Source organism: Aliivibrio salmonicida LFI1238 (assembly GCF_000196495.1).
Classification (GTDB): Bacteria; Pseudomonadota; Gammaproteobacteria; order Enterobacterales; family Vibrionaceae; genus Aliivibrio; species Aliivibrio salmonicida.
In genome coordinates this window covers 173,015-288,357 of sequence record NC_011313.1, presented here as the reverse complement: position 1 = coordinate 288,357, position 115,343 = coordinate 173,015, and the positions used below count along the sequence as shown (strand labels likewise).

At 39.0% G+C, this 115,343-nt stretch carries 107 protein-coding genes and 16 pseudogenes (2 of these 123 running past the window's edge); 52 read left to right on the top strand and 71 right to left on the bottom strand.

What is annotated here, in order from left to right:
• The 3 genes and pseudogenes from tnpA (VSAL_RS17460) to VSAL_RS17450 form a co-directional block, all read left to right on the top strand.
• A protein-coding gene (gene tnpA, locus VSAL_RS17460; protein ID WP_012548925.1) for an IS66 family insertion sequence element accessory protein TnpA crosses the window boundary here: on the top strand, positions 1-134 show its end. It extends 181 nt beyond the left edge of the window; the window shows 134 of its 315 coding nt (coding positions 182-315); its start codon lies off the left edge, out of view; its stop codon occupies positions 132-134.
• The gene (gene tnpB, locus VSAL_RS17455) at positions 131-478 is read left to right on the top strand and encodes an IS66 family insertion sequence element accessory protein TnpB (protein WP_012548924.1); all 348 of its coding nucleotides are present in this window, start codon (positions 131-133) and stop codon (positions 476-478) included. The genes tnpA (VSAL_RS17460) and tnpB (VSAL_RS17455) overlap by 4 nt, the downstream gene beginning before the upstream one ends.
• A 71-nt stretch (positions 479-549) precedes the next feature.
• A pseudogene (locus VSAL_RS17450) lies at positions 550-2,024 on the top strand (IS66-like element ISVsa2 family transposase).
• 177 nt (positions 2,025-2,201) lie between these two features.
• Here VSAL_RS17450 and VSAL_RS17445 read toward each other — a convergent pair.
• The 4 genes and pseudogenes from VSAL_RS17445 to speA all read right to left on the bottom strand — a co-directional run bounded on the left by VSAL_RS17445 (position 2,202) and on the right by speA (position 6,456).
• Positions 2,202-2,669: an arginase family protein gene (locus VSAL_RS17445; RefSeq protein ID WP_269447630.1), complete on the bottom strand. Its 468-nt coding sequence runs from the start codon at positions 2,667-2,669 to the stop codon at positions 2,202-2,204.
• A 110-nt stretch (positions 2,670-2,779) separates the two neighbouring features.
• On the bottom strand, positions 2,780-3,973 hold the full coding sequence (locus tag VSAL_RS17440) for an IS91-like element ISVsa9 family transposase (RefSeq protein ID WP_012548931.1): 1,194 nt from the start codon (positions 3,971-3,973) through the stop codon (positions 2,780-2,782).
• Between the two features lie 75 nt (positions 3,974-4,048).
• Positions 4,049-4,564: pseudogene (locus VSAL_RS17435) on the bottom strand (arginase family protein); the annotation flags it as partial.
• Complete coding sequence (gene speA / locus VSAL_RS17430) at positions 4,564-6,456, bottom strand: arginine decarboxylase (protein ID WP_407921302.1); 1,893 nt, start codon at positions 6,454-6,456, stop codon at positions 4,564-4,566. The pseudogene VSAL_RS17435 and the gene speA, both read right to left, overlap by 1 nt.
• A 297-nt stretch (positions 6,457-6,753) precedes the next feature.
• Between speA and VSAL_RS17425 the strand changes: the two genes are divergently transcribed.
• Both VSAL_RS17425 and VSAL_RS17420 read left to right on the top strand, forming a co-directional pair.
• Positions 6,754-8,013 carry a hydroxymethylglutaryl-CoA reductase gene (locus tag VSAL_RS17425; protein ID WP_012551627.1) on the top strand — a complete coding sequence of 420 codons (1,260 nt, stop codon included), beginning with the start codon at positions 6,754-6,756 and terminating at the stop codon, positions 8,011-8,013.
• A 252-nt stretch (positions 8,014-8,265) separates the two neighbouring features.
• The gene (locus VSAL_RS17420; protein WP_012551626.1) at positions 8,266-9,570 is read left to right on the top strand and encodes a hypothetical protein; all 1,305 of its coding nucleotides are present in this window, start codon (positions 8,266-8,268) and stop codon (positions 9,568-9,570) included.
• Between the two features lie 79 nt (positions 9,571-9,649).
• Here the strand turns inward: VSAL_RS17420 and VSAL_RS22950 are convergent, their stop codons facing one another.
• Positions 9,650-9,778 (bottom strand): lipocalin/fatty-acid binding family protein, encoded by a 129-nt coding sequence (locus tag VSAL_RS22950; protein WP_083799313.1) that lies wholly within the window; start codon positions 9,776-9,778, stop codon positions 9,650-9,652.
• Positions 9,779-9,933: 155 nt separating this feature from the next.
• On the opposite strand from VSAL_RS22950, the gene VSAL_RS17415 reads away from it, so the two are divergent.
• Positions 9,934-11,124, top strand: a complete 1,191-nt coding sequence (locus tag VSAL_RS17415; RefSeq protein ID WP_012551625.1) for a leucine-rich repeat-containing protein kinase family protein — start codon at positions 9,934-9,936, stop codon at positions 11,122-11,124.
• A gap of 46 nt (positions 11,125-11,170) precedes the next feature.
• Here VSAL_RS17415 and VSAL_RS17410 read toward each other — a convergent pair whose 3' ends face one another.
• From VSAL_RS17410 to nirB, 6 genes are all read right to left on the bottom strand, one after another.
• On the bottom strand, positions 11,171-11,665 hold the full coding sequence (locus tag VSAL_RS17410; RefSeq protein ID WP_012551624.1) for a hypothetical protein: 495 nt from the start codon (positions 11,663-11,665) through the stop codon (positions 11,171-11,173).
• A gap of 11 nt (positions 11,666-11,676) precedes the next feature.
• Positions 11,677-13,542: an LruC domain-containing protein gene (locus VSAL_RS17405; RefSeq protein ID WP_012551623.1), complete on the bottom strand. Its 1,866-nt coding sequence runs from the start codon at positions 13,540-13,542 to the stop codon at positions 11,677-11,679.
• Between the two features lie 170 nt (positions 13,543-13,712).
• Positions 13,713-15,485: a bifunctional protein-serine/threonine kinase/phosphatase gene (locus VSAL_RS17400; RefSeq protein ID WP_012551622.1), complete on the bottom strand. Its 1,773-nt coding sequence runs from the start codon at positions 15,483-15,485 to the stop codon at positions 13,713-13,715.
• A 37-nt stretch (positions 15,486-15,522) separates the two neighbouring features.
• Positions 15,523-16,992: a NarK family nitrate/nitrite MFS transporter gene (locus tag VSAL_RS17395; protein WP_012551621.1), complete on the bottom strand. Its 1,470-nt coding sequence runs from the start codon at positions 16,990-16,992 to the stop codon at positions 15,523-15,525.
• A gap of 9 nt (positions 16,993-17,001) precedes the next feature.
• Positions 17,002-17,334, bottom strand: a complete 333-nt coding sequence (gene nirD / locus VSAL_RS17390; protein WP_044583542.1) for a nitrite reductase small subunit NirD — start codon at positions 17,332-17,334, stop codon at positions 17,002-17,004.
• Between the two features lie 19 nt (positions 17,335-17,353).
• Complete coding sequence (gene nirB, locus VSAL_RS17385; RefSeq protein ID WP_044583541.1) at positions 17,354-19,879, bottom strand: nitrite reductase large subunit NirB; 2,526 nt, start codon at positions 19,877-19,879, stop codon at positions 17,354-17,356.
• 365 nt (positions 19,880-20,244) lie between these two features.
• Between nirB and VSAL_RS17380 the strand changes: the two are divergent.
• Positions 20,245-21,502, top strand: a pseudogene (locus VSAL_RS17380) (molybdopterin-dependent oxidoreductase); the annotation flags it as partial.
• Between the two features lie 30 nt (positions 21,503-21,532).
• Here VSAL_RS17380 and VSAL_RS17375 read toward each other — a convergent pair.
• From VSAL_RS17375 to glgC, 6 genes are all read right to left on the bottom strand, one after another.
• Entirely contained in the window at positions 21,533-23,020 is a 1,488-nt protein-coding gene (locus VSAL_RS17375; protein ID WP_012551618.1) for an IS66-like element ISVsa2 family transposase, read from the bottom strand.
• 71 nt (positions 23,021-23,091) lie between these two features.
• On the bottom strand, positions 23,092-23,439 hold the full coding sequence (gene tnpB / locus VSAL_RS17370) for an IS66 family insertion sequence element accessory protein TnpB (protein ID WP_012548924.1): 348 nt from the start codon (positions 23,437-23,439) through the stop codon (positions 23,092-23,094).
• Complete coding sequence (tnpA, locus tag VSAL_RS17365) at positions 23,436-23,750, bottom strand: IS66 family insertion sequence element accessory protein TnpA (protein ID WP_012548925.1); 315 nt, start codon at positions 23,748-23,750, stop codon at positions 23,436-23,438. The genes tnpB (VSAL_RS17370) and tnpA (VSAL_RS17365) overlap by 4 nt, the downstream gene beginning before the upstream one ends.
• A gap of 129 nt (positions 23,751-23,879) precedes the next feature.
• Positions 23,880-24,542 (bottom strand): YoaK family protein, encoded by a 663-nt coding sequence (locus VSAL_RS17360; RefSeq protein WP_012551617.1) that lies wholly within the window; start codon positions 24,540-24,542, stop codon positions 23,880-23,882.
• 124 nt (positions 24,543-24,666) lie between these two features.
• Complete coding sequence (glgA, locus tag VSAL_RS17355; protein ID WP_012551616.1) at positions 24,667-26,115, bottom strand: glycogen synthase GlgA; 1,449 nt, start codon at positions 26,113-26,115, stop codon at positions 24,667-24,669.
• The gene (glgC, locus tag VSAL_RS17350; RefSeq protein WP_044583540.1) at positions 26,105-27,322 is read right to left on the bottom strand and encodes a glucose-1-phosphate adenylyltransferase; all 1,218 of its coding nucleotides are present in this window, start codon (positions 27,320-27,322) and stop codon (positions 26,105-26,107) included. Before glgC ends, glgA begins: the two co-directional genes overlap by 11 nt.
• Before the next feature lie 300 nt (positions 27,323-27,622).
• On the opposite strand from glgC, the gene VSAL_RS17345 reads away from it, so the two are divergent.
• A complete protein-coding gene (locus VSAL_RS17345; RefSeq protein WP_012551614.1) occupies positions 27,623-28,255 on the top strand; it encodes a YdcF family protein in 633 nt (210 codons plus the stop codon).
• A 111-nt stretch (positions 28,256-28,366) separates the two neighbouring features.
• Here VSAL_RS17345 and VSAL_RS17340 read toward each other — a convergent pair whose 3' ends face one another.
• The 3 genes from VSAL_RS17340 to tnpA (VSAL_RS17330) all read right to left on the bottom strand — a co-directional run bounded on the left by VSAL_RS17340 (position 28,367) and on the right by tnpA (VSAL_RS17330) (position 30,584).
• Entirely contained in the window at positions 28,367-29,854 is a 1,488-nt protein-coding gene (locus tag VSAL_RS17340) for an IS66-like element ISVsa2 family transposase (RefSeq protein WP_012551613.1), read from the bottom strand.
• Between the two features lie 71 nt (positions 29,855-29,925).
• On the bottom strand, positions 29,926-30,273 hold the full coding sequence (gene tnpB / locus VSAL_RS17335) for an IS66 family insertion sequence element accessory protein TnpB (protein WP_012548924.1): 348 nt from the start codon (positions 30,271-30,273) through the stop codon (positions 29,926-29,928).
• Positions 30,270-30,584: an IS66 family insertion sequence element accessory protein TnpA gene (tnpA, locus tag VSAL_RS17330; RefSeq protein ID WP_012548925.1), complete on the bottom strand. Its 315-nt coding sequence runs from the start codon at positions 30,582-30,584 to the stop codon at positions 30,270-30,272. Before tnpA (VSAL_RS17330) ends, tnpB (VSAL_RS17335) begins: the two co-directional genes overlap by 4 nt.
• A gap of 82 nt (positions 30,585-30,666) precedes the next feature.
• Between tnpA (VSAL_RS17330) and VSAL_RS17325 the strand changes: the two are divergent.
• A pseudogene (locus VSAL_RS17325) lies at positions 30,667-31,101 on the top strand (TOBE domain-containing protein); the annotation flags it as partial.
• A 72-nt stretch (positions 31,102-31,173) separates the two neighbouring features.
• Positions 31,174-33,129: a glycogen debranching protein GlgX gene (glgX, locus tag VSAL_RS17320; RefSeq protein ID WP_044583539.1), complete on the top strand. Its 1,956-nt coding sequence runs from the start codon at positions 31,174-31,176 to the stop codon at positions 33,127-33,129.
• Between the two features lie 343 nt (positions 33,130-33,472).
• On the opposite strand, the gene VSAL_RS17315 is transcribed toward glgX, so the two are convergent.
• Positions 33,473-34,414, bottom strand: coding sequence for a chemotaxis protein CheV (locus VSAL_RS17315; protein WP_012551611.1), 942 nt, complete (start codon positions 34,412-34,414; stop codon positions 33,473-33,475).
• A gap of 191 nt (positions 34,415-34,605) precedes the next feature.
• Between VSAL_RS17315 and sstT the strand changes: the two genes are divergently transcribed.
• Positions 34,606-35,847 carry a serine/threonine transporter SstT gene (gene sstT, locus VSAL_RS17310; RefSeq protein WP_012551610.1) on the top strand — a complete coding sequence of 414 codons (1,242 nt, stop codon included), beginning with the start codon at positions 34,606-34,608 and terminating at the stop codon, positions 35,845-35,847.
• Positions 35,848-35,941: 94 nt separating this feature from the next.
• Here sstT and VSAL_RS17305 read toward each other — a convergent pair whose 3' ends face one another.
• The 6 genes from VSAL_RS17305 to VSAL_RS17280 form a co-directional block, all read right to left on the bottom strand.
• Positions 35,942-37,429 (bottom strand): IS66-like element ISVsa2 family transposase, encoded by a 1,488-nt coding sequence (locus tag VSAL_RS17305; RefSeq protein WP_012549008.1) that lies wholly within the window; start codon positions 37,427-37,429, stop codon positions 35,942-35,944.
• Between the two features lie 71 nt (positions 37,430-37,500).
• Positions 37,501-37,848, bottom strand: coding sequence for an IS66 family insertion sequence element accessory protein TnpB (gene tnpB, locus VSAL_RS17300; RefSeq protein ID WP_012548924.1), 348 nt, complete (start codon positions 37,846-37,848; stop codon positions 37,501-37,503).
• A gap of 98 nt (positions 37,849-37,946) precedes the next feature.
• The gene (tnpA, locus tag VSAL_RS17295) at positions 37,947-38,159 is read right to left on the bottom strand and encodes an IS66 family insertion sequence element accessory protein TnpA (protein ID WP_044583525.1); all 213 of its coding nucleotides are present in this window, start codon (positions 38,157-38,159) and stop codon (positions 37,947-37,949) included.
• A gap of 193 nt (positions 38,160-38,352) precedes the next feature.
• A complete protein-coding gene (locus VSAL_RS17290) occupies positions 38,353-38,604 on the bottom strand; it encodes a hypothetical protein (RefSeq protein WP_012551609.1) in 252 nt (83 codons plus the stop codon).
• A 641-nt stretch (positions 38,605-39,245) separates the two neighbouring features.
• Entirely contained in the window at positions 39,246-39,692 is a 447-nt protein-coding gene (soxR, locus tag VSAL_RS17285; protein WP_012551608.1) for a redox-sensitive transcriptional activator SoxR, read from the bottom strand.
• 55 nt (positions 39,693-39,747) lie between these two features.
• Complete coding sequence (locus VSAL_RS17280; RefSeq protein ID WP_012551607.1) at positions 39,748-40,326, bottom strand: TetR/AcrR family transcriptional regulator; 579 nt, start codon at positions 40,324-40,326, stop codon at positions 39,748-39,750.
• A 170-nt stretch (positions 40,327-40,496) separates the two neighbouring features.
• Here VSAL_RS17280 and VSAL_RS17275 point away from each other — a divergent pair, with 170 nt between their 5' ends.
• Positions 40,497-40,709: a TIGR02450 family Trp-rich protein gene (locus VSAL_RS17275; protein WP_012551606.1), complete on the top strand. Its 213-nt coding sequence runs from the start codon at positions 40,497-40,499 to the stop codon at positions 40,707-40,709.
• Between the two features lie 56 nt (positions 40,710-40,765).
• On the opposite strand, the gene VSAL_RS17270 is transcribed toward VSAL_RS17275, so the two are convergent.
• The gene (locus tag VSAL_RS17270; protein ID WP_044583538.1) at positions 40,766-41,425 is read right to left on the bottom strand and encodes a 3'-5' exonuclease; all 660 of its coding nucleotides are present in this window, start codon (positions 41,423-41,425) and stop codon (positions 40,766-40,768) included.
• Between the two features lie 328 nt (positions 41,426-41,753).
• On the opposite strand from VSAL_RS17270, the gene tnpA (VSAL_RS17265) reads away from it, so the two are divergent.
• The 3 genes from tnpA (VSAL_RS17265) to VSAL_RS17255 all read left to right on the top strand — a co-directional run bounded on the left by tnpA (VSAL_RS17265) (position 41,754) and on the right by VSAL_RS17255 (position 43,926).
• Positions 41,754-42,023, top strand: a complete 270-nt coding sequence (gene tnpA, locus VSAL_RS17265) for an IS66 family insertion sequence element accessory protein TnpA (RefSeq protein WP_012549325.1) — start codon at positions 41,754-41,756, stop codon at positions 42,021-42,023.
• Positions 42,020-42,367, top strand: a complete 348-nt coding sequence (gene tnpB, locus VSAL_RS17260; protein ID WP_012548924.1) for an IS66 family insertion sequence element accessory protein TnpB — start codon at positions 42,020-42,022, stop codon at positions 42,365-42,367. Before tnpA (VSAL_RS17265) ends, tnpB (VSAL_RS17260) begins: the two co-directional genes overlap by 4 nt.
• Positions 42,368-42,438: 71 nt before the next feature.
• The gene (locus VSAL_RS17255; protein WP_012549008.1) at positions 42,439-43,926 is read left to right on the top strand and encodes an IS66-like element ISVsa2 family transposase; all 1,488 of its coding nucleotides are present in this window, start codon (positions 42,439-42,441) and stop codon (positions 43,924-43,926) included.
• A 122-nt stretch (positions 43,927-44,048) separates the two neighbouring features.
• On the opposite strand, the gene VSAL_RS17250 is transcribed toward VSAL_RS17255, so the two are convergent.
• The 5 genes from VSAL_RS17250 to VSAL_RS17230 form a co-directional block, all read right to left on the bottom strand.
• Positions 44,049-45,650, bottom strand: coding sequence for an ABC-F family ATPase (locus VSAL_RS17250; protein ID WP_083198982.1), 1,602 nt, complete (start codon positions 45,648-45,650; stop codon positions 44,049-44,051).
• A gap of 214 nt (positions 45,651-45,864) precedes the next feature.
• Positions 45,865-47,052, bottom strand: coding sequence for a lytic polysaccharide monooxygenase (locus VSAL_RS17245; RefSeq protein ID WP_012551603.1), 1,188 nt, complete (start codon positions 47,050-47,052; stop codon positions 45,865-45,867).
• A 235-nt stretch (positions 47,053-47,287) separates the two neighbouring features.
• Positions 47,288-48,268, bottom strand: a complete 981-nt coding sequence (gene trhO / locus VSAL_RS17240) for an oxygen-dependent tRNA uridine(34) hydroxylase TrhO (RefSeq protein ID WP_012551602.1) — start codon at positions 48,266-48,268, stop codon at positions 47,288-47,290.
• Positions 48,269-48,487: 219 nt separating this feature from the next.
• Positions 48,488-49,939 carry a catalase gene (locus VSAL_RS17235; RefSeq protein WP_012551601.1) on the bottom strand — a complete coding sequence of 484 codons (1,452 nt, stop codon included), beginning with the start codon at positions 49,937-49,939 and terminating at the stop codon, positions 48,488-48,490.
• Between the two features lie 58 nt (positions 49,940-49,997).
• Positions 49,998-50,870, bottom strand: a complete 873-nt coding sequence (locus VSAL_RS17230) for a patatin-like phospholipase family protein (protein ID WP_012551600.1) — start codon at positions 50,868-50,870, stop codon at positions 49,998-50,000.
• A gap of 645 nt (positions 50,871-51,515) precedes the next feature.
• On the opposite strand from VSAL_RS17230, the gene gfa reads away from it, so the two are divergent.
• Positions 51,516-52,079, top strand: coding sequence for an S-(hydroxymethyl)glutathione synthase (gene gfa / locus VSAL_RS17225; RefSeq protein ID WP_012551599.1), 564 nt, complete (start codon positions 51,516-51,518; stop codon positions 52,077-52,079).
• A gap of 94 nt (positions 52,080-52,173) precedes the next feature.
• Here gfa and VSAL_RS17220 read toward each other — a convergent pair whose 3' ends face one another.
• The 4 genes and pseudogenes from VSAL_RS17220 to otnK form a co-directional block, all read right to left on the bottom strand.
• The gene (locus VSAL_RS17220; RefSeq protein WP_012551598.1) at positions 52,174-53,637 is read right to left on the bottom strand and encodes a GntP family permease; all 1,464 of its coding nucleotides are present in this window, start codon (positions 53,635-53,637) and stop codon (positions 52,174-52,176) included.
• Positions 53,638-53,742: 105 nt separating this feature from the next.
• Positions 53,743-54,519 carry a 2-oxo-tetronate isomerase gene (otnI, locus tag VSAL_RS17215; RefSeq protein WP_012551597.1) on the bottom strand — a complete coding sequence of 259 codons (777 nt, stop codon included), beginning with the start codon at positions 54,517-54,519 and terminating at the stop codon, positions 53,743-53,745.
• Positions 54,519-55,151 (bottom strand): 3-oxo-tetronate 4-phosphate decarboxylase, encoded by a 633-nt coding sequence (gene otnC, locus VSAL_RS17210; RefSeq protein ID WP_012551596.1) that lies wholly within the window; start codon positions 55,149-55,151, stop codon positions 54,519-54,521. Before otnC ends, otnI begins: the two co-directional genes overlap by 1 nt.
• Positions 55,148-56,071: pseudogene (gene otnK / locus VSAL_RS17205) on the bottom strand (3-oxo-tetronate kinase); the annotation flags it as partial. The gene otnC and the pseudogene otnK, both read right to left, overlap by 4 nt.
• A 79-nt stretch (positions 56,072-56,150) precedes the next feature.
• Between otnK and VSAL_RS17200 the strand changes: the two are divergent.
• The gene (locus tag VSAL_RS17200) at positions 56,151-57,344 is read left to right on the top strand and encodes an IS91-like element ISVsa9 family transposase (RefSeq protein WP_012548955.1); all 1,194 of its coding nucleotides are present in this window, start codon (positions 56,151-56,153) and stop codon (positions 57,342-57,344) included.
• 140 nt (positions 57,345-57,484) lie between these two features.
• Here the strand turns inward: VSAL_RS17200 and VSAL_RS17195 are convergent, their stop codons facing one another.
• The 6 genes from VSAL_RS17195 to VSAL_RS17170 form a co-directional block, all read right to left on the bottom strand.
• Positions 57,485-58,216 (bottom strand): hypothetical protein, encoded by a 732-nt coding sequence (locus tag VSAL_RS17195; protein ID WP_044583536.1) that lies wholly within the window; start codon positions 58,214-58,216, stop codon positions 57,485-57,487.
• Between the two features lie 314 nt (positions 58,217-58,530).
• Entirely contained in the window at positions 58,531-59,091 is a 561-nt protein-coding gene (locus tag VSAL_RS17190; RefSeq protein ID WP_012551595.1) for an acyltransferase, read from the bottom strand.
• Between the two features lie 63 nt (positions 59,092-59,154).
• A complete protein-coding gene (locus VSAL_RS17185) occupies positions 59,155-59,757 on the bottom strand; it encodes a hypothetical protein (protein ID WP_012551594.1) in 603 nt (200 codons plus the stop codon).
• A gap of 89 nt (positions 59,758-59,846) precedes the next feature.
• Entirely contained in the window at positions 59,847-60,104 is a 258-nt protein-coding gene (locus VSAL_RS17180; protein ID WP_012551593.1) for a helix-turn-helix domain-containing protein, read from the bottom strand.
• Between the two features lie 307 nt (positions 60,105-60,411).
• Positions 60,412-60,609 carry a hypothetical protein gene (locus VSAL_RS17175; RefSeq protein ID WP_012551592.1) on the bottom strand — a complete coding sequence of 66 codons (198 nt, stop codon included), beginning with the start codon at positions 60,607-60,609 and terminating at the stop codon, positions 60,412-60,414.
• 353 nt (positions 60,610-60,962) lie between these two features.
• Positions 60,963-61,163 carry a hypothetical protein gene (locus VSAL_RS17170; RefSeq protein ID WP_044583535.1) on the bottom strand — a complete coding sequence of 67 codons (201 nt, stop codon included), beginning with the start codon at positions 61,161-61,163 and terminating at the stop codon, positions 60,963-60,965.
• 73 nt (positions 61,164-61,236) lie between these two features.
• Here VSAL_RS17170 and VSAL_RS17165 point away from each other — a divergent pair, with 73 nt between their 5' ends.
• From VSAL_RS17165 to VSAL_RS17150, 5 genes and pseudogenes are all read left to right on the top strand, one after another.
• Positions 61,237-62,430: an IS91-like element ISVsa9 family transposase gene (locus VSAL_RS17165; RefSeq protein ID WP_012548955.1), complete on the top strand. Its 1,194-nt coding sequence runs from the start codon at positions 61,237-61,239 to the stop codon at positions 62,428-62,430.
• A gap of 188 nt (positions 62,431-62,618) precedes the next feature.
• Positions 62,619-62,924, top strand: a complete 306-nt coding sequence (locus VSAL_RS17160; RefSeq protein WP_012551591.1) for an ArsR/SmtB family transcription factor — start codon at positions 62,619-62,621, stop codon at positions 62,922-62,924.
• 4 nt (positions 62,925-62,928) lie between these two features.
• On the top strand, positions 62,929-63,402 hold the full coding sequence (locus VSAL_RS17155; protein WP_012551590.1) for a methylated-DNA--[protein]-cysteine S-methyltransferase: 474 nt from the start codon (positions 62,929-62,931) through the stop codon (positions 63,400-63,402).
• Between the two features lie 237 nt (positions 63,403-63,639).
• Positions 63,640-63,741: pseudogene (locus VSAL_RS24285) on the top strand (ion channel); the annotation flags it as partial.
• 96 nt (positions 63,742-63,837) lie between these two features.
• Positions 63,838-64,530 (top strand): NAD-binding protein, encoded by a 693-nt coding sequence (locus tag VSAL_RS17150; RefSeq protein WP_049940442.1) that lies wholly within the window; start codon positions 63,838-63,840, stop codon positions 64,528-64,530.
• Between the two features lie 3 nt (positions 64,531-64,533).
• On the opposite strand, the gene VSAL_RS17145 is transcribed toward VSAL_RS17150, so the two are convergent.
• The 3 genes from VSAL_RS17145 to VSAL_RS17135 form a co-directional block, all read right to left on the bottom strand.
• Positions 64,534-65,874: a heavy metal sensor histidine kinase gene (locus tag VSAL_RS17145; RefSeq protein ID WP_012551589.1), complete on the bottom strand. Its 1,341-nt coding sequence runs from the start codon at positions 65,872-65,874 to the stop codon at positions 64,534-64,536.
• A 4-nt stretch (positions 65,875-65,878) separates the two neighbouring features.
• The gene (locus tag VSAL_RS17140; protein ID WP_012551588.1) at positions 65,879-66,562 is read right to left on the bottom strand and encodes a heavy metal response regulator transcription factor; all 684 of its coding nucleotides are present in this window, start codon (positions 66,560-66,562) and stop codon (positions 65,879-65,881) included.
• 111 nt (positions 66,563-66,673) lie between these two features.
• Positions 66,674-67,033: a DUF3316 domain-containing protein gene (locus VSAL_RS17135; RefSeq protein WP_012551587.1), complete on the bottom strand. Its 360-nt coding sequence runs from the start codon at positions 67,031-67,033 to the stop codon at positions 66,674-66,676.
• A gap of 235 nt (positions 67,034-67,268) precedes the next feature.
• On the opposite strand from VSAL_RS17135, the pseudogene VSAL_RS17130 reads away from it, so the two are divergent.
• Both VSAL_RS17130 and VSAL_RS17125 read left to right on the top strand, forming a co-directional pair.
• Positions 67,269-67,933, top strand: a pseudogene (locus tag VSAL_RS17130) (response regulator transcription factor).
• Between the two features lie 9 nt (positions 67,934-67,942).
• Positions 67,943-69,328, top strand: a complete 1,386-nt coding sequence (locus VSAL_RS17125) for a histidine kinase sensor domain-containing protein (RefSeq protein WP_012551586.1) — start codon at positions 67,943-67,945, stop codon at positions 69,326-69,328.
• A gap of 88 nt (positions 69,329-69,416) precedes the next feature.
• Here VSAL_RS17125 and VSAL_RS17120 read toward each other — a convergent pair.
• Both VSAL_RS17120 and VSAL_RS17115 read right to left on the bottom strand, forming a co-directional pair.
• Positions 69,417-69,884 (bottom strand): annotated as a pseudogene (locus VSAL_RS17120) (molybdopterin dinucleotide binding domain-containing protein); the annotation flags it as partial.
• 108 nt (positions 69,885-69,992) lie between these two features.
• Positions 69,993-70,874, bottom strand: coding sequence for an IS982-like element ISVsa6 family transposase (locus VSAL_RS17115; protein WP_012548944.1), 882 nt, complete (start codon positions 70,872-70,874; stop codon positions 69,993-69,995).
• A gap of 99 nt (positions 70,875-70,973) precedes the next feature.
• On the opposite strand from VSAL_RS17115, the gene tnpA (VSAL_RS17110) reads away from it, so the two are divergent.
• The 5 genes and pseudogenes from tnpA (VSAL_RS17110) to VSAL_RS17090 all read left to right on the top strand — a co-directional run.
• Complete coding sequence (tnpA, locus tag VSAL_RS17110; RefSeq protein ID WP_012548925.1) at positions 70,974-71,288, top strand: IS66 family insertion sequence element accessory protein TnpA; 315 nt, start codon at positions 70,974-70,976, stop codon at positions 71,286-71,288.
• Positions 71,285-71,632: an IS66 family insertion sequence element accessory protein TnpB gene (gene tnpB, locus VSAL_RS17105; RefSeq protein WP_012548924.1), complete on the top strand. Its 348-nt coding sequence runs from the start codon at positions 71,285-71,287 to the stop codon at positions 71,630-71,632. The genes tnpA (VSAL_RS17110) and tnpB (VSAL_RS17105) overlap by 4 nt, the downstream gene beginning before the upstream one ends.
• Positions 71,633-71,703: 71 nt before the next feature.
• Positions 71,704-72,561, top strand: a pseudogene (locus VSAL_RS17100) (IS66-like element ISVsa2 family transposase); the annotation flags it as partial.
• Positions 72,562-72,641: 80 nt separating this feature from the next.
• Positions 72,642-73,835: an IS91-like element ISVsa9 family transposase gene (locus VSAL_RS17095; RefSeq protein ID WP_012548955.1), complete on the top strand. Its 1,194-nt coding sequence runs from the start codon at positions 72,642-72,644 to the stop codon at positions 73,833-73,835.
• Between the two features lie 165 nt (positions 73,836-74,000).
• Positions 74,001-74,606, top strand: a pseudogene (locus VSAL_RS17090) (PhoX family protein); the annotation flags it as partial.
• Positions 74,607-74,685: 79 nt separating this feature from the next.
• On the opposite strand, the pseudogene VSAL_RS17085 reads toward VSAL_RS17090, so the two are convergent.
• Positions 74,686-75,279, bottom strand: a pseudogene (locus VSAL_RS17085) (LysR substrate-binding domain-containing protein); the annotation flags it as partial.
• A gap of 15 nt (positions 75,280-75,294) precedes the next feature.
• Positions 75,295-75,552 carry a LysR family transcriptional regulator gene (locus VSAL_RS24185; protein WP_331386585.1) on the bottom strand — a complete coding sequence of 86 codons (258 nt, stop codon included), beginning with the start codon at positions 75,550-75,552 and terminating at the stop codon, positions 75,295-75,297.
• A gap of 115 nt (positions 75,553-75,667) precedes the next feature.
• On the opposite strand from VSAL_RS24185, the gene VSAL_RS17080 reads away from it, so the two are divergent.
• The 4 genes from VSAL_RS17080 to VSAL_RS17065 all read left to right on the top strand — a co-directional run bounded on the left by VSAL_RS17080 (position 75,668) and on the right by VSAL_RS17065 (position 79,854).
• Positions 75,668-76,042 carry a nuclear transport factor 2 family protein gene (locus VSAL_RS17080; protein ID WP_012551585.1) on the top strand — a complete coding sequence of 125 codons (375 nt, stop codon included), beginning with the start codon at positions 75,668-75,670 and terminating at the stop codon, positions 76,040-76,042.
• An 80-nt stretch (positions 76,043-76,122) separates the two neighbouring features.
• Positions 76,123-76,998, top strand: a complete 876-nt coding sequence (locus VSAL_RS17075) for a DMT family transporter (RefSeq protein ID WP_012551584.1) — start codon at positions 76,123-76,125, stop codon at positions 76,996-76,998.
• A gap of 511 nt (positions 76,999-77,509) precedes the next feature.
• Positions 77,510-78,997, top strand: coding sequence for a SulP family inorganic anion transporter (locus VSAL_RS17070; protein WP_012551583.1), 1,488 nt, complete (start codon positions 77,510-77,512; stop codon positions 78,995-78,997).
• 11 nt (positions 78,998-79,008) lie between these two features.
• Positions 79,009-79,854 (top strand): universal stress protein, encoded by an 846-nt coding sequence (locus VSAL_RS17065; RefSeq protein WP_012551582.1) that lies wholly within the window; start codon positions 79,009-79,011, stop codon positions 79,852-79,854.
• A gap of 120 nt (positions 79,855-79,974) precedes the next feature.
• Here the strand turns inward: VSAL_RS17065 and VSAL_RS17060 are convergent, their stop codons facing one another.
• From VSAL_RS17060 to VSAL_RS17055, 3 genes are all read right to left on the bottom strand, one after another.
• A complete protein-coding gene (locus VSAL_RS17060; protein ID WP_012551581.1) occupies positions 79,975-80,751 on the bottom strand; it encodes a glycine betaine ABC transporter substrate-binding protein in 777 nt (258 codons plus the stop codon).
• Between the two features lie 78 nt (positions 80,752-80,829).
• Positions 80,830-81,003: a hypothetical protein gene (locus VSAL_RS23555; RefSeq protein ID WP_158306890.1), complete on the bottom strand. Its 174-nt coding sequence runs from the start codon at positions 81,001-81,003 to the stop codon at positions 80,830-80,832.
• Between the two features lie 309 nt (positions 81,004-81,312).
• Positions 81,313-82,659, bottom strand: a complete 1,347-nt coding sequence (locus VSAL_RS17055) for a magnesium transporter (protein WP_012551580.1) — start codon at positions 82,657-82,659, stop codon at positions 81,313-81,315.
• Positions 82,660-82,951: 292 nt separating this feature from the next.
• Between VSAL_RS17055 and rsgA the strand changes: the two genes are divergently transcribed.
• Positions 82,952-83,995 (top strand): ribosome small subunit-dependent GTPase A, encoded by a 1,044-nt coding sequence (gene rsgA / locus VSAL_RS17050; RefSeq protein WP_012551579.1) that lies wholly within the window; start codon positions 82,952-82,954, stop codon positions 83,993-83,995.
• 70 nt (positions 83,996-84,065) lie between these two features.
• Here the strand turns inward: rsgA and hdfR are convergent, their stop codons facing one another.
• Positions 84,066-84,929 carry an HTH-type transcriptional regulator HdfR gene (gene hdfR, locus VSAL_RS17045; protein WP_023602828.1) on the bottom strand — a complete coding sequence of 288 codons (864 nt, stop codon included), beginning with the start codon at positions 84,927-84,929 and terminating at the stop codon, positions 84,066-84,068.
• Between the two features lie 132 nt (positions 84,930-85,061).
• Here hdfR and VSAL_RS17040 point away from each other — a divergent pair, with 132 nt between their 5' ends.
• Together VSAL_RS17040 and VSAL_RS17035 are read left to right on the top strand one after the other, a co-directional pair.
• A complete protein-coding gene (locus tag VSAL_RS17040) occupies positions 85,062-85,385 on the top strand; it encodes a DUF413 domain-containing protein (RefSeq protein WP_012551577.1) in 324 nt (107 codons plus the stop codon).
• Between the two features lie 270 nt (positions 85,386-85,655).
• Positions 85,656-87,626: a flavohemoglobin expression-modulating QEGLA motif protein gene (locus tag VSAL_RS17035; RefSeq protein WP_012551576.1), complete on the top strand. Its 1,971-nt coding sequence runs from the start codon at positions 85,656-85,658 to the stop codon at positions 87,624-87,626.
• 108 nt (positions 87,627-87,734) lie between these two features.
• On the opposite strand, the gene VSAL_RS17030 is transcribed toward VSAL_RS17035, so the two are convergent.
• The 3 genes from VSAL_RS17030 to tnpA (VSAL_RS17020) all read right to left on the bottom strand — a co-directional run bounded on the left by VSAL_RS17030 (position 87,735) and on the right by tnpA (VSAL_RS17020) (position 89,952).
• Positions 87,735-89,222, bottom strand: a complete 1,488-nt coding sequence (locus tag VSAL_RS17030) for an IS66-like element ISVsa2 family transposase (RefSeq protein ID WP_012549008.1) — start codon at positions 89,220-89,222, stop codon at positions 87,735-87,737.
• Positions 89,223-89,293: 71 nt separating this feature from the next.
• Complete coding sequence (gene tnpB, locus VSAL_RS17025; protein ID WP_012548924.1) at positions 89,294-89,641, bottom strand: IS66 family insertion sequence element accessory protein TnpB; 348 nt, start codon at positions 89,639-89,641, stop codon at positions 89,294-89,296.
• Complete coding sequence (gene tnpA / locus VSAL_RS17020; protein ID WP_012548925.1) at positions 89,638-89,952, bottom strand: IS66 family insertion sequence element accessory protein TnpA; 315 nt, start codon at positions 89,950-89,952, stop codon at positions 89,638-89,640. Before tnpA (VSAL_RS17020) ends, tnpB (VSAL_RS17025) begins: the two co-directional genes overlap by 4 nt.
• 83 nt (positions 89,953-90,035) lie before the next feature.
• Between tnpA (VSAL_RS17020) and VSAL_RS17015 the strand changes: the two genes are divergently transcribed.
• The 3 genes from VSAL_RS17015 to VSAL_RS17005 all read left to right on the top strand — a co-directional run bounded on the left by VSAL_RS17015 (position 90,036) and on the right by VSAL_RS17005 (position 92,423).
• Positions 90,036-90,368, top strand: coding sequence for a hypothetical protein (locus VSAL_RS17015; RefSeq protein WP_012551575.1), 333 nt, complete (start codon positions 90,036-90,038; stop codon positions 90,366-90,368).
• 20 nt (positions 90,369-90,388) lie between these two features.
• A complete protein-coding gene (locus VSAL_RS17010; RefSeq protein ID WP_012551574.1) occupies positions 90,389-90,679 on the top strand; it encodes a hypothetical protein in 291 nt (96 codons plus the stop codon).
• A 112-nt stretch (positions 90,680-90,791) separates the two neighbouring features.
• A complete protein-coding gene (locus VSAL_RS17005; RefSeq protein ID WP_012551573.1) occupies positions 90,792-92,423 on the top strand; it encodes a methyl-accepting chemotaxis protein in 1,632 nt (543 codons plus the stop codon).
• Positions 92,424-92,482: 59 nt separating this feature from the next.
• Here VSAL_RS17005 and VSAL_RS17000 read toward each other — a convergent pair whose 3' ends face one another.
• Together VSAL_RS17000 and VSAL_RS23960 are read right to left on the bottom strand one after the other, a co-directional pair.
• The gene (locus VSAL_RS17000; RefSeq protein WP_012551572.1) at positions 92,483-92,950 is read right to left on the bottom strand and encodes a hypothetical protein; all 468 of its coding nucleotides are present in this window, start codon (positions 92,948-92,950) and stop codon (positions 92,483-92,485) included.
• Positions 92,950-93,097, bottom strand: a pseudogene (locus VSAL_RS23960) (ABC transporter ATP-binding protein); the annotation flags it as partial. The gene VSAL_RS17000 and the pseudogene VSAL_RS23960, both read right to left, overlap by 1 nt.
• A 172-nt stretch (positions 93,098-93,269) precedes the next feature.
• Here VSAL_RS23960 and VSAL_RS16995 point away from each other — a divergent pair.
• Entirely contained in the window at positions 93,270-94,394 is a 1,125-nt protein-coding gene (locus tag VSAL_RS16995) for a DUF3103 domain-containing protein (protein WP_012551571.1), read from the top strand.
• Positions 94,395-94,454: 60 nt separating this feature from the next.
• Here VSAL_RS16995 and VSAL_RS16990 read toward each other — a convergent pair whose 3' ends face one another.
• The 4 genes from VSAL_RS16990 to VSAL_RS16975 are packed head-to-tail and all read right to left on the bottom strand — an operon-like array spanning position 94,455 to position 96,731.
• A complete protein-coding gene (locus tag VSAL_RS16990; protein WP_012551570.1) occupies positions 94,455-94,853 on the bottom strand; it encodes a CBS domain-containing protein in 399 nt (132 codons plus the stop codon).
• Positions 94,850-95,200 carry a P-II family nitrogen regulator gene (locus VSAL_RS16985; protein WP_012551569.1) on the bottom strand — a complete coding sequence of 117 codons (351 nt, stop codon included), beginning with the start codon at positions 95,198-95,200 and terminating at the stop codon, positions 94,850-94,852. Before VSAL_RS16985 ends, VSAL_RS16990 begins: the two co-directional genes overlap by 4 nt.
• Before the next feature lie 14 nt (positions 95,201-95,214).
• The gene (locus tag VSAL_RS16980) at positions 95,215-96,000 is read right to left on the bottom strand and encodes a DUF1538 domain-containing protein (protein ID WP_012551568.1); all 786 of its coding nucleotides are present in this window, start codon (positions 95,998-96,000) and stop codon (positions 95,215-95,217) included.
• Positions 95,997-96,731 (bottom strand): DUF1538 domain-containing protein, encoded by a 735-nt coding sequence (locus VSAL_RS16975; protein ID WP_012551567.1) that lies wholly within the window; start codon positions 96,729-96,731, stop codon positions 95,997-95,999. The genes VSAL_RS16980 and VSAL_RS16975 overlap by 4 nt, the downstream gene beginning before the upstream one ends.
• A 657-nt stretch (positions 96,732-97,388) precedes the next feature.
• Here VSAL_RS16975 and cyoA point away from each other — a divergent pair.
• The 6 genes and pseudogenes from cyoA to VSAL_RS16945 form a co-directional block, all read left to right on the top strand.
• A complete protein-coding gene (gene cyoA / locus VSAL_RS16970) occupies positions 97,389-98,312 on the top strand; it encodes a ubiquinol oxidase subunit II (protein WP_012551566.1) in 924 nt (307 codons plus the stop codon).
• 9 nt (positions 98,313-98,321) lie between these two features.
• A pseudogene (cyoB, locus tag VSAL_RS16965) lies at positions 98,322-100,365 on the top strand (cytochrome o ubiquinol oxidase subunit I).
• On the top strand, positions 100,355-100,963 hold the full coding sequence (gene cyoC / locus VSAL_RS16960; RefSeq protein WP_012551565.1) for a cytochrome o ubiquinol oxidase subunit III: 609 nt from the start codon (positions 100,355-100,357) through the stop codon (positions 100,961-100,963). Before cyoB ends, cyoC begins: the two are co-directional and overlap by 11 nt.
• A complete protein-coding gene (gene cyoD / locus VSAL_RS16955) occupies positions 100,963-101,292 on the top strand; it encodes a cytochrome o ubiquinol oxidase subunit IV (RefSeq protein ID WP_012551564.1) in 330 nt (109 codons plus the stop codon). Before cyoC ends, cyoD begins: the two co-directional genes overlap by 1 nt.
• An 8-nt stretch (positions 101,293-101,300) precedes the next feature.
• A complete protein-coding gene (cyoE, locus tag VSAL_RS16950) occupies positions 101,301-102,173 on the top strand; it encodes a heme o synthase (RefSeq protein WP_012551563.1) in 873 nt (290 codons plus the stop codon).
• A 158-nt stretch (positions 102,174-102,331) separates the two neighbouring features.
• Positions 102,332-102,625 (top strand): annotated as a pseudogene (locus tag VSAL_RS16945) (ABC transporter ATP-binding protein); the annotation flags it as partial.
• A 25-nt stretch (positions 102,626-102,650) separates the two neighbouring features.
• Here VSAL_RS16945 and VSAL_RS16940 read toward each other — a convergent pair.
• Positions 102,651-103,532: an IS982-like element ISVsa6 family transposase gene (locus VSAL_RS16940; protein WP_012548944.1), complete on the bottom strand. Its 882-nt coding sequence runs from the start codon at positions 103,530-103,532 to the stop codon at positions 102,651-102,653.
• 94 nt (positions 103,533-103,626) lie between these two features.
• Here VSAL_RS16940 and VSAL_RS16935 point away from each other — a divergent pair.
• Positions 103,627-105,132: pseudogene (locus VSAL_RS16935) on the top strand (ABC transporter transmembrane domain-containing protein); the annotation flags it as partial.
• A gap of 56 nt (positions 105,133-105,188) precedes the next feature.
• On the opposite strand, the gene VSAL_RS16930 reads toward VSAL_RS16935, so the two are convergent.
• Entirely contained in the window at positions 105,189-106,073 is an 885-nt protein-coding gene (locus VSAL_RS16930) for a LysR family transcriptional regulator (RefSeq protein WP_231850958.1), read from the bottom strand.
• A gap of 177 nt (positions 106,074-106,250) precedes the next feature.
• On the opposite strand from VSAL_RS16930, the gene VSAL_RS16925 reads away from it, so the two are divergent.
• The 4 genes and pseudogenes from VSAL_RS16925 to tssD all read left to right on the top strand — a co-directional run.
• The gene (locus VSAL_RS16925; RefSeq protein ID WP_012551561.1) at positions 106,251-107,234 is read left to right on the top strand and encodes a zinc-binding alcohol dehydrogenase family protein; all 984 of its coding nucleotides are present in this window, start codon (positions 106,251-106,253) and stop codon (positions 107,232-107,234) included.
• A gap of 66 nt (positions 107,235-107,300) precedes the next feature.
• Positions 107,301-107,915 (top strand): nitroreductase family protein, encoded by a 615-nt coding sequence (locus VSAL_RS16920; RefSeq protein WP_012551560.1) that lies wholly within the window; start codon positions 107,301-107,303, stop codon positions 107,913-107,915.
• A gap of 63 nt (positions 107,916-107,978) precedes the next feature.
• Positions 107,979-108,605 carry an alpha-ketoglutarate-dependent dioxygenase AlkB family protein gene (locus VSAL_RS16915; protein WP_012551559.1) on the top strand — a complete coding sequence of 209 codons (627 nt, stop codon included), beginning with the start codon at positions 107,979-107,981 and terminating at the stop codon, positions 108,603-108,605.
• A 233-nt stretch (positions 108,606-108,838) separates the two neighbouring features.
• Positions 108,839-109,051, top strand: a pseudogene (gene tssD / locus VSAL_RS16910) (type VI secretion system tube protein TssD); the annotation flags it as partial.
• Here tssD and VSAL_RS16905 read toward each other — a convergent pair.
• From VSAL_RS16905 to VSAL_RS16890, 4 genes are all read right to left on the bottom strand, one after another.
• Positions 109,047-109,265, bottom strand: coding sequence for a hypothetical protein (locus VSAL_RS16905; protein WP_044583531.1), 219 nt, complete (start codon positions 109,263-109,265; stop codon positions 109,047-109,049). The pseudogene tssD and the gene VSAL_RS16905 overlap by 5 nt on opposite strands.
• A 179-nt stretch (positions 109,266-109,444) precedes the next feature.
• Positions 109,445-111,433 carry a Fe(3+)-hydroxamate ABC transporter permease FhuB gene (fhuB, locus tag VSAL_RS16900; protein WP_012551558.1) on the bottom strand — a complete coding sequence of 663 codons (1,989 nt, stop codon included), beginning with the start codon at positions 111,431-111,433 and terminating at the stop codon, positions 109,445-109,447.
• The gene (locus tag VSAL_RS16895) at positions 111,433-112,323 is read right to left on the bottom strand and encodes an ABC transporter substrate-binding protein (RefSeq protein WP_012551557.1); all 891 of its coding nucleotides are present in this window, start codon (positions 112,321-112,323) and stop codon (positions 111,433-111,435) included. Before VSAL_RS16895 ends, fhuB begins: the two co-directional genes overlap by 1 nt.
• A gap of 37 nt (positions 112,324-112,360) precedes the next feature.
• The gene (locus VSAL_RS16890; RefSeq protein WP_012551556.1) at positions 112,361-113,128 is read right to left on the bottom strand and encodes an ABC transporter ATP-binding protein; all 768 of its coding nucleotides are present in this window, start codon (positions 113,126-113,128) and stop codon (positions 112,361-112,363) included.
• 180 nt (positions 113,129-113,308) lie between these two features.
• Between VSAL_RS16890 and VSAL_RS16885 the strand changes: the two genes are divergently transcribed.
• Positions 113,309-114,481: an MFS transporter gene (locus tag VSAL_RS16885; protein WP_085941873.1), complete on the top strand. Its 1,173-nt coding sequence runs from the start codon at positions 113,309-113,311 to the stop codon at positions 114,479-114,481.
• Here the strand turns inward: VSAL_RS16885 and VSAL_RS16880 are convergent.
• Both VSAL_RS16880 and VSAL_RS16875 read right to left on the bottom strand, forming a co-directional pair.
• Positions 114,478-115,206: a siderophore ferric iron reductase gene (locus VSAL_RS16880; protein WP_012551554.1), complete on the bottom strand. Its 729-nt coding sequence runs from the start codon at positions 115,204-115,206 to the stop codon at positions 114,478-114,480. The two genes, VSAL_RS16885 and VSAL_RS16880, sit on opposite strands and share 4 nt — an antisense overlap.
• Before the next feature lie 74 nt (positions 115,207-115,280).
• On the bottom strand, positions 115,281-115,343 hold the end of the coding sequence (locus VSAL_RS16875; protein WP_231850957.1) for a sensor domain-containing diguanylate cyclase. 1,482 nt of this gene lie beyond the right edge of the window; only the last 63 of its 1,545 coding nucleotides appear in the window; its start codon lies off the right edge, out of view — the gene reads right to left on this strand; its stop codon occupies positions 115,281-115,283.

Sequence of the window (115,343 nt, the reverse complement as noted above, 5' to 3'; positions counted from 1 at the left end):
CGTTAACATCAACTATCATCGCCACTCCACAATTACCAGATATTCAACTTTCTATCGGAAAATTGCGATTAACATTGCCAGCTAATACTGAACCTCACTGGATAGGACTCTTATTAAAAGGGTATCAATCATGAATGTATTTACTGATGTTTCCACCATTTATCTTCATCGTGATTTTGTCGATTTTCGCAAGGCCATTAATGGCCTTGTCGTGATTGTTGAGCAAGAAATGCAACTATCACCGTTTAGTGATGCTCTATTTATATTTTGCAATAAGCCTCGTGATAAACTCAAAATATTGTATTGGGATAAAACAGGATTCGCTTTATGGTACAAGCGATTAGATGAAGACCGCTTCAAATGGCCACGAAATATAAATAACGATACGTTAGCATTATCAGAGCAGCAACTGACACTGCTATTACAAGGTTTTGATATCTTAGGACATCAACCGGTACATTATCAAACAACCCTTTAAATAGTTGATTCTCAGTCAAGAATAGGAGGCAACCGATTGATTACCTGTATTATCGTTATATAGTCATCTACATGACTGATAAAATAAAACCACTTCCTGATACCATTGACGAGCTGAAAGCACTTGTGCTTCAGCTTGAAAATAAATATAACCGTCTTCTAGAGCAATTTCGACTGGCTCAACATCAGCGCTTTGGTAAAAGCAGTGAATCTGACTCGACTCAATTTGATTTATTCAATGAAACAGAAGAAGAAATCATCATTGAAAATGATGACACACAAACGATTACCTACACTCGTCAAAAGCCAAAACGCCAACGCTTACCTGAAGACTTACCGCGTACTGTTATTATCCACGACATAAAAGATAAAACTTGTAAGTGTTGCGGTCTAGAGATGCATGCGATGGGTAAAGACATCAGTGAAAAGTTGGAATTTGTACCAGCTAAAGTGGAAGTTATTCAACATGTTCGTCCTAAATATGCTTGCCGAAATTGTGAAAAAAACAATACTTCAGTAGACATTAAACAAGCCCCAATGCCAGCGTCACCAATCCCTAAAGGGATTGCGACCGCAAGTTTACTTGCTCAAATTATTACGGCTAAATTTCAATACAGTCTTCCACTTTATCGTCAAGAAACGTTATTTCAGCAATGGGGTATCATTATTGGACGGCGAACGATGGCGGATTGGTTAATAAAATGCTCGGTACTATTTACCCCTCTTAATAACGAGTTACATCGTATTTTGCTTGAACAACCCACTCTGCATTGTGATGAAACAACGGTAAATGTGTTGGATGTTGAAAAAGCAAAATGTTATATGTGGGTCTACTGCTCTGGCTATGATTCTCCAGGCTCTGGTGTTTTGCCTGGAATTGTACTTTATGATTATCAATCTAGCAGGCATGGCTACCATCCAGTTAACTTTTTAAAAGGTTATAACGGGTATTTACATACCGATGGTTACCAAGGTTATGAACAAACTGAAGCGATTTTAGTTGGCTGTTGGGCACACGCACGTCGACGATTTATTGAGGCTCAACGTGTTCAAGTAAAAGGGAAAACAGGGAGTGCAGATTGGGTATTGAGTAAAATCCAAAAGCTATACCGGATCGAATCGTTATTAAAAGAGGCTTCCCCTGAAGCCAAGTATGTTGCTAGGCAGACAGAAGCCCGCGATTTACTTAAAGAGCTCCGTGATTGGCTTGATAGCGCAGTTAGTCGAGTATCACCTAAAACAAAATTAGGTGAGGCGATTAGCTATACATTAAATCAATGGGATAAATTAGTTCGTTATATTGATGATGGATTGTTATCTATTGATAACAATCGAGCAGAGCGAGCGGTTAAACCGTTTGTTATCGGCCGGAAAAACTGGTAACGGCTGGTGCAGATTCAAGTGCAATGCTTTACAGCATTGTAGAAACAGCAAAGGCAAACGGATTAATCCCTTACGATTATATTAGGTATTGTCTAGATCGTTTATGTGTTGGATCGCCAGATATCGATTCACTTTTACCTTGGAATGTAAAAGACAAGGTGTAGTTCCCCGCACGCTTACGTTCTATTAAGGCAATTTTTTATAACGACATAAAAAATCCGATATTAATCACTTAATATCGGATTTTAAATTGTTAGAACAATCATTCAAGCATTTCAATTAATATATTACACCGTCATTTCAATGCTTATATGTGTGTCTTTATTATTCAATGATAATACTTATTTCCCAATACGGTTCGCAGTCCACACATACAGTAATTCAAGTGCAATGGTTGCACCCGCTAATGCCGTAATGTCACTTTGATCGTACGCAGGAGAGACTTCAACAACGTCCATTCCGACCATGTTAATGCCTTTTAAACCACGGATAATTTTTAAAATCTTATCCGAGTTTAAGCCACCGCACACAGGCGTGCCCGTCCCCGGCGCGAACGCAGGGTCAAGACAATCGATATCAAACGTTAAGTACACTGGCTTATCACCCACAATGCCTTTCACTTGTTCGATAATTGCCTCTGCACTCATATCATTTGCTTGCATTGCGTTGATAACATTAAACCCGTGGCCTTCTTGTTTATACTCAGTACGGATACCAATTTGTACTGAGTGCTCAGGCGAGATTAACCCTTCAAAGGTAAGGAATTTGAATGTTGCTGAGTTAGCATTGGCCCGTCTAAAAAAGCCAATTTCACCATCGCTGTTTTTTTAAAAGGTATCGAAAATATAATTATCGGGGATTTTATAACTGTTTTAGCCCTATTTCATGAGTTTTAGATACACTTATCCTACAAACCTTATTATGCTGCCCTCAATTCTGACTGAACTATCGCATGGGTGACTAAATCATTGACCGAATTTCCGACTCGGAAATTCGTAAACACCAGACGACTTTCACATAAAATACATTCGTACGGATCTACTTTTACATATCCTTTTAACATTGCGGCATACCCTGGCATTTTCGGCTCAGCTTCTATTGTCATACCTAAAGCTGCATAAACTCTAGGCAGAGCTTCTCCACGACGACGCATTGATAAAAAACCGTAGTATCGGATCATCTTGAAATGTTTATCAGGATAGTGCTCTACTATCCGTCTTATCATCTCTTCTGGTGATAATGTTAGGCTGTCTGTTGTTCCTGTTCGATGGTCTAAATAATTAAACGTTATCATTCCGCCTTTGGCGTAATGACTTAAACGTGACGCTGAAATCGGGGGCCGTTTTAAATACCGACCAAGATAGTTCATCGTCGGTTTTACATTATTTGTCTTTTTAGCAAAATGAAGCTTCCAACGACGATTATATTGACTGCTTAAAAAGCGTGACCAATCCGTTTTATTACGGATATAGGGGCATTCTTCGCTTGATAAATCAAGCTCATCATAAGCCTTACCCAATAAACTGACGATAGCCGCTCTCCAACAAGGCTCTGTCGTTTTCATTTGGAAGTAAATGGGTTTCCATAAACCGGTACGTTCACAAATTCCCCCACGAGTGACCGATAAATGTAAGTGCGTATTCCAATTCAGTTTTCGACCGTAAGTATGAAGAGCACAAAAGATACCGACATCTATTCCTTTATCTTTTGCCCATCCCAGCAGAATGTTTGCAGCACATTTGAATAATTTATTTAACAGCCAACGGTTATGACGAAAGATAGGCCATAGCGTGTTTGGAAGGGTAAAGGTGATGTGTTGATATTCGCATTCAGGGAAGACATGTTGTTGCTTTTGTATCCATCGCTCTGTGGCTTTCATGCCACAGCTACTGCACGCTCGAGATTTACAGGTTTGGTGAATATATTTGATATGGGTACAGTCAGGGTTGCAACAATGATATTCGCGAGAGCCAAAAGCCGCTGTCCCACAGGACAGCATCTTTGTGACATTTTCAATCACGACCGCTCTTAGGTTAGCTTTGTTATTATGAAGAAATTTAAGCCAGTTATTTTGACTATTAAATAATTGTTTCAGGGGTTTATATGCGTGCATGGCGATAGGATAAACGATTTATTGGCAACAATGGAAGAGGTTGAGTCCTTTTGATTTGCGCCGTAGGCGCCTATTGTTCGGTGCGTGATAAAACATAGTACCGTGATCATAACGGCTGCCATGACTGTAAGTATCAGTATGCGCATCAAAATGGATCAATGCCATCTCACCGTACTTTTTAGCATAAGAACGAAGTAATGGAAGCGTGATGAAGTGGTCGCCCCCTAAACCTAGTAATGTTTTACCACTATCTAAAATCGCATCAGCAGCGGCTTCAAGGCGTACAGTAAAATCTTCTGCATCACCGGTATCAAATACTAAATCACCAGAATCGATAACTTTAGTATGATCAAATACATTGAAATCCCATGGGAATTTTTTGCCTTCCCACGCTAGATTTACTGATGCACGACGAATGGCATCTGGCCCTAAACGCGCACCCGGACGACCCGATGTTGCCATATCTAATGGCGCACCTAATACAACGATGTCTGCATCATTATCGATTGGGTTTTGTACCAATGGGCGACGGATAAATGTCATTGCATTTGAGTACAATGAGTAATCTTTTTTAGTGAATAAATCGTTCATTAAAAATCTTCCAAATAGGTGTAACCCATCAAGCCTTGCTCTAATTCTTCAAGCACGCTTTGTTGTTCTTCTTTTGCCACTTTAGCAGTGACCATGTCTTTGTAGTTTTGACGGATCAAATCCACATCGATATGCACATAACGCATCATGTCTTCGACAGTGTCACCTTCATTGATGTAATCAATATTGGCTTCACCGTTTTCATTAACATTCACAACCACACTGTGCGTGTCACCAAAGAGGTTATGCATATCACCCAAGATCTCTTGGTATGCGCCCACTAAGAAGAAGCCCATTAAGTACGGTTCATCAGGGTTCCACGCCGGCACTGGCAAGGTTGTTTCAATGCCTTGACCATCAACGTATTGATCAATAATACCGTCAGAATCACAGGTAATATCGAGTACGACGGCACGATGTTCATCTGCATTATCAAGGCCACTCAATGGTAATACAGGGAAAACTTGGTCAATACCCCATGCATCAGGCAACGATTGGAATAGAGAAAAGTTAACAAAGAACTTATCAGCTAAACGCTCACTCAATTCATCTAAAATTGGGCGATGGTAGCGGTTCTTTGTGCTCATTTTTACGCTTAACTCGTAGTTAATACGTAATGAAACTTGCTCTGCCCATGCACGGTGCTGAAGATTGATCATCCCCGTTGCAAATTGATTATGCGCTTCAGAGACATCGCATTGTGTGTCGTTGTAAATCTCAATTAATGCGCGATCATCACTGCCATTTTCAAGCTGTTCTAAATTACGCCACATGTTGTGCAACAATAACGGTGCATCACAATGAGGGGCTTCAATCGCTTCTGGTGTGTAGCTTTCTGTGCCGATCACATTGGTAATTAACACCGCGTGATGGGCTGTCAACGAACGACCTGATTCAGAAATGATCACTGGCATTGGTTGTGAATATAACTGACAAATATCACCGATGGTGGTCACGATATTACGCGCGTATTCTGTTAACCCGTAGTTCATCGAGTTCGATGATTGGCTACGAGTACCATCGTAATCGACCGCCAAACCGCCGCCAACATCAAGGTATTTTAGCTCTGCGCCAATATCACGTAATTCACAGTAGAATCGTGCCGCTTCACTTACGCCATTACGCACATCGCGAATGTTCGCCATTTGTGAGCCTAAGTGGAAATGCACAAGCTCTAGAATATCTAACTGGCCTTGTGCTTTTAAACGATCAATCACCGTTAATACTTGAGACGCAGATAAACCAAATTTAGACTTTTCTCCACCACTTGCTTGCCATTTACCCGCACCTTGCGATGCAAGACGGATACGCAAACCTAATCTTGGTGTTACTCCTAATGCTTTTGCTTCAGATAACACCAAGTCTAATTCTGATAATTTTTCTAATACGATGAAGACGCTGTGACCCAGCTTTTCACCGATAAGCGCCAGACGTACGTATTCACGGTCTTTATAACCGTTACATACAATCACTGAACTCGCTTTTTGCGCTAGGGCCAATACGGCTAATAACTCAGGCTTACTGCCCGCTTCTAAGCCTAATTGTTTCTGTTCCAATTGCGCTTGGCTTGCCAAGATCTCATCAACGACTTCCTTTTGTTGATTAACCTTGATTGGATAAACTAATAAATAATGGTTTTCATACTGATATTCATCAATCGCTTGGTTAAATGCATTACAAATACTATGCACACGCTGATGTACGATTTGAGGGAAACGAACCAAAGCAGGCAATCCAATATTTCGTTGCTCTAACTGATTCACAATATGACTTAATGGGACTTGATGATCAGTATCACTACGAGGCGAAACATATACTTCGCCATTATCATCAATACCATAAAAACCTTGGCTCCAATGCTTTACATTATACTCAGCACGGATGCGTTCCAAATTAACCGAATGTTCCAAATCTAGAGACCTCACACAATAGGGCCATCAACAGAAAATACCTCGTTGGAAGCGAGATAAAACCTGACAGTGATCGTAAGCCTACAACCATGTCCATGCGCATTAACTTATATAATTTACAACGAGTCCAATTAGGAATATTTATGGTGATAATCAAAAATATTGATTGTGATAATCTCCTTTTTTATCACCAAACTGTAACGGTTTATATCTAGCTCTTGTTTCTGACGCATTACTCAGTAAAATCACCCGCTCTATTTGCTGTGATATACCTTAATTATGCCTAAATTGAATCTGCACCGCCGTGATTATGTCTCTATCTTAGGGGGGGATATCTCTGCAGATGAATTAGAGCAAATGCTCAATCCTCACTTTGATAAACCGACAAATAAACTGACACCAAGCCCTTACTTAACCGATAAAAACATTACTCGTCGTTGGGATAAATTGGCTAATCCTGCGTTGCAAGCTGAGTTGCTTGATGTGCATACTCAAGCACAATCACATGTTTATGAAAAAAACATCGAACACTTCATTGGCACAGTAAAAATTCCTGTCGGACTTGCTGGACCTTTGCGTGTGAATGGCCTATTTGCCAAAGGCGATTATTTGGTTCCATTAGCGACCACAGAAGCCGCCTTAGTAGCCTCTTATAACCGTGGAGCACAACTCATTACTGCGTGTGGCGGAGCCAGTGCCATGTTATTAAATGAAGGCGTCACTCGTACCCCTGCCTTTGCCTTTTATAACTTAGCCGAAGCCGGACAATTTGTGACGTGGGCCGTTACTCAATACGATACCTTCAAGCAATTGGCTGAAGCCACTACCTCTCACGGTAAACTCAGCGACATTAATATCAGCATTGAAGGCAATCATGTCTATTTGGTATTTGAGTTTTTAACCGGAGATGCATCAGGCCAAAACATGGTGACCATCGCGACTAATGCGATTTTTAACTACATCATAGATAACTCACCCATCGCTTCTGAAAATGCCTATTTAGATGGCAACTTATCAGGCGATAAAAAAGCAAGTAGCCAGTCTCTCCGCAGTGTTCGCGGTAAAAAGGTAACGGCGGAAGTGCATGTTCCCGCCGAACTGGTTAAGAAATACCTGCACACTACACCAGAAAAAATGATGCAATTTACTCAAATGAGTACGGTTGGAGCAACGCTCAGTGGCACAATTGGCATTAATGCTCATTACGCGAATGCACTTGCGGCGCTCTATATTGCGTGTGGCCAAGATGCCGCGTGCGTGGCAGAATCGGCTGTGGGGATGACTCGTATAGAAGTAAATAGAGATGGTGGTTTATACGCAAGTGTGACGCTACCAAATCTAATGCTTGGCACGGTTGGCGGTGGAACGGGATTACCGAGCCAAAAAGCGTGTTTAGAACTAATGGGCTTATATGGCTCAGGTAAATCACAAGCACTTGCTGAAGTATGTGCCACGCTATGTTTAGCAGGAGAGCTGTCTATTGTCGGTGCTTTCTGTGCCGGTCATTTTTCACGAGCGCATCATAAATTGGCTCGCTAGCAATAATATTCTATCCATTCAGAAAAAGGCACTCACCATCATGAGTGCTTTTTTTATGTCTCAACAAAGATTAATAGATCATAAAATCGAGTTATCTCCTTCAAACAGGCCTGCCATTTTAGATTAACCGTCCATTATAAATCCGCATTTCATAAATGCGGAATTAGCAGCACTTTGAACATGGTGTATATAGAGCGGCTCTACATTATTAAATATCATAATAAAGATGATTAATAACATAAGGAGCAACGCATGAAACGAATGATTACGGCGACATCCGCCTTAGTGACTCTTGCACTGTATACCGGAGCAGTAAATGCAGGACAATATATGAACGGACACCGCGTAGAGCTAAAGGGAGATAAGAACATCGATTATCCCCAACTCTGTATTCGAATTAATAGGAAAGCTCAACGAATTCCATTGCTTGAAACCTACCAACAATTTCAGACCGACTATCCTGATGATACTACCGCTGAATTACTAAAACGAATGGTGGCTTGGGCAGATTCAGGAGCGGTTGGTCATACCTGGGTTGATCTTTTTTATAAAGATGACAATGGAAAAATTAAAGCCGATGGATACGGTTTTGGCAGTGATGGTAACCAAGAAACCCGAGAATTCAGCTTTCAAAAATGTGTGCATATTGAAGACAAAGATCATGAGCAGATTAAGCAGGAAATCAATAATAAACAAGAAGCGCTATATGTAGAAAGCAAAGAAATAGCCAAGTTGTTTTTTAATATTGGAAAAGATTGGAATGGAGGCCGATACACACTCTATGGAAATTGTGCGTGGTTTGCAGGAGAGCTGTTTAATTCACTCGTACCTAAGAAAGAAAAAATTAACTTTGCGCAAGCTTTTGATTGGTCAACGATTGTCCCAACACTTTTACCGCTAAGTAAATTGAAAGATCTTCCTGATCCCGGCTACATTGCTGAGAGTTTATCCCAAACAATAAATAGTGCAGGTTGGTACGATAACGACAATGCAGGTTTCGGAAAAATCACTGGTGATACCTTCATTATTGCCGATGCCGACGGTCTCGTTACTGGGCCAAGAAGTATCATTGACTATTACCCAGGGTTAAAAGATTACGCCACTTTTATCTCAGCTGGCTATTACTCTGAATCACAAAACAGAATGCATTTCTTCACCTACAATCTGAAGCAGGATGTTGAAATAACAACTAAGCCTTACTCATCTGACGCCTCTTTTAAAAACATAAATCAAAAATTCGTCGCGGCATTTCATCACCCAAGTGATGATACGATCGGGATGGCGATAACAGAAGAGGGAAATATTCTAGATATCGACTCTTTAGAAAAAATGGAGAATTCTGCATTACAAGAATACGCAGGTGAAATAACCGCAGCATCAAACTACTTTGAAGGCGATAAAATCCTAATTTTACTCCGACCCGATGGTAACCAATACGATGATCATCAATCGAATGGCGTTCGATTTGTTAAATACGATTTTGAGCACGATAAAGTGTTAACCGAACCGAAACTCGCAGAAAACTTATCTGGTTTTGATTTTTTCAAACTTCAGTAACGATTGAAAGAAACGTGTAAATTGATAAAAAAGGTACTTTTATGAGTGCCTTTTCATTTATTAACTGTCTCGTCTTCCTCTATTTTTGGTCAACGATGATCAATTTATCAGTATCAAACCCTAATGATTTTGCCGTATCTTTAAAACGCTCAATCACTTTAGGATCAAGATCTTTATTTCTTGATAGTAACCATAAATAAATTGCCATTGTCTAGAATCCCTGATGCATTACAAATAACAGATTGATATATGATTAGTACAATATGGATATATTAGATTTACCGTCTTAAAAACCGTACAATTAACGCTATATTTTTAGTGCTACTTTACGTAGTTCGCATGAAAAGAGATAGGTAGACAAGTTTGCATACATTAGCGCAGTTACAATCCGGTGAGTTACAAGGCATTACTCGACTTCAATTAAGCGAGAACCTAACAGAGTTCCCCCTTGAGATTTTGTCTCTTTCTGATTCATTAGAAATCTTAGATTTATCGAATAATCAATTAACAACGCTACCAAAAGAAATCACTCAATTATCTAAATTGAAAATCTTCTTTGCATCAAACAACTCGTTTACTGAATTTCCCGAGGTGCTTGCACACTGTAAAAACCTAGAAATGATTGGCTTTAAATCATGCCAAATTAGTAACGTCCCTGAAAATGTATTTCCAACAAAATTGCGTTGGTTGATCTTAACCGACAACCAAATTGAAGCATTGCCAAATTCACTGGGGGATTGCCACTTAATGCAAAAACTCGCGCTAGCTGGCAATAGGCTAACAACGTTACCAAGTAACTTATCTCAGTTACACAATCTTGAATTACTTCGTATTTCGGCCAACCAATTAACAAAATGCCCAGAACAGCTGTTTGATTTACCAAAACTGGCGTGGTTTGCGTTTGCCGGTAACCCATTCTGCAAATCTAATCTACAAGTGAAATCAGTGCCTAGTATCACCTCATCAGACTACACATTAGAAAAGGTATTAGGGCAAGGTGCTTCGGGTGTAATTTCAAAAGCTCGTTGGAATAAAGAACAAACTGATTTCCCACAAGATATCGCAATAAAAGTATTTAAAGGCGAAGTAACGAGTGATGGCTACCCAGAAGATGAATTACAAGCGTGCTTAAAAGTGGGTAATCACCCAAGCGTAGTGCAATCTTTAGCTCAAGTGAATGAAGATAACTATTTAGCATTAATCATGTCATTGATCCCAGCTCACTATAAGAATCTAGGCTTACCACCAAGTTTAGAAAGCTGTACCCGTGATACTTTCCCTGAAGGGTTTAGCTTACCGTTAGAGCACATCAATAAGATGGTTGCAGAAATGCGTAACATATTTGAACACCTGCATGATAACCAAGTGTGTCATGGGGATTTATACGCCCACAACACGTTGTTTGATGAAGAGGCGAATATTATCTTTGGTGATTTTGGTGCAGCAAGTATGTATCACATGCTGACTGATTCACAGCAACAAAAAATCAGAGCTATTGAAGAACGCGCTCTGAATTATTTCATTGATGACTTAATGAGTATATGCCTTAAGTAATAACAAAAACGCCCTTACGATTAAGGGCTGTTTTTTATCTGGTGACTTAATTAATTAACCAATAACTCTCTTTTTGATTATCGTGAGACAACGTATAAATAAGAGGCTCTCGGTCTTTTTCCATAATCCAGATAAGGGTAATTAATTCTTCACAGTGGTTCGCAACACGTAATTCAAACACACCCACCCCTTCATTTAAATTCCCTTTCAGTAGACACATATCAAAATCTACTTTCGATAAATCCCCTTTAGCTATGCTATTATCACAGATAGAAATAAACGCACGCTTAGTTGATATCTCAGAAATATCCACATCAATTTCAAGATTGTATACTGAATGAAGGCTATTCTCTGCGCTAATTTCTAAATCAAAAACCGACATAGGAGAAGCCGAAGGCTCAGGTGTTTCAGACGGTGAAGACCCTAATGAATTTGTTCCTCCCGAGCCTCCAGAACCCCCGCTCTCACTATTACATGCAGCAAGAAGACTAAGGATAAATATCAAAAATAAGCGATTCACTTTGTTTGTTATACTATTCATAACCTATTTCCTTAATCTATATAAATGCTACTAGCAGTCGGGTTCACATACCAATCAGGAGCCGTTTGTCCTGTTGCATCTTGAGCAAAATCAGCAAATTGGGGATAAGCCTCTAGAATACTGACAGACTCTATTGGGTGCTTCCAATCCAGTGGGATTTCAATCGCCCATGGTAGGCCATTACTAGTGTGGAAATACGTACCATTCCCAGTATTGGTCGCATCATCACTTTTCCCAATGTACCCATTATTAAATTTTGATGTTGGCATTTGATTTTTAAGATGTACTTCTACGTTACGTCCAGGATGCCCACCACTTACTTGTAAACCATATTCACCATAATAATAACCAGGGGTCGCAAAAATAAATGGATCATAAGGGAAATCCGGCATCTGTGCTTGTGGAATAGGTGTTTCTAGTGGAATAATTAAAGACCAGCTTGGACGATAGTCAGTACCGCACCCTGATTCAGTACGAAACATATTACAGCCATCGTCTTCTCCTGACTCGGTAAATGACCAGAGATCTTCATAAGCGAACGTTGTATACCCAGAACCTGCTGGATAAAGCTCAACAGAAACACCTTGATCAGTAACGGTTACTTGATAATCTTCAACTTCACCAGCACTCACCCCTCCATTTGGGCCAATATCATAAGAATGACTTAAGCGAAACCGAGCCCAAGTATCCCCACTAAGCGCCCAACTCGGCACCTCAAAATAAAGTTGGTTCTGCCCATCATCAACCCACTCACTGTTCAGGATTATTTCATCGTCATTAAATTCACCATCTTGATCCCAGTCAATCCAAGCACTAAGTACTCCCTCTCCATCGGCTCCATCAACCTCTGCATAAATAAAACTCGTTTCCTCAATTTCAAGCGGAACAGGAAAAGAGATACCATCGTCATCATTACTTAAATCAGAAGTGTCATCAGAAAGTGGATACGCATACGCTTCGCTTTCACCATCGACTAGAGCTCCTAATTTTAAGCCTGAAATCGCATGACGAGCACCAAAGGAGTCGTACAAGGTGCCATAAGTATCCGGTGCATCACCAAAATCACTGTTTTCATTTTGTCCAACAGGCGCAAACGCACAGCGAGCACCATCATTTGAATTACTTGATGGTCCATAAGCAAAAAACGCTGAGCTAGAATTCAAATCATCAATGCTAACAATGTAAATATAGCCATTCCCGTTGTTACTAAGATAAAGGTTACCATCAACATCAAAATACTGTGCTCCAAATGACAAACTGTGCCCAACACTGTTACTGTTAATGACTTGATTTAACTTAGTACCACTGCCAGTACTTGGATCGATTTTATACAGATAGCCGTAATTATCGACACTGTAAATGATGCCGTCATCTGGGTGGAAAGCCATATCTAGAATTCGAAGATTGCCAACCGTAGCTGAACTAGCCACTTTAGTCATCTCCAACGTATCTAGATCAATTCGAAAAAAACCTTTATTGACTCGATAGCCATACCATGAATTTTCAATGGTAGATACATCACCTACATAGAATGAAGTTGGACCAACCTGCAGATTAGAAACAGACAAAGGGGTTGAAATGAAGTCAGAACCTATTTGAGTAAGCGTTTGAGCACCATAATCCCATCCGTAGATATAATCATCATGAACGTTATAGCCAATCCCATTAATTTTCCCATCACCGACTTTCCAAGACAACGTACTATAGCTACCCACATCAAGGCTTATACCATAGGCTACAGGAGTACCAGAAGGATTCTGAACCATAAACGCTTGACTCGGACAAGAGGCAAAAGGAACTGCAGCTTGTAATTGTGCACTAAACCCCAAGGCTATACTTAACGCAACAATACAGGGTATTGAATAACTTGGCTTCATAATGTTCCCTCATTTATACTTTGTCTGTAATGAGGAGATGCATAGCCCGTACCATAATTTCAACCGACTGATTATAAAAGAATTTATATTAAAACTCTCAATATGATAAGCATTAATATTCTTTTTGAGAATCAAACTGATAAAACTTTAATTATGTTCTTGATAATTCTTCACGAACTAAGCAGTAAACCAAGCTCAATCAGTACCGTAATACTAAGAATGATAGATAGCCCTTTCCAAAACAAAATTGGGTCTCTGTCTATTAAGGCTTGTGCTTTTTTATTGCGTAATAATTGAGGATTTGGCACCGTTAAATCTGCCATAAATTCACTCATACTCTGATAGCGTTGCGAGGGGAGAGGATGACAAGCTTTTTTAATCGCTTCATCTATCCATACTGGCAACTCTTCTCTTTGAAATAACAATGAATGATAGTCCCAAGATTGATGTCTTTTCGCCTGTAAATATTGCTGTGTCGTTTGCTTATACGGTAACGAATTATCACTAAGTGTAACCTTTGCCAATAGTTCATAACAAATAACCCCAATGGAAAAAATATCCGACTGATGTGTCGCTTTTTCTCCATTAATATATTCAGGAGCACAATAATTGATTTCACCTAATGGGCATTCATTTTCAATGGTTGGCAATACCTCATCAAAACCATCCGCAGTCGCCGCACCAAAATCAATTAATATCACGTTCCCCGTTGGCATTATCATGATATTTTCAGGCTTTAAATCTCGATGTACTATATGTAAGCGCTGTAATACTCGCACTGCTTTCATCACGCCATTAATTAGGGTTCTGACCTGTTCTAATGATGGTTTAGGATTATCAAACATCCACTGCCTTAACGTAATTCCTTCAAGGTAAGCACAGACATGATAAAGAAATGAGACTTCAGATAACTGAGGGTGAATGATCATAATTCGATCGCTGTTCACCTTCTCTCCAATCCATTGCTCTCGAATAAAAGAACACAGATAATCACTGTCTTCTGCAAATTGTTGTGACGGGGCTTTTAACACGTAACGCTCTAACGTATTTTCATCCATCACTTGATAAACATGGCTGCGAACCCCTGAATATAAAATACGTTGCACTCGATACTGATCAATTTTTTGTCCTACCGTCAATACAGGAGGGATCGGATAATGCTCAAACCGTTCCAATAACTCTTGCGGTGATTTATCGGGTAATTCAACCACATCAATCAGCAAACAACTGCAATTATCTTGCGAGCCTTTTTTTATTGCTAGATCGCATAAATTTGCGGCAATAGAATCTAACGGAAAGGTCTTTTCTTTTGTCGCTGTTAATTCAGAATTCAACACGTATGAATTGAGAGCCTCATGTACACCATCGGTCGTTAATAATAGCAAATCGCCTTGCTCTAATGAGATCGCTTGATAATCCACATCAATAGTAGTATCCATTCCTAATGCTCTAGTTAAATATCGGTGTTGCCCCGCCCCTCTTCGTTGATGATCTTTAGTCAGTGACTTTAATTTACCATGGCGATAAAGAGACACTCGACTGTCCCCGACATGAAAAACATGAGCAGTATTAGATTTAATAATCACACTAGAAAATGTGGTTAGCCAACCGTTATGTTGTAAATCATGTTCGTTTTGTTGTTGATATAACCATGTATTGATTGTCGCTAGAATCGTTGTTGCTGCTTGCTTTACACCCCAACTGTCTGGGGTTGAAAAATAGTCTTCAACAAATTGTGTCACTGCGGTGTGACTTGCCTGTTGGCCTTTATCACTGCAACTCACACCATCCGCAATACAAGCAACATGACCTTTAAATTGAAGCTCAGACAACGACGTCTGTTTAACAATGAAGGCATCTTGGTTACTCTCTCGCTTTCCTTGAGTTGAATTTCCACCCACTCGAAGAATAAGATCTTTTGATGTTTGTAATGTGCTTTTCATTCACTAACCTCCCTGTTTGCAATGAGTGACTTAACCATTAGTGTGAAACATCAATCAACGTAATACTGCCGTCTTCATTTACTTCCGTTATTTTTCCGCTTGGTTCTTCCATTTTAAGTAACACCACAAAACCTAAAACGGCAGTTACTGCAATAACAAAAAAGAACGTTTGATAATCGACAAAAGAAAGAATAGTAAGATAAACCACGGCACCAACGTTACCATAAGCCCCTGTCATACCGGCTATTTGTCCTGTCATGCGGCGTTTAATTAAGGGGACGGTTGCAAACACCGCGCCTTCACCTGCTTGCACAAAGAAAGAACACCCCATTGCTGCAGCAACCGCTAACCATAACGGCCATTCACTGTTGACTTGCCCCATCAGAAAATAACCGACGGCTAACCCTGCGGTTAATATCAATAACGTTGGTTTACGGCCAAATTTATCGGAGATCCAACCGCCACCAGGACGAGACATTAAATTCATGAAGGCATAAGCTGAAGCAACCATACCTGCCATTACAGGGGTTAATTCAAACGTGTCTGAAAAGAACAATGGCAACATAGATATTACCGCTAATTCAGATCCAAACGTTGCAAAGTAGAGCACATTTAAGACCGCTACTTGTTTGAATTTATATTGATGATGAGGTGCAACATCATTATAAAAAATGGTTTTATTCACTTTCCAAACTTGTGTTATTTCGTAGATATAAATCCCAACTAACAGCAGATACACCCCATTAACCACGGTATCAGATAACATTCCAATCCCCGATGACGATAACTTCCATGTTAGTAATGCTAACGCCGCATACATTGGTATTTTCATGATCAAAAGAAAATAGAAATCCCCTATAGAAGTCACTTCCATCGCAGTTGAGTGGGTCGGTTTAAAATAGGTTGCACCTTTTGGTGTATCAGTCACTTGGGAGTAAAAAATGAAAGAAAATAAAAGGCTCATTGCACCTGTAATTGCTACCGCGTAACGCCACCCTTCATCACCTCCGAACCATAACGCTAAGGTTGGTAAACTAAATGCCGCCACTGCCGAGCCAAAATTGCCCCACCCACCATAAATGCCTTCAGCGGTACCAAGTTCATGGTGAGGAAACCACTCAGACACTAACCGAATGCCAATCACAAATCCAGCCCCAATAAAGCCAAGTAAAAAACGGGCAATCGCCGCTTCAATAAATGAATCAGCAAAAGCGAACATAAAACAAGGAATAGAACACACAGCTAATAAAATTGAATAGACTAATCTAGGACCATATTTGTCGGTTAGCATACCTATAATGACACGAGCAGGAATGGTTAAAGCGACGTTTAAAATCAATAAGGTTTTAATTTCTTCTGTGCTTAACTCCAAGGTTTCTTTTACCATTTGCAATAAAGGTGCGAAGTTAAACCACACCATAAAGGTAATAAAAAAGGCCATCCAACTTAAATGTAAGGTCTTCATTTTTCCTGAAAATGAAAACAGTGAAAATTTATCGTCCATCATTAATTCCTTTTAATGAGCCAGTTTAATTTGTATTTGATTATCTGACATACGCACAGGATAAGTCGTTAATATCACTTCGGGGAATTCAATGCAAACCCCTGTTTCTAAATGAAAATGATGCTTGTAAAGTGGTGACGATATATAAGGTTCGCCTTCTAGAGAGCCCATCATTCCTCTCGATATTACATTGGCTTTCCCAATAGGATCATAATTTGATAGTGCATATAAACGCTCACTTCGCTTGCAATAAAACACTGCCACTTGATGGTTGAGCACTTTAGCACATGCCCCTAATTGTGGGGTCAACTCGTTAATTTTACAGATGGTAATCCAATTACTCATGATCTTATTCCTTATTCAATCAACGTGATTTCAATAACAGGCTGTCGCTTTTAGCTTTAGGGAACTTCTGCTCACGCTGTTTTACAAACTCAACCCCATCATCGGTCTCTTTACTATTGATAAAGTGTTGGAATCGCTTTAGTTTTTCAGGATCTTCAATCGTGGTTTTCCATTCACATTGGTATTGCGCAATATTGTGTTCCATCTCAGCCTCTAGGGTTTCGCCAAGATTAAGAGAGTCATCCACAATGACCGATCGTAAATACTCTAAGCCTCCTTCTAAGTTCTCTAGCCAAACAGAAGTACGTTGCAAGCGATCAGCGGTACGAATATAAAACATTAATAATCTATCGATATATTGCACTAAGGTAGATTCATCTAAATCAGTAACAAACAAGTCCCCATGACGTGGACGCATCCCGCCGTTACCACACACATATAAATTCCAACCTCTGTCAGTGGCAATGACACCAATGTCTTTAGATTGGGCTTCTGCACATTCACGAGTACACCCCGATACCGCAAACTTTATTTTATGAGGAGAGCGTAAGCCTTTGTAACGATTCTCTAATTTAATCGCTAAACCAACGCTGTCATTAACGCCATAACGGCACCATGTGCTGCCAACACAAGACTTAACCGTTCGGACTGATTTCCCGTACGCGTGACCTGTTTCGAATCCGGCATCAATTAGTTTTTTCCAAATGACAGGCAGTTCGCTAAGATGTGCCCCAAACAAATCCACTCGTTGGCCGCCAGTGATCTTGGTGTATAAACCAAACTCTTTTGCGACCTCACCCAACACTATCAATTTATCAGGTGTGATTTCCCCTCCAGCAATACGTGGGACAACTGAATACGTACCGTCTTTTTGCATGTTACCAAGGTAGATATCATTGGTGTCTTGCAGTTCTGCAAGGTTATCTTCGAGCACATAATCATTCCAAAATGAGGCTAAAATAGAACCGACAGTAGGCTTACAAGTAATACAGCCTAAACCAGAGCCGTGGCTTTCTAATATCTCATCAAATGTTTTAATTTTATTAATACGAATAATGTCGACCATTTCTTGTCGAGAATAAGAAAAATGTTCACATAAATGGTTATTAACCTCGACACCTAGTTGACTCAATTCACTGTCTAATATTTGTTTTGCTAATGTTGAACAACCACCACAACCTGTTGATGCATTAGTGCTTTCTTTAAGCATTATCATACTGGTGAAGCCAGAAGCAACCGCTTGTTTTATATCGCCTTTCTTTACATCAAAACACGAACAAATAACAGCAGCATCAGGTAAGGCCTCTACACCCATTCCAGCTGATTCGTCATCTTTCACATTGGGTAAGATTAAGACCGAAGGCTGCGCTGGCAACGCCATGTCGTTTTGCTTTATTTGCAATAATGTCCCGTAAGCCTCAGCATCTCCAACCAATACTGCACCAACAATTTTCTTACCATCTTTCGAGATGATTAATCGTTTATATATTTGCTCAATTTCATCATGATAAGTGTATGATTGTGCACCTTTTGTTTTTCCATGAACATCGCCGATACTGGCAACATCAACGCCCAAAAGCTTCAATTTAGTGCTCATGTCTGCACCAGAGAATTCGGCTTTTTTGCCTAAAATATGGTTAGCCGCGACTTTTGCCATTTGGTAACCAGGCGCAACTAGCCCAAAAATCTGCTGTTGCCACAATGCACATTCACCAATCGCATAAATGCTTTCAACCGAGGTTTGGCATTGATTATTAATGGCAATTCCGCCACGTTCTCCTAATTGAATGTCGGTCTCTTTAGCTAACGCATCTTGCGGGCGAATACCGGCAGAAAACACAATCATGTCGGTTTCTAAATAAGAACCATCCACAAAGTTCATACGATAGCGAGATTCCTTCCCTGCCACGATTTCTGTTGTCGCTTTTTCTGTATGAACGACAACGCCTAACCCTTCAATTTTACGTCGTAATAACGCACCACCACCATCATCTAATTGCACCGCCATTAATCGTGGAGCAAACTCGACAACGTGTGTTTCTAGTCCTAAATTCTTAACCGCATTCGCCGCTTCTAACCCTAATAAACCACCACCAATAACCACTCCTTTTTTACTCTTCTTACTGGACGCTTCTATTGCGTCTAAGTCATCAAGAGTACGATAAACATGGCAATGTTCTTGGTCATTTCCAGGGATGGGGGGAACAAAAGGAAACGAACCAGTGGCTAGTACCAATTTGTCATACAGTTCAGTTCGTCCACTCTCCGTAATCACCTGTTTGTTCTCAATATCAATGACGGTTACTTTTTCGTTTAAGATAAAATTAACGCCATTTTCTTGGTAATACGTATCGGTTGTTAACGCCAAATCATCGGCGGTTTTACCTGTTAAATATGACGTTAGTTGCACACGGTCATACGCTAATCGAGACTCTTCAGAAAAGGTAATGACTTCATTGTTTTCTTGCCCAGAAGCAAGTAACGTCTCGATGAATTTGTGGCCTACCATGCCGTTTCCTATCACTACAATCCGCTGTTTTCTCATCAGTCTCTCCTTTGTAAAATGTATAAACACATTCAGCAAGGAGAGTGCCAAGTCATAACACCACGATGCATTAACAGAATTTTAATCAATTAAAACAAAAAGATACTCCAAATAGAATCATAAGAACCAGAAAAAAACAACGCTATAAATAATAACAATGACGAAGAAATGTACTGTTATGGTGCATTTTCAACTAAAACAGTGCAATTGTTCATTATTTATCGTTTAAATCAAAACACATCAAATTAAAGAATTAAATGTAATCCAATGATTTAAATAGATATTACTCTTAATTTAACAACCGATAAATAATGGTTCATATTTTGCTCTATTTTTATTAAGCTAAAATTATTAAGGATTGGATAATGAGCAATGAAAAATGGATAAAAACGACCTGTGCCTATTGTGGTGTTGGCTGTGGCATTGATGCAATTCCGACTTCTGATGGCAAATTGGAGATACGAGGGGATAAAACTCATCCATCCAATTTTGGACGATTATGCACTAAAGGCGCAGCATTAGGCGAGACAGTTAGCACTGAAGGTCGGCTGCTTTATCCAATGATCCGTCATGATAAAAAACAAACAAATACTGACGATTTACTCTCAAGGAGTCAATCAATCTTCCCAAGGGTCAGATAAAGTTAATTCGATAATCAATTGCCATTTGGCGATGGGGAAAATTGGTTATCAAGGGTGTGGGCCTTTTTCCATCACAGGGCAACCCAATGCAATGGGTGGACGTGAAGTGGGTGGCTTAGCAAATACACTTGCGGCTCATATGGAATTTAATAACCCTGAACACCATCAACTTATCTCCGATTTCTGGAAAACCGATATCTTAGCAACAGAAGAAGGCTTAAAAGCCATAGACCTGTTTGATGCGATGGCAGAAGGCAAAATCAAAGCCATATGGATAATGGCAACTAACCCTGTTGTTAGCTTACCTAATAGTAAAAAAATCATGGCGGCGTTAGAAAAGTGCCCATTTGTTGTCGTATCCGATTGTATGGATAATACCGATACCATGGCTTTTTCCGATGTGGTTCTTCCCGCCCAAGGGTGGAGTGAAAAATCAGGCACAGTAACCAATTCAGAACGCAGGATTTCACGTCAACGTCGTATTTTACCAAGCCCAGGAGAAGCCAAACCCGATTGGTGGATAATCTCTCAAGTTGCTCAGAATATGGGGTTTGAAACAGCGTTTACTTATCGCCATGAAGGCGAGATATTTAAAGAATATGCTCAAATGACGACACTGGGGCAAGACAAGCAACCAAGAGATTTACACTTAATTGGGTTAACCACTCTGGATGATAAAGGATACAGCGAGTTAACTCCTCAACAATGGCCAGTATTAGGAAAACAAACAGATATACCACACCAGCGTTTCTTCTCGGATGGTCAATTCTTCACTCCAGATAAACGAGCACGATTTGTGGCGGTAAGACATTCATTACCTCAACAAGCCACTTCTGCAACCTATCCTTTACTATTAAATACAGGTCGTATTCGTGATCATTGGCATACCATGAGTCGCACCGGTTTATCTGAAACCTTAGCTTCTCACATAGCGGAACCTTTTGTGCAGATACACCCTAAAACTGCCATTGAATATCAACTTAAAAACAACCATATGTAAGCGTGCGGGGAACTACACCTTGTCTTTTACATTCCAAGGTAAAAGTGAATCGATATCTGGCGATCCAACACATAAACGATCTAGACAATACCTAATATAATCGTAAGGGATTAATCCGTTTGCCTTTGCTGTTTCTACAATGCTGTAAAGCATTGCACTTGAATCTGCACCAGCCGTTGAACCCGAAAATAACCAGTTTTTCCGGCCGATAACAAACGGTTTAACCGCTCGCTCTGCTCGATTGTTATCAATAGATAACAATCCATCATCAATATAACGAACTAATTTATCCCATTGATTTAATGTATAGCTAATCGCCTCACCTAATTTTGTTTTAGGTGATACTCGACTAACTGCGCTATCAAGCCAATCACGGAGCTCTTTAAGTAAATCGCGGGCTTCTGTCTGCCTAGCAACATACTTGGCTTCAGGGGAAGCCTCTTTTAATAACGATTCGATCCGGTATAGCTTTTGGATTTTACTCAATACCCAATCTGCACTCCCTGTTTTCCCTTTTACTTGAACACGTTGAGCCTCAATAAATCGTCGACGTGCGTGTGCCCAACAGCCAACTAAAATCGCTTCAGTTTGTTCATAACCTTGGTAACCATCGGTATGTAAATACCCGTTATAACCTTTTAAAAAGTTAACTGGATGGTAGCCATGCCTGCTAGATTGATAATCATAAAGTACAATTCCAGGCAAAACACCAGAGCCTGGAGAATCATAGCCAGAGCAGTAGACCCACATATAACATTTTGCTTTTTCAACATCCAACACATTTACCGTTGTTTCATCACAATGCAGAGTGGGTTGTTCAAGCAAAATACGATGTAACTCGTTATTAAGAGGGGTAAATAGTACCGAGCATTTTATTAACCAATCCGCCATCGTTCGCCGTCCAATAATGATACCCCATTGCTGAAATAACGTTTCTTGACGATAAAGTGGAAGACTGTATTGAAATTTAGCCGTAATAATTTGAGCAAGTAAACTTGCGGTCGCAATCCCTTTAGGGATTGGTGACGCTGGCATTGAGGCTTGTTTAATGTCTACTGAAGTATTGTTTTTTTCACAATTTCGGCAAGCATATTTAGGACGAACATGTTGAATAACTTCCACTTTAGCTGGTACAAATTCCAACTTTTCACTGATGTCTTTACCCATCGCATGCATCTCTAGACCGCAACACTTACAAGTTTTATCTTTTATGTCGTGGATAATAACAGTACGCGGTAAGTCTTCAGGTAAGCGTTGGCGTTTTGGCTTTTGACGAGTGTAGGTAATCGTTTGTGTGTCATCATTTTCAATGATGATTTCTTCTTCTGTTTCATTGAATAAATCAAATTGAGTCGAGTCAGATTCACTGCTTTTACCAAAGCGCTGATGTTGAGCCAGCCGAAATTGCTCTAGAAGACGGTTATATTTATTTTCAAGCTGAAGCACAAGTGCTTTCAGCTCGTCAATGGTATCAGGAAGTGGTTTTATTTTATCAGTCATGTAGATGACTATATAACGATAATACAGGTAATCAATCGGTTGCCTCCTATTCTTGACTGAGAATCAACTATTTAAAGGGTTGTTTGATAATGTACCGGTTGATGTCCTAAGATATCAAAACCTTGTAATAGCAGTGTCAGTTGCTGCTCTGATAATGCTAACGTATCGTTATTTATATTTCGTGGCCATTTGAAGCGGTCTTCATCTAATCGCTTGTACCATAAAGCGAATCCTGTTTTATCCCAATACAATATTTTGAGTTTATCACGAGGCTTATTGCAAAATATAAATAGAGCATCACTAAACGGTGATAGTTGCATTTCTTGCTCAACAATCACGACAAGGCCATTAATGGCCTTGCGAAAATCGACAAAATCACGATGAAGATAAATGGTGGAAACATCAGTAAATACATTCATGATTGATACCCTTTTAATAAGAGTCCTATCCAGTGAGGTTCAGTATTAGCTGGCAATGTTAATCGCAATTTTCCGATAGAAAGTTGAATATCTGGTAATTGTGGAGTGGCGATGATAGTTGATGTTAACGCTTCTACTTTCAAGAAAGTAGAAGCGTTAATCTTTTGTTTCCATCGTGCTTTACGTGCACTAAATGTCTTTGGCAGAATATTATGGTTACGACAAAATTCAGCGGCACTAAGCTTGCTAGATTGCTGAGATTCAAATAGAGCGTGCCATTGCTCTGGTGTTCTCTTTTTATCTTTTTGCATAATTACGTTCTCGTTAAATGAAAGATCGTAAGATACGCATAATGAATTTTATTTGTTAGGTGTAGTTCCCCGCACGCTTACATGATGTCTATTTCAAATTTAGTAAGAAACCATAAATACAATCGATTTTTAATGGTCAGGATGTTGAAATAAATACAATGAGTAAGATAACGCCAATAACGCACACAATGTCGCAGGGATCGCTAACGTATTGATTCCAAGGATTGGATAAAAATACCCGCCAATAACACCACCGAAAATAAAACCAAATGCGATAAACAGATACAAGGCTAACCGTCTGCGATGAATCACCTCGCCTTTAAGTTTCATCCCTAACATGATGCCTAAATCAGTAAAGACTCCCGTAACATGAGTCGTCCTAACGACTGCCCCGCTGTATGTCGTCACCAATCCATTCTGCAAACCACAAGCCGCCGAAGCAAAATAATGCCCCCATTGGCTTCCTTCGTTTAAAATAACCATTGCAGCAAACAAAAATAAACTTTCTATTAATAAGGCAAAATTATATCTGCGCCCTAATTTTAAAGCACTGCACCCTACGATTAAACTGCTTAACGAAGAACCTAAAACGAAACTAACAATGATATAAAATAAATGTAAGGTCGTACCATCAAACGCCAGCAACTGAGTACCTAATAGCGTTGCAGTACCAGATAAATGAGAAATAGATTGATGCTGGAAGCCCAACAAACCGACAGAGTTAGTAATACCAGCGAGTAAGGCCAGAAAAAAGGTACCGTATTCAACCCATTTTGGTAGTTTTGAAATCACACTATATTTACCAAGTCGTAAAGACGGATATTCTATACTCAAATACAAAGAAATGGATGATCTGTCGCAAATAAAAAAGGAAAGGTCTGCACCTTCCTTTTGTTATGAAGTTGTTGAGTCGTAATTAATCTAGATACATTTCAACATATTTCTCTGCGGCATCAGACCAGCTAAAGTTTTGTTTCATTGCATGTAGTTGAATTCGTTTAACTTCATTCAAATCTTGGGCATACAATAACAACGAACGCATTAATACTAATAGCAACTCTGTTGGCTCAGGGTTAATAAAACTAAAACCCGTCGCATTTTCATTGTCACTATCATAATCAATCACACTGTCTTTTAACCCACCAACCGCACGAACGATCGGCAAGGCTCCATATGACATACTGTATATCTGATTTAAACCACAAGGTTCAAATTCTGATGGCATTAAGAAAAAGTCAGATGAGGCTTCTATCCAATGAGCTAGCTTATTGCTGTATGCTTCGACAAACGCAAACTTATCAGAATGTATCGCTGCAATTTCTGTTAATTGTGCAGCAAGAACAGGATCACCCGTACCAACAATAACAATTTGCAAATCATGCTTTAAAAACTGCTCTAAAATTGGAAGTAAATAATGAATGCCTTTCTGGTTTGTTAAACGACAAACCATGCCATACATTGCCACTTCTTTTTGTGGTAAACCGACTTCTTCTTGCAGAGCTGCTTTACATACTTTCTTACCACGAACCATACTAATTCGATTGGCTTTAAATTGCTTAGGAATGAAAGTATCCGTCTCCGGACTCCACTCACTATAATCACAACCATTCAAAATACCAAACAAGTCAGGTTCTCTTGCTTGGAAATCAGAAGCCATTCCATGAGAACCCAGTTCTGTCAGCAACTCTTTTGCATACGTTGGACTTACCGCATTAATCTTATCTGCACATTGAACACCCGCTTTGAGCATACTAATATGAGTATGACTAACGGCCGCTTCAGGCACATAATGCGTTTTAAATTCAGAAAGGCATCCAATATCATCGTAATGAAAAATACCTTTAAACACCGCATTATGAACAGATAAAACACTGCGTACTTGAGAAAAGTAAGCGTCGTTTGCATAGCGTTTTTTAAGAAGGTACGGCAATAAGCCAGTATGCCAATCATTGGCATGAATAACATCGGGTTTAATCTTTAATTTAGGTAGCATGTCTAAACAAGCGGCACTAAAAAAAGCAAAACGCTCACCATTATCAGCATAAGCTTGATTGTTTTCAGCATACATTTCTGCACGATCAAAATAATCAGCACATTCGATGCCTAATACCGTGATCCCTTCAACACTCAATGATCTCACTTGGTATGGTGTATGAGGCCAATGTTCTAATGTCGAGCTCAACAATACTTCAGCATCATCACGCTCTGGGATTGCACTATAAGCAGGCATAGCAATATGTATTTCATGACCTAAGTCTTTTAATGATTTAGGCAGAGCCTTGGCAACATCTGCCAAGCCCCCACTTTTGATCAATCCTTCGACTTCAGATGCAGCAAATAAAATCGAAAGCGTTTTAGTAGCCAATTCTTTCTCCTTTAGGGATAACAACGATACCCTGATCTGAAACATGATATTTCTTCTTATCTTCCTGAAGATTAACACCAATTTCTGTTCCAGGTGCAATATCTGCGCCTTTATCGATAATTACACGGCGTAATACACACCCTTCACCGATTTTCACATCACCTAAAAGAATACTTTCACTAATATCACACGCCGATGCAATATTACTTAGAAAACCGAGTACTGATTTTTCAATACGTGAGCCACGAACATAACTACCACCACAAACTAAGCTGTCGATGATTTGTACTCGGCCATTGGCAGAATCAGTAAATGTTGCAGGTGGCAATGGTGGGTAATATGTGTGCAGAGGCCATTTACGGTTATAAAGAGAGAACGGTGCATCTTTTTTCAGAAGATCCATGTGCGCTTCCCAATAAGAATCGATAGAACCTACATCACGCCAGTACACCTCTTCTTTCTCACCCGTAATTTTATTTGTACTGAAATCATAAACATACACATTCCCTACAGGAAACATTTTTGGAATGATATCTTTACCAAAGTCATGCGATGAAGCCGTGTTTTCAGCATCTATCTCAAGCTCTCGACATAAGTTTTCAGCTTCAAAAATATAATTACCCATTGAGACAAGAGCAATACCTGGTTGACCAGGAATACACTTAGGATTTGCAGGTTTTTCTTCAAAACCAATCATTTTCCCATCCTCGTCAACTTCGATAACACCAAATTCAGACGCATCTTTTGCTGGCATACGAAGTGCTGATACCGTTAATGCCGCTTCTTTCTCTTTATGAAAATCGAGCATTTGTCGAATATCCATTTTGTAAATGTGGTCTGAACCAAAAATACAAACATGTTCAGGATCCGTTGATTCAATAAAACTGATATTTTGATAAATCGCATCCGCAGTACCTTCATACCAACGTTTACCTGTACGCATTTGAGCTGGCACAGGGTCAATAAAGCGATCGGTAATTCCATTTACATTCCAGCCTTTTTTCATATGTTGAAATAAAGACTGTGATTTAAACTGGGTTAATACATAAATACGCATTAAATCAGCATTTACGAAGTTATTTAACGCAAAATCGATTAAACGGTAACTGCCACCAAAAGGTACTGCAGGTTTAGTACGAGATTCAGTTAAAGGACGCAAACGCGATCCTTCACCACCAGCCAAAATCATTCCTAGTACACCAGCCATTTCTTCTCCCAAAGAATTATTATTTATAACCACTATCAATAAATAGTGCTTAATATGTTTATTTTGAGATTAACTTAACACATTGTCGTTACAATACTGTGAACCATGTAACTTCTATATATTTACAAAATAGATTCACTCGTTAATGTGCTTTAGGTCAATCTTTAATTGCTTCAAGTAACATTTAGTTTACACAATAATAGTCAAATGTACATACAATATGTCGTTCACTAAATGTTTATTTGCATATTAATTTAGTGAGTGTAATTATCAAAGTAATTTTATGGTTTAGAGGTTTTTATGTCATTGTCTCTTTTTACTCAATTACAACGCATTTGGGATTATCATTTACTTAACCAACCGATAAAAAAAAGTGATGCCATTTTTGTTCTTTGTAGTTATGACTTACGTGTAGCTGAACATGCCGCTCAACTTTACTTAGATGGATTTGCTCCTTTAGTCATTTTTTCTGGTGCTCAAGGCCGTGCAACTGAAGGCTTATTTACGTTGAGCGAAGCAGAAACTTTTGCTAATGTCGCCAAAGATATGGGGGTCCCCTCTTCCGCTATATTACTCGAAACAAAAGCCACTAATACTGGTGAAAATATATTCTTCACTCAAGATTTACTGAAAGAAAAAAATATTACTCTTAATTCATTATTACTTGTACAAAAACCTTATATGGAAAGACGCTTATTAGCCACCTTTCTAAAAAATTGGAACGATATAGAATTTTGTATAAGTTCGCCTAATATTAGATTTGTAGATTACCCAACAGATGAGGTTACTTTTGATCATGTCGCGAGTATTATTTTAGGTGAATTACATCGACTAAAAATTTACCCTACACTTGGGTATCAAGAACAACAAACGATTCCTGATGATGTATGGAAAGCATTTGAAAACTTAACCAAACTAGGGTTTGATGAATAATTATTCAAACTATCAATAAAATATATTCTTCATAAAAAAGCCCCAAAGATCAAAATCTTTAGGGCTTTTTTATTGTTCAATCCATTATTTTAAACGTAAGCGTGCGGGGAACTACACCTTGTCTTTTACATTCCAAGGTAAAAGTGAATCGATATCTGGCGATCCAACACATAAACGATCTAGACAATACCTAATATAATCGTAAGGGATTAATCCGTTTGCCTTTGCTGTTTCTACAATGCTGTAAAGCATTGCACTTGAATCTGCACCAGCCGTTGAACCCGAAAATAACCAGTTTTTCCGGCCGATAACAAACGGTTTAACCGCTCGCTCTGCTCGATTGTTATCAATAGATAACAATCCATCATCAATATAACGAACTAATTTATCCCATTGATTTAATGTATAGCTAATCGCCTCACCTAATTTTGTTTTAGGTGATACTCGACTAACTGCGCTATCAAGCCAATCACGGAGCTCTTTAAGTAAATCGCGGGCTTCTGTCTGCCTAGCAACATACTTGGCTTCAGGGGAAGCCTCTTTTAATAACGATTCGATCCGGTATAGCTTTTGGATTTTACTCAATACCCAATCTGCACTCCCTGTTTTCCCTTTTACTTGAACACGTTGAGCCTCAATAAATCGTCGACGTGCGTGTGCCCAACAGCCAACTAACATCGCTTCAGTTTGTTCATAACCTTGGTAACCATCGGTATGTAAATACCCGTTATAACCTTTTAAAAAGTTAACTGGATGGTAGCCATGCCTGCTAGATTGATAATCATAAAGTACAATTCCAGGCAAAACACCAGAGCCTGGAGAATCATAGCCAGAGCAGTAGACCCACATATAACATTTTGCTTTTTCAACATCCAACACATTTACCGTTGTTTCATCACAATGCAGAGTGGGTTGTTCAATCAAAATACGATGTAACTCGTTATTAAGAGGGGTAAATAGTACCGAGCATTTTATTAACCAATCCGCCATCGTTCGCCGTCCAATAATGATACCCCATTGCTGAAATAACGTTTCTTGACGATAAAGTGGAAGACTGTATTGAAATTTAGCCGTAATAATTTGAGCAAGTAAACTTGCGGTCGCAATCCCTTTAGGGATTGGTGACGCTGGCATTGGGGCTTGTTTAATGTCTACTGAAGTATTGTTTTTTTCACAATTTCGGCAAGCATATTTAGGACGAACATGTTGAATAACTTCCACTTTAGCTGGTACAAATTCCAACTTTTCACTGATGTCTTTACCCATCGCATGCATCTCTAGACCGCAACACTTACAAGTTTTATCTTTTATGTCGTGGATAATAACAGTACGCGGTAAGTCTTCAGGTAAGCGTTGGCGTTTTGGCTTTTGACGAGTGTAGGTAATCGTTTGTGTGTCATCATTTTCAATGATGATTTCTTCTTCTGTTTCATTGAATAAATCAAATTGAGTCGAGTCAGATTCACTGCTTTTACCAAAGCGCTGATGTTGAGCCAGCCGAAATTGCTCTAGAAGACGGTTATATTTATTTTCAAGCTGAAGCACAAGTGCTTTCAGCTCGTCAATGGTATCAGGAAGTGGTTTTATTTTATCAGTCATGTAGATGACTATATAACGATAATACAGGTAATCAATCGGTTGCCTCCTATTCTTGACTGAGAATCAACTATTTAAAGGGTTGTTTGATAATGTACCGGTTGATGTCCTAAGATATCAAAACCTTGTAATAGCAGTGTCAGTTGCTGCTCTGATAATGCTAACGTATCGTTATTTATATTTCGTGGCCATTTGAAGCGGTCTTCATCTAATCGCTTGTACCATAAAGCGAATCCTGTTTTATCCCAATACAATATTTTGAGTTTATCACGAGGCTTATTGCAAAATATAAATAGAGCATCACTAAACGGTGATAGTTGCATTTCTTGCTCAACAATCACGACAAGGCCATTAATGGCCTTGCGAAAATCGACAAAATCACGATGAAGATAAATGGTGGAAACATCAGTAAATACATTCATGATTGATACCCTTTTAATAAGAGTCCTATCCAGTGAGGTTCAGTATTAGCTGGCAATGTTAATCGCAATTTTCCGATAGAAAGTTGAATATCTGGTAATTGTGGAGTGGCGATGATAGTTGATGTTAACGCTTCTACTTTCAAGAAAGTAGAAGCGTTAATCTTTTGTTTCCATCGTGCTTTACGTGCACTAAATGTCTTTGGCAGAATATTATGGTTACGACAAAATTCAGCGGCACTAAGCTTGCTAGATTGCTGAGATTCAAATAGAGCGTGCCATTGCTCTGGTGTTCTCTTTTTATCTTTTTGCATAATTACGTTCTCGTTAAATGAAAGATCGTAAGATACGCATAATGAATTTTATTTGTTAGGTGTAGTTCCCCGCACGCTTACAAAAAATCGCTTTGTTGCAGGTTTCATTGGTTCACCAAAAATGAATTTCATTAGTGTTTTCATTGATGATGTAGAAGACGATCAAGTTAAGGTTCAATTTGCAAACGGCTCTTCATTTTGGATCCCAGTTGATGGAAAAAATGTGATTCGTGGCGAACGAATGTCTCTTGGTATAAGACCTGAGCATCTTATTGCAGCAGAAAAAGCAGATGCCATTATTCATGGCGATGTTCTTGTGGTAGAAAAGTTGGGATATGAAACACAAATTTATTTAACCGTTGAGGATGCGGACGCCGATATCATATATCGTGTACCTGATACTGCTCTTGTTAATGTTGGTGATAAATTTACGATTGGGATCCCTGCATATCGTTGTCATTTATTCAATAACGATGGCAAAGCATGTCAAAGACTTTATAAAGAAGCTGGGGCTTAACATAAAAACCTTAGTCAAATTTAACAAGCCCAATAATGCATTGGGCTTTTGTTGTTTATCCAGAGGTACATTGTGATTACCAACCAAGCTTTCCCTTACCCTTTAGGTGCAAACCTAAAAGCACACGGATGTAATTTTTCAGTTCACTATGCTTCTGATTATCCATTAACATTAGTGATTTTCAATAATGATGGTAGCCATCAAGAATACCCATTTACTGAAGAATACGGTGCTATAAAATATACCTTTATCGAAGGTGTTACTGCTGGCTGCATTTATGCTTTTAAAATCATAAAAGATAAAGAAGAATTATTACTTCTTGATCCTTATGCAAAAGCATTAGCTAATACACCTCATTATCAAACACCCTATACCTCAGAGCAAAGTTGGACACTGGCACAATCCGTCGTTATTAATAATGAATTTGATTGGCAGCAAACCTCAAGACCAATGATCCCCCACTCTGAAACTATCTTACTAGAAACCCATGTAAAAGGGTTTACCCTACTTAACACTAAGGTAAAAGAAGAAGTTCGGGGAACTTACCTTGGTTTAGCGGATCCTGCTAATATTGCACATTTAAAACAGCAAGGGATTACTTCAATCCAGCTACTTCCTGTTGCTGCTTGTATGCACGAACCACATTTACTTGATATGAAAATGGTCAATTATTGGGGGTACAATCCACTCTCATTCATGGCTCCAGATCCAAGGTACGCAAAAAACGATGCCGTTATAGAATTAAAAACTGCCGTTAGAGAGCTTCATAAAAACAACATCGAAGTCATTTTAGATGTTGTTTATAACCATACGGCAGAGGGAGGTAATGGCGGCTCAATATTTAATTTAAAAGGATTAGATCAGGACTATTATCTGCACCACCACGGTAACTACACTAACTATACAGGTTGTGGGAATACACTCGACATTACGCATCAAGCAAGCTTAAATTTAGTCATGGACACTTTACGCTACTGGGTAGAACAATATCATATTGATGGTTTTAGATTTGATTTAGCCGCTACATTAGGCCGAGAATATGACCAATTTAACCCCAACAATGCTTTCTTCAAAGCAGTCGCTCAAGATCCTATTCTTCAAAGAGTGAAGATGATTGCAGAACCTTGGGACATTGGCCCTAACGGTTACCAAGTAGGGGAGTTCCCTGATGGTTGGAACGAATGTTGTGATAAGTATCGCGACACGACAAAAAGCTTTTGGCGCGGTGAACAAAATCACATCAAATCCTTAGCGACACGACTTATGGGATCTCGAGATCTGGTTAGTGCTTCACGATGGCCTCACAAATTACCCGTAAATTACGTCAGTTATCATGATGGATTTACACTGCAAGATTTGGTCAGTTATAAAGATCGTCATAATCATGCGAATGGCGAAAATAATCGAGATGGACATGGCGATAATCGCTCAGATAATTATGGTATTGAAGGGACGACCAGTAATCCAAGGATTATTGCTCTACGTGAAAAACAAAAACGGAATATGATGACGACCCTTCTGTTCAGTTTTGGCATTCCACACTTACTCGCTGCTGATGCTTGCTCACATACACAGCAAGGGAATAATAACGCGTATTGCCAAGACAGTACTATTAGCTGGGTTAACTGGTCACTCAATCGAAATGCAAAAGAATTCAAAGCATGGTTGGCTGAGATGATTCACGCTCGTCAAACGCATATGGCTCCGATAATAAATGCATTCAGTGGTTCGAGAAGAAATGGACAGAAAGTTGAATGGTACGCGCCTGATGGGCATGTGATGAACCACAGTGATTGGCATGGAGCTAAATCATTATGCTTGCATCTCAATGTTGATAATGGGAATAAAGAATTATTGATCATTATTAATCAGGCAAATACAGCGACTCAATTTATACTTCCTGAAGCCACAGAACAGCGTCGTTGGTTGTTAATTTGTGATACTCAATACAATAAATTGACGTCAAAACAAACCCTATTTGACTATAGTTTGTCACCTCTTTCTATTGCTATCTTCGCGACACAATAAACCACTAATAAAAAAGGAGGCGTAGGCCTCCTTTTTGGTACTTGCACTAAACTTAATGTTCAGTTTCAGATTTTACACGTCCCTTGTGATATGTTCTATACGCTAAAACCGTCAGCGTAATTATTAGCTTGGATGTCATCCAGATCATATACGAACAATCTACCTTAAAATTGGTGTGTAAAAGACAAAGTGTCTTGCTCTTTATCACTCTAATAACATTAGAGCGGACAATAATAATACCTAAAGGCAACAATTTTGTCATTAACTTTACATAACTCCCAGCCAAATGCATTGACTGTGAAAATAAACCAACACAAGTAATTAACATCAATAATGCTATAAATTAAATTATTTGAGATAAGCGATCTTGCACGACACCCACAATTAAGTCTGGTTGAAACTTAGAAATAAAACGATCACACCCTACTTTCTGTACCATAGCATCGTTAAAACTGCCACTTAATGATGTATTCAATGTAATGAACAAATCTCTCATACGTGGATCATTTCGAATCTCATGCGTTAAACGGTAGCCATCCATTTCTGGCATTTCAGCATCCGTGATCATCAACAAAATCTCATCAGTCACCACTTTACCTTCATCACACCATCGTTTTAATAAATTCAAGGCTTGTAGACCATCACTACATTCTATTACCTCTAAACCTAGCTGTTGTAATGTACTACGAACTTGTGCACGCGCAGTGCTTGAGTCATCAACCGTTAATACTTTACGCCCGTGCATATGATGAATAAGGTTTTCATCTAAAACGCCTTCAGAGATCGATATATCATAGTCAATAATTTCAGCTAAGACTTTTTCAACATCAATAATCTCAACAATCCGGCTTTGTTTTGGTTCAACTTCCACTTGCGTAATTGCCGTTAAATAATTATGACGACCCACGGTTTTTGGTGGCGGTTGAATATCAGCCCATGTTGTATTTATAATATTTTGAACTTGACCAACTAAAAAGCCCTGAGTTGAGCGATTATATTCAGTAATGATCAAGTTAGTGTCTTCATCGATCTCCATTGGCTTCATGCCAATCGCACCACGTAAATCGATAACAGGAACAGACTCACCACGTAAGCTTGCGACTCCGGCAATATGATGATGCGAACCCGGCAGCCTTGTTAATTTAGGAACCTTAAGGATCTCTTTTACTTTAAATACATTAATCGCAAAAATTTGGGCTGTATTAAGCTTAAACAGCAATAACTCCAATCGATTTTCACCCACTAGTTGGGTACGTTGATCAACGCTACTTAACATTCCACTCATCGGTATCGCTCACTTAATAAGATATGTTGATAATATAATCAAGGATGCTTTCTACAGCACGTTATATATATATTATCGGCAAATTTGAGAAGTCTTTAACAAGTTAGTGCAAAAAAATAGACAATAATGTTACTATTCGCCAAATAAGCATCAGATAAGATGTATGTTGTACTAAATTAAAGGAATTTTATATGTCACCAGCACAACCCCTACTCGTTCGAATGATGAATACTAACATCGTTCTTCAGATACTCGTCGGTATTATTGCCGGTGTTGCTCTTGCTGTACTTGCTCCAGATCTTGCTGTTTCTGCCGGTCTTTTTGGTCAATTATTTGTTAGTGCGCTAAAAGCAGTTGCACCAATTCTTGTCTTTATTCTAGTAGCATCATCGATTGCAAATCAGAAACGTGGACAAGACTCAAATATGAAGCCTGTGGTTGTTTTGTATTTAGTCGGTACCTTTTGTGCTTCATTAACCGCTGTAGCAATGAGTTTTATTTTTCCAACGACTCTCTCTCTTGTTACTGATGCGGCAACGAACAGTGCACCAGAAGGCATAATGGAAGTTCTACATACACTTCTATTCAAAATTATTGATAACCCAATTAATGCGTTAATGACGGGCAACTTCATTGGTATCTTAGGTTGGGCAATCGCTTTAGGCTTAGGTCTTCACTCTGCTTCTGATGCAACAAAGAAAGTATTCATTGACCTTTCAAACTGTATATCAAGCATTGTAACGGTCGTTATTCGTTTTGCACCTATCGGTATCTTTGGTTTGGTTTCTAGCACATTTGCAGAAACAGGCTTTGATGCATTAGCAGGTTACTCTCACCTACTGGCGGTTCTACTTGGTTCAATGGCATTTATCGCATTAGTCGTTAATCCATTAATCGTATTTATCCGCACAAAACGTAATCCTTACCCATTGGTATTTTTATGCTTACGTGAAAGTGGTGTAACCGCATTCTTCACTCGTAGTTCAGCAGCAAACATCCCAGTAAACATGGCATTATGTGAGCGTTTAAACCTACATAAAGATACCTATTCAGTATCGATTCCACTAGGTGCAACAATTAACATGGCTGGTGCCGCGATTACCATTACCGTTCTTACGCTAGCAGCGGTTCATACGGTTGGTGTTCAGGTTGATTTACCTACGGCATTACTGCTTAGTTTAGTGGCTGCGGTTTCGGCGTGTGGTGCTTCTGGTGTTGCTGGTGGTTCATTATTACTTATCCCATTAGCATGTAGCTTATTTGGTATCCCTAACGAAATTGCAATGCAAGTGGTTGCTGTTGGTTTCATCATCGGTGTAGTTCAAGATTCAGCTGAAACCGCCCTAAACAGCTCGACAGACGTTCTTTTCACTACAGCAGCATGTCGCACTGCAGAAAACCCATACAAACCTCTAATACAAGAAACAAACTAATTTGGTTTTATGATACAAATAAAAAATGGCAGCGAATTATCGCTGCCATTTTTGTATCTATAATCTATTAATGATGTCGTAAGCGTGCGGGGAACTACACCTTGTCTTTTACATTCCAAGGTAAAAGTGAATCGATATCTGGCGATCCAACACATAAACGATCTAGACAATACCTAATATAATCGTAAGGGATTAATCCGTTTGCCTTTGCTGTTTCTACAATGCTGTAAAGCATTGCACTTGAATCTGCACCAGCCGTTGAACCCGAAAATAACCAGTTTTTCCGGCCGATAACAAACGGTTTAACCGCTCGCTCTGCTCGATTGTTATCAATAGATAACAATCCATCATCAATATAACGAACTAATTTATCCCATTGATTTAATGTATAGCTAATCGCCTCACCTAATTTTGTTTTAGGTGATACTCGACTAACTGCGCTATCAAGCCAATCACGGAGCTCTTTAAGTAAATCGCGGGCTTCTGTCTGCCTAGCAACATACTTGGCTTCAGGGGAAGCCTCTTTTAATAACGATTCGATCCGGTATAGCTTTTGGATTTTACTCAATACCCAATCTGCACTCCCTGTTTTCCCTTTTACTTGAACACGTTGAGCCTCAATAAATCGTCGACGTGCGTGTGCCCAACAGCCAACTAAAATCGCTTCAGTTTGTTCATAACCTTGGTAACCATCGGTATGTAAATACCCGTTATAACCTTTTAAAAAGTTAACTGGATGGTAGCCATGCCTGCTAGATTGATAATCATAAAGTACAATTCCAGGCAAAACACCAGAGCCTGGAGAATCATAGCCAGAGCAGTAGACCCACATATAACATTTTGCTTTTTCAACATCCAACACATTTACCGTTGTTTCATCACAATGCAGAGTGGGTTGTTCAAGCAAAATACGATGTAACTCGTTATTAAGAGGGGTAAATAGTACCGAGCATTTTATTAACCAATCCGCCATCGTTCGCCGTCCAATAATGATACCCCATTGCTGAAATAACGTTTCTTGACGATAAAGTGGAAGACTGTATTGAAATTTAGCCGTAATAATTTGAGCAAGTAAACTTGCGGTCGCAATCCCTTTAGGGATTGGTGACGCTGGCATTGGGGCTTGTTTAATGTCTACTGAAGTATTGTTTTTTTCACAATTTCGGCAAGCATATTTAGGACGAACATGTTGAATAACTTCCACTTTAGCTGGTACAAATTCCAACTTTTCACTGATGTCTTTACCCATCGCATGCATCTCTAGACCGCAACACTTACAAGTTTTATCTTTTATGTCGTGGATAATAACAGTACGCGGTAAGTCTTCAGGTAAGCGTTGGCGTTTTGGCTTTTGACGAGTGTAGGTAATCGTTTGTGTGTCATCATTTTCAATGATGATTTCTTCTTCTGTTTCATTGAATAAATCAAATTGAGTCGAGTCAGATTCACTGCTTTTACCAAAGCGCTGATGTTGAGCCAGCCGAAATTGCTCTAGAAGACGGTTATATTTATTTTCAAGCTGAAGCACAAGTGCTTTCAGCTCGTCAATGGTATCAGGAAGTGGTTTTATTTTATCAGTCATGTAGATGACTATATAACGATAATACAGGTAATCAATCGGTTGCCTCCTATTCTTGACTGAGAATCAACTATTTAAAGGGTTGTTTGATAATGTACCGGTTGATGTCCTAAGATATCAAAACCTTGTAATAGCAGTGTCAGTTGCTGCTCTGATAATGCTAACGTATCGTTATTTATATTTCGTGGCCATTTGAAGCGGTCTTCATCTAATCGCTTGTACCATAAAGCGAATCCTGTTTTATCCCAATACAATATTTTGAGTTTATCACGAGGCTTATTGCAAAATATAAATAGAGCATCACTAAACGGTGATAGTTGCATTTCTTGCTCAACAATCACGACAAGGCCATTAATGGCCTTGCGAAAATCGACAAAATCACGATGAAGATAAATGGTGGAAACATCAGTAAATACATTCATGATTGATACCCTTTTAATAAGAGTCCTATCCAGTGAGGTTCAGTATTAGCTGGCAATGTTAATCGCAATTTTCCGATAGAAAGTTGAATATCTGGTAATTATGGAGTGGCGATGATAGTTGATGTTAACGCTTCTACTTTCAAGAAAGTAGAAGCGTTAATCTTTTGTTTCCATCGTGCTTTACGTGCACTAAATGTCTTTGGCAGAATATTATGGTTACGACAAAATTCAGCGGCACTAAGCTTGCTAGATTGCTGAGATTCAAATAGAGCGTGCCATTGCTCTGGTGTTCTCTTTTTATCTTTTTGCATAATTACGTTCTCGTTAAATGAAAGATCGTAAGATACGCATAATGAATTTTATTTGTTAGGTGTAGTTCCCCGCACGCTTACATATTGGTTAAATCGGAAAGGGAATAAATAAGCTAAAAAAAAGGCTAAGATCTTTCTCATTGAAAGTATCTTAGCCTTTTTTCATACCCTATCGTTGCAATAGGATGAATAATTAATGAGTCGTACGATTTGTGCCATTACGAACGAGATCTTGCCCCGTTTGAAAAACGTCTTCGGTTACCCAACGAGAGAATAAGAGTTGGTGTTTATCATCCAATACGGCAACAAAGCGACGACCGTCTTTATTATTGGTTGCCATAGCAATACCTGCAACATTCGTTAGCCCTAAACCACCGCTTTCTACAGAAATTAAGAACGTTTCTAAATCTTCTAGATTAGTGATCATATCTACTTCGTTGGTCATATTTATATTCTCTTGATAAACAAAACTTACTTTTTGGCAATGCCATTACGATAGTCGCTACTTTACCGAGGTTCCTGACAAATTGAAACTCCCTTATCTATACTCTACCTATAGATTTATCATCATTTACTGCAATCAGTGTTAATCTAAAACTCTACTGGTAAACGGAGCCACATCATGTCACAACAAAGAGCATTCAATGCCCCACGACAATTTAACTAAACTAAGTCCATGATTAAATGGGACTCAGTGAGTTGAGATTACTCGTCAGTTTTAGGGCCAGAGATTAACAAAGTATGAGTTCTCTTCGGTGACAATGACGCGTCTTTCTCTTTAGGAAAATTATTATTCCAAGTTGCCAACGAGCATAAAGACACATACCCATGGCTCTTAAGGCTTAGTTTGAAAGACTGTAAGCTTGCTCTTTTGTAGTCTTGATATTCTTTCATTATTCTGATTTTTACAGCAAATAGTACGGCTAACTTACTATTGATTTCTTTGCCAACACAGGGCATTCAACTTTTTGTTATACCATAACTTGCTGTCTTTTATAAAAGCCAAGTAACCCCAATGACTCGCTGGTACTGCCATCATCTACTCTTTGGCCTGATAGATAAAAATACCATCACAAAAATAGACACTTATTTTAATAACAAGCGTTGAGCACCATTGCCCTCTTCATGCAAAATATCATCAGGGTTTAATAACTGACATCTATCCATACTCAAACAACCACAGCCAATACATCCGGTTAAGTTTTCTTTAAGAGACTGGATTTGTTCAATTTTTTTATCGAGATCTTTTTGCCATTTCTTTGCGACCTTTTCCCAATCACGTCTTGTCGCCGTTTCCTTCATGGGTAAGTCAGCTAACTCTTTCGTTATTTCTTCTAGCGTAAAACCAACAAGCTGAGCCACTTGAATAAGCGCAATGCGCCTTAACATTGACGGATGAAAACGGCGCTGATTTCCTGCCGTTCGGATAGAGGCAATGAGATTTTTAGTTTCATAGAATCGCAATGCAGAATCGGCAACACCACTTCGCTCTGAAAGCATGCCGATCGTCAGCAATGTTTTTTCATTTAACATTAATCACTCCATGATATTGATAAATTAAGCTGAATAAACGTAACGTTGCTCTCTTTTAGAGTGACACAAACATATCATCAATCATTTTCTCTAAAGGTGCATCGCCATTACTTGCACAAGCATAAGCTCTTAATCCCATAATTTGTACTTGAACAAAACGTGCCAATTGAGCCACATCTTTGTCTTTGCTTAACTCACCTTGCTGCTGTGCTTCTTCTAACAAAGTAATAAATTGACCTTCCATGATAACGAGCATTTTCTTTGCTTCAGCGAGCAATTCTGCGTTTTCTTCCGTTAATTCTGCAATCGTTTTTGCCAGCATACACATACGGCTTGGTAGTGGCCCTTTATTGCCAATAATATTCAACGTGACAAACTCTTTTAAAGCAGACAAAGGCGATGTCGTATTCGCTTTGCATTCAGCAATGTGGGCAACACCCATTTCGGTGTATTTGTTTAATACTTCTTTGAATAGCCCTTCTTTACTGCCAAATGTCGCGTAAATACTGCCAGGGCGCATATCAATCACGTCTTGAAGATTACGCATTGATGTGGCGTGAAAGCCTTTTTCCCAATAAAGATTGGTGGCTTTTTCAATCACATCATCTCTGTTAAATTTGGCTGATTTTGCCATAATAAGTTACTCTCAAAAAACTTGAACACTTGTTCAATAATAGCACTTTGTAGATTGAAATGCAGTTTTTGCTTAAAAACAATCTCCTCTACTCAATAACTGAATCAATTTGATCTATGCTTTGTAAACCACATCATGATCAATTAGAAACCATTCTCTAAGGAATAATAATGAATCAAATTAATCCCAAAAAACTCTTAAATAGTAAATGGACGGCCGTTAATCCGATCAAAAAAGAAAAACATTTTTTAATTACTGAAATTGAATTTGAAGACAATGAAGTAACACATTGTTTAATAGAAGCCGTAATAACAAAACGAGCAGAATCTCTGGATTGGAAAGAATTAAAAGACCAAGAAAATTGGCTTTCAGGTTGGAAATAAAAAACGCCTATGTAAAAAGAAAACATAAGCGTTAATTAAGAAAAAATAGCGTAAAATTAGCCTTGTTTCTTTAAAAATTGAACGATTGACCCTTTTGGGGTTTTGGCGATTTTTTGCATTAATGAAAAATCAGGGCTTTTAATCGCATAATCGCTTTCTAGGGTATCTAACAGCACTTGCCATAATGAAGCCGTCACTTCGGCATCGGCTAACGCTCTGTGGAACACACCATCATTATCGATTTGATGATAAGCCACTAACTCTCCCAACTTATGCGATGGTGCTTCTTGAGTCAGCCGTCTTGATACCAATAATGAACACGCGAACGTTCCATCATAATCTCGCTGAATCGCGTCAAGCTCTGCATCTAAAAAACGCTGATCAAACGAGGCATTATGAGCCACTAAATTACACCCTTGAATGAAGTCCGCAAACTCGTGCATGACCGTGGCACAATCATCCGCTCCCATCAGCATGGCATTGGTAATGCCAGTGTAATTCGCAATGAACGAGCTTACTCTAAAACCAGGATTCATCAATTTTTGAAAGCGATCAACAATAACGCCATTTTCTAGCTTCACCGCACCAATTTCTATGGCGCGATCGCCTTGGTTTGGAGATAAACCCGTGGTTTCGAAATCGAGAACAACAACAGTATTAGCAAGCGCGGCTGGGTTTTTAGAAGAGCTTAAAGGCACGAAATATTTCCAAGTCATATAATTAGTCGGCAATGATACCACTTCTGTTGTTTATATATAAAATGATAAGAACATGACTCTCACGTAAGGCTGATTAATGAGCACACTATTTAAGGATCTTTTCTCTGAATATTTCGATAGCGCCCTGCCAGAGGCATTGATATAGCTAATGTTGAAATTACCCCACGCAAGTTTTACGTAGACATGCATCAGTTATCTATTGTTCTTAATGGGCGAAAACTGGATAAAAAAGAGTTTGAATTACGTAAGCGTGCGGGGAACTACACCTAACAAATAAAATTCATTATGCGTATCTTACGATCTTTCATTTAACGAGAACGTAATTATGCAAAAAGATAAAAAGAGAACACCAGAGCAATGGCACGCTCTATTTGAATCTCAGCAATCTAGCAAGCTTAGTGCCGCTGAATTTTGTCGTAACCATAATATTCTGCCAAAGACATTTAGTGCACGTAAAGCACGATGGAAACAAAAGATTAACGCCACTCCACAATTACCAGATATTCAACTTTCTATCGGAAAATTGCGATTAACATTGCCAGCTAATACTGAACCTCACTGGATAGGACTCTTATTAAAAGGGTATCAATCATGAATGTATTTACTGATGTTTCCACCATTTATCTTCATCGTGATTTTGTCGATTTTCGCAAGGCCATTAATGGCCTTGTCGTGATTGTTGAGCAAGAAATGCAACTATCACCGTTTAGTGATGCTCTATTTATATTTTGCAATAAGCCTCGTGATAAACTCAAAATATTGTATTGGGATAAAACAGGATTCGCTTTATGGTACAAGCGATTAGATGAAGACCGCTTCAAATGGCCACGAAATATAAATAACGATACGTTAGCATTATCAGAGCAGCAACTGACACTGCTATTACAAGGTTTTGATATCTTAGGACATCAACCGGTACATTATCAAACAACCCTTTAAATAGTTGATTCTCAGTCAAGAATAGGAGGCAACCGATTGATTACCTGTATTATCGTTATATAGTCATCTACATGACTGATAAAATAAAACCACTTCCTGATACCATTGACGAGCTGAAAGCACTTGTGCTTCAGCTTGAAAATAAATATAACCGTCTTCTAGAGCAATTTCGACTGGCTCAACATCAGCGCTTTGGTAAAAGCAGTGAATCTGACTCGACTCAATTTGATTTATTCAATGAAACAGAAGAAGAAATCATCATTGAAAATGATGACACACAAACGATTACCTACACTCGTCAAAAGCCAAAACGCCAACGCTTACCTGAAGACTTACCGCGTACTGTTATTATCCACGACATAAAAGATAAAACTTGTAAGTGTTGCGGTCTAGAGATGCATGCGATGGGTAAAGACATCAGTGAAAAGTTGGAATTTGTACCAGCTAAAGTGGAAGTTATTCAACATGTTCGTCCTAAATATGCTTGCCGAAATTGTGAAAAAAACAATACTTCAGTAGACATTAAACAAGCCCCAATGCCAGCGTCACCAATCCCTAAAGGGATTGCGACCGCAAGTTTACTTGCTCAAATTATTACGGCTAAATTTCAATACAGTCTTCCACTTTATCGTCAAGAAACGTTATTTCAGCAATGGGGTATCATTATTGGACGGCGAACGATGGCGGATTGGTTAATAAAATGCTCGGTACTATTTACCCCTCTTAATAACGAGTTACATCGTATTTTGCTTGAACAACCCACTCTGCATTGTGATGAAACAACGGTAAATGTGTTGGATGTTGAAAAAGCAAAATGTTATATGTGGGTCTACTGCTCTGGCTATGATTCTCCAGGCTCTGGTGTTTTGCCTGGAATTGTACTTTATGATTATCAATCTAGCAGGCATGGCTACCATCCAGTTAACTTTTTAAAAGGTTATAACGGGTATTTACATACCGATGGTTACCAAGGTTATGAACAAACTGAAGCGATTTTAGTTGGCTGTTGGGCACACGCACGTCGACGATTTATTGAGGCTCAACGTGTTCAAGTAAAAGGGAAAACAGGGAGTGCAGATTGGGTATTGAGTAAAATCCAAAAGCTATACCGGATCGAATCGTTATTAAAAGAGGCTTCCCCTGAAGCCAAGTATGTTGCTAGGCAGACAGAAGCCCGCGATTTACTTAAAGAGCTCCGTGATTGGCTTGATAGCGCAGTTAGTCGAGTATCACCTAAAACAAAATTAGGTGAGGCGATTAGCTATACATTAAATCAATGGGATAAATTAGTTCGTTATATTGATGATGGATTGTTATCTATTGATAACAATCGAGCAGAGCGAGCGGTTAAACCGTTTGTTATCGGCCGGAAAAACTGGTTATTTTCGGGTTCAACGGCTGGTGCAGATTCAAGTGCAATGCTTTACAGCATTGTAGAAACAGCAAAGGCAAACGGATTAATCCCTTACGATTATATTAGGTATTGTCTAGATCGTTTATGTGTTGGATCGCCAGATATCGATTCACTTTTACCTTGGAATGTAAAAGACAAGGTGTAGTTCCCCGCACGCTTACTGAATTACTAGTGTAGATTTAGCGTTTAATAAAGTACTAAAAATAAAAAAGCGCGAGCTGATATCATCAGTCTCGCGCTTTTTTTGCTAAGTAACGTTAATTAAAATTAAGCTACATGCATTCTGTTTTTATGATCTAGGTACTCGTTATAAGTACCTTGGAAGTTAACCAGTTTCTTACCTGTAACGTCAATGATTTGAGTCGCTAGAGAAGAAACAAACTCACGGTCATGGCTTACAAAGATTAATGTGCCTGTGTACACTTTTAATGCTTCGTTTAGCGCTTCAATCGCTTCCATATCCATGTGGTTGGTTGGTTCGTCCATAACAAGTACGTTGATTTCTAGCATCATTAACTTGCCAAACAATAGACGGTTTTTCTCACCACCAGAACAGTTTTTCGCTTGTTTATTTGTATCATCCGCTGTAAACAGTAGACGGCCCAAAATACCGCGAACCATCAAGTCATCGTGTTTCACTGTACGCCACTGTGAAATCCAATCAAAGATGCTTAAATCGTTATCAAAATCAGCCGTACTGTCTTGTGGACAGTAACCAAAGGTCGCATTTTCAGACCATTTAACGATGCCTTCATTTTGCTCAAGGTCGTTAACTAAACAACGTAACAATGTCGTTTTACCCACACCATTTTCGCCGATGATAGCCAGACGAGTACCCGCTTCAAGAAGTAGGTTACCGCCTTCAAATAATACGTCTTCTTCAAAACCGTGGCCTAAATCTTTCAATTCAAGTGCTTGGCGGTGCAATTTCTTGCCTTCACCGAAGTTAATTGATGGGCTCATACGGCTTGATGATTTCACTTCATCTAGCGAGATTTTGTCCATTTTCTTTGCACGAGAACTTGCTTGCTTCGCTTTAGATGCGTTCGCACCAAAACGGTTTACGAAATCTTGCAGTTCACTGATCTCTGCTGCTTTCTTCGCGTTACCAGAAAGTAGTTGCTCACGGATCAAACTAGACGCTTCAAGGAAGTATTCGTAGTTACCTGGATAAACACGAAGTTCGCCGTAATCAATGTCTGCCATATGAGTACATACAGAGTTTAGGAAGTGTCTATCATGCGAGATAATGATCATTGTACATTTACGTTGATTAAGCTCACCAGCTAGCCAGTTAATCGTATTAATGTCCAAGTTGTTGGTTGGTTCATCAAGTAGCAAGATATCTGGGTTTGCGAACAATGCTTGTGCTAGTAACACACGCAGTTTCCAACCTGGAGCAACTTGTTGCATTAAGCCATAATGAAGTTCTTCATCAATACCGGCTTGTAATAGAATGTCACCAGCACGGCTTTCTGCGCTGTAACCGTCCATTTCTGCGAATTCACTTTCAAGTTCAGCAACCTTCATACCATCTTCTTCACTCATTTCTGGTAGTGAATAGATGCGCTCACGCTCTTGTTTGATTTCCCATAATTTCTTGTCACCCATGATCACAACATCAATTACACTGTATTTTTCAAACGCAAATTGATCTTGGCTCAACACGCCTAATTTTTGTCCTGGCGTCATTGATACGTTGCCTGAACTAGGAGTTAATTCACCACTTAGAATCTTCATGAACGTTGATTTTCCGCACCCATTCGCACCGATCAAACCGTAACGGTTGCCGTTGCCAAATTTAGCTGAAATATTTTCAAATAAAGGCTCTGCGCCAAATTGCATTGTGATGTTGTTTGATTGTATCAACGAAGTAATTCCTAGGGTTTACTGACAAGTCATTATTGGGCTAATTAGAGGGCCACAAGATGAAGGACGAAAGTATGATGAATGAGAAAATCTAGCCGCGGATTATACAGAGATCTTGATCACATTGTCGAGAGATATGACGTTTTAATACACAATAAAAAAAGCCCCAGAATAATCTAGGGCTTCTATTTATATTATAATTAGTCGTAAAGGGTTATCGCCATACTCCCCATTCGCCTGTTTTTCCCGGCTCTTCACCTTTTGTCCACCACTGAGCAACCCATGTTCCTCCTTGATGTGTCACGCTCTCCCTCGCCTGATAAGCATTATTTTTATCCCATTGATTCGTTGGTTCGACTGGTGGCTCAACGGGAGGAGTGATGTCGGCTTTAATTAGCGACAGTTGATAACTTAGATTTGCCTTAGGAGCAAATACTCGATTCGCATAAATATTAATGGTGTCATACATATAATGGTTCATCTCTTGATGCCAAATACCAATAAACCATGCTTTATTTTTCAACTGATTAAACTGACCAGCTAACTCTGCCGACCATGTTGCTGTGTTATTTACGGTTATCGCTAAGCTAATGTCTGTTGTCTCTGCGCCTGTTGCATCAAAAGTTCTAAACCTTACCGAGTCTCCAGATTCTACAGGACCAAATCCTTGACCAATGTAATAGCCTAGATCGGAATATTGTGGCGGTGGCTCAACAGGATCTATAGGCCCGGGAGGCGTCGTTCCAGCTCCATCAAAGGCGATATCACTGCAGTTATAAAATCCTTCGCCTGCGGCATCTTCACGTTGCCAACGAGTGTAGAGCACGGCTGAATCGGCACGGTCTGCTGGGAGAGTAATTTTAATGCGGTATTTTTTATCGTCTCCAACAATAATATCTCCTGCCGTATCGACGACATCGAGATCACCCCAAGTAAGCGGAACGGTTGGATCATAATTTACGTTAGATAAATAGAATTGCCAGTAAGAAGGGTTATGGGGGGCGGTGGCATTAAAGACGAGTTCAAGTTGGTTATTCTCATCTAACGTAATGGCCGTTTTTTGCCAATGCGTTGATCCCATATTCAACCCTGATTTGGCCTTATCTCCTGCGGAACATAAATTACCATCACGAACAATGGCTTGAACATGTGCCATGTCTTTATAATTAGGAACATTGGCCGCCACTTCATTACGTTGAACAAAGGGGAATGCACCAGATTCATCAAACGCAGACTGACACGCTTGATTTGGAATGGTGTTATCCCAAAACCCACCATCAAGATAACAGGTGTTTTGCCTCGCACTTGGGTATTCAACCCAGCCATGCGCTTGTACTCCCATTGAGGATAATGCGCCAACAAAGGCAATGGTAAGCGAATTGATTTTTATTGTATTTGTCATATTTCATCCTTGTCTATAAACAATAAAAGCGAGGCGATTAACGCCTCACTTTCGTTTATAAAATTAGCAAGGATTGATGAATTGGCGATAAAATCAGACACAAATAAACGGTTTATTCACGCATTTGTTATCTGCTTTCCATCTAATAATGAGTCAAATGAAAGCCTATTATATTCTTTCGAGTCAGTTCATTATTTATGTTTCACATTCATTTTGGATCAATACTGCATTCTTCTTACTTAGATGATCTCTGTTGCTGCTTCTTCTCTTTCTTTTCTTGTTTACGTTGCTCAATCAATTTTGCAGCGTCACCACCAACGTGAGTTTCCCCTCTTTCATTAGCCAACTGCACTTGTTTTTCACGCTCACGGAAACGAGATTTTTGCTCTTCGGTATGTTGGTCAATACATTTAGGACAACTTACGCCTTTCTCAAAAGAGTCTGACTGCTTATCTTCGTCTGTGATCGGTAAGCGGCACGCATTACACACATCATAATGACTTTTCTCTAGTTGATGATTGACGGCAACTCGACCATCAAACACATAACAATCGCCTTCCCATAAGCTGTTTTCTTCTGGTACTTCTTCAAGGTACTTTAGTATTCCACCTTCAAGATGGTACACCTCATCAAATCCCTGCTCTTTCATGTAAGCCGTCGATTTTTCACAACGAATCCCCCCCGTACAGAACATCGCTACTTTTTTATGCTTTGCTGGGTCTAAATTTTCAGCCACATATTGAGGAAAATCGCGGAATGTCTCTGTCTTTGGGTTAACAGCGTATTTGAATGTACCGATATCCACTTCATAATCGTTACGAGTATCAACCAATAGCACGTCAGGATCAGAAATAAGTGCATTCCAATCGGCTGGTTTTACATACGTGCCCACCACATGAAGAGGATCGATACCTTCTACGCCCATGGTGACGATTTCTTTTTTCAATTTCACTTTGGTACGATTGAAAGGTTGAACGTCATTGATTGATTCTTTATAAACTACATCCGCTAAACGTGAATCTTCTTTGAACCAAGTTAGCAACGTATCAATTGCTTTGCGAGAGCCAGCAACGGTGCCATTAATACCTTCACTTGCCAAAAGTAACGTACCTCTGATCTGATTGTCTTCCATCACTTGCGTTAATGGCTGACGTATTTCGGTGTAATCTTCTAATGAAACAAATTTGTATAACGCACAAACGATATATTGAGACATGGGTAACTTTCCTTTTTTGCGAGGCTGGATCGTAAATCCAGAGCAATGAGTATTTGCCTTAGCGGCTTATAATAATGCGGGGAGTATAGCGGAGGTCTATCGATACAAATACGGACAGTTTTTGTGGTTTTTAAGTCTCTGTATATTTAAACAAAAAAGGCAGACAACGATTATCGTCATCTGCCTTAAGCATATTTACTTATTATAATTCGCGATTAATTACGAATTATATTCACTGATATCGAAACCAAGTAGTTTACCAATACCTTCACCGTACGCTGGATCAGCTTTATAACAATGAGTTACGTGACGTAGTTGAATCTCTTTTGGCACACCATTTAGGTTACGTGCTGTGTTATCAAACAAAATTGCTTGTTTTTCAGCGGTCATTAATCCGAACAAGTCACCCGGTTGTGAGAAGTAATCTTCATCTTCACGGTGATCCCAATGTGCTGCTGCGCCATCTAAATTTAGTGGTGGCTCAGAGAAATCTGGTTGTTCTGCCCATTGACCTTGGTCATTTGGTTCATAACCTAATGTGCTACCGAAGTTGCCATCAACACGCATTGCGCCATCACGGTGGTAACTATGTACAGGACAACGAGGTGCGTTCACTGGGATGTGCTGGTGGTTAACGCCTAAACGGTAACGCTGGGCATCACCATACGCAAACAAACGACCTTGTAGCATTTTATCAGGAGAGAAGCTGATACCCGGAACCACATTTGCAGGGTTAAACGCCGCTTGTTCTACTTCTGCGAAATAGTTTTGTGGATTGCGGTTTAGCTCAAATTCACCCACTTCAATTAATGGGTAATCTTTGTGTGGCCATACTTTGGTTAAATCAAATGGGTTGTAAGGTACTGTTGCCGCATCTGCTTCTGGCATGATTTGTACTTTCAATGTCCATTTAGGGAAGTCTTGGTTATCAATACTGTCTAGCAAGTCACGTTGATGACTTTCACGATCATTACCGACTAATTCGCCCGCTTCTGCATCTGATAGGTTTTTAATGCCTTGTTGAGAGACAAAGTGGAATTTCACCCAATAACGTTCGTTATCGCTATTGATAAAGCTGAATGTGTGGCTACCAAAACCATGCATATGTCGGTATGTCGCAGGAATACCACGGTCACTCATCACGATAGTTACTTGGTGCAGTGCTTCTGGTAATGACGTCCAGAAATCCCAGTTATTTTTCGCGCTTCGCATATTTGTGCGAGGATCACGTTTTACTGCGTGGTTTAAATCAGGGAATTTCAATGGATCACGTAAGAAAAACACCGGGGTATTGTTACCCGCTAAATCCCAGTTACCTTCTTCAGTGTAAAACTTCAGAGAGAAACCACGGATATCACGCTCAGCATCTGCCGCGCCACGTTCACCCGCAACGGTAGAGAAACGCGCAAACATGTCTGTTTTTTTGCCAATGTCTGAAAATATTTTTGCTTTTGTGTATTTGGTAATGTCATGAGTAACCGTAAACGTACCATAAGCACCTGAACCTTTTGCGTGCATACGACGCTCAGGAATAACTTCACGATCAAAATGCGCCAGTTTTTCTAAAAACCAAACATCTTGCAGAAGTTGAGGACCACGTTTACCCGCAGTTTGAACATTTTGGTTATGTGCAACAGGGCAACCTGCTGCTGTCGTTAATTTCTTACTCATTACTCATTCCTTAGTATTATTATAAAAGTACACAGTAAAGCGATTAATAAAGGTGGTGCTAAATACAAAAGTGACAATTTTCACTGTCCAACCCGAAAGTACCATCACGGCTGGACAAATGATGTAAACCGGCAGATACGCCCATTTCATACCCTGCAACCAGTGTAGGATATTTCATGGAAAGACGCTTAACCGCAAAATCTTCTGGTGGTGCGATCACTCGAATCGTCGTTCCTTCTGGAGGGTTACGAATAAACTCCAGTGATTGATTATAATTTTCTGCTCGTACTAACATAGCTTGTGCTATTTGAGGGTATCGAGCTAATAACTTGGTCATTAACCAAGGTGATCGTGTTGGTTTCATTTCATAACTGAGTGGATGAGATAAAATGACCGTAATGTCTCTCGCCCCTCTTCGATACGCTTCTTTCACCGGAATAGAGTCCGCTACACCACCATCAGTATAACAACCACCAGAGAAACAAGGCGTCGACTTGTAGGCGATAGGAAGCGCAGTCGTTGCTTCTAATACGTCATCCACATTCTCTTTTTTTACTTGATAGTAATCCGCATTGCCACTGTCAATATTAGTAACGGCAGCATACAAAGGAATAGAAGAAAACAAACGTTCAAAATCCAAAGGATGTCGTGTATTTGACTCATCAATTAACCATCGAACATCAACAAGATCACCTCCTCGCGCAAACCGAGGAAGATTAAAAAAGCGTTTATGAGTAGCAAGCTTGGTAATCACATGAAAGCTGCGTTGAGGATAATGTGCAAGGTAACCTAATAAGTTAGACGCTCCCGCTGACACTCCAATAGCAAAATCATAAGGCATAAATTCATTTTTCATGAAGATATCCAGTACGCCGCTAGCAAAAATACCACGCATTGCACCGCCTTCAACTACTAACGCACTCTTCGCCATCTCTTTACCCTTTAATAATCTATGGGTATAGAGTAACCACTTAAGAGAATAAGAGATAATCGATTGTACTTATAGCTGTGATTTATAAAACCTATCAAAAACTAGATATGAATCATGATTTCTATAAATACCCACTCTTTCATCCTGCTATGTATTGTTTTTTTTAAAAAAAAGGAATGTTAATTAAAACCCTACTATTTGATAGTTACGATGACTTAGTGACTCTAATTCGTACAAAAAATCAAAATAATAATGTTACTTAATAGCACTAATTGGATCGGAAATATTTATTTTTGTCTTATTAAAAAATAATATATCAACTAAAAGTATCAAATACAGAAAAAATGACGTCATCATATGAAACAACAAATTGATATTAAATATCAATTAGATACGATAAACCCCACTAAGTAAAAATAACAAATAAGTAACAATGAAAAGGCCAGCAATGTTGATTATTACAAAACAGTAATAATAAATTACTATTTCTCTAATTGTGTCCGAAGCAAAAAAGGCGAAAAATGCCTCCCATCGTTTGAGCAATCAAATAATCAAACTATCTAAATAAATTAAGAGATTTCCATGGCTACAAGCTGCTTGAATAAACAAATAACTAAAATTTTAAAATTAATTAAGAGAAATAAAATGACTATTACAACACTACACCCAGCAATTGATAACGGTTTTTCAGCTACAGACGAAAACTTCCAAGGCGGAACATTACACTGCCAATGTAAAGAAAATAAAGTAGCAGTAAAACTGACGGCACAAACTGCACATAACCACGCTTGTGGCTGTTCTAAATGCTGGAAACCTGAAGGTGCTATCTTCTCTCAAGTAGCGGTAATTTCACGTGATAACGTTGAAGTCATTGCGAACGCAGAAAAATTAGTTGTTATTGATGAAGCAGCAACAATCAAACGTCACGCTTGTAAAGAATGTGGTACTCACATGTACGGCCGTATTGATAACCAAGATCACCCATTCTTTGGTTTAGATTTCGTTCACACTGAATTGTCTGAAGATGCAGGTTTCTCTGCGCCACAATTCGCGGCATTTGTTTCATCTATTATCGAAACAGGCACTGATCCTAAAGACATGGATGCTATCCGTGCTCGCTTTGAAGAATTAGGCCTTCCTACTTACGATTGCCTATCTCCAGCACTAATGGATGCAATTGCAACTCACATTGCTGCACAAAATAAATAAGTTTACTCTTATTTATAATTGCTAAATAAAAATCCGGATCACCCACTGAATGATCCGGATTTTTTATAATAGCTTTATAAATAAAGCTTATCGTTTAATTAATAGTTGCCATCTTTACTTGATTTTTTTCTTTTGCTTTTAACCAGAACATAATTACGGCTAGTACTCCGAATGGAACCAATGGATCAATCATTGTCCCCCCTTTACCAAACACAAGATTCAATATCATGATGATACTTGCACCAATCGCCCACGCTATCGTAGAAGAAACTGACCAGATTTTGATTTGGTCTGCAAGTTCAGTAATCCCTAATGTACGGTTGATAATATGAAAGTATGAATCGTTCAAGTGTGAAAATCCAACGGGACCAACAGCACAAGCCAGAGCAACAAACACAGGATCAAGACCCAGTGTTTCAACTAATGGTAAGGTCATTGTCGCCGCAACCATCATAGATGCTGTCGCCGAACCTTGGATAATTCGTAACATCGAAGCGATAGCTAAAGGAACAAGTAGAGGAGGAATACCACTGCTTGCAATCGCCTCAGCCACTTGTGGCCCTGCACCTGATGCTTTTAATACCGCTCCCATCGCGCCACCACAGCCAGTAACAATCAGAATTAACCCCGTAGTAGATAATGCGTCATCCATGGAACCAACCATATCTTTACGTTCGATATGACGAGTTAACCCATAAAGCGCCATCAATACACCAAGGCCAACAGCAACAACTGGGTTGCCAAGTAACTCAAGTACCTGATACGGCATTGAGTCGCCTTTTCCGATGATGGTATTCACTAAGATCAATGCAATCGGAATTAAAATTGGACCAAAAGATAAGAAGTTACTTGGCAGTTCTTTGTCGTCAGTTTCTTTTACTTTCTCAAGATTTGCCCAATCGGCTTGATTTGTTATCCACATATCACCATTTGGTACACGATAATATTCTTTACCTACTCGACGAATATAAATCATTGAAAGTAACATCATTGGGATTGAAACAATCAAACCCCACATCATGTAAACACCAAGATCAACACCTAGAATTCCAGCAACCGCGACAGGTCCAGGCGTTGGCGGCACAAGAGCATGAGTAATAAGAAGACCAAGTGCTAACGTCACACCAAGCCCCACAGCCGATTTACCCGTATCTCGTGAAATTGCGCGAACAAGAGAATGCAAAATAATATAAGCAGAATCACAAAAAACAGGAATGGCGACAAGCACACCGGTAAAACCTAACGCAAGATCTTCGCGGCCTTTACCACACAGTTTTACAAACGTTTTTGCCATTCGTACCGCGGCACCAGAGCGTTCAAAACACGCCCCCATAATCACACCAAACGCAATGATAAGACCGATACCACCGAGTACACCACCAAAGCCCGCTTGAATTGAGTTAATTAATTCTGTTGGTGCCATTCCTGCGAATAACCCCATAATGATACTTGCAATTATCATTGCTAATGCGACAGGAATTCGTGTTTTTATTATCATTCCCATCATTCCCATCATGGCTAAAATGCCAATTACGATACCAATTAATGCTCCGTCCATTGTCTCATTCCTTTTGTTTCTTATTGTATTGTTGTGTAGGGTTCAGTGATTTATCGGCTATTAATAAATCACTGCTATTTGCTTTATTTTTATCGTTTGAAAAGGTTATAAGTAAGGTTTTACCCAACCTAATCCTTCTTCTGTTGTATTTCTTGGGTTGTATTCACATCCGATCCAATCTTGATAACCACACTCATCCAACACCGTAAATAAGTGTGGATAATTTAGCTCACCTTCTGATGGTTCATGTCTTTCTGGTACTGATGCAATTTGAACATGGCCGATAAATGGAGCGACTTCTTTTATTAATGTACTTAAATCGCCATCCATGATTTGTGCATGGTAAAGATCCAATTGCAATTTCACATTTGGGCGATCTATTTGTTTAATTAGATCTACCGCTTCACGTTGATGAGCGACAAAATAATGGGGGACATCACGGCTATTTAGCGGTTCAATCATCAATTGAATGCCATGCTCTGCAAACTTATCTGCCGCATAACGAATATTTGAAATAAATGTTACCGTCTGTTGCTCACGAGTGTAATTCGTATCGATAAGGCCAGACATTGCGTGAACTTTTCGACAGTTCAATACTTCTGCGTACAATAACGCGGCATCAACACTCTGCTTGAATTCATCTTCACGACCCGGAATAGCAGCAAAACCACGTTCACCAGCATCCCAATCACCTGGAGGCATATTAAAAAGTGCTTGTTCAAAACCAAACATCTGCATTTTTTCAGCCAGTGCTTCTGCTTCAAATGCGTATGGAAATAAATACTCTACCGCTTTAAAACCTGCGCTGTGGGCTTTTTCAAATCGTTCCAAAAAATCGACTTCTGTAAATAACATCGTGAGATTTGCTGCAAATTTGGCCATTACTTTCCTCTCCCTTTTAAATCATCAACTTCTTTATCTGTAAGGTAACGAATCACTTTGTCTTTTAATAAAAAAGCTAACTTTGCTGTTTCTTCTAGCTCTTCAGCATTATCTACAGCATCAACAAAATCAGTTCCTGTCACTACTGGGCCATGATTTGCCAGTAAGAACGATCGGTAATCACTCGCTCTTTTTGCTAATTCTTCTGCAATTTTAGGCTCTCCCGGACGTAAATACGGGATCACTGGTAGCTGACCAATTCTCATCACGTAATAAGGGGTAAATGGTTGAATCGCATTCTCAGGATCTAACCCTTCTAAACAGGAAAGCGCCGTTAAATAGGTAGAATGTAAGTGGACTATCGCATTACATTGCAAACTATTACGATAAATAGCTAAGTGAAATGCCACTTCTTTTGACGGTTTTTTCCCTGAAATATGATTACCATCCACATCCACCACTGACAGATCTTCTGCCACTAAACGACCAAATGATGATCCTGTTGGCGTAGCAAGAAAATGACCATTAGGTAATTTGAGCGATAAATTACCAGCACCACCCGTTGCATAGCCTCGCTCAAACATAGAGCGAGCTAACTCAACCATTTGGTCTCTGAGTTGTTGTTCTGTCATAAGAAAAATCCTTGTGCTTTAGCGAAGAAGTTTTCATCTCCGAAGTTTCCAGATTTCAAAGCCAACGATAATGTGCCATCAAGAGATTTTACCCATGGCACGTCGGGAGCGATTTGAGGACCAATATGAAATCCTTTAACGGCAAGGCTTTGTGTCACAACACCAGAGGTTTCACCACCTGCAACAATAAAGTTCTTCACCCCATGCGATTGCAATTGAATGGCTAACTCACTAAAGAATTGCTCTACCGCGTGACTTGAAGCATGAGCCCCGAATTCTTTTTGAATCGCCTTTAATGTTGCAGTATCTGCTGTTGCATACACTAAGGGAGCCAACTCTGCGTGGTTGTTTGTCATTACCCAATCAAAGACATCATTTACGTATTGTTTATTGGTTAGACACGCTTTTACATCAATCGAAAGATGAGGGGCTTTCTCTTTATAGATACTCACTTGCTGATTAGTCATTACAGAACATGAGCCTGAGAACACTACAGTTGGAGCCTTCGCCGGATAGCCTTTTTGCTTGGCATCACTTTGATCCGTTAAATTCTCAACCCAGTTTTTGGCAATCCCAGCAGCTAAACCAGACCCGCCAGTAATTAGCTTAAATGATTTAGCGGCTTGGCCTAGAGTAACAAGATGCTCTGTAGTAAATGCATCCACCACCGCATAGGTATGACCTTGTGTTTTTAGCTCATCAAAACGAGCTATTGTTACATCAACACCCTGCTCTATCGTTTGGAAATTAACTAGACCTGATGTCCCTTTAGATTGACCATCCATTAAACGAACAATGTTTGAATCCATCATTGGTGTGACTGGGTGATTTCGCATTCCTGAATCACTTAATAACTCACCAAATACAAATAAATGACCGTTGTAGACCGTACGTCCATTCACAGGGAGTGCAGGACACACGAACAATAGGCGCCTACGGCGCAAATCAAAAGGACTCAACCTCTTCCATTGTTGCCAATAAATCGTTTATCCTATCGCCATGCACGCATATAAACCCCTGAAACAATTATTTAATAGTCAAAATAACTGGCTTAAATTTCTTCATAATAACAAAGCTAACCTAAGAGCGGTCGTGATTGAAAATGTCACAAAGATGCTGTCCTGTGGGACAGCGGCTTTTGGCTCTCGCGAATATCATTGTTGCAACCCTGACTGTACCCATATCAAATATATTCACCAAACCTGTAAATCTCGAGCGTGCAGTAGCTGTGGCATGAAAGCCACAGAGCGATGGATACAAAAGCAACAACATGTCTTCCCTGAATGCGAATATCAACACATCACCTTTACCCTTCCAAACACGCTATGGCCTATCTTTCGTCATAACCGTTGGCTGTTAAATAAATTATTCAAATGTGCTGCAAACATTCTGCTGGGATGGGCAAAAGATAAAGGAATAGATGTCGGTATCTTTTGTGCTCTTCATACTTACGGTCGAAAACTGAATTGGAATACGCACTTACATTTATCGGTCACTCGTGGGGGAATTTGTGAACGTACCGGTTTATGGAAACCCATTTACTTCCAAATGAAAACGACAGAGCCTTGTTGGAGAGCGGCTATCGTCAGTTTATTGGGTAAGGCTTATTATGAGCTTGATTTATCAAGCGAAGAATGCCCCTATATCCGTAATAAAACGGATTGGTCACGCTTTTTAAGCAGTCAATATAATCGTCGTTGGAAGCTTCATTTTGCTAAAAAGACAAATAATGTAAAACCGACGATGAACTATCTTGGTCGGTATTTAAAACGGCCCCCGATTTCAGCGTCACGTTTAAGTCATTACGCCAAAGGCGGAATGATAACGTTTAATTATTTAGACCATCGAACAGGAACAACAGACAGCCTAACATTATCACCAGAAGAGATGATAAGACGGATAGTAGAGCACTATCCTGATAAACATTTCAAGATGATCCGATACTACGGTTTTTTATCAATGCGTCGTCGTGGAGAAGCTCTGCCTAGAGTTTATGCAGCTTTAGGTATGACAATAGAAGCTGAGCCGAAAATGCCAGGGTATGCCGCAATGTTAAAAGGATATGTAAAAGTAGATCCGTACGAATGTATTTTATGTGAAAGTCGTCTGGTGTTTACGAATTTCCGAGTCGGAAATTCGGTCAATGATTTAGTCACCCATGCGATAGTTCAGTCAGAATTGAGGGCAGCATAATAAGGTTTGTAGGATAAGTGTATCTAAAACTCATGAAATAGGGCTAAAACAGTTATAAAATCCCCGATAATTATATTTTCGATACCTTTTAAAAAAACAGCGATGGTGAAATTGGCTTTTTTAGACGGGCCAATGCTAACTCAGCAACATTCAAATTCCTTACCTTGAACTAATAAATAATTTACTTTAAAATCTGGAAAAAGTTTTTTGTTCATTGAGTTTGCAAAGTTTGCAAAATCCATTGGCTTAATACTTAATTCTGTATCATCAGGGATTTTGTATAATATTTCTTTTGAAAATATTGTATAAGCTGTATTTCTTGATTTTACACCAACAAGTGAATTGTAATCTTTCAATTCTTGAATACGTTTAATTTTTTGATTAAACCTTTTTATCTTTCCATCAGTAGTTTTTTTTAAGTCAAGAATTTCGTTTTCGGGATCAATTTCTTCATTGCCTAATTTTTGTTTTAAGTTAATCCAAAAATCTTTTTCTAAATCATCAGAACCATCAGCATATCTTTTTAATGAAGTTTTTGCTTTTGCTCTTTTATCTGACAATTTAGCTTTATCAGAATCCGTATAAGCATTATTTATTTTTTCTAAATATTCTTTTTTCTCTACTTCCAGCGATTTTGTGATTGTGTCAAAAAGTTGATCGCCATTCAGCGAATTAACTTTTTTACCATCAATCCAAACAAGATTATTTTTAATTAGTTCAGGAGAACAAATATCTTTTAATTTGATCGGTTCTTTATAGAGTTTTAAAAGTGTGTTTTCAGCACGTAAGCTGTGCGCTCTTGATTTTGCACCTTTGGTTTTTCTAAAACCGTGATGGTTAAATTGTGAATGATATAAACGTTGTTTTTTCATTTGCTATTTCTCCGTTAGCGTTTGGATCTCCTTGTCTTTAAGCTCAATGCAATTGCCAACCTAAAATTAAAGTTTACTCAAGCGTAGCGATGAGAAACTTAGATTTTAGAGTCGTTGGTAGTCTGTTTCTTATTTTTATTGACCTGTCGTAAGTGTAAAATCCAACTTTTTTATTTACTCGTATATCAGTTAATCATGTATTAAAATATAATCAAGCCAAGTGTTTGAAAACTGGTTTTCTAACATAGCAATTAACAGAAAAAGACCATTAAATGATCTTTTTTAAACTGTACATTAACAGGTGTTATGTAAAATTATAATGCCTCAATTAAATACAATTCTTCAAGTTTCAGTAAATCCTTTTTTCTATCCTTTAACTTTTTAGCTGGATTACCTAAATATATACTCCAAGGCTGTGTACTTTTCCTAACTAAGGACAAAGCACCTATTGATGTTCCTTCTGCTAAATTAACACCAGGTAAAATAATAGAGCCAGCTCCGACAATTGCATGCCTACCCACCCTCATTTCTTTTTTTACTACAAACTTATATTTATCAGGAACTGTAGGGTTGGTCATGCTACTACCACTATAATCATCAGTACGGGTGAAGATTTGACAGCTATAAGCTAAACCAGAAAAATCATCAAATATTAACCCTTCTTCACCACCTGCAACTAAGCAGTGTGTAGCGAAGTGAACATTTCTACCTATTTTAACCTTTCCTGATACTACACAAAAATCATCAATTCTAGAGTGATCACCCAATTCAATTTCATTACAATTGTATATTGATGCTTTATCACTAATTTTTACCGACTTACCAAGGCTTTTAAACCCCATACATTTTAATTCATCATCCGTTAAAAACGCCACAGCCCAATCCTTATTTTAGAGTATTACCCATTTAACATATTAATATACAACACATATAAATATTTATTTAATAGATTCTTTTATTAATCGTACATTTTCACGAGCGTTTGCGCTGTCTCGTTGAACCAATTCACGATATTTTGAATATTCTTCATTAAACCAGTCACCCCAAAAATGACCGCTTTTATCTACATCCAATTTATCTAAATATTCAATGAATTTTTCTTTTCTGGCAAACTTTGGATTGTTGATGTTTTTAGTTTTCCAATCAATAGAATTATCAATAAATTGTAAAATTGATTTGTTGGTTGGTGATGTTTCCAAGAAATATTTTGAGAATACTAAAAAATTCATTGTTGTGAATTGTTGAAAATAATTTTTATTATTATCTACTAAAACGCCTAAAACATATTTAGCGAGTTCACTTTTTACAATTCTTGTAAGTCCTGAAATCTGACCGCCAAAAGATGCCATTTTAGGCATTATTCTATTTTGAAACTCTAAGCCAAGATCCCAATCGGTATCTTTTCTCATTTCAATTTCATCAATAAAATCTTGAAGCATTTTGTTTTTTTCTTCATTTAATTTTGTAACTTTTACATAGCAATCATTCTTTATTTCAAATGCTATATGTAGCTTAACCGTGTCGTGTTTAAAATCTATCATTATTTAGCTCCTTATAATGGCTTTAAAAAGTGGTTTTCTAACCTTTTTATATTATTTGACATATTAAAAATATATGTCAAATAATATGACTATTTTGAAGCTTTCCAAGAATTGATAGAACGAATATAAATACCATCTTTTCTACGCCCAACAACTTGATTTTCTTCAAGTTTTTTTAATGCTCGTCTAAAATTGGCTGGTAATATGCCGCAGGCGCAAGCCATTTCTGGATTTGTTAGTTTTACCGTCTTATCGCCTGTATTTAGTAGGTATACAACGATTTTCAATTCAACTTTTGTTAAATCTGCTTTTAAAACGATTTTTAATAATTTCAGTTCATTTTCCATAATGTTTTTCCTTTTTTAATGGTATATACATAGTGTAAATCTTTTTTGAACTGTGTCGAATCTTTTTTGATTTAATTTAAAATGCAACATAGATCTTTTTCGATTTATTGATAAATCATTTTCGATTTATTTTAGGGTCATTTTTGATTTATCGTTTTAGGGCTGTTTAAAAATTAGTTTTCTAACATACACAAATAGGAAAAGGCTGAAAATACCGTTTTTGGTGATAATATGCCCATTTATCATAATAAAACATAAACACGCTTTAAAAACTGGTTTTTTAACATATCATTAATATAATCGGTCATCATTTCGCCAATTTTTCAAGTTCGTCAAGTTTTGCCATACGATTGTTGAAGTCTGCCAATTCTGGCGCAGTGGCTTCATAAACCTCTATTTTATCGGCTAATTCGTGTATAGCCTTGATGTTGGCTTCATAATCTTCTAAAAGCTCGAAAATAAGCTCCATAGCTCGATCTGTGCTTTCTGGTGAATTAACAATCATAATTTTACCTCAATATTTCGGGGATAACCTGATAGCACCGTGTGATACCTTTTTGATAGTGATAATTAGTTTTAGATATAAAAGCCTCATATGACGATTTTAAAGGGTTTTTATTTCTTTTCCTGCTAAACCGTCTTTTGACCTTTGTTTGTCGATACGGGAGAGATTAGGGACGAATAGAACGATTTTGTAACGCTCACTCTCTTTGAGAATAATTCTCTCTAAATGAACAATCCTTAAACCCACTAAAACAAGACACCCTATCGGGGGATAACCTGATACCACCTAATGACGGGTAAAATTATTAACAATTTGAGTCCTGAAAAACATTAAATTGTGGATAACTAAAAAAGCTATTTTTCTATTTTTGACCAATTGCGTTCAACTGTTCTTAATGATTTACCTGATAGATTAGCAACGGCTTTTTGTGTTGGCTTGATACATTGGCTCACTAATTCATTAAAAGCGTCTTGTAGGGCGTTCTGTGTCGTTTCACGTTTGATTTTTGCTGAATAACTCGCACCAATAACCTTTTTGTCGTGATCTGAGAACAATAGGCGCCTACGGCGCAAATCAAAAGGACTCAACCTCTTCCATTGTTGCCAATAAATCGTTTATCCTATCGCCATGCACGCATATAAACCCCTGAAACAATTATTTAATAGTCAAAATAACTGGCTTAAATTTCTTCATAATAACAAAGCTAACCTAAGAGCGGTCGTGATTGAAAATGTCACAAAGATGCTGTCCTGTGGGACAGCGGCTTTTGGCTCTCGCGAATATCATTGTTGCAACCCTGACTGTACCCATATCAAATATATTCACCAAACCTGTAAATCTCGAGCGTGCAGTAGCTGTGGCATGAAAGCCACAGAGCGATGGATACAAAAGCAACAACATGTCTTCCCTGAATGCGAATATCAACACATCACCTTTACCCTTCCAAACACGCTATGGCCTATCTTTCGTCATAACCGTTGGCTGTTAAATAAATTATTCAAATGTGCTGCAAACATTCTGCTGGGATGGGCAAAAGATAAAGGAATAGATGTCGGTATCTTTTGTGCTCTTCATACTTACGGTCGAAAACTGAATTGGAATACGCACTTACATTTATCGGTCACTCGTGGGGGAATTTGTGAACGTACCGGTTTATGGAAACCCATTTACTTCCAAATGAAAACGACAGAGCCTTGTTGGAGAGCGGCTATCGTCAGTTTATTGGGTAAGGCTTATTATGAGCTTGATTTATCAAGCGAAGAATGCCCCTATATCCGTAATAAAACGGATTGGTCACGCTTTTTAAGCAGTCAATATAATCGTCGTTGGAAGCTTCATTTTGCTAAAAAGACAAATAATGTAAAACCGACGATGAACTATCTTGGTCGGTATTTAAAACGGCCCCCGATTTCAGCGTCACGTTTAAGTCATTACGCCAAAGGCGGAATGATAACGTTTAATTATTTAGACCATCGAACAGGAACAACAGACAGCCTAACATTATCACCAGAAGAGATGATAAGACGGATAGTAGAGCACTATCCTGATAAACATTTCAAGATGATCCGATACTACGGTTTTTTATCAATGCGTCGTCGTGGAGAAGCTCTGCCTAGAGTTTATGCAGCTTTAGGTATGACAATAGAAGCTGAGCCGAAAATGCCAGGGTATGCCGCAATGTTAAAAGGATATGTAAAAGTAGATCCGTACGAATGTATTTTATGTGAAAGTCGTCTGGTGTTTACGAATTTCCGAGTCGGAAATTCGGTCAATGATTTAGTCACCCATGCGATAGTTCAGTCAGAATTGAGGGCAGCATAATAAGGTTTGTAGGATAAGTGTATCTAAAACTCATGAAATAGGGCTAAAACAGTTATAAAATCCCCGATAATTATATTTTCGATACCTTTTAAAAAAACAGCGATGGTGAAATTGGCTTTTTTAGACGGGCCAATGCTAACTCAGCAACATTCAAATTCCTTACCTTTAAATTTAAAGAGGATCAAACTATGGACATCGAGATTGTCGCTAAAGCATTGAAAGAGCTAGGTCATCCTACACGTTTGGCTATTTATAAAAGTGTGGTGAGAGCAGGATACAAAGGTATTGCGGTTGGCGGACTTCAAGAGAAATTGGATATTCCGGGTTCTACGTTGTCTCATCATGTGTCCGGTTTAGCGTCTGCGGGGCTAATTTCACAACGCCGTGAAGGTCGTACCCTTTTTTGTGTGGCTGAATATGAGAAACTGACGTCAGTGATTGGTTTTTTACAAGATGAATGTTGTTTTGATGAAGCGTGTGAAGAAGAGGAATAATAAAATGAATGTATATACGCAATTTGATAGTCCAATAGGCCTGATCACGGTCAATGGTAATGACGATGGTCTACTGGGTGTGTGGTATGAAAGTCACGCAAGAACACTTAGTGACTTTGGAGTGCAAGACGATGAGCATCCAATTTTGCAACTCACTATTAGCCAGTTAACCGAATACTTCAATGGTGAACGTCGTGAGTTCTCGATCCCATTAGCGGCAAATGGCACAGAATTTCAAAACAAGGTATGGCAGGCATTAACGACCATTCCTTATGGTGAAACCTGGTGTTATAAAGATCTCGCTATTGCAGTCGGCAACCCTAAAGCCTCTCAAGCGGTAGGTGGCGCTAATGGTAAAAATCCGATTTCAATTATCGTGCCTTGCCATCGTGTTATTGGTAAAAATGGCAGTTTAACGGGCTATGCGGGTGGCCTAGATATTAAAGACGCGCTATTAAAACTGGAAGGTGTACGTTAATTTTTTAGTCAGTTACACTGTCTTGTTTTTTTAAGTCAGTATTGGCTTAAAATTTTCATGGAAACGAAATAGAAGGGAGATGGATATGCACGCAATATTAAAAGTCATTAATAACTTGATTAATAAGCATTTTATGGCGATTAATATGTACACACTGATGTTTCTTCTTATCAGTTACGCACTATTAAGTTGGTTAGGGTTATCGTATGCAAATGAACCCCAGTTAACCGACAATTTATCCAGTTTTTTTACTACATTGTCACGACAAGCAGTACCGTCGGTTATGGAGATTTAAGTCCAACAACGGATTATGGTCGTTTATTTTCAGCACTGTTTATTATTCCATGCGGTGTTGGTTTATTTGCGTTGTCAGTGGGACGTGCCGCGGTATTTTTTACCGATTTTTGGCGTACAAACAGAAGAGGGAGACGAAACTTGAACTTAGAAAATCACATTATCGTTATTGGAATAAACAGTGGGCGAACGCCTCACCTTGTTCAAATGTTAAGAAGAGAAGAGCAAGGCCGACGAGAAGTGGTGGTTGTCTCTTGTGAGTATGAAGAGTCTCCTTTTGATTCTGATATCCATTTTGTGCGCGTTAACTCGTTTACTGATGCGGTTGAAATGGAGCGTTCTAATTTATCAAAAGCCAGTGCGGTGATTGTCGATACCGATTTAGACGATGTGACATTAACGGTGAGCTTATTTGTTGCAGAGCAAAACAGCGAAGCACACTTAGTCGCGCATTTTGAAGACCCAATCAAACGAGATTTACTGCATAAATATTGCCCAAATTCAGAGTGTATTTCGTCATTGTCGACAGAATTAGTTGCGAAGTCTGTGATGGATAAAGGCTCAAGCTTTATTCATTCTGAGTTGGTGAGTGCGCATGAAGGTCAGACTCAATACTCAATTGAGATACCGAGCGACATCACGCCATTTACGATTGAATCGGTGTATACGCCATTTAAGAAGCAGTATGAAGCCATCATTATTGCCATACAGACAAATAATGAAGGGTGTAAAATTAACCCAAGTCTAGAAACCATACTATCGCCAGGCGATGTGATTTATTACATTGCGGATGAACGTATTGTTGATTTGAATTGGGCTAACATTACGAATTAATCATTATTTTTGGAAAGAAACGGTAAACGTTGTTTGTGTATCGGCAGACTGCACTGTTATCTTTCCACTATGTGCATTTACAATCGAACGAACGATGGTTAATCCAAGTCCTGCGCCTGTGCTGCTTGAATGTCGTCGTGATTTATCGGCTCTGTAAAAGCGCTCAAAAATAAAAGGCAGATCCTTTTCTTGGATGGTGTCACCTGTGTTTGAAATTGATAATTTCACTTTATTTGGGCTGTCTTTGATATCAATTAAAATAGAACTGTTTGGTGCTGAATGACGAATTGCGTTTGATAAGAGATTATTAGCAATTCGTTGTATCATCGATTTATCCCCCCATAGCACGCCCTTACCAGAAAGCCGAATAGTAACGTCTGACTCTTCAGAAATGATGCTGTAATATTCTACAATAGGTTCAAATAATGAGACTAAATCTAAGTGAATATTACTCTTTAATAGCAAATCATTTTCTGATTTAGCAAGGTAAAGAGTATCGTTAATGGTTTTATTGATCCGTTCTAATTCTTCTAAATTAGACGATAAAATGTCTTGATAGTCTTGTGTGGATCTTGGGTGCGATAGCGTGACTTGAGTTTGTGTCACAATGTTCGATAATGGGGTTTTTAACTCATGGGCAATATCAGAAGAAAAGTCACTTAAGCGCTGAAACCCCAATTCTAATCGTTCAAGCATTTGGTTTTGCACCCTCGCAAACTCAATGAGCTCAGTGGGTAAACTTTCATCAGATAATCGGATATGCAATTTATTTGGTTGAACTTCTTTGATTCGATTTTGCAGTGACCTAAGCGGTTTAAATCCCATACTCACGATCAAAAAACTGTAAAGAAAAGACAGCAAACTCGCGATGCTAATAGACCACATTAAAATAACTTTGAGTTTTTTATTAAATTGAATGTGATGATCAATGTTAATGCCAATGAGAAGGCCAGTGTACTCATCATGTGCGTTTAGAGGATAATATAAGGTTCTAAATGTGTGGTTATTATACGTCCACTCGTTAAGGTCTTTTGATGGAGAAAATGCGTCATCATTTGCGATTACGTTGGTGTTTTGGGTTTGCTCTCCGTTATTTTTGGTTATCCATACATTAATGCCTCTGCTTTTTAATGATGCAAATATCTCGGTACTGGTAATCCCTTTGTTTTGCAGTAAGACGGAAATGGAAGTGCGGTTGGAGGTTAGTTGATTACGATCTTCTTCATAGAAATGGGATTGAACGAGATACTGAATGGCGATGCCAAGGCCAATAAACACAAACACCGAGGTGGAGAAAAACATGAGGGTGAGCTTTAATTTCATTGAAAGATAATGAGTTTTCATTGCATCACACCTCGTCCATTTTATAACCCATTCCTCGCACCGTGTGAATCAATGGCGTGTCGTAAGGTTTATCGATTTTTGCTCTGAGTCGCTTAACGGCAACGTCAATGACATTGGTGTCACTGTCGAAATTCATATCCCAAATGAGAGAAGCGATGGTGGTTCTTGATAGCACTTCTCCTTGCTTTCGCATGAACAATTCGAGTAATGAAAATTCTTTTGCTGTTAGCGTAATATTATCGTGATTTCTTGTCGCAGTGTGTTTTAAAAGGTCGAGTTGTAAATCACACAAGACTAACTCGTTTACTTTTTGGGTGTGCGAGTTTGCAGTTTGAGATCTCAGTGCATTTTCAATACGAGCTTTTAATTCAGCAAAGGCAAAGGGCTTGATTAGGTAATCATTCGCGCCGAGTTCAAACCCTTTTACTCTATCATCTACTTGATCTTTTGCCGTCAGCATAATAATAGGCGTGCTATTTTCGCAGTTTCTGAGCGTTTGCAAAATTTGCCACCCATTCAATTTTGGCAGCATGACATCTAAGATAATTAAATCGTATTGATATGTCGTTGCGTTATACAAACCATCAACGCCATCACGCGACAGATCAACAGTGTAACCGGACTCTGTTAATCCCTTTTTTAGATAATCTCCAGCTTTCGTTTCATCTTCTATTATAAGTAGTTTCATCACGTTACTTCTTTAAATATGGAGAACAATCAGTGGGTATCAATACAATATAGTTGTATATCTCTTATATGATATCTTTATTAATAAACAATAGGTCAAAAAAATTAACCATTAGTTAGAGATCGGTTCTAAGTAATGATAGTTCGCGTGTATTAATCCAGTGTATTGTATTTGTCCTTGCATATTCATGGTTTCTTTAACTGTAATATAGCTCTGGTTATCTAATTGGACGTTTTGTGAATCGACTTTTAATATTTTCTGTAGTTCAGAAGGTGAACTATTATCGAGTTTATTTAACTGAGTCAAGGCTTGGTTGTAGGCTGCTTGTTTAGTGGTTACATGATCAGTATGAAGAATAGTGTGGCTTGCTTTATTAAGGTAGTGACCGCTAATAACAGCAGGGTTTGCCATCGCATTTGAGCTTGCAAGAATAATAACGGCTGATAGAGCAAGAGTTTTTAATGATTTCATGATGATTCCCTAATGAGTGGTTTTGTTTAAGTAGGTTCATAATAGCGGAGTGAAAGTGACATAACGGGGTCTGGTATATGACATTTTTGTCATGTTGGTTTTGGGGAATGGGTCGTGTTTTTATGACTGATATCATTAAGAAGATAGAAACTGTCGCCATTTGAAATTCTTTATTGCGCTGAGGTAATGCTGAGATTAGAATGCGAACGATTTTCATTTTAATTGGTGAGTAAACGTGTCCCGTATTTTAGTGGTTGATGATGACATTGCGTTGTGCAATTTATTACAAGAAGTATTGCAAGAGGAAGGCTACGATGTTGATTGCGTACATTGTGGTGAAAGTGCATTAGAGTATATTCAAAACCATTCTGTTGATCTTGTTTTGCTGGATGTCATGTTGCCTAAGCTTGATGGGTTTCAAGTGGCACGACGTATCTGTCAACGCTTTGCAACGCCGATTCTTATGCTAACGGCCTTAGGTGATAAGCCTCTATGTTGGATGGCTTACAAGCCGGTGCGGATCATTTTATTGCTAAACCATTTAATGTGCCTGAATTATTAGCGCGTATTACGGCTATCTTGCGCCGAGTTGGGTTAGAGCGTCAGCGTCAAAGTTATGTGGGGGCAATTGAAGACCTCTCTGAGCAGTTCTCGCGTTTGCCATTAACTGAAACAGAATCAGAGTTACTGCAATATTTGATTAAAAATACCGATGTTGTCGTGTCGAAGGCGGATTTACAAACGAATATCTTAAAGAAAGAGCTATGTCCGTTTGATCGCAATTTGGATATGCACATCAGCAATATTCGTCGTAAATTATTGAAATCTGGCTTATCTAAACAACACATTAAAACAGTTCGTGGCCGTGGTTATAGCTTTATAAAAATGGTTAATGGGTAGGAGATAATAATGGCTTTGCGTTGGTTTCAATCTTGTCCTTCTTTTATTCGTAAGCACCGCAATGGACTCGCGTTTCGTTTATTCAGCTCATTCGCCATCATTCTTGTTGTGATACTTTCACTGCAAAGTTTGGCTGAAATTGCCTTAATGAAATCGATGTTACGAATTCCATCTTCTATTCAAGACAAAATGTTGGATTTAGCCTATCAAGCCAATGTTCTCATTGATGAAGGGGACATGGATGAACTGGCTGATTGGGCAAATGCACAAGAATATTATCTGTTTGTATTAGATAAAAATAACCGACCAATTACACACAGAGACATGCATCCTCATTTTGAGTTCAAGTTGAAATATTTACGCCCACTCAATACGCAGCTTGATAATAAAGTGAATCAACCGATCATTGGAATACCATTGAACGATGGGTTGACGATTGTGATGCAAATGCCTTACAAATATCACCCTGCTCGTTATTTCTCCCTGTATTTTAGTATTATAAAAATCATCATCTCTGGCCTTATTTTAGGCTTGTTTTCGTGGGTTATTGCTCGTTATTTACAAAAGCCATTAGATAAATTAAGAGAGGTGAGTCATCGACTTTCTGAAGGTGATTTTACGATTAAAGTAGCGGATGAAATTGGCCATTCAGTGCGCGAGTTTAGTGAGTTGGCACATGACTTTGATAATATGACAGGGGAGATACACTCTCTTGCTGAAAAGCAAAAGAGATTGATCCGCGATGTATCTCACGAATTACGAACACCACTGGCTAGACATAACTTAGCTCTGCATTTATTAAGAAAGAGAACGGATAACGAGCATGTGCATTTGCTTGATCGTTTAGAAAATGAATCGGCAGAAATGAATAACTTGGTTGGTGAGATTTTAGAGTTTAGCCAATTAGAGAATGCGCGTTATTCTACAAAATTAGAACCACTGATTTTAGACCGTTATTGTGAAGCTCAAATTACGCAATTACGTTCAGATTTAACCGCGAATCAAACCTTAGAAACACGATTCTCCCTTGGGACAGACGTTGTGATGGTTGATCGTCGCCTTTTAGCTCGGTGTGTAAATAACCTCATTAGCAACGCCATTAAATACGCGGGAGATAACGCGACCATTCGATTATTGATCTCCCATTATCAAGAGAATGAACTGCATTATATTGCGGTTATTGTTGAAGATGATGGGCTTGGTATTCCTGAGCATCAACTAAAAGATATTTTTGCGCCATTTGCTCGCTTAGAGTCAGCCAGAGATAAGCAATCAGGGGGCTATGGTTTAGGACTGGCTATCGTAAAAGAAGCAATGTCAGTGATGAGAGGAAAGGTCGTAGCAGAAAATCGTAAAGAAGGTGGGTTAAGGATCTCGTTGTTATTTCCGCTCTAGTTGCCATCTAAGGTATTAACACCGCTTATAAAAAAACCGAGGACATAAATGCACTCGGTTTAGGTTAAACAGAATGTATTAAAGACTATTATCCATTTTTAGGGGGAGTAAACGCCGTTAATGTTGGGGCAACGCCTGTGAATTTTTCAATTTTCACAACACCAGAGTTACCACAGTTCCCATTGGCTAAACGAGACGTAGGAATATCCATTGTCAGTACATTTGGTCCACCATTCTTACACATACCTGTCTTAGGATCTAAATCAGGCCATGCACCTTCGTGGATACAGACGCTGCCTTTTTTGATGCCATCAGAAACATGTGCGCCAACCAGAACTTGACCACGTTGGTTAAAGGCGCGAACTAAATCGCCATCTTTAATACCACGTGCTTTTGCATCTTCTGGGTGGATCGTAATAGGCTCACGGTTTTGTACCGCATATTCTTTACGAAGATCGGCATAGTTAAACTGGCTGTGTAAACGATGCGCAGAGTGCGACGTCATTAACTGCAATTCACCATCAGTATAATTAAACATCCACTCTGTTGGCTCTATCGTAAGCGTGCGGGGAACTACACCTAACAAATAAAATTCATTATGCGTATCTTACGATCTTTCATTTAACGAGAACGTAATTAACCTGAATTCTGGATAAAACATGCTTTAAGCGAGGATTAGTTCAAATTCACATTCTGATAGCTTAATTCGTGGCTTTTGTTTTTTTAAACAATAAGCCACAACGCCTGAAATTACATTTAGCATGAAACCAGTCACGCTACGATGACGGCTATGTTCAATTTGAGAGATATTCTTCAATTGGTCATTTATCGTTTCGATAATGTATCTCTTTGATAACATAGCCTTATCAAAAGCACTTATCTCTTTTGCTTTCATGTTTTTTCGCGAGGTAGTCACTAAATCGACATCAGAGTTCTTTAAGCTCTCACTCAACTTTTTACCTATGTACCCTTTATCAGCGTACAATTTCCCCGAGAGTTCTTTGCATAAATCAGGTACAGGAGTCCTATCATTTACATTGCCAGCTGTGATTTTCAGCGAAATAATTTCTCCAAGATGGTTAATCAATAAATGAAGTTTGAAGCCGAAAAACCATCCCATGGTACCTTTTCCTCTTTTCGCAACACCATCAAAGACTTTATGGCGAGGAATTCGAATGTTATGGCATACTTTAAGACTCGTGGAGTCAACAAAAGCAATGCCAGTCGGCTTACCTTTGATAGATTGAAAATAGGCACACATTGGGGCGATTAGGCTAGGCATTTTGCTCACAAATCGAGTGTAGCTAAGTAAATTTGGAAAGTATCCTTTCCAATATTGATGAACTAACCCGATATAGAAGTTCTTGAAATCTCTATGATTTGATTGATGAAAAGCGATGACAATAGTCATACATTCACTAGTAGACATTACTGACTGACGTTTTCTTTTTCTCTCACTAGCCTCAACAAGGTATTTTTCCCATTGAGATAAGAATTGATAACAAAAATCATCGACATCACAAAATATATCAACTAATTTATTCATCTTGCCCACCTTTTAAAATACGTTCAAATAATTCTTGGTCGAAAGATCTGATCGTTAGGTGGGCAATTAGTTCAGCCTTATCCAGAATTCAGGTTAATTATGCAAAAAGATAAAAAGAGAACACCAGAGCAATGGCACGCTCTATTTGAATCTCAGCAATCTAGCAAGCTTAGTGCCGCTGAATTTTGTCGTAACCATAATATTCTGCCAAAGACATTTAGTGCACGTAAAGCACGATGGAAACAAAAGATTAACGCTTCTACTTTCTTGAAAGTAGAAGCGTTAACATCAACTATCATCGCCACTCCACAATTACCAGATATTCAACTTTCTATCGGAAAATTGCGATTAACATTGCCAGCTAATACTGAACCTCACTGGATAGGACTCTTATTAAAAGGGTATCAATCATGAATGTATTTACTGATGTTTCCACCATTTATCTTCATCGTGATTTTGTCGATTTTCGCAAGGCCATTAATGGCCTTGTCGTGATTGTTGAGCAAGAAATGCAACTATCACCGTTTAGTGATGCTCTATTTATATTTTGCAATAAGCCTCGTGATAAACTCAAAATATTGTATTGGGATAAAACAGGATTCGCTTTATGGTACAAGCGATTAGATGAAGACCGCTTCAAATGGCCACGAAATATAAATAACGATACGTTAGCATTATCAGAGCAGCAACTGACACTGCTATTACAAGGTTTTGATATCTTAGGACATCAACCGGTACATTATCAAACAACCCTTTAAATAGTTGATTCTCAGTCAAGAATAGGAGGCAACCGATTGATTACCTGTATTATCGTTATATAGTCATCTACATGACTGATAAAATAAAACCACTTCCTGATACCATTGACGAGCTGAAAGCACTTGTGCTTCAGCTTGAAAATAAATATAACCGTCTTCTAGAGCAATTTCGACTGGCTCAACATCAGCGCTTTGGTAAAAGCAGTGAATCTGACTCGACTCAATTTGATTTATTCAATGAAACAGAAGAAGAAATCATCATTGAAAATGATGACACACAAACGATTACCTACACTCGTCAAAAGCCAAAACGCCAACGCTTACCTGAAGACTTACCGCGTACTGTTATTATCCACGACATAAAAGATAAAACTTGTAAGTGTTGCGGTCTAGAGATGCATGCGATGGGTAAAGACATCAGTGAAAAGTTGGAATTTGTACCAGCTAAAGTGGAAGTTATTCAACATGTTCGTCCTAAATATGCTTGCCGAAATTGTGAAAAAAACAATACTTCAGTAGACATTAAACAAGCCCCAATGCCAGCGTCACCAATCCCTAAAGGGATTGCGACCGCAAGTTTACTTGCTCAAATTATTACGGCTAAATTTCAATACAGTCTTCCACTTTATCGTCAAGAAACGTTATTTCAGCAATGGGGTATCATTATTGGACGGCGAACGATGGCGGATTGGTTAATAAAATGCTCGGTACTATTTACCCCTCTTAATAACGAGTTACATCGTATTTTGCTTGAACAACCCACTCTGCATTGTGATGAAACAACGGTAAATGTGTTGGATGTTGAAAAAGCAAAATGTTATATGTGGGTCTACTGCTCTGGCTATGATTCTCCAGGCTCTGGTGTTTTGCCTGGAATTGTACTTTATGATTATCAATCTAGCAGGCATGGCTACCATCCAGTTAACTTTTGAACAATAGGCGCCTACGGCGCAAATCAAAAGGACTCAACCTCTTCCATTGTTGCCAATAAATCGTTTATCCTATCGCCATGCACGCATATAAACCCCTGAAACAATTATTTAATAGTCAAAATAACTGGCTTAAATTTCTTCATAATAACAAAGCTAACCTAAGAGCGGTCGTGATTGAAAATGTCACAAAGATGCTGTCCTGTGGGACAGCGGCTTTTGGCTCTCGCGAATATCATTGTTGCAACCCTGACTGTACCCATATCAAATATATTCACCAAACCTGTAAATCTCGAGCGTGCAGTAGCTGTGGCATGAAAGCCACAGAGCGATGGATACAAAAGCAACAACATGTCTTCCCTGAATGCGAATATCAACACATCACCTTTACCCTTCCAAACACGCTATGGCCTATCTTTCGTCATAACCGTTGGCTGTTAAATAAATTATTCAAATGTGCTGCAAACATTCTGCTGGGATGGGCAAAAGATAAAGGAATAGATGTCGGTATCTTTTGTGCTCTTCATACTTACGGTCGAAAACTGAATTGGAATACGCACTTACATTTATCGGTCACTCGTGGGGGAATTTGTGAACGTACCGGTTTATGGAAACCCATTTACTTCCAAATGAAAACGACAGAGCCTTGTTGGAGAGCGGCTATCGTCAGTTTATTGGGTAAGGCTTATTATGAGCTTGATTTATCAAGCGAAGAATGCCCCTATATCCGTAATAAAACGGATTGGTCACGCTTTTTAAGCAGTCAATATAATCGTCGTTGGAAGCTTCATTTTGCTAAAAAGACAAATAATGTAAAACCGACGATGAACTATCTTGGTCGGTATTTAAAACGGCCCCCGATTTCAGCGTCACGTTTAAGTCATTACGCCAAAGGCGGAATGATAACGTTTAATTATTTAGACCATCGAACAGGAACAACAGACAGCCTAACATTATCACCAGAAGAGATGATAAGACGGATAGTAGAGCACTATCCTGATAAACATTTCAAGATGATCCGATACTACGGTTTTTTATCAATGCGTCGTCGTGGAGAAGCTCTGCCTAGAGTTTATGCAGCTTTAGGTATGACAATAGAAGCTGAGCCGAAAATGCCAGGGTATGCCGCAATGTTAAAAGGATATGTAAAAGTAGATCCGTACGAATGTATTTTATGTGAAAGTCGTCTGGTGTTTACGAATTTCCGAGTCGGAAATTCGGTCAATGATTTAGTCACCCATGCGATAGTTCAGTCAGAATTGAGGGCAGCATAATAAGGTTTGTAGGATAAGTGTATCTAAAACTCATGAAATAGGGCTAAAACAGTTATAAAATCCCCGATAATTATATTTTCGATACCTTTTAAAAAAACAGCGATGGTGAAATTGGCTTTTTTAGACGGGCCAATGCTAACTCAGCAACATTCAAATTCCTTACCTTCGATGGATAGACCTGAATGGGTTGCTGTGCATCCTGATAAAAAACACGTATTTTGCACATTAACGAACAATAAAAACCGTGGCGTAAAAGAAGGCCAAGATATTGATGGTGTTAATCCACGAGCTGAAAACCATTACGGACAAATTGTGCGTTGGGCACCCACCAATGCCAACCATGTTAGTGATACATTCCAGTGGGATTTATATGTAATCGCAGGTAATCCAACGGTTCATAAAGGCAACTTGTACGCCGGCAGTGACAATATAAATAAAGACAATATGTTTAATAGCCCTGATGGTATTGGCTTTGATAAGGCGGGGCGTTTATGGATCCAAACCGATGGTAATTATTCAAACAAAGGCGATTTTGCAGGGCAAGGTAATAATCAAATGTTGTGTGGTGATCCTAAAACGGGTGAAATTCGCCGCTTCTTAACGGGTCCAATTGGATGTGAAATTACGGGATTAACGTTCTCAGATGATCAAACAACCATGTTTGTTGGCGTGCAACATCCGTCTGGGCATTTCCCTCAAGGTGGGGACAATAAACCACGTTCGACCATTGTAATGATCACTAAAGATAATGGCGGTGTGATAGGAAGCTAACTTTTCTATTATAAAATCGTTTATCCTCAAGATAACGAATAAAACGTCAATTCGCCCCGATGAATTGGCGTTTTTCTTTTTAATTTAATGCACTTTCAATTGCTTCGATTGCCATTGTTACACTTATCGGTGTTTGACCATGGAATGGATGTAATGCATACACATTAGAAGGCGCGATCTCGTTATTGGGCAGTGCTTTTCTTACTGTTGTTTGATGTTGTAAATAAATAAGCTCAGGCAGTAAACCAACCCCTAATTCATTCTCAATTAACGCTAAGCTATTTTGAACCGTGTTCACTTGGTGCATGGCGGTAAAATTTAAGCGGTGCGCAATTTTTGTTTTTGTATTAATTAGGGAATGTGAGACTTGTTTTGATTGCCAATGGTTTGCAATATAAGGAACGGATTCTATATTTTCTAAGCTGATAGGAGGGTGATTTTTTGCGACACATAATACATCCTGTACCGTTCCAATGCGTTTTTGTTTTAAATTACTGAGTTTGGATTCTCCAACTCGGATCGCTAAATCAATTTCTTCTTGCATTAAATCGAGCTGCCCGTCATGCGCAATTAAATTTAACGCCACGCCTTTGTGCGTTTTAAAAGTGGAGCTTAATGCCGGAATAACAATACTATTCATTAATGCGTGTGGTGCGGTGACCGTCAGTTTCCCTTGAGGGAATTGTTGCTAGTGTAAGATATCACTCCATGCTTTTTCGGCTAACTGATGCATCTCGCAACATTGCAGATAAAAGTGCTCACCAGAAGTCGTTAATACTTGTTTACGAGTAGTACGTTTTAATAATGGAACGGAGAGATCATTCTCTAGTTGTTTTAAGTGCTGGCTAATGACGGATTTTGATAGTTCAAGTTTATCTGCCGCTTTAGTAATAGAACCGGTTTCAACGATGGTCATAAAGAGTGTCATTTGTTTTAGTTTGTTCATACTCTTACCAATCCTATTGTTTGAATTTATTAAACAGTGTTTTCTAATTAGTTTGTTTTTCAGTGTTAATAATGCACGTATAGTCCATCTCATACAAACATTAGGAGAAACAACCATGACTCAAGAACAAATTTTAGCGGCATGTAAAGCAGGCATTTCAGCGTGGCAGCAAGCGTTTAACTCTCAAGATGCCGCCGGTTGTGCAGCGCAATACGCGGAAGGTACCGTTATGGAGGCTCGTCCATTTGGAACGTTTACTGGCCGTGAAGAGATCCAAGCGTTTTGGCAAAACATCATGGATCAAGGCTTTGCTGATGTTGATTATACAGAGGTTAAATGGGAACCTATCGATGAAGATGGTTATCTATTAACGGCTAATTGGACGATGAACAAAGCATTTGGTGTTGTACACAGCGAGCATTGGACAATTCAAGAAGATGGTAAAGCCCGCTTAATTGCTGATGATTTTGAAGTACAAGGTGAGCGCTAAAAGCACTTTTTAAATAATGTGATTGAGTAATTTATCATTATCAACCACACTCGAAAAACACCTCATTATCGGAGTTATGGATGATTAATATATTAAGCCTATTTACCTTGGCTGCTTTATGGGGTGGTTCGTTTTTATTTGTCAGAATTGCAGCCAACCCTCTTGGGCCTGCTGTCTTGATTGAAACTCGTGTTGCTTTTGCGGCATTAACCTTATTAGTCGTTTCATTCTTTCTTAAAAAATCACTGCAGTTCACTTCTAATCTAAAGCATTTCTTTATTTTAGGGTTATTTAATTCAGCCTTACCTTTTTTATTGTTTGCGTATTCCGCTCAGGTGTTAAATGTCTCAACATTAGCGATATTAAACTCTAGTGCCCCGATCTGGGGAGCCATTATTGGCGCAGTTTGGACTCGAACTTGGCTAACCAAAGAAGTCGTATTTGGTTTGGTTCTAGGTATGATTGGAGTGAGTGTTCTTGTTGGTTGGGAAGCCATTAATGTTGGTGATGAAGCAATTATTCCAATGATTACGGCTTTGATGGGGGCGTTTAGTTACGGTATTGCAACTAATTACGCAAAGAATGCCCCAAGTGTTGAACCCTTTAATAATGCGCACGGCAGTATGTGGGCTTCTGTAATCTTGGTGCTACCGTTGGTTCCTTTTATTCAAGTAAGAGAAACAATTAGCTCAGATACTATGTTGTCAGTATTTGCGCTTGGTGCGGTCTGCACCGGTCTTGCGTATTTATTGTATTTCCGATTAATTAATGAGTTAGGTGCCTCTTCTGCGCTTTCAGTGACTTTCCTTATTCCTGCGTTTGGTATTTTGTGGGGCTATTTATTCTTAGGGGAAACCGTTGGAATTAATGCCATTATAGGTACTATTTTAGTTGTGACTGGAACCATGTTTGTAACGGGTTTTTATAGGAAGTTGCTGCCTAGAAAATTGATGTAATAATGGCTTCCATTAATATCGTACTTTTTATAGATATATTAATGGAACCTAAAGAACCGATAATGGAAATTGAATTGATACCTTCGTAAATATAGACTGGTCACCTGTTTGATTTAGAGGATATTGATCACTGTGTTAATTACGCCGCCTTAAACGCTCCATCCCCCCTATAGCTCTCATTGCTAACCTAAGCACTGTACTCACCTGAGTATTCGGCTTAACTCTTTGCGCTTGTTAATTCTTTGCCGTACTTTCGGCCACTTTTCCGCGCTAAAACTCATACCATGCCATTAATTAAATGGTCTATTTATTACGCAGGAAAAGCACTTAAAAGCAAGGCTGATATTCTGATAAGTAGTTATTCTACTTAAATAATTTTTAGCGACGCTATTATGTGATTTGACCAATAATAATGACTAGGAATTACTGGAATTGGTATTATCAAAGAAGCACTTATTTACACCCCAGATCTATTTCTGGTGCGTATTGCCGTGCATAAATTGAGAATTCAATGTTAAAAAATTTCAAAATTGATTGGATGTCTAATGTCCGTGGCGACTTGCTTGCGGGTATCGTTGTTGCTCTTGCTTTAATTCCTGAAGTTATCGCCTTTTCTATTATCGCAGGTGTTGACCCTAAAATTGGGTTGTACGCTTCTTTCAGCATTTCGGTTGTTATTGCTTTCACTGGAGGTCGTTCTGGGATGATCTCTGCAGCTACCGGTGCAATGGCACTATTGATGGTCACGTTAGTTAAAGAACACGGATTAGAATACCTGCTTGCCGTTACTGTACTTACTGGAATATTGCAGATTTTAGCGGGTTATTTAAAACTGGGCAGCTTGATGCGTTTTGTTTCTCGCTCAGTGGTTACAGGTTTTGTGAATGCGTTAGCCATATTGATTTTTATGGCGCAACTTCCTGAATTAACAAATGTAACTTGGCATGTTTACGCCATGACAGCCGCCGGTTTAGGGATTATCTACCTGTTCCCATACCTACCGGTGATAGGTAAATTAATCCCTTCGCCTTTGGTGTGTATCGTTGTATTAACCGCCATTTCGATGTCATTTAATATTGATATTCGTACTGTGGGAGACATGGGAAATCTGCCAGATACCTTACCAATTTTCTTATGGCCTGATGTACCTTTAAACCTAGAAACGCTATTGATTATCTTGCCGTATTCTATTGGTTTGGCTGTGGTGGGTCTATTAGAATCCATGATGACAGCAACGATTGTCGATGATCTCACCGATACCACCAGCGATAAAAACCGCGAGTGTAAAGGCCAAGGGCTTGCCAATATCTTTACGGGTTTTCTTGGTGGTATGGCGGGTTGTGCGATGATCGGACAATCAATGATTAACATAAAGTCGGGCGGCCGTGGACGTTTATCTACACTTTCAGCAGGTGTGTTTTTATTGATTATGGTGGTATTTCTTGGCCCGTGGTTGAAGCAAATACCAATGGCGGCCTTAGTTGCCGTGATGATAATGGTCGCTATCGGTACTTTCTCATGGAGTTCAATTACTGATTTAAGAAAGCACCCAATATCAACGAATATTGTTATGTTAGCCACGGTGATTATTGTGGTAATGACGCATAATTTAGCGCTTGGTGTTCTGGTTGGCGTGTTGCTTGCCTCATTATTCTTTGCCAATAAAATTAGCCGTATGATGGTGATAAAGAATAATACGGATAAGAATGAACCTCGTAAATATACCGTAATAGGGCAAGTGTTCTTTGCTTCATCAGATAAGTTTATAACGTCGTTTGATTTTAAAGAAGTGATAGAAAGCGTAACGATTGATTTATCGGCAGCGCATTTCTGGGATGTTACTTCTGTCTCCGCTTTAGATAAAGTGGTGGTCAAATTTCGTCGAGAAGGCACTCACGTTGATCTGATTGGGATGAATGAAGCGACCCTGACTATCGTGGATAAATTTGGTGTGCATGACAAACCAGAAGAAGTCGAAAAACTATTGGCCGGACATTAAGGATAAAACGAATGAAAAATATAATAGCGTGTATTGATGGTTCTACATTCACGTTCGCCACGTGTGAAGCGAGTGCGTGGGTGGCAAAAAAGGTCGATGCACCACTTGTTCTATTGCACGCACTTGATAAAACCATGAGACCCGTCGTGAGTGAGTTGTCAGGTCAAATAGGATTAGGAAGCCAAGAAGAGTTGCTTAATGAACTGGCCGATCTTGATGAAGCTCGCAGTAAAATAGCACTTAAACACGGTAATAAATTACTGGAAGAAGCAAAGACGTGGGCATCTAAAGAGGGCGTGAGTGATGTCCGTAAATTGCAACGACATGGAAATCTACTTGATAGCCTCATTGATTTAGAAAATGAAATTAGGGTGTTAGTGATAGGTAAATCAGGTGAAGAGAGCAGCATTAACAAAACAATAGGCTCACAACTTGAAAGTGTTATTCGATCTATTAGCGCGCATATTTTGGTTGTTAGTGAGCCGTTTGCTGTGCCTAATTCTTATCTGATTGCTTTTGATGGTAGCCCAACCAGTCATAAACTGATTGAAAAAGCGATGAAGACGCCGTTGTTAGTTGGTTTAGAATGTCACTTAGTGATGGTTGATGATTCAGGCAATAAGAGTACGGAGTTTGAACAAGCAGCAACGCAGTTGCGAGACGCAGGCCTTAGCGTTAATGAAAGCATATTGGCGGGATCGGTTGATGAAGCGTTACTTACGTATCAACAACAACATCAGATCGGTTTGTTTGTTATGGGGGCGTATGGGCATTCTAAATTGAGACAGTTTTTTGTTGGTAGCAATACAACGGAAGTGTTGGCGAAAAGTAAGGTTCCGATCTTAGTCATTCGTTAGTCAATCAATGATACGTAAAGCCTAGGAATTTTTTCTTCCTATTAGAAAAACGCCTAAAGTAAATTTCTTTAGGCGTTTTTTATGGTTGAGAGATTAAGTAATAGCATTGGTTTTGGGTCATTACTGATTATTAAGCCATTGCTTGGTTACTTCATCGATATCTTTTCCTTCTCGGGAAACTTGATAGTCGAGAGCCGCGATAATCTCATTGGAGAATGTAAGTGAATCTAATCTTCGAATTTGTTCTTGAGTGAAATAAGTTGCGCGATCTTGTCGGAGTAATAACACGGCGCGATCGACGATACCTAATAAACCTTTTGGCTCGGAAATTTCACGAATAGTGTATTTATGGTGTAAAAATTGTGGCTTCCATAATGGAACGATAACCCATTCTTTATTCTCAACGGCTTGTTCGAATGCGGCAAAGCAATCTTCTTCACTTCCTGTATGGAAGATGTAACCTGCATGACTTAAGTCGTATGCATCCATCATTTTGATAGAAAATCGAGTAATACCAGCACCTGGGTTAATGCCTTGAATGTTTTTATTCATGCATGAAAGCACTTCAGGTTTTAATAAATCATTTATTTCAGATACGGATTCTTCTGGGATGTAATCTGGTACGCCCCAGAGTGCGTATGGCTTATAATGCAGCCCTAATTCAAGTAACTCTACCGTCTCTTCTACATCAGATTTATATATACCGTGACTAGAGGGAAGCCAAGCAGAAGCCAGCATATCAATGTCGCCTAATTTTAATTTCTCAAAGTTGTCTTGATGTGAGGAGTAAATTCGATCTACTTCGAATCCCATATCAACTAATACATGAGTAATTATCGATGCGGTTAACTGATGAAAAGAAAGATTAGTGACCCCGAGGGTTATTTTATTTTTCATAATTTGTTCTCTTTGTTATTTCGTAAGGTGTTTTTAAACGTATGTCATCTATTTATACAGAAATGAGATGGTATTTATTTAAAATAAAATTTGATAGAAAGCACAAGCAGAAATTATCAATGAACTTTCTAATATCAATAATGTTTTACAATCAAAAATCTCAATGTCGTTAGCTGAAAAATCAAAAGGTATATTATCAATAACACTCTGATTTAATCTTGGTTTTGTGTGTGTTTCATTTAATGTGCTCATGATTATATCCTTTGATATAAGTTCGGTTTTTAGTCTTCACTTTTGTCGTTATTGCCTAATGACAATTATTATATCTATTCGTTTAATTTTGATAATTGAGTAATATTCGAAATGATTATTCGTAAAATCTGAATAATAAAAGTGCAATGACAGATAATTGGTTAGAGATAAATACGGTGAACGAGCGGGCTAAATTTTGAGGGAAGTGATTTGATACTGAGTATTTGAATAGAAGATGAGATTAGCGGTTGTGATGGTTCGGTGGAATGAAAAAACACTGGGCGCTTGTGCAACCCAGTGCTTGAGAAATTACATCATAACAAGGCTTGCGGTGCCTAAGAAAGCAAAGAAGCCTACAACATCAGTAACCGTGGTTAATATGACGGAACCGGCCAATGCAGGATCTAATTTAAACTTATCTAATGTGATAGGAATAAGGACGCCAAATAGCGCCGCTGTAATGATGTTGATAATGATGGCAAGGGAGATGGTGGCTCCCAAAGTGAACGATTGAAACCATGCGCCAGCCAGGCCACCGATAATCAACGACCATAACAATCCGTTAATTGATCCAATTCCCAACTCATTTTTTAATAAGGTAAAGCGGTTACCGGGGGTGATTTGATTGAGCGCCATGGCACGAACCATTAAGGTTAATGTTTGACTACCAGCAATACCGCCCATTGAAGCCACAATCGGCATCAATACCGCAAGTGCAACCACTTGGGTGATCACATCTTCAAATAATCCAATCGTAATTGAGGCGAGGATGGCGGTTAATAAATTAATACCTAGCCACAGCCCACGTTTTTTAGAACTTCGAAAGATAGGGGAGAATAGATCATCGCCTTCATCCATACCCGTACCTGCCATTAAGCGAGTTTCATAAATCTCACGTTGAGTGTTAATCGCAAACTGCCAATCGAGTTGGCCAATTAACGTATTCTCATCGTCAATGATCGCCACACTGGGTACGACGGAATGTTCAATGGCTTCGATACTTTCACTTAATGGCTGATGCACATTAAGCGCTAGGCAATCTTCAATTTTAAGGGTATTTATTTTTATTGAATCGTCAGCAATTAAAATATCGGTGTATTGCACAATACCGTGAAACTTATGAGCACGGTTAATTAAGTACATGTACTGATGAGATTCAAATAAATTGGTTTTTAACAGCTTTTTAGCTCGCCCAACACTGACATTAAAAGGCAATGTCGCAATTTTTCTATCAGCCCAATGCCCAACTTCATCGTCTTCGTATTGTTTTGCGTCGTCATATAGATCCAACTCATCACGGTTGATAAGCTGCAAAGCAAGGCTGAAAATATCTTCAGGCAGAGACTCTGCCCATTCAATTAACGATAAGTTATCCAGTTTAGCGAGCGTGAAATTTAGCTCAGCTTCTGATAGCGCTTCAAGAATAGCAACACGTGCGTCAGCACGCATTTCAGTTAATACATCAATGTGCATTTCTAATGGCAGACGACGCCACAATTGCACACGTTGATCAACGGGAAAGGCTTCTAAAATGCGAGCAAAAGAACCGTTGTCTAAGCCATGTTCAACGTACTCACCGAGTAATTCGACTTGCTGCTGTGGGTCTGCATTAAAGAGGGGGTCAATCTGGGATGATAAGTCTTGGAATTCGTTCAATCTCTTACTCCATAAGAAAGCAGCGTCTTTAAACTATAGGGAAATAAAAATAATTATAATGGTTATATAGCTGATATAAAACAAGCGAATAACCTTGATCCTAGTATTTATTTACAAAGGCATAATAAATCGGTGAAAGGCAGTAAATTATCATCTTAAAGATGTAATTAAATTTCAAAATTGTCGGTTTTCTTCAATCTTTTTTATTGCAAAGTGATTATTATCTTTGCCGAGAGTTACGGACTCTCATATACCTTAAGATTATGGGCAAGATGCCCAAAGGAAGATCAACATGAATTTACTACCTTCATTGCCTCAACTTGGATGGCGTCCATTTTTCCAGCAGCAGCTAACGTTAGAGGAACTGACCGAACTGCGAATAGGTAGAGTGATAGAACAACATCGAAGTGGTGTGGTGGTATTGAGCGAACAAGGCCAATTTAATTTACTACAAACACCGAACAGTGATCGTGTGTGTGTTGGTGATTGGGTTTTGTTTGATGAGCAACTAAAGTTAGAAAGAGGGTTGGAACGCCAATCATTATTTCAACGTAAAGCACCGGGCTCTAAGGTGGATAACCAACTTATTGCCTCTAATGTTGATAGTTTATTTATTGTTTGTTCATTAAATAATGATTTCAATTTAAGCCGTATCGAGCGTTATTTAGCAATGGCTAAAGAAGCTGATGTAGAACCTGTGATCATACTGACTAAAGCAGATTTGTGTGATGACAGCGAGGAAAAACGCTACCAAGTACAAACGTTAAATCGATTCATGATGGTTCATGCGATAAATGCACTAGACAGTGAGCATATCAAAGAACTGACGGGATATTGTGCACAAGGAAAAACCATCGCGCTATTGGGCTCATCAGGTGTTGGGAAATCAACACTGGTTAATGCCTTAATGGGAGAAGACGCACAAGCAACTGGTGGTATTCGAGAAGATGATAGCAAAGGTCGACATACAACGACCTCACGCGCAGTGAAGTGGATGCCGCAAGGCGGTTTGTTAATGGATACTCCTGGAATGCGAGAGCTGCAATTAAGCGATTGTGAGCAAGGCGTGAGCGATACTTTCCATGAAATTACGTATTTCATTGACCAATGCCGTTTTGGGAACTGTACTCATAATAATGAGCCGGGTTGTGCAATCCAAAAAGCCTTGAATGAGGGGGAGCTAGAGTCTCGTCGTTTTGTCAGCTATCAAAAATTAATGCGTGAGCAAGCGTTGAACAGTGAAACGTTAGCAGAAAAACGCTTAAAAGACAGAGCGCTTGGTAGAATGATTCACTCTGTTCAAACAGAGTCTCGCCAACGTAAGAAAGGATACTAAAAGACAAATCAAATAGTATCAAACGAAAAGAAAGCAGTGCGATGTCACTGCTTTCATTTTAGCCATTTTGTTATTGAACACTTTCCGCGACATTATTCGGCTTTATATTTAAAATTCGTTCGATCAATTCTGATTTCTCGCTTTTCTCTTTCCATACTAAGTACAGATGCTGCTCCATGATGGGGGCGTTATCAACGACGTAAAGATCGCCATCCTCAATGCTCTGGTTCACAACTGGCGCAGGCAAATAACCAACCCCAGAGTTTGCTATCAAATAATCTAACGCCATTCGAGAAGAGTGCGTATGCAAAATTGGCGTGCGTTGTAGCTCGGGTATCTTACTGTGCTGAATCGCAAACTTAGCACCCCAATCGAGATACACTAAAGGAAGCGTTTGACTGCTTTTTAATTGACAATCTGGATCATGAGAAACGAGTTGTAATTGGTAATCACGGATCTTTAATACGCCTAAACCATCAATCTTCGGGGGTTCACTGGTAATAAATAGATCGACATTCTTATCAAGTAAAGATTTTGATAAATCTTGGCGACGAATCGATTCTAAGCGCAAAGCAAGGCCGGGAATAGACGCATAAATGCCATTGATCCAATCGGAAATACCATCAAATTCCCAAAACAGTGGGCTCGCTCCAATGGCGATTTGAGAATTGTAATCCTCAGTTAATGCGACATCTTGTTTTGCCCTGCCCCACGTTTGTAAAATGGCTTCAGCATAGGGTAATAATCGCTCTCCGGCTGCCGTTAACTGAACGTTATGGCGCTGACGAGTAAACAGAGGATTACCTAGCTGAGATTCTAATTGTCGAACCCTAAAACTGACCGCGGATTGAGTGAGAAATAAGTGCTCAGCAGCACGGCCAAAGTGACGCGTTTTTGTCACTTCTAAGAAGGTTTTAAGTAAATCAGTGTCCAAAGAATTCATCCCATAATTAAAGGTTAGCCTGACCATAAAAAAGTTTTATCGAAAGGACGAAATTTTTTCGTTTTACATAATCCATCAGCTGAACTAAATATACGCTTATCTCCTATAATTAAAGAATAAGCGATGAGAACAAGTTCAAAATTCTATGATGATGCCCGCTTTAAAAGAGGGTTCAGCCGCAGTGGTTTCACTATTAAAGAAGCGGCAATTCTTGAAAGTTACGGCCGTACGATGAAAGCCTTATCTGAAGGCTCTATGGTACCTATTAGTGATCGAGAGAGCATTTTTCTTCAAGAAGTAGCATCAGAACAGAAGTCTACCTCTGAATTTACTCTATGTTGGCTTAAATATCTAAAATTAAGTAACACAAAACCAAAATTGTACACATTATGTGGTACACAGCGTCCAGTAAATACGGATGGTCACTCCGAAGGTGATGACGATTAGTCTGTGATCTCTGATTGCAAACCAAACATAAACTCTAGTGGCCTCTCTTCATCGAGAGGCCATTTTTATAGGGCGGCTTAACGGTCGCTTTATAAATACGCAATCCTATGGCTAACTAAAAGCGGTAGGTAAATACCGTTAATAAAGCAATACAGTCAGTTAATCGCTAAAATCGGATCAGACTGCAACGTAAATCATTAATTTGGAGAACATGTTGTGAGTATAAAAGAAGAAGTGAACAACAATAAAATGGATGTAGAAAAAGGATTAATGATGCAGATTCTTTCTGAGAGTGAAATAGTAAATAAAATTCAAAACCTAATTCCTTTTGAAGCGACATTAGCGGATGGTGGACTTACCCTTCGAATCAGCGAATATCAGCCTTACCTTGCGACAGCGGTGCATAACGGTCATGAAATGCGCGCGTCATTGAGTGAGCTATGTACATTGTCAGACAGCGAGCGCTATGTGCAAGAATCGCCGTATTCTGGTGATTTTATTTCGTCATTACCAATCGTATTATTGGCACTAGATTCTCGCTATGAATACGATATAGATAAAACGGAAGCGACGTGCATTGATAACGTATGGACATCGCCATTAGCAGAAAAAGAAAGTGAACTGAGTAAGTCAAAACACGCGACGTATTACCGAATTTTACATTGCTTACTCACCACGTTAGAAAATGAGTTTGGCATTTGTTCTGTGTATGATCTTCGTTCGTACAATTATCAAAGCACAGATGAAGCGATCCCTACGTTTAATGTGGGAACAAAACAAATTAATGCGCGTCGCTGGCGTAAAAAAATTAACGATTTATTGGATCGTTTGAATCATGTTGAATTACCAAATATTGATGTTGATGCACAAGAAAACAGCGTATGCACCGGTCTTGGCTATCAAGCGACGTTTGTTAAAGAACACTTCTCAAAAACCGTTATCTTCCCATTAGGTGTGAAGAAAATTTATATGGATGAAAGCCGAGGAGAAAGTTTTCCTTTGGTGATTGAGAAACTGAAAGAAGAGCTAAAAACGGTGATCAGTGGTCACGTTGCCGCCATGCTTTCTCGTCGTTCAGGTGCAAAAAAGAAAGTAACGCCAGGGCAAATATTGGTGTCTACTTTATCAGCAGAAGCGTACAAGGTAGACCGCGCGTTATTTAAGATTGCCAAAGGCATCAATACGCTGAGTTACATTAACCCAAGTAATTTACGTCAAGAAAAACGTCGTTTCTTAACGAAGCCGTTTACGTATGAACCGAATTTTACGTATAAACAATTAGACATCGATCCGTACTTGTTCAGAGAGCAATTGTATCGTTTACCCGTTGATGACATTCGTGATGCTGATTTGCAGAAATTGTACCGTAAAGTGATCGATCAGCTTGCGGTGAGAATCGATTTGTTGACCAGTATTGGTACGGACGATTTCTTGTATAATTCGCTTCGCTATTACGGTCAGCCAGATGATCAAGACATTGCTAACGCCAACTTTATTCTTCACGCAAAAGAGTATGACGAACCAGAAGCTCAGACGGTAACACCGAAAGAGGCGATGGCAGCGTTTCATGAAGCGGCTGACGAGTATGGCTTTAAGTGTAAAGTGATCGGCTCAACACAATTAATTGCAAGAGCAATGGTGAGCGGAAAAACACTGAAAGTGAATACGGGTGTGATGTTTGGCAAGAAAGATTTGGATGCCTTAATTCATCACGAATTGGGTGTGCACATGGTGACGAGCATTAATGCCGAGCAACAACCGTTGAAGATCTTAACATTAGGTCTACCTGGCAATACCCACACTCAAGAAGGGCTCGCTATTTTATGTGAGCACTTATCGGGTAGTTTCAATTTAGGACGCTTAAAAACGCTGGCATTGCGCGTTATTGCGGTTCATAAAATGGTGAAAGGGGACTCGTTCTCAGAAACATTCCATTGCTTGAAACACGATTATGATCAAAGTGATGACAGTGCGTTTACGATAACGGCTCGGGCTTATCGTGGTGGCGGTTTTACCAAAGATTACTTGTATCTAAAAGGTCTACGTGATGCATTGCACATGTACGAGAAAGAAGATTTAACGTCTTTATTCTTAGGTAAAACTGGGTTTGAATTTAAGCCTATTTTGGATGAATTGATTGCTCGTAATATATTACCTGCTCCTAAGTTTATTCCTAAAGCGCTTTCAATTTCACGCGAAAAAGATCCCGTGTTGGATTGGTTGATGAAATCGATTCGATAGTGAAATAACGAACGATACAGCCTGCCTTTATTCTTTAATGAAAGGCAGGCTTTTTTGTGTCTATTTTTTCTTAAATAATGAATGCTAAATTCGTAAGCGTGCGGGGAACTACACCTTGTCTTTTACATTCCAAGGTAAAAGTGAATCGATATCTGGCGATCCAACACATAAACGATCTAGACAATACCTAATATAATCGTAAGGGATTAATCCGTTTGCCTTTGCTGTTTCTACAATGCTGTAAAGCATTGCACTTGAATCTGCACCAGCCGTTGAACCCGAAAATAACCAGTTTTTCCGGCCGATAACAAACGGTTTAACCGCTCGCTCTGCTCGATTGTTATCAATAGATAACAATCCATCATCAATATAACGAACTAATTTATCCCATTGATTTAATGTATAGCTAATCGCCTCACCTAATTTTGTTTTAGGTGATACTCGACTAACTGCGCTATCAAGCCAATCACGGAGCTCTTTAAGTAAATCGCGGGCTTCTGTCTGCCTAGCAACATACTTGGCTTCAGGGGAAGCCTCTTTTAATAACGATTCGATCCGGTATAGCTTTTGGATTTTACTCAATACCCAATCTGCACTCCCTGTTTTCCCTTTTACTTGAACACGTTGAGCCTCAATAAATCGTCGACGTGCGTGTGCCCAACAGCCAACTAAAATCGCTTCAGTTTGTTCATAACCTTGGTAACCATCGGTATGTAAATACCCGTTATAACCTTTTAAAAAGTTAACTGGATGGTAGCCATGCCTGCTAGATTGATAATCATAAAGTACAATTCCAGGCAAAACACCAGAGCCTGGAGAATCATAGCCAGAGCAGTAGACCCACATATAACATTTTGCTTTTTCAACATCCAACACATTTACCGTTGTTTCATCACAATGCAGAGTGGGTTGTTCAAGCAAAATACGATGTAACTCGTTATTAAGAGGGGTAAATAGTACCGAGCATTTTATTAACCAATCCGCCATCGTTCGCCGTCCAATAATGATACCCCATTGCTGAAATAACGTTTCTTGACGATAAAGTGGAAGACTGTATTGAAATTTAGCCGTAATAATTTGAGCAAGTAAACTTGCGGTCGCAATCCCTTTAGGGATTGGTGACGCTGGCATTGGGGCTTGTTTAATGTCTACTGAAGTATTGTTTTTTTCACAATTTCGGCAAGCATATTTAGGACGAACATGTTGAATAACTTCCACTTTAGCTGGTACAAATTCCAACTTTTCACTGATGTCTTTACCCATCGCATGCATCTCTAGACCGCAACACTTACAAGTTTTATCTTTTATGTCGTGGATAATAACAGTACGCGGTAAGTCTTCAGGTAAGCGTTGGCGTTTTGGCTTTTGACGAGTGTAGGTAATCGTTTGTGTGTCATCATTTTCAATGATGATTTCTTCTTCTGTTTCATTGAATAAATCAAATTGAGTCGAGTCAGATTCACTGCTTTTACCAAAGCGCTGATGTTGAGCCAGTCGAAATTGCTCTAGAAGACGGTTATATTTATTTTCAAGCTGAAGCACAAGTGCTTTCAGCTCGTCAATGGTATCAGGAAGTGGTTTTATTTTATCAGTCATGTAGATGACTATATAACGATAATACAGGTAATCAATCGGTTGCCTCCTATTCTTGACTGAGAATCAACTATTTAAAGGGTTGTTTGATAATGTACCGGTTGATGTCCTAAGATATCAAAACCTTGTAATAGCAGTGTCAGTTGCTGCTCTGATAATGCTAACGTATCGTTATTTATATTTCGTGGCCATTTGAAGCGGTCTTCATCTAATCGCTTGTACCATAAAGCGAATCCTGTTTTATCCCAATACAATATTTTGAGTTTATCACGAGGCTTATTGCAAAATATAAATAGAGCATCACTAAACGGTGATAGTTGCATTTCTTGCTCAACAATCACGACAAGGCCATTAATGGCCTTGCGAAAATCGACAAAATCACGATGAAGATAAATGGTGGAAACATCAGTAAATACATTCATGATTGATACCCTTTTAATAAGAGTCCTATCCAGTGAGGTTCAGTATTAGCTGGCAATGTTAATCGCAATTTTCCGATAGAAAGTTGAATATCTGGTAATTGTGGAGTGGCGATGATAGTTGATGTTAACGCTTCTACTTTCAAGAAAGTAGAAGCGTTAATCTTTTGTTTCCATCGTGCTTTACGTGCACTAAATGTCTTTGGCAGAATATTATGGTTACGACAAAATTCAGCGGCACTAAGCTTGCTAGATTGCTGAGATTCAAATAGAGCGTGCCATTGCTCTGGTGTTCTCTTTTTATCTTTTTGCATAATTACGTTCTCGTTAAATGAAAGATCGTAAGATACGCATAATGAATTTTATTTGTTAGGTGTAGTTCCCCGCACGCTTACAAATGATCATTAATTATTCTGGGATTATTAGACTTAAATCTGAAGATATGATGTTTATTTCTGGAGAGAAAAAACACCAATGTTCTCTTTCCGAATTTATGGTTGAATCATTTTATTTTTCTAAAAAAGATCACTTTGTAAATATTAAATTACATCGTCATATAGAATTAAAACCGATATGTTTTAGTGGTGAAGAAATCGAAACTGTCATTATTTGTGTGAATGTAAAGTATTGCCTGTATAATAGAAGGGTATTGGTTCTGGAGTTTGATCGCGATTGCAAAAAAGAAATAGAGGTTAGTCTTTATAATTTTAATTTTTCTATGGATTTTTAGTTAGTTAAGGAATATAGATAATGAGTAATAAACACATATTAGTCGCTAATTCTGAAACCTCATTTTTGGATTTATGTACTAATAATCTAGTCAATGGCTGTGATGTTTATTGCACATTTGAAGTTTGTGATGAAGATATGGGGTGGATGAAACACAACCTTAAAAGAAGTCATGGTCATGATCTTTTGTTAAGGAAAATACCCCAGAGGAAAGCGAAAAGTAATGGTTTAATAAAAAAATCAAAGCAATATTATATGGCTATTTTTTTAATGGTTTTATTCTGTTTTTTCATTCGATTATTAACCGATTAAGTTCGATTTTCTTTATGTTTTCATTAAATAAAAAAGTGATGTGTAGTCTTAATTATTTGTTAAGAGAACGTGATGACGCATCAAATTATAAAATATATGTTATAAGGTTAAAATGAATAAGCTAGCAAATTTACCAACTAAACTACTCATGATTATTGCTTTCTTTGTGACATTCATTTCATTTATGTCTATTTATGTTTCTGTAGATAATTCAAATGAAGAGATTGAAAAGAACAGCGACGCAGTAGAAAAAACATACACGATTATGGGACTGGTTCAGCATTCTTTAGAGCAAGTGATTAACATAGAAACCGGTTTCAGGGGGTATATGTTAACTAATGAAAAGTCATCACTAATGCCTTATGAGATGGGAGTAAGTTCGATTAATTCAGATCTTGAGACGTTGTCCACCTTTTTTTCTAATAATCCTACGACAGATCAAACGAATAGATTAAATACACTTATAAAAACTTATTCAAATTGGAAAGAAAACGTTATAGATCAAGGGATAGAAATTCGGAATACTAAAAGTTTAAGTGAAGCTCTAGAGTTTATAGATAAAGCAGATGGAGAAAAATATGTTAATGAAATTAGAATCGTATTTGATAAGATTTCTGCTGAAGAAAAAAAATTCCTTGCTCAAAGAACGGAGTTGTTGGATGAATCATTAAGTGGATTAATTTCAATTACATTAATCTTAACGTTTATAGGTTGTTTTTGTTCTGCCGTTTTATTCTTTATTATAAATAATATTATTAATAATAACGTTAATGAAATGTCGTCGGCTATTGCTTTATTGGCGGATGGTGTTTTAAAACCGTTGCCTATTGTTCCATCTAAAAATGAATTTTTTAAAATTAAACAAGAGTTCAATAAATCGATTGGAAGGCTATCAAATCTTATTAATGAACTCACTATTTCAGCGGATAATACGAGTTCTTCTTCTGAAGAGTTGACTGCTGTTATGCAAAATACCGCTAAAAATACTCAAAGTGAATTAGCTCAAGTAGAAGAAATATCGACGGCTATTAGTGAATTATCAAGTACTTCAAAAGAGGTATCATCGAATGCGGTTCAAGCTGAAGATGAAACAAGAAAAGCAATTGATAATGTAACTGAAGGAAATAAAGCGTTAGAGCAATCTATTTTATTAACTCAAAACATTAATGAATCGGTTCAAGAAACGGCTTATATGATCGAAGAGCTAAAAAATAGCGCGATTGATATTGGAGAAGTAACAAATGTGATTAGTTCTATTTCTGAGCAAACTAATTTATTAGCTTTGAATGCAGCGATTGAAGCAGCTCGTGCTGGGGAACAAGGTCGTGGTTTTGCTGTGGTAGCCGATGAAGTGCGGAACTTAGCGGCTAAAACTCAAGAGTCGACTAAAAATATTCAAGGCATTATTTCTACACTGCAAGCGCAATCAGAAAAAGCAAATGACAATATGGTAGCAAATGTTAATTCTATTCAAGAGTCAGTGGCATTATCTCATAATGTGAAAGCTTCTTTTGATGATATTGCTCAATCGGTTCAAGCTATCTCAGATATAAATACCTTAGTCGCTACGGCTTCACAAGAGCAATACAATGTGACGGAAGATATCGCTAAAAATACCACGAGAACATTCGATTTAGTCAATGAGAATGTAGCGGCGGTGAATCAGACACAACAAGCTGCGAAAGAATTAGCGCTATTGGCTGTAAAACAAAGCGAAGAGTTGTCTTTCTTTAAGGTGAGTTAAATAAAAAGAAAAGCAGCAGGGGTTAATCTGCTGCTTTTTTATTGTCTTTGTATAAGGTATTAATGAGGGAATATTAAATTTGGTGCGCGACTTTCATTCCAAGAAAGACTTGCCATTAATTTAACGTGCATTTCAATTAATGAGTGGGCTTTTTCATGCCATGTTGATTGATCTTGTTGCTGATTACAAAACTCCAGACTGAGTACCGTGAGGTGCTGCAATCGTTTTAAGCACCAATCTTTAATATCAATATCCGTTGCGGGGTTAAAGGTGGTCACTTCTAACTTAGCGCTGGCGTATTGTAATGTGTGATATGCTTTCTTTGCATTATGATACTTGGTGTGCTCAAACACTCTTAAACACCCATCTAACCAACAGGCTATTGCCTTACTTTGATCATCGGTTAATTCTGGGCCCCAAACAGAATGAGGAGCTGAGTAAAGCAATGCTTCAAGCGTTTCTATTTGGTCGTATTGCTTTGCTTCATACCAAGTAGAAATCGAGATTAACCAAGTATCTAATGTCATTATGCTGCCTTATCCCAATGTTTAACAAAATGGTTGTCGCCAACCTTGTTTGCATCCTTCTATTACAATACTGCTGCGTTTTCGAATTTCTTCCGCTTCTATAGAATAGTTTGGTTCATTTTTGACTAAATTGCCAAAAGGTAAATCTCACTTTCTGGTTAAATCCCCCTGACATTTAACTGTTTCAATAGTGAGATCTCTTATTAAGTATCTATTTTAGAGTATTGACTTTAATTTTTTCGTGGTTTTGTTACAGTGTGTTTAAGGACAAATGTAAACGGATGTAAATACATACAATAATTATAAAAAGGAATGCTGTATGAACAAATTAACAGCGCTACTCGTACTTTGTTTGATGACTCCTGTTTCAGCGAATGCGCAAGATGAAGTGTCTAAACGTGACTTAGCTCAGGAACTGAGTCGTGCTTTTCCTCAATTAGAGAAGAGTTTAAAAGGTACGATTAATCAGTACCAATTAAGTGCCTCTTTATCTGATTTACCTATTCAACCCAAGCCTCAAGCTCGAACTTTTATGGCAGCAATGAGTGCGGCTAATGATACTGAGATCGAATCTCGCGGGTTACAGCAATATACTGACGAATTGTTGGAATTGCGTCTTGCTGACCCAAGCATGCTTGCTCGTTGGCAGGCGGGGCAAAGTCCATTATTCGCTTTTGAACCTGAAGGGGCAGAAAGTGAATGGCAATACATTGAAGCATTTGATGTTGATGGCAACGTCCATTATCTAGATATTTATGATATTCCAGAACGTCCTGTTTTAGTGGTTGATACCAATAATCGTGAAGAACTAAAAGCAGGCTTGGCGTTAATGCGTGATGAGTTAAAAGCATTACAAGAACAGCCGAAAGCACAAAAAATCGTTCGTTACTCTATGATGCAAAGTACGCAAGAGCCAACGGAAATCAATACGACTATATTGAAAAAAATTCAGTTAAAAGATGATCATGAACCATGGATCTCTGGTAAAGCAGAAGTGTATGCGATTGTTTCTGGTGTCAGTCCTGATCGTGATGAACCAACGATTGATCTGATTGAAATGCCGTATCTTGATTACGCCGAGCAATCTTACCCTGCAAATCAAATCATGATTTTTTGGCAGCGCTATCGTTGGGGTGCCGCGGATATTATCTTGATGGAACAAGATGATAAAACAGATTACAAAGAATTAGCGCAAACTATCTTAAAAGCGGCAAGTGATTTTTTAGCGACTATACCTGATAAAGAAGCGCAGGCTTATTTAATTATTCCTCAAATGACAAGTGCAATTATTGCCTTGCTTCCTGATGATTTATTCATTAATGACGATGATTTTGTTGATGTATTTTATACCATAATGAAAGATACGGAATACACCGATCATTCTGGTGCCGGTAATAATGCGGTTGCCGACTTTGCACCACTGATCATTCAAAAAACAGAGTAATGGGTTCGGTGGCTTAGAGATTTTCATCGTCTTTAAGTCACCGAAGTGCGTCTATTTTGGTTAGGGATTCACCTCTGCCATACCATTTAATACAATGTTGTTATAACTGACCATGCCAACTATCTCACCGTGCTTTATCACCGGAGCACGACTAATTCCGAACCGTTCAAAAAGACGAGCGCAATATTTTACGTTCATATCCGGAGAGACGGATAAAGCAGGTTTTGTCATGATTTCATAAATGTTGGTGCGATCGGTAGGGCGGTTCTGAGCAAGCACTTTTTTGGCGATGTCATTCATCAGAACAATCCCATATTCATCTTCTTCATCGCGTTTTTTTACAATGAGTGCTTTTACTTGCTTTTGTTTTGCCAGTTGAATACCTTCAGCTACCGTCATTAACCCATCAACCATGACATAAGTATTTGACATGACGTTTTCTACTTTTATTTTATTCATAGTTTTTCCCCAACAGCCTTGGTGAGTGTTTCTACTTGATGAGCGACCCCAACGGCGTCTTCAATATCGATTTGAATCGCGATGCCTTGGCCTGATTCGGTATCAAATTCTCCGACTTGATTTATCGTTTCTAAGATAGATCGTGCTAAGTGCTCTTCAACGACAAACAATAAAACATCCTTTTGTACTTCTAATGTAAGCCCAAAGAAGGTGGTTTTTTTATTCAACCCTTCACCACGAGCATGATTAATAACGGTTGCACCGGTTGCTCCAGCATTGCGGGCGGCGTCAAGAACTGCCTCTGTTTTACTTTCTTCTACAAAAGCGAGTAACAATTTAAAGCGCATAGGCTTTCTCCTGATTAATCGATTAATTCGGTATTTTTTGATCGGTTTCTATAGGCACTGATCTGTGCATAAGCCATTACTGAAATTATGGGGAACAAACTGGCAAAGGCGATTAACCCAAAGCCATCAATCATCGGGTTTCTTCCGGGAACGGTAGAGGCCAGCCCAAGCCCAAGCGCGGTAACTAAAGGTACGGTTACTGTAGAGGTTGTTACACCGCCAGAATCGTACGCCAGTGGAATTATCATTTTAGGGGCATAAAAGGTTTGAATAACAACAATCACATAACCGACCATGATGTAATAATGAATTGGATCACCCACAACAATACGATAACTGCCCAGCGATATACCAAAAGCGACACCCAGAGCAACCGCAATTCTTAATCCATTAACGCTAATGCTGCCACCTGATACTGCGTTGGCTTTTATGGCAACGGCAATGAGGGATGGCTCAGCAATGGTAGTACTAAATCCAATTGTCGCCGCAAAAATATAGACCCAGTAATAATCGACCCAATTAAACGTTTGGATTAATAGATCTTTACCTTCATAGATAAAGTCGGGGGCAGTTAATTGCGTTGCCATTGATTCGCCGAGTGGAAATAGCGCGAGTTCTAATCCCATTAAAAATAGGGATAACCCTAAAATCACATAGAAGAATCCCAGAATGACTTTAGGTAAATTGGCAATTGGCTTTTTTAACACGGCAAATTGAAAGTCAAAAATAATCACCACAATCGGTAATACGTCACGGATGGTAGATAGGAAGGTATCGATAAACAGAGTGAGATTATTCATGCTAATACCATCCCGTATATCATGACAAAAATCATAGGGAGCAATGAAGCAAAAGCAATGAGCCCAAACCCATCTAACATCGGGCTGCGGCCTTTAATGGTTGAGGCTAATCCGACACCAAGCGCGGTAACTAAGGGGACAGTAATTGTGGATGTTGTGACGCCGCCAGAATCATAAGCAATGCCGATGATGTTTTCAGGGGCAAACCAAGTAAGGGCAACCACCGTGATGTAACCCCCAATGATCATGATATGAATTGGCCAGCCTTTTAAAATCCGTAACACCCCAATGACTATGGCAAAGCCAACAGAGAGAGCAACGGTTAATCGCAACCCATTGGCATAATGGTCCATTTCATCTTCTGTGTGCGGGATCATACCTCCTTCTGCGGCGACTTCAGCCGCCTCTGCTGCAACAGCGGTGAGGGCGGGTTCGGCAATGGTGGTTCCAAACCCCAAACAAAAAGAGAACAGTAATAACCAAGCCACGCTGCCTTTTCTAGCAAAAGCGTGTGCCATCGACTCGCCAATGGGAAATAACCCCATTTCTAGACCGAAGATAAAAAAGGTTAAACCCAATACAACAAGCAGCAAACCAAAGAGAATAGAACCAAGGTTTGGTAGGGGCTCTTGTAATACCACGAGTTGGAAGAAAGCGATGACCAGAATAATTGGGAGAAGATCACGAAAGCTTCCAAGAATGGCAGTTAACATGGCTTTAATGGCGTTCACTGACTCTCCCTTTAAATTCGCATCTGTATATTCTTTATACTGTACGAATTAACGTAAAAGTGTGAGCAACCCCCGATTTTAGTTTATATCTATAGCGAAATATTAAACAGAGCGTCACCTTTTTGATGGGTACGACAAAACTGAATAAAGTCATCGATGAAGACTTTACTTAATCGAGTTAAGTGCTTCCTTGAGAGTTGTCAGGAGATACTTGAAAAATATCACTAATATATCAATTTAACGCCCGTGTTTGTTTTTAATTATATCAAGTTTTCACCTTAATATTAGTCTGTATTAAATGCATATATTACAGATTTTGACGAATATTAATCTTCTTTAACTATAAAAAAACGCTTTTTAAAAGCGTTATCACCAACAAATATAGACAGGTATACCATTAATCAAACTTGTTTTTAGTTGTAACATAATGTTACATTTAATTTCGAGCTGTTACACTTTTGTGTGCGTGTTCGTAATAACTATTATTTATGTTGAACTTTTTTGATGCAAATTTATAAACGGTTATGGTTACTTTAGATAGAGGGAATGAACCGTCGAAAATAGCGTTTAAACTTGATATTTATAGCTAAAAATTAGATTTTCATTGAAGCGAGTAACATATAGATATGTCTTCAACTTTTAATATTGAGATTGAGAATGGAAGTCTTAAAATATAAAAATATTCTGTCACGAGGAGGATTGCTAGGCTCAATTCTGTTTATATCAGGATGTAACTCTGCATTACTTGATCCTAAAGGGATTGTTGGTATTCAAGAAAAAGAACTCATTATCACTGCACTGTTATTAATGTTGATTGTCGTTATTCCGGTGATTTTGATGACGGTTTATTTTTCTTATAAATACCGCTCATCGAATACAGAAGCAAAGTACGAACCAGAATGGGCACACTCTACTAAAGTTGAAGTGATTGTTTGGGCTGTACCGATCATTATCATTGTTATTTTAGGCATTATTACATGGCGCACTACGCATGAATTAGAGCAATCTAAGCCATTAGTTAGCGATGTAAAACCAATGACAATAGAAGTGATATCACTGGATTGGAAATGGTTATTTATCTATCCAGAACAAGGCATTGCAACATTGAATTATGTCGTTTTTCCAAAAGACGTTCCGGTTCAGTTTAAAGTCACATCAGATAATATTATGAATTCATTCTTTATTCCTCGTTTGGGCAGTCAAATCTATGCGATGCCCGGAATGATGACGAAAGTTCATTTAATTGCTAATGAAGCGAATGATTATAAAGGGATCTCTGCTAGTTATAGCGGTGCTGGTTTCTCCGGTATGAAATTTACTGCGCATGTTACAGAAACTCGTAAGGAATTTGGGGAATGGGCTAAGAGCTTGAAACACAAAGACGGTGCGTTAGTGATGAGCGATTTTGATGCGTATCGTGAACTGGCAAAGCCAAGTGAAAACGTGCCCGTGACTTATTATTCTAGTGTTCCAGACCATTTGTTTTCTGATGTGGTGAAACAATATAGGGGTTCTTTAAATTCAAGCGAGAAAAGCATGGGTAAAGAACATCATATGGACATGGCAAATAGCAAAGAATAGGAAATTAGTATGTTAGGAAGACTTTCTCTCGGCAGCGTGCCATACCATGAACCAATTATCGTGGTGACTTTAGCGGTAATCGCCATTGTGGGACTTAGCGTTGTTTCAGCCATTACTTATTATGGTAAATGGCAATATTTATGGTCGGAGTGGTTCACCTCGGTTGACCATAAGAAAATTGGTTTCATGTATATTGCAGTGGCCTTAATTATGCTCATTCGTGGTTTCTCGGATGCCATTATGATGCGGAGCCAGCAATTATTATCTTCTGCTGGTGAAGCGGGGGTATTTGCCCCCTGAACATTATGATCAGATCTTTAGTGCCCATGGCGTGATTATGATTTTTTTCGTAGCGATGCCTATGATCATTGGTTTAATGAATATAGTGGTACCGCTGCAGATAGGTGCACGTGATGTTGCATTTCCATATTTAAATAACTTAAGTTTTTGGTTATTTGTGGTAGGAGTGATCTTAACCAATCTATCTTTAGGTGTGGGTGAATTTGCACGTACTGGTTGGCTGGCGTATCCACCTCTTTCTGGTATTAAAGCAAGCCCAGGAACCGGAGTTGATTACTGGATTTGGGCTCTTCAGATATCTGGTATAGGTACAACGCTTTCTGGAGTGAACTTTTTTACCACGATTATGCGTATGCGTGCGCCTTCTATGCCTATGATGAAAATGCCAGTATTTACTTGGGCGTCATTGTGTGCCAACGTCTTGATTATTATCTCTTTTCCAATATTAACTGTGACCATTGCGTTACTTACATTGGATCGTTACATCGGTACCCATTTCTTTACCAATGACATGGGCGGTAACATGATGATGTACATTAATTTAATTTGGGCATGGGGACACCCAGAAGTTTATATTCTTATTTTGCCAATATTCGGTGTGTATTCTGAGGTTGTGGCTACGTTCTCCCGTAAGAAGTTGTTTGGTTACACTTCACTGGTGTGGGCGACGGTGGTTATTACCATTCTTGCATTTGTTGTGTGGTTGCATCACTTCTTTACCATGGGCTCTGGTGCGAATGTGAACGCCTTCTTTGGTATTGCCACTATGATAATCTCGATACCGACAGGGGTTAAGATTTTTAACTGGTTATTTACCATGTATCGTGGGCGTGTGGAGTTTACTTCACCAATGTTATGGACGATTGGTTTTTTCATTACCTTTACTGTTGGTGGAATGACCGGGGTATTAATGGCCGTTCCTGGTGCTGACTATGTATTACATAACAGTGTGTTTCTGATTGCTCACTTCCATAATGTGATTATCGGTGGTGTCGTCTTTGGTTGTTTCGCTGGTGTTAGTTATTGGTTCCCGAAAGCGACAGGCTTTAAGTTAAATGAAACATGGGGTAAACGTGCATTTTGGTGCTGGATCATCGGTTTCTTATTGGCGTTTTTACCTCTTTATGCGCTGGGCTTTATGGGAATGACTCGTCGTTTGAGCCAACACATCGACCCTGAATATTTCCCACTGCTTGCTGTGGCTGCATTTGGTACTTTTGTTATCTTCTGTGGTGTTGCGTGTCAGGTAACTCAATACATTGTTAGTATTCGAGACCGTGAACAAAATCTAGATTTAACCGGTGACCCTTGGGATGCTCGAACTCTAGAATGGTCAACGTCGTCTCCACCGCCGTTTTATAATTTTGCGAAAATCCCGAAAGGTGATGAAATTGATGCATTTTGGTATCAAAAACAACGCGGTGAAGCGGGTGTTGAATTTACATTACGTACTGAAGAAGAATATTCTCCAATCCATATGCCAAAAAATACGGCGACGGGTATTTACATCTCGGGTCTGTCTCTGATTTTTGGTTTCGCAATGATTTGGTATATCTGGTGGTTAGCGGCTATTGGTTTTGTCGGAATTATTGTTACCGCGATTGTTCATAGTTTTAATGAAGATCGTGATTATTACGTATCAGTTGAAGAAATTAAGGCAATTGAAGAAGCCAATAAAGCCAAATTAAGAAAAGCAAAACAACAAAATACACATGCCGATGATGAAGATATGGAGGTAGATTATGTACGCTAATCCAACGGCTGAGCATAAACATGATGATCATGATCATCACGATGCGAATGAAATGAAGCAATATGGTTTTTGGATTTACTTAATGAGCGACTGCATTTTGTTTGGCTCTTTATTTGCCACTTATGCAGTGCTTGTTAACGCCACTGCCGGTGGGCCAAGCGGAAAAGACATTTTTGAACTGCCATTCGTGTTTGTTGAAACCATGTTATTACTGCTTAGTAGTATTACGTTTGGTTTCGGTATTATTGCAATGAAACGCGAAGATCTAGCAGGCTTAAAACGTTGGTTATTAATTACAGCGCTGCTTGGTTTAGGTTTTATTTCAATGGAAGTGTATGAGTTTAATCACTTGATTGGAGAAGGGTTTGGACCACAGCGTAGTGCGTTTTTATCGGCCTTCTTTACCTTAGTGGGGACTCACGGTTTACATGTTACTTTCGGTTTGATTTGGTTAAGTGTGTGTTACTTCCAACTAAATACCAAAGGTTTGAATGACTTGATGAAAGGGCGCTTTTATTGCCTAAGTTTATTCTGGCATTTCTTAGATATTGTATGGATTTGTGTGTTTACGATTGTGTATTTGTTGGGGGTTATCTAATGGCTAATCAATTTGTATCGGGCAGTGATCAGCAAGATTTAGGGGCAAAAGGTTATATTACTGGTTTTATTGCTTCTCTTATCTTAACTATGATCCCATTTTACTTTGCCTACACTGGGGTTTTATCTCGTGAGGTGACTATTGTTGTTTTGATTCTCTCAGCAATAGCACAGTTAGTGGTACATTTATTTTATTTCCTTCATATGGATAGCACAGAAAAAGGGCGCTTTAATATGCTGTCTTTTGTGTTTACTGCCGTTATTGTGTTTATTGTGATTGCAGGTTCTATTTGGATCATGTGGAACCTTAATAACAATATGATGATGTAGGGCCGGATATGTTTAAAGAATACGTATCACTGACCAAGCCCGGCATTATCATGGGTAACTTAATTTCGGTATTAGCCGGTTATTTTCTAGCGGCTAAATCTGAATCAATTACTTTGTCATTGCTTGTTTATACTATGTTAGGCGTTGCTTTAGTTATTGCGTCAGGTTGTGTGGTGAATAATATTTTTGATCGAGATATCGATGCTAAAATGTCGCGCACTCGTAATCGAGCTATAGTGACAGGTTCAATCAATATAGAGTTCGCTTTTTTATTTGCGATTATAATGCTACTGATTGGAACGGGCTTATTGTATAAAATGGCCAATCCTTTGTCGGCGGTCATGGTATTGTTAGGTTATGTATTCTACGTATTCTTTTACACGATGTGGTACAAACGTACCTCGGTATACGGCACACTTGTTGGCAGTGTATCGGGGGCGATCCCACCGTTAGTTGGTTACTTAGCGGTGACTAACTACCTCAGTTTAGAAGCCGTGTTGCTGTTTGGTTTATTCTGTTTATGGCAAATGCCGCATTCTTATGCCATTGCGATGTTTAGAATGAAAGATTACCAACAAGCCAATATTCCGGTACTGCCATTGGTAAAAGGCATTCAAAAAGCACGTCAACATATTATGATTTATGTGCTGGTTTTTTCTGTTGTTGCACTTGGCTTATATGCTTTTGGACATACTGGGTATGAGTATTTAGCCGTTGTTGCGATCTCTTGTTATGGTTGGTTTAAAGTGACGTACAGAAATATGGATGAGTCTAACTATGTTCAATGGTCTAAATCGGTATTTAAGACCTCATTATTGGCGATTACCGCTTTTAGTACTGTGTTGGGTATTGAGTTACTTCCTTTCAGTATTACATTTTAATCAATGGGTTAACTATTCATTCATTCATTCATTCATTCATTGAGATCCTAATCGCTGAATGATAGTCCTAAAATTGTCCCTTTTCTTACTAATAATTGAGCTAAAGATTCAATTTCAATACTCACTTCAATTGAAGTGGGTAAACGCAAGGTGTGTTTATGAAAACTCAATTTACGCCAAATGGTACCGCTCAATCTTATTCCAAAGGTAAAAATCTAGGTATTTTATTCGAGCTAATGACGTTTATTCATCCTTATAAAGGGAAAGTCGCTGCAGCACTGGTCGCGTTAATATGTACCGCTTCACTGACTTTATCTGTAGGCCATGGTGTACGAATCCTGATTGACGAAGGATTTTCTCAACAATCGATACAAGAGTTAAAAAGTGCGATCCAATTTATTCTTGCGATAACAGTGCTGATTTCAATTGGCACTTTTTTTCGATTCTATTTAACCTGAATTCTGGATAAAACATGCTTTAAGCGAGGATTAGTTCAAATTCACATTCTGATAGCTTAATTCGTGGCTTTTGTTTTTTTAAACAATAAGCCACAACGCCTGAAATTACATTTAGCATGAAACCAGTCACGCTACGATGACGGCTATGTTCAATTTGAGAGATATTCTTCAATTGGTCATTTATCGTTTCGATAATGTATCTCTTTGATAACATAGCCTTATCAAAAGCACTTATCTCTTTTGCTTTCATGTTTTTTCGCGAGGTAGTCACTAAATCGACATCAGAGTTCTTTAAGCTCTCACTCAACTTTTTACCTATGTACCCTTTATCAGCGTACAATTTCCCCGAGAGTTCTTTGCATAAATCAGGTACAGGAGTCCTATCATTTACATTGCCAGCTGTGATTTTCAGCGAAATAATTTCTCCAAGATGGTTAATCAATAAATGAAGTTTGAAGCCGAAAAACCATCCCATGGTACCTTTTCCTCTTTTCGCAACACCATCAAAGACTTTATGGCGAGGAATTCGAATGTTATGGCATACTTTAAGACTCGTGGAGTCAACAAAAGCAATGCCAGTCGGCTTACCTTTGATAGATTGAAAATAGGCACACATTGGGGCGATTAGGCTAGGCATTTTGCTCACAAATCGAGTGTAGCTAAGTAAATTTGGAAAGTATCCTTTCCAATATTGATGAACTAACCCGATATAGAAGTTCTTGAAATCTCTATGATTTGATTGATGAAAAGCGATGACAATAGTCATACATTCACTAGTAGACATTACTGACTGACGTTTTCTTTTTCTCTCACTAGCCTCAACAAGGTATTTTTCCCATTGAGATAAGAATTGATAACAAAAATCATCGACATCACAAAATATATCAACTAATTTATTCATCTTGCCCACCTTTTAAAATACGTTCAAATAATTCTTGGTCGAAAGATCTGATCGTTAGGTGGGCAATTAGTTCAGCCTTATCCAGAATTCAGGTTATTTAGTGTCTTCAGTGGGAGAGCGAGTCAGTGCTGATATTAGACTTGCGGTATTTGATCATGTGATTACCTTGCATCCCAGTTATTTTGAAATCAATGGCAGTGGCGACATTATGTCACGCATCACTACTGATACGACTTTGCTACAGAGTATCATTGGGTCTTCATTTTCGATGGCGATGCGCAGTGCATTAATGTGTGTTGGTGCAATGATTATGTTATTTACGACCAACATAAAACTAACATTGATTGTATTAGTCGCTGTACCATTCATTCTTATACCAATACTTGTCTATGGACGTCGTGTGAGAGCTTTATCACGCAAAAGCCAAGATTCAATGGCCGATGTTGGAAGTTATGCGGGGGAGGCGATAGAGCACATTAAAACGGTTCAAAGTTACAGTTACGAAGCGCAAGAAAGAAAATCGTTCTCTTATGAAGTAGAAAAAGCATTCGAAATTGGACGTCAACGTGTAAAACAGCGTGCTATCTTGATCTCAGGTGTCATTGTGATTGTTTTTAGTGCGATAACTGGCATGCTTTGGGTCGGTGGTAGCGATGTGATTAACGGTTCTATGTCGGCTGGTGATTTAGGTGCTTTTGTTTTTTATGCCATCATAGTTGCTTCTTCATTAGCGAATATCTCAGAGGTTTTAGGTGAATTGCAACGAGCAGCAGGCGCAACAGAAAGGCTGATTGAAATACTCCAAGTAGAAAGCCATATTGTGGCTCCTAGTCAAAATATGATGTCCCCTCAATCACTTTCTTCTGACGTTGTATTTGAGAATGTTATTTTTAATTATCCTTCAAGGCCCGATCAAGCTGCAGTTGATCATTTAGTATTGAAAGCACAAGAAGGCAAAGTTCTTGCGATTGTTGGTCCTTCTGGTGCAGGTAAAACGACGCTGTTTGAATTATTACAACGCTTTTATGATCCACAATCAGGTCGGGTAACACTCGGTGGTGTCGACATTCGTCAATTTGACCCACAAGAACTTCGTAAACAAATGGCACTTGTACCACAACAGCCTGCACTGTTTAGTCATAATGTTTTCCACAATATTCGTTATGGTAATCCACACGCTACAGATGAACAAATTATTGAGGCAGCTAAAAAGGCACATGCGCATGAGTTCATCATGAATTTACCTGAAGGGTACAGCAGTTTTCTGGGAGAGCGAGGGGTAAGACTTTCTGGTGGTCAACGACAACGTATTGCTATCGCAAGAGCCATTCTAAAAGATCCTAGTATATTATTACTTGATGAAGCGACCAGCGCATTAGATAGTGAGAGTGAACAGCATGTGCAACAAGCTTTAGAGGCGTTAATGCAGGGTAGAACTACGTTAATTATTGCCCACCGCCTTTCGACTATTCAACATGCCGATCAAATAGCAGTATTAGATAAAGGACAATTGGTGGATATTGGGGATCATCAATCGTTATTAAACAGTTGCGATTTGTACCAACGCTTGGTGAAGTTGCAATTTAAGAATGCGCATTAGTTAACTTGAGTTCTGGATAGTTTGGTTTTGTTGCAATAACGGATTTTAGTTTATATCTACAGTGAAATATTAAACAGAGAGTCACCTTTTTGATGGGTACGACAAAACTGAATAAAGTCATCGATGAACACTTTACTTAAGCGAGATAAGTGCTTCCTTGAAGGGTAGATGATGTGTAAATCCACTTCAGGTAAAGGATATTCGGCAAGCACTTCAACAAATTCGCCAGATCTCAGCAGTGGATTCGCAAGCATTGGGGGTAATTCTCCTAGCATTTCACCAGTGCGAATAGCTGAGAGGGAATGTACATAATCGCTGGATGAAAATTTAGGGGTAATTTCAATGCAATGCTCACCTAGCTGCCAAGTTATAGGACCGTGTCCAAATCGCCATGCGGCAATCGGTAAGTTAGCAAGTGCCGTAGGATCTTTTGGGATACCGTATTTATTGATGAATTTTTGTGAGCAAACCATCACGTGACGGTACTTACCTAAATGCCTCGCAATGGCCGATTGATAATTCACTTTTCCCACGCGAATAACAATATCTACGTCATCATCAATAAAATCCGTTTTACGAACCGTACTGAAAATATCCAATTGAATTAATGGGTAGGTATTATTGAATTGGTGGAACATGTCATCAAAAACATAAAGAGCTGGTGGGATAGAGATACGCAATTGACCTTTTAGATCTTCTTGCTCTTCATTGATGGCTTGTTCGGCATCAAATATTTCATTTAGCCCTGAAGAGGCGCGTTGATAAAGCAATTGGCCAACGTGGGTAACAGATAATTTTCGAGTTGTTCGTATCAGTAATTGTTGATCTAACTGGTTTTCTAATTCACTGACTCGTCTACTAACTGTAGCTACTGGAATATTCATGATTTTAGAAGCCGCAGAGAAAGAACCGTGTTGAACTACATTTACAAATATATTCAAAGAGTTGAGATCCATTCGATAGTATCCATGTCATTTATCGTGGCAATTAAACTAACATTACCACGATAATTGGAAAAGTCATTCCTAAAACGCCCTCTAATTTTTTCTATTCAGTCTAGTTATAGTCTCTACATCGAAACGAGACAGACAAATTATTAATTGAATAGGAATAAAAAAATGAAAGCAATTATCGTAACGCAAGCCGGTGGCCCTGAAGTCCTAGACATTCGTAACGTGACTGAGCCAACTACCGCGCTTGGTGAAGTGAAAATCCGCGTAAAGGCATTTGGCTTAAACAAAGCAGAAACGTATTACCGCAATGGCGCGTTTGGTCAAATTAACGCAGAACAAGCACCTGGTATTGAAGCCGCAGGAGAGGTGATTGAAGACCCTTCGAATACCTTTAAACCCGGTGATAAAGTGGTGACGGCAATGGGCGGAATGATGTTTTCTCGACATGGCAGCTATGCTGAAATTATTACTGTAAATAAAGGCAATGTGCAGCGTATTGCGAGTGATATTGGTTTTGTTCAATTGGCGTCATTACCACAATTATATTTAACTATTTGGGGAGCGTTGGATAAAACATTGAATGTGCAATCGGGTGAAACGTTATTAATTCGAGGTGCGACATCAGGGTTAGGTTTGGCGGGATTAGTGTATGCCAAAGCGCGTGGGCTAACAGTTATCGCCACTACTCGTCAAGCGAGTCATGTAAAGCGTTTGACAGAGCTCGGTGCTGATCACGTTGTGATTGATGAGGGTGATATTGCTGAAACAGTGAGAACGCTGTATCCACAAGGCATAGATAAAGCATTAGACGTGGTAGGTGCATCAACGGTGAAAGATACGATGAAAGCACTGCGACCTTGGGGTGAAGTGACGGTCGTTGGTTTATTGGGTGGTTCACCAGTCATTGAAAATTTTGGATTGATGAGTGACTTACCAAGCTCGATTAAGTTGAGCTTCTTCCAAAGTGGAATGCTAGGAACAGAAGCATTACCCCTTGATGAATCGCCATTAAATTGGATTGCAGATCAAGTATACACAGGTCAAATGCCCGACATTACGTCTGCTGTGTTTGAAGCAAAAGACATCCAAGAGGCGCACGCTCTAATGGATAGCAATAAAACGGTCGGTAAAATTGTGGTGAAACACTAATTAATTATCACTCGTTCACGTCTTATTAGGGCGTGAACAGTATCGAAAGTAAAGAAGGAACCGAAATTGAATACAATACTAGATGTGATAAATAATCGACGTTCAATCAATAATTATGATCCGAGTAAATCGCTGACTAAAGAACAGATTATTACGTTGATGACGTTAACAACAAAAGCACCTTCGGCTTTTAACTTACAGAATTGGGAGTTTGTTGCTGTTCAAAGTAAAGACGCAAAAGTGAAGCTAAAGGCGCTTGCTTATGGGCAACAAAAAATAGAAGAATCGTCGGTGACTTTTATTGTTTGCGGTACTTTACATCCACAAGAATTATTGGCTCATTCGTTAGCGCCTTCTCTGGAGAAAGGGATTATTTCATCCGGGATTGTTGATGGTTGGGTTAATGCAGCTTCAAATATGTATACCAATAATTCTATCTTTCAGCGAGATGAAGCGATACGTTCGGCGTCGTTAGCGGGAATGACATTGATGCTTGCGGCTGAAGGCATGGGGTTATCATCTTGTCCAATGATTGGTTTTGATCCCGAAGGGGTAAAAAAGGCGTTTGGATTATCAGATAATTCAGTACCAACGATGTTGATAACCGTCGGTTATGCGATTGAAGATAACTGGACACAAAAATTAAGACGTCCATTGGACGAAGTTCTTACTATTTTATAGCTATTGATGATTATAATAAAAAGAGCAAATTGAATCGGTTTGCTTTTTTTATTGGAGATACTTATGTTGTTGCCATTTGATTTTGAAAATACGCCCCTAACTCTGTTGAATAATGATGGGAATATTACCTATTGGGACAATTTTTTAAGTGAAGATGAAGCAACGAATCTGTTTAATGAATTACAAATCAACAGTGACTGGAAAGAAGAAACGATTACGTTGTTTGGCAAAGAGTATAAGCAACCGCGATTAACGTGCTGGTATGGAGAGTACGGTGTAGTTGCAAATGGAGGCTATCAAGTGTTAACAAAAGCGGTCCCTTTTACATCTCAACTAATGGTGTTAAAAAATAAAATTGAGAAAGAGACTGGATATAAATTCAATTGCGTATTAGCTAATTTATATCGAAATGAAAACGATGGGGTTGGTTATCATGCGGATGATGAAGCGATTTTAGGTAAAAACCCCGCGATTGCTTCGTACAGTTTAGGGGAAACCCGACGATTTTTAGTTAAGCATAATCAACATAAATATAAAAACATTAGTATCGATTTAAAAAATAACTCGTTAGTGCTAATGGACGGTTGTTTACAAGATCACTGGAAACACGCGATCCCTAAAACAAAGCGTGCCATGAGCGCGCGTATTAATCTAACGTTTCGATTTTTAGGTAAAAATGATAGCAACTAAATTAGTGTGAATTGCCTCTTAAATACAATTATAGGTATGAAATTCTATTTTAAATGGCATGAAATTTAGTTTGATTGTTTTTCAAAATGGTTTGATTGCTTTTCAAGAATGTAAAGGGGAGACTAATATAGTAAATTATTTATCTGTTTGATTTTTAACATAAATAAAAGTGGCACACCTTTCGCTATAAGCATTGTGAATCATTTACTTATTTATTTTAAAAGGAAGATAGTATGCCAACCCCAGCTTATATGCGCATCGAAGGCGAAAAACAAGGACTGATCACTGCCGGTACATTTACTGAAGATTCAGTAGGTAATATTTACCAAGAAGGGCATGAAGATGAAGTGCTAGTTCAAGGTTTTGAACATCAAGTGTTATTGCCTCGAGATCCACAATCTGGCCAACCAACGGGTCAACGTGTGCATAAGCCTGTACGTATTACGTAAGCGTGCGGGGAACTACACCTTGTCTTTTACCTTGGAATGTAAAAGACAAGGTGTAGTTCCCCGCACGCTTACGGATAAGATAATAAGCATCATATTGATCCTCTACAATTTGAATTGCCGAGCATTCTCTTGCTAAAGAATTCAGGAAACATGCCGCAGGCACATCATTACCACTGTTTATTATACTGTCCAATTCACCATTAGTTTTCATAACATTTCCATTGTATTTAAATAACAAATACGAATGCAATGATTCTCAATTAAGAGATCAACTACTTTTTACTAAATTTATAAAATAAAAACTTCTTTTATAGAACTAAATGTCCTAGCATTTAACAATGTACCTAAAGAAAATAAATATGTTATTTATCAATAATTAAGTAAAATTCGTTATTTCCTCATAAGATACAAGAAATACGCCCCACCAATTAACGATGCCAATAACCCCGCCGGGAACTGCCATGGAAACCACACCGTTCTTCCCACCCAATCAGCAAAAATCAGTAAACTGCCACCGATTAAACTGGCAGTTAACAATTGGTGAGACGCTCGATATTGATGAAGTGAACGTGCCATATGAGGTGCCAATAAACCAATAAAACTGAGGGGACCAATAATGATCGTACATAAGGTCGTCAATGCCGCAACAAGGAGCAATAAATACAACCTAACTCGTCGACAAGACAAACCGACGCTGCGTGATGTTGTCTCTCCTAGGCCAATAATATCTAACCATCGATGGCTGCACAGTGCTAACAGACCGAATATGACAACCCCCGCCCCCAGTAGAGACACATCCCCCATACTCACTAAATACGTCGACCCTGAAAGCCATGTTAATAGCGCCATTATATTATCTTGCCCGGATGACATTGCGATACGTAAAAAGGCATCTAAACCAGCGCTAAGCGCAATGCCAGTTAATAGCATTTGTGTAGGGGCAAAATTTTGTTTTCGTCCCATCAACCAGATAATAGCCGTCACTGATGCGGCTCCAAGCGTACCCAGTAACATTTGCTCGTGCCTTTCTACGGCAATACCAAATACCGCCCCTAACACTAAAGCTAATGCCGCCCCAGAACTGATGCCTAAAATTTCAGGGCTTGCCATTGGGTTGGTCGAAACACGTTGAATCACCGTGCCCGCAATCGCCAGACCTATCCCGGCAAGAAAAGACACCAACACTCGTGGAAGTCGAAGTTCTAAAACCGAAGGATTCAACGACAATAGCCACCCACATTGTCCTTTTCCCAGAAATAAAGCGACAAAAAACAACACGACAATAAAAAGGCAGAGTGGCATCAACACAGAGTGTAGCGTTCGATGTTGATAATTAATTTGAGTACTTTCTCTGGCTTTCATATCAGATTGAAATGCATTTTTGTTTAATAACCAAAGAAGAAACGGAGCCCCAAGCAAGGCGGTCATTGCACCTGTCGGTAATAGCTCCCCACCAACGCCAGAAAAAGGTTGAATGATCAAATCAGAAAACAACAACATAACACTTCCGACAGCCCCACTACTCAAGATTTGAGCCGTTAACTTACGAGCACCAAACATACGAGCAATCGCCGGTGCGACAATACCAACAAAGCCAATCAATCCGACTTCACTGACCACCGCTGCGGTAATAAATATCGCCAACGTCAGTGAAATAACCTTTATATGCTTAACATTCACTCCAATTGAAGACGCCACGCTATCTCCCAATTGAAGCGTCGATAATGGCTTAGAAAGTACTAATATCGCAATAATAGGGACAGTAATAAGGGGGATCAGTGCCGTTACACTCGACCAATCATTTTGATTTAGCGTCCCTGCTCCCCAAACAAAAACACTGGCTAACTGTTGCTCATTTAACAGTAATAACATGGTATTTAAAGAACCAAAAAATAGGCTTATTACCATTCCCGCCAGAACCATATGAACCGGAGAAAAGCCGCGTCTGGCTGACAATAAAAAAACAATACAAGTCGCAATTCCTCCCCCTAAAAACGCAGGAATAAACCCATTAATGGCACTGTTAACTGGAAGAAATAAGATACCCAATACCATGCCGAGTTCAGCCCCCGCCGCAACACCCAGAGTGGTGGGTGAAGCAATAGGATTACGCAAGACAAACTGCATAACACAACCAGCCACGGCTAAAGAAAAACCGCATAACACAGCAATAACAAGACGTGGAAGATAAGTAAGATGGGTAATTAAATGTTGGTAATTAGCAGAATCATAATGCGCGATCGTTTGCCACAACAGATTCAAACCTTGTGAATAAGGCGCAGTCCATTGCAACAACCCTAAAACAACCACCACCACAAAAATAAAAAGGCTACTACGTAATACTATCCCTTGTGGTTTTTCAATCTCATTAACGACCATTATTGAGTTAACTGCTGAGTAATATGATCACTGAAACGTTGAGCTGAAATCAAGCCACCAAACGTCCAAATAGCAGGCAACTCATAAACCGAATCGGTACGAGTAAATGCCATCGCTTGCCATAATGCAGAGTGCGTTAATTGCTTTCTTTCCGTCTCTTTTAGAGGTCCAAAAATCAACACATTGGATTGTTGATACTGCGCTAACTTTTCGACACCTGCGGTGGTAAATCCCCACATATTAGTCGGTTCATGCCATGCGTTAACTAACCCCATCGCATCAATCGTATCTTGGGTCAGCGATCCCTCACTGTGAATTCGAACCGTTTTATCATTAACAAAACGAAGAAACAAAAACGGCTTACTGTTAGATTGAAGACGATGAACGTTATCTCCATTAGCAAGCAATCGTTGTTCTGTTGCTGCTATCACTTTAGCCGACTGCTTTTCTTTATTAAATAAGACGCCCAGTTGAGCCGTAATGTCTTTTGCTGAAGACAACGGGGCCTTCTTATCATTGTAAATGGTGTACACCAATGTAGGCGCAATGGTATTTAATTTCTCATACATCGCAGACATATGTTGGTTGATCAAAATCACATCAGGGTTTAATTCCGTCATTAATTCTAAATTAGGCTCTCTTCTTGATCCTACATCCATAACAGATCGATTGAGCTCTGGTTCCATCACCCACGTTTGGTAGCCTTCTACATCGGCAGCACCTAACGGGACAATCCCTAAGCTAAGTACGGTTTCCGTTAATGCCCAATCTAACACCACCACTTTTTTAGGCGTTTCCGTAAATTGAGTCGTACCCAGTTCATGCTTGATTTCCATCGCTTGAACGGAAGAAATAAAAAATAGAATGATAAAGCCAATGAGTTTGTTCATGTTGCTTTCCTTGCGGTTCTTTTTATATTGTTGGAACTTAAGGGATATAACTGATCGGTTGACCTGTTTCAGGGTGTGAAAATAACGCCAACTCCATGCCATAGATCCGCTGCAATGTTTCACTGGTCATTAACGCATCAGGAGAACCTTGCGCGATGACTTTACCCGAATGTAATGCAATTAAATGATCGCTAAATTTGGCCGCCATATTGACATCATGTAAAACCATGATCACAGTTAAGCCTAATGTCGTATTCAATTCTCGGATCAACGCTAACAGCTCATATTGATGGGAAACATCCAACGCAGAGGTGGGTTCATCCAATAAAATACAATGACTCTGTTGAGCCAATAACATCGCAACCCACGCTCTTTGGCGCTCTCCACCAGACAATGTGGCCACAAAACGATCGTTGAATGAAGTAAGGCTCACTTTCTCGATGGCCTCATCAACCAACTGGTAATCAGCTTTAGTGTATCGACCAAATGCGCCTTTCCATGGATAACGGCCAAAGCACACAAGCTCACGCACTGTTACACCATCGGTGATTGGAGGGTGCTGAGGAAGATAAGCGACATTGAGTGCAAACTCTTGAGGAGAGAAATAACTCACGGCTTTTTCATCAAATAACACCGTTCCTGTCGTCGGGTTATGGTGACGACTAAGTAGCTTAATCAAAGTAGATTTACCACAGCCATTATGACCCAGTAAGGTGGTCACTTTGCCTTTAGGAAAAAGCAAATTTGTGGGGTAAAGGATAATTTTTCCGTCAATTTCAAACGACGCATCGACAAGTTGATACATTGAGATGAGCTAGGTAATCGGTCCATGAATGATGGAAAGAACTTTAACACAAAGAAATAGTAATGATAATTGTTTTTATTCGCATAAAATGCACGTAGGATGTGAACCACTCGTAAATTAAAGCCGGAAATTAGAATTCCTCTTTTTAACAAAAGAAAACAAACCACTCTCCAACTCACGATGATTGGCTTAATTGCCGCCTTGATGGGAATTGGTCAAAATGGATTACTCGTTTCTTTGCCTTTTTTAGTTACGCATTCCGCTTTCTCTCTACCAACCTGGTCTATTGTTATTGCTATTGGTAGTTTTCTTTTCTTACCCGCCGCGCCATTTTGGGGACGATACAGCGATAAAAATGGCCCTAAAGGCGTTGTATTTCAAGCGCTCGCAGGAATGAGTATCAGCTTTTTACTTCTACTTACTTTCGCCTTTTTAAGTAATGGTTACCCTGACTTGGCTCACTACTGGTTAATTGGTCTCATTGTCGCTCGACTTATTTATGGTTGTACCGTGGCAGGAATGGTACCAGCAAGTCAACATTGGGCCATCCTTTTATGCAGGAAAAATAACCGATTAAAAGCTATTACCTCCGTCAGTATAGGATTGAGTTTAGGGCGACTGGTTGGCCCTATATTATCGATTGTTTTATTAAAAACTGGGCCTTTTGCTCCGCTTGTCATGATGGTTGTATTCCCCTTTCTCGCACTATTAGGCGCGTTGTGGTTACCAACCCCTCATCGAGAAAATAAACCAGAAGGCACGCTCACAACAAAACGCCCGTTAATTCCAAGCCTCACTCTTGCTCCGTATTTACTCACTGGTTTATCTCTTTGCTTAACCATTGCTTTATTGCAATACAGCTTTTCTCCTTTGATAAAAAGCATTACCGATTGGCCAACAGATAAAATCAGTGACGCCATTGGCCTATTACTTACCATCAGTGCCGCTATCACGTTAATCACACAGATATTAGTCATCAAAAAGAAGAAGCTTCAGCTTTCAACAATGTATCGGTTGGGATCTTTATTTTTGTTGGCAGGATTTTTCACCTTCTTAATCTCCAACCTTTGGACATTGGGATTCGCGATGGCACTCAGTGCCTGTGGTGCAGCCTTATTAGTGCCCGCATACACATCTAAAGCCACATCGATGGATCCAAGCAATCCAGGCGCGGTTGCTGGTTACATTTCCATGTCACATACATTGGGCTATGGCTTTGCTTCGCTACTGGCTTATACATCGACACTGTCGCCACTGTATCCTATTTATATTTGTGTTTTATTTTCAGGAGGGATAATGGCCATTGCTTTTATGAAACCTCAAATAGCTGAAGTCACAAAATCGTCCTATTAGCGTTTATTATTTGGGTGACGAGGACAATCTTCACATAATTTACGACCCTCGCATTTGTAGACAAGGCAACAACTCGTACGTACTAATTTTAAGTGATTTGTTAGTAAGTCGACTTTCAAACTCGCCAAATGCTTACTTGGTAATCCAAACGCATTTAACCATAACAACGCTTGTGCTAATAAATACTCATTGGATAGTGTTGGTTGATGTACTTGAAGTTTGGTAATGCAATTGAGTAAACCATCGGCAATAAGGTGATTTGTAAAGCCGGGGCGAATACGAGTCCATTCAGACATACTTTCACGATATGACGTAAATAATGAGCTTAATTGTGTTCCTATTAACGGGATGATCTCATCACTCGAACCAAACGTAAGATCGACGTTATGAAAAGTAAATCCCGCAATAAAATCAGACTGGACCGATTGGCTCATGTTTTTGAAATCAGGAATAGCATTAAGTTGATAAACAGAAATGAAAGCAAGGTAGATAGGTTGCCAACACAATAAATCCCACGTGCGCGTTAACCAATAGGCATTACCGGCTTCTTTTGAGCTTTCTGATAAACGATCATAAAGCGCTTTAATAACCTCACTATTATCATGAGAAATATGAATATCGGTGTTGCTGTCTGATAACACGATATCCGCGACTTGGCCTGATAAATAAGGCGTAACTTGCTTAGAAAGGGTAAACAGTGATTCGAAATATTCATTATTCTGCATAGCGGAACTACATAACACCAACTAACTTAGGGGCAGCTAGAATAATCACCCCACCGCAATAATGCAAACGATTATCAATTAGATTTAACTATTGCATCACACTTTACACAATCTCGTCCCGATTTTTTAGCGTCATA

What these genes read in the sequence shown, in the direction of transcription:
- tnpB (WP_012548924.1), top strand. Translation starts at nt 131, where the DNA reads ATGAATGTATTTACTGATGTTTCCACCATTTATCTTCATCGTGATTTT.
- VSAL_RS17440 (WP_012548931.1), bottom strand. Translation starts at nt 3,973, where the DNA reads ATGCACGCATATAAACCCCTGAAACAATTATTTAATAGTCAAAATAAC.
- VSAL_RS17425 (WP_012551627.1), top strand. Translation starts at nt 6,754, where the DNA reads ATGCCTAAATTGAATCTGCACCGCCGTGATTATGTCTCTATCTTAGGG.
- VSAL_RS17420 (WP_012551626.1), top strand. Translation starts at nt 8,266, where the DNA reads ATGAAACGAATGATTACGGCGACATCCGCCTTAGTGACTCTTGCACTG.
- VSAL_RS22950 (WP_083799313.1), bottom strand. Translation starts at nt 9,778, where the DNA reads ATGGCAATTTATTTATGGTTACTATCAAGAAATAAAGATCTTGATCCT.
- VSAL_RS17410 (WP_012551624.1), bottom strand. Translation starts at nt 11,665, where the DNA reads ATGAATAGTATAACAAACAAAGTGAATCGCTTATTTTTGATATTTATC.
- VSAL_RS17405 (WP_012551623.1), bottom strand. Translation starts at nt 13,542, where the DNA reads ATGAAGCCAAGTTATTCAATACCCTGTATTGTTGCGTTAAGTATAGCC.
- VSAL_RS17400 (WP_012551622.1), bottom strand. Translation starts at nt 15,485, where the DNA reads ATGAAAAGCACATTACAAACATCAAAAGATCTTATTCTTCGAGTGGGT.
- VSAL_RS17395 (WP_012551621.1), bottom strand. Translation starts at nt 16,992, where the DNA reads ATGATGGACGATAAATTTTCACTGTTTTCATTTTCAGGAAAAATGAAG.
- nirD (WP_044583542.1), bottom strand. Translation starts at nt 17,334, where the DNA reads ATGAGTAATTGGATTACCATCTGTAAAATTAACGAGTTGACCCCACAA.
- nirB (WP_044583541.1), bottom strand. Translation starts at nt 19,879, where the DNA reads ATGAGAAAACAGCGGATTGTAGTGATAGGAAACGGCATGGTAGGCCAC.
- VSAL_RS17375 (WP_012551618.1), bottom strand. Translation starts at nt 23,020, where the DNA reads ATGACTGATAAAATAAAACCACTTCCTGATACCATTGACGAGCTGAAA.
- tnpB (WP_012548924.1), bottom strand. Translation starts at nt 23,439, where the DNA reads ATGAATGTATTTACTGATGTTTCCACCATTTATCTTCATCGTGATTTT.
- tnpA (WP_012548925.1), bottom strand. Translation starts at nt 23,750, where the DNA reads ATGCAAAAAGATAAAAAGAGAACACCAGAGCAATGGCACGCTCTATTT.
- glgC (WP_044583540.1), bottom strand. Translation starts at nt 27,322, where the DNA reads ATGGCTGGTGTACTAGGAATGATTTTGGCTGGTGGTGAAGGATCGCGT.
- VSAL_RS17345 (WP_012551614.1), top strand. Translation starts at nt 27,623, where the DNA reads ATGTCATTGTCTCTTTTTACTCAATTACAACGCATTTGGGATTATCAT.
- VSAL_RS17340 (WP_012551613.1), bottom strand. Translation starts at nt 29,854, where the DNA reads ATGACTGATAAAATAAAACCACTTCCTGATACCATTGACGAGCTGAAA.
- tnpB (WP_012548924.1), bottom strand. Translation starts at nt 30,273, where the DNA reads ATGAATGTATTTACTGATGTTTCCACCATTTATCTTCATCGTGATTTT.
- tnpA (WP_012548925.1), bottom strand. Translation starts at nt 30,584, where the DNA reads ATGCAAAAAGATAAAAAGAGAACACCAGAGCAATGGCACGCTCTATTT.
- VSAL_RS17315 (WP_012551611.1), bottom strand. Translation starts at nt 34,414, where the DNA reads ATGAGTGGAATGTTAAGTAGCGTTGATCAACGTACCCAACTAGTGGGT.
- sstT (WP_012551610.1), top strand. Translation starts at nt 34,606, where the DNA reads ATGTCACCAGCACAACCCCTACTCGTTCGAATGATGAATACTAACATC.
- VSAL_RS17305 (WP_012549008.1), bottom strand. Translation starts at nt 37,429, where the DNA reads ATGACTGATAAAATAAAACCACTTCCTGATACCATTGACGAGCTGAAA.
- tnpB (WP_012548924.1), bottom strand. Translation starts at nt 37,848, where the DNA reads ATGAATGTATTTACTGATGTTTCCACCATTTATCTTCATCGTGATTTT.
- tnpA (WP_044583525.1), bottom strand. Translation starts at nt 38,159, where the DNA reads ATGCAAAAAGATAAAAAGAGAACACCAGAGCAATGGCACGCTCTATTT.
- VSAL_RS17290 (WP_012551609.1), bottom strand. Translation starts at nt 38,604, where the DNA reads ATGACCAACGAAGTAGATATGATCACTAATCTAGAAGATTTAGAAACG.
- soxR (WP_012551608.1), bottom strand. Translation starts at nt 39,692, where the DNA reads ATGTTAAATGAAAAAACATTGCTGACGATCGGCATGCTTTCAGAGCGA.
- VSAL_RS17280 (WP_012551607.1), bottom strand. Translation starts at nt 40,326, where the DNA reads ATGGCAAAATCAGCCAAATTTAACAGAGATGATGTGATTGAAAAAGCC.
- VSAL_RS17275 (WP_012551606.1), top strand. Translation starts at nt 40,497, where the DNA reads ATGAATCAAATTAATCCCAAAAAACTCTTAAATAGTAAATGGACGGCC.
- VSAL_RS17270 (WP_044583538.1), bottom strand. Translation starts at nt 41,425, where the DNA reads ATGACTTGGAAATATTTCGTGCCTTTAAGCTCTTCTAAAAACCCAGCC.
- tnpA (WP_012549325.1), top strand. Translation starts at nt 41,754, where the DNA reads ATGCAAAAAGATAAAAAGAGAACACCAGAGCAATGGCACGCTCTATTT.
- tnpB (WP_012548924.1), top strand. Translation starts at nt 42,020, where the DNA reads ATGAATGTATTTACTGATGTTTCCACCATTTATCTTCATCGTGATTTT.
- VSAL_RS17255 (WP_012549008.1), top strand. Translation starts at nt 42,439, where the DNA reads ATGACTGATAAAATAAAACCACTTCCTGATACCATTGACGAGCTGAAA.
- VSAL_RS17245 (WP_012551603.1), bottom strand. Translation starts at nt 47,052, where the DNA reads ATGACAAATACAATAAAAATCAATTCGCTTACCATTGCCTTTGTTGGC.
- trhO (WP_012551602.1), bottom strand. Translation starts at nt 48,268, where the DNA reads ATGTCTCAATATATCGTTTGTGCGTTATACAAATTTGTTTCATTAGAA.
- VSAL_RS17235 (WP_012551601.1), bottom strand. Translation starts at nt 49,939, where the DNA reads ATGAGTAAGAAATTAACGACAGCAGCAGGTTGCCCTGTTGCACATAAC.
- VSAL_RS17230 (WP_012551600.1), bottom strand. Translation starts at nt 50,870, where the DNA reads ATGGCGAAGAGTGCGTTAGTAGTTGAAGGCGGTGCAATGCGTGGTATT.
- gfa (WP_012551599.1), top strand. Translation starts at nt 51,516, where the DNA reads ATGACTATTACAACACTACACCCAGCAATTGATAACGGTTTTTCAGCT.
- VSAL_RS17220 (WP_012551598.1), bottom strand. Translation starts at nt 53,637, where the DNA reads ATGGACGGAGCATTAATTGGTATCGTAATTGGCATTTTAGCCATGATG.
- otnI (WP_012551597.1), bottom strand. Translation starts at nt 54,519, where the DNA reads ATGGCCAAATTTGCAGCAAATCTCACGATGTTATTTACAGAAGTCGAT.
- otnC (WP_012551596.1), bottom strand. Translation starts at nt 55,151, where the DNA reads ATGACAGAACAACAACTCAGAGACCAAATGGTTGAGTTAGCTCGCTCT.
- VSAL_RS17200 (WP_012548955.1), top strand. Translation starts at nt 56,151, where the DNA reads ATGCACGCATATAAACCCCTGAAACAATTATTTAATAGTCAAAATAAC.
- VSAL_RS17195 (WP_044583536.1), bottom strand. Translation starts at nt 58,216, where the DNA reads ATGAAAAAACAACGTTTATATCATTCACAATTTAACCATCACGGTTTT.
- VSAL_RS17185 (WP_012551594.1), bottom strand. Translation starts at nt 59,757, where the DNA reads ATGATAGATTTTAAACACGACACGGTTAAGCTACATATAGCATTTGAA.
- VSAL_RS17180 (WP_012551593.1), bottom strand. Translation starts at nt 60,104, where the DNA reads ATGGAAAATGAACTGAAATTATTAAAAATCGTTTTAAAAGCAGATTTA.
- VSAL_RS17175 (WP_012551592.1), bottom strand. Translation starts at nt 60,609, where the DNA reads ATGATTGTTAATTCACCAGAAAGCACAGATCGAGCTATGGAGCTTATT.
- VSAL_RS17165 (WP_012548955.1), top strand. Translation starts at nt 61,237, where the DNA reads ATGCACGCATATAAACCCCTGAAACAATTATTTAATAGTCAAAATAAC.
- VSAL_RS17160 (WP_012551591.1), top strand. Translation starts at nt 62,619, where the DNA reads ATGGACATCGAGATTGTCGCTAAAGCATTGAAAGAGCTAGGTCATCCT.
- VSAL_RS17155 (WP_012551590.1), top strand. Translation starts at nt 62,929, where the DNA reads ATGAATGTATATACGCAATTTGATAGTCCAATAGGCCTGATCACGGTC.
- VSAL_RS17145 (WP_012551589.1), bottom strand. Translation starts at nt 65,874, where the DNA reads ATGAAAACTCATTATCTTTCAATGAAATTAAAGCTCACCCTCATGTTT.
- VSAL_RS17140 (WP_012551588.1), bottom strand. Translation starts at nt 66,562, where the DNA reads ATGAAACTACTTATAATAGAAGATGAAACGAAAGCTGGAGATTATCTA.
- VSAL_RS17135 (WP_012551587.1), bottom strand. Translation starts at nt 67,033, where the DNA reads ATGAAATCATTAAAAACTCTTGCTCTATCAGCCGTTATTATTCTTGCA.
- VSAL_RS17125 (WP_012551586.1), top strand. Translation starts at nt 67,943, where the DNA reads ATGGCTTTGCGTTGGTTTCAATCTTGTCCTTCTTTTATTCGTAAGCAC.
- VSAL_RS17115 (WP_012548944.1), bottom strand. Translation starts at nt 70,874, where the DNA reads ATGAATAAATTAGTTGATATATTTTGTGATGTCGATGATTTTTGTTAT.
- tnpA (WP_012548925.1), top strand. Translation starts at nt 70,974, where the DNA reads ATGCAAAAAGATAAAAAGAGAACACCAGAGCAATGGCACGCTCTATTT.
- tnpB (WP_012548924.1), top strand. Translation starts at nt 71,285, where the DNA reads ATGAATGTATTTACTGATGTTTCCACCATTTATCTTCATCGTGATTTT.
- VSAL_RS17095 (WP_012548955.1), top strand. Translation starts at nt 72,642, where the DNA reads ATGCACGCATATAAACCCCTGAAACAATTATTTAATAGTCAAAATAAC.
- VSAL_RS24185 (WP_331386585.1), bottom strand. Translation starts at nt 75,552, where the DNA reads ATGAACAAACTAAAACAAATGACACTCTTTATGACCATCGTTGAAACC.
- VSAL_RS17080 (WP_012551585.1), top strand. Translation starts at nt 75,668, where the DNA reads ATGACTCAAGAACAAATTTTAGCGGCATGTAAAGCAGGCATTTCAGCG.
- VSAL_RS17075 (WP_012551584.1), top strand. Translation starts at nt 76,123, where the DNA reads ATGATTAATATATTAAGCCTATTTACCTTGGCTGCTTTATGGGGTGGT.
- VSAL_RS17070 (WP_012551583.1), top strand. Translation starts at nt 77,510, where the DNA reads ATGTTAAAAAATTTCAAAATTGATTGGATGTCTAATGTCCGTGGCGAC.
- VSAL_RS17065 (WP_012551582.1), top strand. Translation starts at nt 79,009, where the DNA reads ATGAAAAATATAATAGCGTGTATTGATGGTTCTACATTCACGTTCGCC.
- VSAL_RS17060 (WP_012551581.1), bottom strand. Translation starts at nt 80,751, where the DNA reads ATGAAAAATAAAATAACCCTCGGGGTCACTAATCTTTCTTTTCATCAG.
- VSAL_RS23555 (WP_158306890.1), bottom strand. Translation starts at nt 81,003, where the DNA reads ATGAGCACATTAAATGAAACACACACAAAACCAAGATTAAATCAGAGT.
- rsgA (WP_012551579.1), top strand. Translation starts at nt 82,952, where the DNA reads ATGAATTTACTACCTTCATTGCCTCAACTTGGATGGCGTCCATTTTTC.
- VSAL_RS17040 (WP_012551577.1), top strand. Translation starts at nt 85,062, where the DNA reads ATGAGAACAAGTTCAAAATTCTATGATGATGCCCGCTTTAAAAGAGGG.
- VSAL_RS17035 (WP_012551576.1), top strand. Translation starts at nt 85,656, where the DNA reads ATGATGCAGATTCTTTCTGAGAGTGAAATAGTAAATAAAATTCAAAAC.
- VSAL_RS17030 (WP_012549008.1), bottom strand. Translation starts at nt 89,222, where the DNA reads ATGACTGATAAAATAAAACCACTTCCTGATACCATTGACGAGCTGAAA.
- tnpB (WP_012548924.1), bottom strand. Translation starts at nt 89,641, where the DNA reads ATGAATGTATTTACTGATGTTTCCACCATTTATCTTCATCGTGATTTT.
- tnpA (WP_012548925.1), bottom strand. Translation starts at nt 89,952, where the DNA reads ATGCAAAAAGATAAAAAGAGAACACCAGAGCAATGGCACGCTCTATTT.
- VSAL_RS17015 (WP_012551575.1), top strand. Translation starts at nt 90,036, where the DNA reads ATGATCATTAATTATTCTGGGATTATTAGACTTAAATCTGAAGATATG.
- VSAL_RS17010 (WP_012551574.1), top strand. Translation starts at nt 90,389, where the DNA reads ATGAGTAATAAACACATATTAGTCGCTAATTCTGAAACCTCATTTTTG.
- VSAL_RS17005 (WP_012551573.1), top strand. Translation starts at nt 90,792, where the DNA reads ATGAATAAGCTAGCAAATTTACCAACTAAACTACTCATGATTATTGCT.
- VSAL_RS17000 (WP_012551572.1), bottom strand. Translation starts at nt 92,950, where the DNA reads ATGACATTAGATACTTGGTTAATCTCGATTTCTACTTGGTATGAAGCA.
- VSAL_RS16995 (WP_012551571.1), top strand. Translation starts at nt 93,270, where the DNA reads ATGAACAAATTAACAGCGCTACTCGTACTTTGTTTGATGACTCCTGTT.
- VSAL_RS16990 (WP_012551570.1), bottom strand. Translation starts at nt 94,853, where the DNA reads ATGAATAAAATAAAAGTAGAAAACGTCATGTCAAATACTTATGTCATG.
- VSAL_RS16985 (WP_012551569.1), bottom strand. Translation starts at nt 95,200, where the DNA reads ATGCGCTTTAAATTGTTACTCGCTTTTGTAGAAGAAAGTAAAACAGAG.
- VSAL_RS16980 (WP_012551568.1), bottom strand. Translation starts at nt 96,000, where the DNA reads ATGAATAATCTCACTCTGTTTATCGATACCTTCCTATCTACCATCCGT.
- cyoA (WP_012551566.1), top strand. Translation starts at nt 97,389, where the DNA reads ATGGAAGTCTTAAAATATAAAAATATTCTGTCACGAGGAGGATTGCTA.
- cyoC (WP_012551565.1), top strand. Translation starts at nt 100,355, where the DNA reads ATGTACGCTAATCCAACGGCTGAGCATAAACATGATGATCATGATCAT.
- cyoD (WP_012551564.1), top strand. Translation starts at nt 100,963, where the DNA reads ATGGCTAATCAATTTGTATCGGGCAGTGATCAGCAAGATTTAGGGGCA.
- cyoE (WP_012551563.1), top strand. Translation starts at nt 101,301, where the DNA reads ATGTTTAAAGAATACGTATCACTGACCAAGCCCGGCATTATCATGGGT.
- VSAL_RS16940 (WP_012548944.1), bottom strand. Translation starts at nt 103,532, where the DNA reads ATGAATAAATTAGTTGATATATTTTGTGATGTCGATGATTTTTGTTAT.
- VSAL_RS16925 (WP_012551561.1), top strand. Translation starts at nt 106,251, where the DNA reads ATGAAAGCAATTATCGTAACGCAAGCCGGTGGCCCTGAAGTCCTAGAC.
- VSAL_RS16915 (WP_012551559.1), top strand. Translation starts at nt 107,979, where the DNA reads ATGTTGTTGCCATTTGATTTTGAAAATACGCCCCTAACTCTGTTGAAT.
- VSAL_RS16905 (WP_044583531.1), bottom strand. Translation starts at nt 109,265, where the DNA reads ATGAAAACTAATGGTGAATTGGACAGTATAATAAACAGTGGTAATGAT.
- fhuB (WP_012551558.1), bottom strand. Translation starts at nt 111,433, where the DNA reads ATGGTCGTTAATGAGATTGAAAAACCACAAGGGATAGTATTACGTAGT.
- VSAL_RS16895 (WP_012551557.1), bottom strand. Translation starts at nt 112,323, where the DNA reads ATGAACAAACTCATTGGCTTTATCATTCTATTTTTTATTTCTTCCGTT.
- VSAL_RS16890 (WP_012551556.1), bottom strand. Translation starts at nt 113,128, where the DNA reads ATGTATCAACTTGTCGATGCGTCGTTTGAAATTGACGGAAAAATTATC.
- VSAL_RS16885 (WP_085941873.1), top strand. Translation starts at nt 113,309, where the DNA reads ATGATTGGCTTAATTGCCGCCTTGATGGGAATTGGTCAAAATGGATTA.
- VSAL_RS16880 (WP_012551554.1), bottom strand. Translation starts at nt 115,206, where the DNA reads ATGCAGAATAATGAATATTTCGAATCACTGTTTACCCTTTCTAAGCAA.